The following is a 115,343-nucleotide window of genomic DNA, read 5'->3' on the forward strand; positions in this document are numbered from 1 at the left end:
CTGCCCTTCTGGACATCCTTCCTGCTGCGCGTCTACGCCTGGATCGGCCTCCTGAAAAACAACGGCCTGCTCAACAACTTCCTGATCTGGCTGGGCGTCATTGATCAACCGATTGTCATGCTGCACACCGATTTTGCGACCTACCTGGGCATTGTCTACTGCTACCTGCCGTTCATGGTCATGCCGCTATACGCCAACCTGGAAAAAATGGACCTGACCCTGCTCGAAGCCGCAGAAGACCTCGGTTGCCGCCCGCTACGTGCCTTTGCCAGCATCACCCTGCCCTTGTCCCTACCGGGCATCGTTGCCGGCTGCATGCTGGTCTTCATCCCCGCCGTCGGCGAGTACGTCATTCCCGCCTTGCTCGGACCATCGGACTCGCTGATGATCGGCAAGGTGCTATGGACGGAGTTCTTCAACAATCGCGACTGGCCGGTAGCCAGCGCGGTCGCCATCGTCCTGCTCCTCCTCCTGGTCGCACCGATCATGTATTTCCAGCGCCTGCAGGGACGCGCAAGCGCCGCACGCTCATGAGACCGAAAGCCTCCCTGGTCAGGCTTTCCTTCCTGGTGCTTGGTTTTGCCTTCCTGTATATCCCGATCCTGTCGCTGGTTTTCTATTCCTTCAACAAGTCGCGCCTGGTCACCGTCTGGGGGGGATTTTCCACCGAATGGTACGGCCGCCTGTTCGAGAACACGCAACTTCTCGATGCCGCATGGCTGTCGCTGCGCGTCGCGGCGGTGACTGCCACCGGCGCCACCATCCTCGGCACCCTGGCCGGCCTGGCGCTGGCCCGCTTTGGCCGCTTCCGCGGACGCACGCTGTTCACCGGCATGATCACCGCCCCACTGGTCATGCCCGAAGTGATCACCGGCTTGTCGCTACTACTGCTCTTCGTCGCCAGCGAACACGCTTTTGGCTGGCCCGAAGGCCGCGGTGTCAGCACCATCACCATCGCCCACATGACGCTGACCCTGTCCTATGTGGCAGTGATCGTGCAATCGCGCCTGTCGTCGCTCGATGTTTCGCTGGAAGAAGCCGCCATGGATCTGGGTGCGCGACCGGCCAAGGTGTTTCTGTTGATCACCCTGCCGATCATCTCGCCAGCCCTGATCTCGGGCTGGCTGCTGGCATTCACCATTTCGCTCGACGACCTGGTGATCGCCAGTTTCGTCTCCGGTCCCGGCTCGAGCACCCTGCCAATGGTGATCTTCTCGAAAGTGCGCCTGGGCGTCAGTCCGGACATCAACGCCCTGGCGACGATCATGGTTTCGCTGGTCACACTGGGCGTGCTCATCGCCGGATTCGTGACCCTGCGCAGGGACCGCGCCCGTCAGCGGAACATGCAGATGGCGCTTGGCTCGGCTTTTCACCAGGGCCGTTCGTCGTGAGCGGGTGTCGTCCGGTTGGGAAAACGTATGTGGGAGTGCTCGGATGTTCCACCTTGCGTGGATTCCTCGCTCTTTGAATTAATGTGAAAGAAGCCAGTTGGAAGACGCACGAAACCCTGACCGCCTGGGGTCATGCAAATGGGTTGCTGTGAATCAAGCGGCTGCGGGGATGAAGCCGAAGCGAGTCAGAGCCTTGATCCAGCGAGAAGCGTTGCGCTGTACGGAAAGCTGCTCATAGTTGGTGGCGGAATCCCGGTAGTGTTCGCCACGCTTGAGCATGAAGAAGATGGTGCGCAACATTTTGTGAGCCAGCGCGACGATGGCCCGTTTGTGACCACGGCGAACGATCAGCGACTGGAACTTTGACTGGAACGCTGATTTGGTCCGGCTGGCGGCGTGAGCGAACTCACAGAGAAGTCGGCGAACGTAGAGATTACCCTTGCGCACGCGCCCCGACTTTCGTTTTCCGGCCGACTCGTTGTTGCCCGGACAAACGCCAACCCAGGAAGCGAGCCGGTCCGGGGAACCAAAGGCACTCATGTCGCTGCCGATCTCGACCAGCAGCATGGCCGCGCCGATGAGGTCGACGCCCGGCAGCGTTTGCAGCAGCGCCAGCGCATTCATCTCACTGGCCAACTCGCCGAGCAGGCGGGCGTCGAAGCGGGCGATGCGCGCTTCGAGCTCTTCGATATGCCGCAACAGTTCGTCTAGAACGAACACATGGCTCGCGGTCAATTCGCCCTGCAGGGCATCGTGCAACTCCTCACGACTGGCTTTGAGGCGTCGGCTGGCGAGGTTGAGTACCTCTTGGGGCGGCTGGCCGGCAAGGAGGCCTTTGATCATCGCCCGTGCCGACTGCCCGTGGATGTCACTGACGACGACACCCAGGCGAATGCCGGCGTCGGTCAGCACTTTGTGCATGCGGTTCTTCTCGGACGAGAGCAGGCCAACGAGCTTTTGCCGCTGCCGAGCGATCAGACGCAGTTCGCGCAGTTTGGCCGGTGGCACGAAAGACCCGCGCAGCAAACCGGCTCTCGCCAGGGTGGCCAGCCACTGGGCATCACCAACATCGGTCTTGCGCCCGGGCACCTGCTTGACGTGGCGGGCATTGACCACCGTCGCCCGGATACCCACCGCCTCCAGCGCTGCGTACGGACTCTTCCAGTAGATGCCTGTGCTTTCCATAACGACTTCCTCAGGCTCAAGCGCCGCCGCCCAGGCCGCCAGCGCCCGTCGATCGCGTTTGAAGGCACCAAATTGCCGTTGTTCGATGCGTGTCTCGCCGCTCGATTCCTCGATGATCGCGCACGCCGTGATCTGGGCTTGATGAATGTCGAGTCCAATGACCCGCTTGTGGATCGGAACCAGTTCCATACCGTCTCCTTTCGCAATAAACTTGAAGACGGGAAGCGGTGGGTGCCAGAACCGAAGTTGCCTGAAGGCGACAGGTCGCCAACGGCCCTTTTAATGTGTGCGCTCGATGGCAGCAATCCGGGGTACGAGTCGGTTCAGCGGGTCACGTTAAAGTTCGGGGTCGAGCCGCCAAAGCTTTGCGCGACCTCTACCCATCGCTTCCCAACTCGAATTTTCTTTCATGATCCGGGGCGGCCGCAACTGCAATGACCGTTAATGTGAAAGTCGCGTATGCGACTCACGAATTTCCCTTCTCCCCCTGCGGGAGAAGGGCCGGGGGAAGAGGGGGACGGTCATGACTTTCATCATCCCGGGTATCTCGACTGTCATGACCGTTAATGTGAAAGAAGCCAGTTGGAAGACGCACGAAACCCTGACCGCCTGGGGTCATGCAAATGGGTTGCTGTGAATCAAGCGGCTGCGGGGATGAAGCCGAAGCGAGTCAGAGCCTTGATCCAGCGAGAAGCGTTGCGCTGTACGGAAAGCTGCTCATAGTTGGTGGCGGAATCCCGGTAGTGTTCGCCACGCTTGAGCATGAAGAAGATGGTGCGCAACATTTTGTGAGCCAGCGCGACGATGGCCCGTTTGTGACCACGGCGAACGATCAGCGACTGGAACTTTGACTGGAACGCTGATTTGGTCCGGCTGGCGGCGTGAGCGAACTCACAGAGAAGTCGGCGAACGTAGAGATTACCCTTGCGCACGCGCCCCGACTTTCGTTTTCCGGCCGACTCGTTGTTGCCCGGACAAACGCCAACCCAGGAAGCGAGCCGGTCCGGGGAACCAAAGGCACTCATGTCGCTGCCGATCTCGACCAGCAGCATGGCCGCGCCGATGAGGTCGACGCCCGGCAGCGTTTGCAGCAGCGCCAGCGCATTCATCTCACTGGCCAACTCGCCGAGCAGGCGGGCGTCGAAGCGGGCGATGCGCGCTTCGAGCTCTTCGATATGCCGCAACAGTTCGTCTAGAACGAACACATGGCTCGCGGTCAATTCGCCCTGCAGGGCATCGTGCAACTCCTCACGACTGGCTTTGAGGCGTCGGCTGGCGAGGTTGAGTACCTCTTGGGGCGGCTGGCCGGCAAGGAGGCCTTTGATCATCGCCCGTGCCGACTGCCCGTGGATGTCACTGACGACGACACCCAGGCGAATGCCGGCGTCGGTCAGCACTTTGTGCATGCGGTTCTTCTCGGACGAGAGCAGGCCAACGAGCTTTTGCCGCTGCCGAGCGATCAGACGCAGTTCGCGCAGTTTGGCCGGTGGCACGAAAGACCCGCGCAGCAAACCGGCTCTCGCCAGGGTGGCCAGCCACTGGGCATCACCAACATCGGTCTTGCGCCCGGGCACCTGCTTGACGTGGCGGGCATTGACCACCGTCGCCCGGATACCCACCGCCTCCAGCGCTGCGTACGGACTCTTCCAGTAGATGCCTGTGCTTTCCATAACGACTTCCTCAGGCTCAAGCGCCGCCGCCCAGGCCGCCAGCGCCCGTCGATCGCGTTTGAAGGCACCAAATTGCCGTTGTTCGATGCGTGTCTCGCCGCTCGATTCCTCGATGATCGCGCACGCCGTGATCTGGGCTTGATGAATGTCGAGTCCAATGACCCGCTTGTGGATCGGAACCAGTTCCATACCGTCTCCTTTCGCAATAAACTTGAAGACGGGAAGCGGTGGGTGCCAGAACCGAAGTTGCCTGAAGGCGACAGGTCGCCAACGGCCCTTTTAATGTGTGCGCTCGATGGCAGCAATCCGGGGTACGAGTCGGTTCAGCGGGTCACGTTAAAGTTCGGGGTCGAGCCGCCAAAGCTTTGCGCGACCTCTACCCATCGCTTCCCAACTCGAATTTTCTTTCATGATCCGGGGCGGCCGCAACTGCAATGACCGTTAATGTGAAAGTCGCGTATGCGACTCACGAATTTCCCTTCTCCCCCTGCGGGAGAAGGGCCGGGGGAAGAGGGGGACGGTCATGACTTTCATCATCCCGGGTATCTCGACTGTCATGACCGTTAGCCCCGTTTCCTGCTCGCTTACGACGATTTTGGACTGGCGACGAATCTCCGTACGCGGCCCGGACCTCACCTCCTCACTGCACGAAGGTGAAACATCCCGGGCTCCTGTCGCTCCAGAAGAGCCATTGACTCGAAAGCGTGAAAATGCTCCACTCGGTCCATTCTGCATTCGAGGTTTTTGGCATGAGAGCATTAGCACGGACAAAGAACAGCGATACTTCGGCCGACGTGTTGCCGATCTTCCGGCCCGACTTGACACCGTCGACCCGTGTTGCGAAGGAAGCGTATGCCGCGGTTAGAGCAGTCCTGGAGAATCTTCCGCAATCGGACAATATTCCTGGCGCAGTCGAACAGATGCTCCGCGCAAACGGGCTGATGAGAAATCTGCCATGGCCTGCACCTTACGATGAAACCCGGCATGAGTTGCACTTGGGTGACGCCCGCTCGCTTTCATGGATCCCAGACGGGAGCGTCCATCTCGTAGTCACTTCTCCTCCCTATTGGACACTCAAGGAGTATGAGCATAGCGATCAGCAACTTGGCGATGTGGACGATTACGAGGCCTTCCTGAGCGAGCTCGACAAAGTTTGGTCGGAGTGCGTCCGGATTCTCGCGCCGGGCGGACGGATTTGCTGTGTCGTCGGTGACGTTTGCGTGCCTCGCAAACGAATGGGAAGGCATTTCGTGATGCCACTTCATGCAGACATTCAGGTTCGTTCGCGGCGAGTGGGGCTGGACTGCCTGACACCGATTCTCTGGCAAAAAATCGCCAACGGGGCCACGGAAGCGCTGGGCAATGGTGCTGGCTTCTACGGCAAGCCCTACCAACCCGGTGCGATTATCAAGAATGACGTGGAGTACGTGCTCTTCATGCGCAAGGGAGGCAACTATCGATCCCCTGACAGCCTCCAGCGCGTTCTCTCAATGTTGACCAAGGAGGAAATGCAGGCCTGGATGCGGTCCATCTGGAGCGACATCAAGGGTGAGTCGACCCGTCGCGGTCACCCCGCGCCGTTTCCGGTTACGCTTGCCGAACGCCTGATACGGATGTTTTCCTTTGCGGGTGACATCGTTCTCGACCCATTTTCCGGCACGGGCACCACCGCCGTAGCAGCGCTCCGATCGGGCCGCAATAGCATCAGCAACGAGTCCGAGCCTGCTTATCATGCCATGGCTGAAGCACGGGTCCGGGAAGCCGCCTGGCTACCCATGGCATCCGGAGCCACCATGGCGACTGTCACAATCCGATGAGCAAGCAACAAAGCTCCTTCTCGCTGCTCAACAGCTTTCGTGCCACATTCGATGGTCAGAAGTATCGGCACCGCAACTCGGTCCTCGGCGACATCATCGCCAGCCATTTGTACGAGGATCTCGTCACGCTCGGGAAATCCACACTTCTGGTGGATCGCGTCACTCGCAAGGAGCGAGTCGTCAACGCTGCAAACAAGACGATCGGCAAGAAATCACGACGAGGCGATGGCACCTTCGGAGAACTTGTACCCACCACAATTGCGATCACTGAAGATGGTTTTCGCGTCGCCAGGGGTGAAATAGCGAATATCGAAATCGGAGTCGAAACCAAGATCCTCGCGAAAGCCATGATCAAGCAGATTGACCGCGTCATCGGTGACCTCATTCGTCAGGTGGAGGAGTTCAAACGTACTGGCGGCCACCCCATCTGTGTCGGTATCGTGGGCTTCAATCAGGCGCCCTGCTATACCTCCTTCGAAGGTGACCGCGAGCATCCCACCGACGGGACGAAGCACAAGCATCCCAGCCAGGAAGCGGCTCCCGCCGAAGCCAGAGTTCTCGCTCAAGCCGCACCGCATTTCTTCGAATTACAGGTCTTGCGATTTCGCGCAACCAACACCCCTCCATTTCCCTTCGAGTGGGTTGATCTGGCACAAACGGAGAGGGAATATTCGTCCCTCCTCGTGCGCCTGTCACGAGAATACGATAAGCGGTTCAGCAACTAAGGTGATTTCTACGGATCTTCATACCGTGCAAGCCGGTCGGATCAGGATGTCCCACTTGGGTAGAAGTGGGTTTCGTGCCAGCCTGGACTCGACAGCTTGCATGGCATCCTTGGCCACGGTGATTCCTTTTTCATAGACCGTGCGGCTCAGTTCGACGACGGGATGAATGCCTTTCCACGTCATGCTCTTTGCCCACTCCAACATCGTTTGGGTGTCGGTGAGCTTGGCGCCGTTCCAGTGCTTTTCCAGGATTCCCCAGCAACGCTCCACCGGATTGTATTTGCTGTGGTACGGCGGATAGTACAAGAGGCGGATGGACTTCCCGGTGTGATCGGCAAACTCGACGATTCGCTTGAGAAATTGCGTACGCCGGCCATTGCTCTCCGGCCCGTTATCCGCCTTGATTTGGATGTGTGTGACGCGAGCACACTCCTCGGACGCTTGACTCTCCCACCACGCGTAGAGGCTGTCGATGATGAAATCGCTGGTCTTCGCCGAGCTTCCGAAGGACAAATGGAGCCGCCCACTGTCTTCGTCGACGACACCAAACGGTGTGTGTTTCTCTTCGCATCCCATGTCGTGATCCGCCGCTTGGTTGTCGCCCCGCGTCTTGCCACCTCGCGAGTAGTCGCCAATATTCACCGTCGCCTTGCAGTCCATGCTTACGCGCATGACGGCCTCGCCTTGGCAATCTCGGTCATGCTCCCGGATATTGGCGAAGATGGCGTCGGTTTCGGGGACTTTTTTTGGGGTTTGGCCTTGAGCACCGGACGCAGCCGGTACCCGTTTCGGTTCAGTACTTTCGACATGCCGCTTCGTGACGGCAGCACGTCGTCGGCAAAACCCCGCGCTCGCAACTGCTTGATGGCTTCCTCGGCCGTCAAGCGGGTAAATGACAAAGTCGTGCGAAAAGTCGGATCTTGTTGGGCATGGCTTTCCGCCAGTTCCCAGAGAGCTTGCGCCACCTCCGGGTGTTTCTCCTCCCACGATTTCGCGCCGCAGCGGAACGCGTGCAGCCCCAGACAAACAATCCCCGTACGTTTCTCATGAAGGCCAAGCTGCACCGTCTGCCGACTCCATCCGAAAACGTCCTCTGCACGCCGAGGATTGCCCCCGCAGTATTTCAGCGTCATCTCCGCCTGAAACACCCTACGGTCCGCTCCCGTCATCTTGCTCGAAGCAAGCCGGATATCTTCAATGTGGACGGCTTCAAGAGAAACCTTGCTTTCAGCTACCGTGGCGGCCTTCATCAGCAATACCTCCAACCTCATAATCTACTGAAAGTATCGCATACAACGGTATGAAGATCCGTAGAAATCACCTAAGGCGATTTCTGTCAAATAACATACCATCTTGCTTGTCTTTCCGCCCGTCTTCTGTGTTATGACAACAGTTACATAGCGCGGCCGTTGGCCGCAACCAAAAAGGGGTGTCGCCCCCGCTACCGCCGGATTTAATTTGCGAGGACAATATCCTCAACCCCACGTAGGAGGTAGACCACCGCACGGCAAGGGAGGCGACATGGACATTTTCCTCAAGAAGCACGAAGAGTCAATCCTGGGTGTGATCGAAGGATTCGACCGGATAATCTTCAAGGGCTACCTGACCTCGATGTTTCCGGATGGTGCGTTTGGCCGCTACCTGTCCAAGCGAGGCGTGCTGCTCAAGGATGCCGGGAAGTTCTTCGAAAGCGAAACCAAAACGCTCGTCGAACACGCCAAGACGACTGCCGAAGAGGCGGGGCGTCCCTACCTCTTTCTCGCCTCCGCGCACACGCACGCAAGCGGTCGATCGAAGGAAGCGATGGCCCGGGCCATCGCCGAGCAGGACGGCATCAGCGAAGGCCTGGTCTGCATCTTCTCGGTCCTCGAACCGTGCCTCTCGTTCGCCGTGGCCGGCAATCGCAAGACACAACGTCTGGAAGTCGTCCGGCGCAATCGCCGCTGCCTGCACCTGTACTGGTATCTGATCGACCCGGTTTTTGGCTGGATGCACGTGCGTATCCAGACCTGGGCACCGTACGCCACTCAGATTTACGTCAATGGCCGGGAGTGGCTGTGTCGGCAACTGCCGCAAGTGGGTGTCGCCTTCGAGCGGAGTGACAACAAGATTCTCTGGGTGTCGGATTTCGAAGCCACCGCGGCACTTGCCGAGCAGTTCAACCACACCGACTGGCCTGCGTTCCTGATTCGCCAGGTGGCCAGCGTCAATCCGCTCTTGCCGGCCATCGCCGCGGCGAAGTTCGACGGCTACTGGTTTGGCATGGACCAGGCAGAAGTGGCCACCGATCTCCTGTTCAAGTCCAGAGCTGATCTCGAACGTATCCACCAGGACCTCGTCCATGCCGCCATCACCGGCTTCGGCGCCACTGACGTCATGCGCTTTCTTGGCCAAAAACCTCATCACCTCTTCACGGGCGAGGTCGTGATCGACAGCAAGAAGCGGCCCGAAGGTTGCCGGATCAAGTTCCGTATCCGACGCAACTCCGTCAAACTCTACGATCATCTCAACGTCTTGAGAATCGAGACCACCCTCAACAATCCGGCAGAGTTCAAAATCCTCACCTCGTCCGAAAATGCCGAGGGTCAGGTCGTCTGCCGGTGGTCGCCGATGCGCAAAGGGGTCTCGAATTTCTGGCGCTATGCCGAAGTCGCTCACGGTGCCAACTCGCGCCTGATCGACGCCTTGGCCAATGCTCCTCTTAAAGGTCAGGCGATCGAGGCCATCGATCGCCTGTGCCGGTCACAGAGCAAGGCCGGTCGGCATGTCGCCGCTTTCAACCCGGTCACCGCGGAGAACGTCGCTCTGTTCACCTCGCTCCTGGCCGGCGAGTTCGCCATCAATGGCTTCCGCAACCGCGATCTCCAGGGCAAGCTTTACTCGGCCCCTGCCAATAACCCCGCCGAAATCAAGCGGCGTACGCATCGAACCAGCCGCCTGATCGCCAAACTACGCGGCCATGGCTTGATCGCCAAAGTCACCAACTCTCGTCTCTACCGGGTCACGCAAAACGGCGTGAAAGCGATGTGGGCCGCCGTCCGCTGCCGCCGTATCGACTTTCCAGCCGCTTTCAACATGTCAGAATCATTCGCGCAATAGAGACAAGTCCTGCGGGGGAATTTCATAGTTCGACTATGCGCCTGTTGTCGCGCCTTGAAGCCGACCGAAAATCCGGCGCAATCTGGTACGTTCTTTTCCGGCAATCGCCTAAGTCCACGTAGCGCCGAAATCAATTTGATCAGCTGTATTCCCGCACTCGTCACCGCCGGCGTGATGGCTGCCGGCTTGGTGACGCTTACGCAGAGATTTCGGCGCCAAAACGCTCAGAGCGCCTGATACCTGGACGGATCGGACATTTTTTCGAGTACCGCGTCCAATTCCTTGATAGTCATTGTTTCATCATAGGTACCGGCGCTTACCTGAATGCCACTGGTGAACGAAATATCCGCGGCCAGAGCATAGGAAATTTTTCGGGAGAGCGCGCCTGCCCCGGGCTTCGACCACGCATACTCGACCCAGCCGCCATGGGGTTCGTTGCCGGCCTTGCAGAGATCCTTGAAGATGTACTTGCCGGCGTTATCAGTAATCTGCATGATCGGCTTGCCCACCAGATCGGGCCGCATCGGGTGCGCAATCATCCTGTCCTGCCGACAGTCGTAGACGAAGACATAACTATCCTTCCATACCCAGCTGCCGTCCCTGTTGTTGAACTCCGCGTAGCCGGAAGTTCCTTTGCTGTGCAGAAAGCTCGCCGCTGCCCGCACTTTGCTGATTGCTTCTTCGGCCGTGGCGGTGCCGCTTTCCGCAGCCATCACTACGCGACCAATGCCACAGGCAACCAGGACCGCCATCCATCCAATTGTCTTTCCAGCTTTCATAGCCTCTTGCTCCCTCATCTGTGTTGCTCATGATTGCGGCTGTGGGCTGAGCGAATCCTTGTGCCAGACCGACGCCGCACAGGTTTCAGTTGATCCAGGGCTTGCCCACCGGAAGGATATCCCGGCCAAAGACGTCCGCATAGATGATGTGCGCCATGATGTACCATGCCATCGCTGCCGTCGCCATCAGCTCATAGCCGGCAATAACGGTCAGGGCCGGATAGCCGAAGTGCGCGAGATCAAGCAGAATGAAGCCGATCAAGAGGAGCGTGAAGGTCAGTGCCAGGGCGCCGTGTATGCGCATCGATGCGACCCACAGGATCGCGGTGAACGCCGTCCAGGCGACGAGGAACCAGCCAATGTCGGTCTTGCTCGAAGTGTAGATGTCGTAGTGGTTGCCGATCAGAAGCAAGGTCAGGGAAAGCCAGAAACAACCGTAGGCCGTGAACGCGCAATAGCCGAAATTATTCCCGGTTTTCATCTCCTGCAGGCCGGCGATCATTTGCGCCAGGCCGCCGAAAATGAGTCCTAACCAGATCACCGGACCCAGGCCCATCCAGCCAACGTTGTGAAACTGCAAGATCATTGTTGTCAAACCAAAACCCGCCAGACCGACAACCGCGGGATTTCCCAGCTTCTGCTCCGCCATACCTTACTCCCCGGAAAAGACATAAAACAGCGGTCGGGGTAGCCACCCCACCGCTCGCTATAACAAGTTTTATCGTGCCATGCGTGTTGGAAATTGCCTGTCAAGCCACGGCACTTAGCGGGATTATAACCGCTCGCATGACCCCACAAAAGCCATGGAATGCACTTCTCATTACGCCTTATGCATTGCAAATGCAGACCACTCCAGGAATCAGAGATTCGCCGTCGCGATACGCTGTTGCGAACAGCATCTCCCGAATGGCGTATTGCCAAACGGATAGTTTTCGGAAGAAAATCAAAGGAAAGGAGAAGGATGAGCAGCAGCCCGAACGCTTGTAAAAGTGAACGAATCGCTCACCCGACAAAGGACGCGGCCACCCACCCGCGCCAGCGCTACAATTTCAACCGTATCGGCGCCAGATCGTCAGCGGCCGGCAGAACCCGCCCAATGCCCACCGCTTTCTGGTAGCCCAGCGAGCGCAATGCCGCAATACAGGCACTGGCCCGCTCTGCCGGCACACTGGCCAACAGCCCACCCGCAGTTTGTGGATCGAAGAGCAGGGCATAGTTCGGATGACTGCGCGCCGGCTCCTGATCACGCAGAGCGCGGCGCAGGCGCAGGTTCGCCGGTTGCAGCGAACTGAGGATGCCCGCGGCGCTGGTTTCTGCGGCACCATCGAGAACCGGCAAGGCGGCCAGATCGATCTCGGCATCGACGCCGGAGGCGCGCGTCATCTCGACCAGGTGACCAAGCAGACCAAAACCGGTGAGGTCGGTGCACGCCGTCGCAGCATGCTCACGCAGGCAGGTGGCAGCAAGCTGGTTGGATTGATCCATGGAGAGCAGGGCTGCGTCGATCCAGCGACCTTTCGCCTGCAGACGCGCATGCGCGGCGAACAGGGTACCGGTACCGATCGGCTTGCTCAGAACCAGCAGGTCACCAGGGCGCATGCCGCCTTTGCACATCACGCCCGCCAGACCTTCGTCGATCAGCCCGTTGATGGCGAAGCCGAGCGCCAGTTCGCGGCCCTCGCCGCTGTGGCCGCCGACCAGGGCGCAACCGGCTTCATTGAGCACCTCGATCGCGCCGGACATCATCTGGAACAGCGTCTCCTCGAGCTTGCTCTCGAGGCCTGGCGGCACGGTGGCGATTGCCGTCGCCGACTGCGCTTCGGCGCCCATGGCGAAGATGTCACCGAGCGCGTGGTTGGCGGCAATACGGCCGAATTGCCAGGGATCGTCGATGAAAGCGCGGAAAAAATCGACCGTATGGACCATCGCCTTGCCCGGCGGCACACGCACGACAGCCGCGTCGTCGGGAGCATGCAAGCCGATCAGCACGTCGTCGCGCTCGAGCGGGTGCACCGCCGCCAAGGCTCGCGACAGCACCGTGGCGCCGACTTTGGCCCCGCAACCGCCGCAGCGCATGGCAATCGCCGAGATGGCTTGCGTCGATTCGGCCGCGTCGAGCGGGACGGCGCCATGGCCTCCTTGCGGCTTCGCCATCGCCACGGCTGGCGCTGGCAGATCGTTGAACCGGGTCATGAAGCGCCGATCGATCCAGTCCTTCCAGCGCCATACCCAGGCGCCCGCCGTATGCAGCGCGCCGCGCGAAGCGACGGCGTAGCGGTCGCCGGTACTGATCAAGGCCAGCCAGCGCGCTTGCGGGTGGTAGGCGCGCAGCGGCTGCTCGAGCATCGAGCGGCGCAGGTTGTCGGCCAGTGGCCGACCCTGGCGAACGGCAAAAACACCGGCCTTCTCCAGTGGCTGGTCGACCATCGCCGCACAATCGCCGGCCGCGAATATGAGCGGGTCGCTCACGCTCTGCAGACTGTCGCGCACCTGGATGAAACCGCTGCCGTCGAGCGCCAGGCCGGTATCGCGTAACCACGGCGCACCACCGGCCTGCGTCACCCAGACGATCTCGTCAGTCGCCAGCGTCTCGCCGTGGGCGGTGCGCAACAGCCCGCTGCCTACGGCGCGAACTTCGGCGTCGCAGTGAACCACGACCGCGCGCTCGACGAGCACCTGCTCGAAAGCACGCCGCACCCGCGCATTGTGCGTTGGCAGAATCTCGCGCGCGGCGGAAAAGAGGTGGAAGCGCAGTTCGTCGGGGTCGCGCCCGAGCAGGCGGAGTTCCTTGCGCAGGCGATACTGCATGGCCAGCGTCAGTTCGACGCCACCGGCGCCGGCGCCAACAACAGCGATGGTCGTCGCCCCGGCATGCTGGCGAACGCGCTCCAGCAAAGCCAGCCAGCGCTCGTTGAAACGGCGAATGGGCTTGACCGGAATGGCGTGCTCGGCGGCGCCCTCGACCTGGTTAACCGCCGGCATCGAGCCGATATTGATCGACAGCCGGTCGTAGGCCAGCGGCGGGCGATGCGCGCAGAGCAGCTTGCGCTGCTCGCGATCGAGGCCGACCACCTGCGCACGGAAGTAGCGCGCGCCGGAAAACTCGGCCAGGCGGCGCAAATCGATGTGCACTTCGTCGTAACTGTAGTGCCCGGCGATGTAGCCCGGCAGCATTCCCGAATAGGGGGTATGCGTATCGCTGCAGATCACCGTCAGACGCACGCCGGGCAGCGGTCGCATGGCAAAACGCCTGAGCACCACGACGTGGCTGTGTCCACCGCCGACAAGGACGATATCTCTGAGGACCGTTTGTTCGCCAGCATGCATCCCGTGGACTCCGTTCTAGCTTGCGGCAAGCGGATCGCTGCGCGCGGTGGCGAGCAGGTCGGCGACCAGTTGCCGCAGGGCGGCGCGTTCGGCAGCCGGCGCGAAGAGCGCGGCGCGCGGCCGGCACTGCGCAGCGAGACGCGCCAGCAGACCGTCCCTCTGCCCCTGGCTGGCTCGGCACTGGACGAGCAGCGCGGCCAGGCCTTGGGCGTCGCCGCAGTGGTAATAGCCCGCGTAATCGCGGCCCAGCATGCCGATGTTGCCAGCGATCGCCGAGGCGATCACCGGCGTGCCACTGCACACCGCTTCCATCACCACGTGCGCCCCGCCTTCCATGCGGCTGGCGTGAATCAGCAGGTCGGCGCGCTGGATGCGTCGTCGAGTGGCAGCGTGTGGCAGACCGCCCAGCCAGCGATAGCTGGCCGTCGCCGCCATTGTCGCCGTCGCCGCTTCGCCGAGCAGCGGATCGAGCGCGCTACCGATGTGATCGATGCGAATGTCGCCGCGGTCGGCAAGCAGCCGGGCGGCGGCAAAGAGCGTTGCGGGATCTTTCTCTTCGCGCAGGTGGCCGACCATCAGCGCATGCAGGCACCTTTGGCTCTTCGGCAAAGTCTTCCGACTGCTCGTTGATTGAAAGATCACCCGCGTCTTGCCGCGCAATGCTGCCGGCAGAGCCAGCAGAGCGCGTTCCTGCAATACCACCAGCGCATCGGCGAGTTGCAGCGAACGCTGCGCGCTGGCGTCAGTTTCGATGTCGCGGTAAAGGTCGGTGCCGGTGAGAACCACGGCCAGTCCGCGCACGCGACGTGCTTCGCGCCAAGCGGCAATCGACGACGACGAGCGGCGGGCGTGCAAGGCCAGCATGAGCCGATCCTGGTCGACGAACTCGTCCGGCCATTCCTTGATGATCCGCGTCGGCAAGGACAGAAATCGCTGCCAGCGGCGCGCGGTCTGCCAGTTGCCGTTGTTGGCATCGGCAAGCGCCGGGCTCACAATCACCACCTGGGGAAGTGGCAACAACTTGTCTTCTTTCATAGGGGCGAAGCAGGATGACGAAACCAGCCAGGCAGTGGGCGGCGGCGGACGCTGCCAGGGAAGGCGGCAGGCAGGTGCTGATCGATGCTTTGCAGGCAGCCCGTCAGCGCACCCTGGCCCTGCTCACCGCCTATGAACAGGCACTGGGCCCGGCGTTGCACATACCATTTTCGCCGCAACTGAATCCGCCGCTGTGGGAAGTCGGCCATATCGGCTGGTTTCAGGACTACTGGATCGCGCGCAATACGCAGCGCGCGCTCGGCGATGGTGCCGATCCGGATGCGTTCCGCCCAGCCGGACGCCTGCCGGGAGCCGACGCGCTCTACAACTCCAGCACTATTGAGCATTCGACACGCTGGCAGCTGCCGCTGCCCGATCTGACAGCGACCCGTGCCTATCTCGAAGCGAGTCTCGCAGAGACCCTGGCGCGGCTGGCGCAGACTGGCGCGACGCCGGCCGATCTCTATTTCTTCCGCCTGGTCCTGTTTCACGAACAAATGCACGCCGAGGCGGCGACCTACATGGCGCAGGCACTCGACATCGCCCTGCCAAGCGCACTGCGCAGCCTGCGCCTGCCTGAATTGCCGGCGAACAAGCTCGGCGCAACAGGGCGCCAAACAAAAGTGGCCCGTCTGAATCTGCCCGGTGGCGAGTGGCTGTTGGGCTACGAGGAACCAGGATTCGCCTTCGACAACGAGCTGAGCGCGCACCCCATCGCACTGCCTGCGTTCGAGATCGACTCCACGCCAGTGAGCTGGGAACGCTATCTGCCCTTCGTCACCGCCAACGGCTACCAGCAGGCACGCTACTGGTCGTCCGCCGGCTGGCGCTGGCGCGAGGCCGCGGGCATTGATGCGCCGCGTTATCTGCGCCAGAGCGGCGGACGATGGCAACAGCGCCGTTTCGGTCAGTGGCAGCCACTGCCGATCGCTGCCGCAGCCGTCCATCTGAGCTGGTTCGAGGCCGACGCCTGGTGTCGCTGGGCCGGGCGGCGGCTGCCGACGGAAGGCGAGTGGGAGTGGGCAGCACTCGCAGCACTCACACCTCTCGCCGCGCCCCCTACCCTCGCTACGCCGAACGACGGCGGCTACGAATGCTACAAATGGGGCCAGCTCTGGGAATGGACAGCGAGCCGTTTCCTGCCCTACCCCGCCTTTCGCGCCCACCCCTACCGCGACTACTCGGCGCCGTGGTTCGACAGCCGCTTCGTGCTGCGCGGTGCCAGCCAGGCGACGGCGCTGGAAATGCGTCACCCGCGCTACCGCAACTACTTCACACCGGAACGCAATGATATTTTCAGTGGCTTCCGTAGCTGCACCATCGCCGGCTGAGAAAGGCGGGGAAAGATGGAGACGATCGTGACTTTGCTGATCCGGGTTATTTCGACACCTCATAACCCTTAGGCCTGCGCCAGAAAGACGGCAAACCAGCCACGCTCGTCGGTCCAGCAGCGAATTCCCGAAAAGCCCGCATCGCCCAGAAAAGCCGTGAAATCCTCGGCACGCCACTTGTACGAATTCTCGGTATGAATGCGTTCGCCGGCAACAAACGCCCGTTCGCCCCCGGGCCAGCGCACCTTGACGGATCGCCGCGCTTCGAGGTGCATCTCGATACGTGACTGCGGAGCGTCGAAAAAAGCCACATGCCGCCAATCGGCGAGCGCAAAATCACTGCCGATCACGTGGTTGAGGTTTCGTAGCAGGTTGCGGTTGAAGGCGGCGGTGACTCCCAGCGGATCGTCGTAAGCGGCTTCGAGAACTGCCACCGGCTTGAGCAGATCGACGCCGATCAACAGTCCGCCACCCTGCGCCGCCTGGCGTAACTGGCGCAGAAAATCGAGCGCCTGCGCCGGCGCAAAATTGCCGATACTCGAACCGGGATAGAACAGCAGACGCTTTCCGTCGCCGGCCTCCGCAGGCAAGAGCAGCCGCCGCGAGAAATCGGTGCCGACGCCGAGCATTGGCAACTCCGGGTGTTGCAGCTGCAAGCGGGCCAGCGAATCGCCCAGAAAGTCCACAGAGATGTCGACGGCGACATAACTGCGTACCTTGAATGGCACCAGAAGGCGCGCCGCTTTTTCGCAGTTGCCCGCCCCGATGTCGACCAGCGTCAAGCCACTCGGGAGCTGTGCGGCGATTTCATCCACATGGCGCGTAAAGATCGCTGCCTCGGTACGCGTCGGGTAGTACTCGGGCAAGCGGGTGATCGCAGCAAAGAGACTTGAACCCAGCGCATCGTAGAAATACTTCGGCGCGACAACGGCGGGGCACGCCGCCAGTTCACGCAACAGCTCGACACGAACCGCTGCCGGATCTTGCCGATCGATCTCGAGCAGCTGCGGCGAACGCACTCTCAGCGAGCTCGCAACGAGGAGAACGAATAGAACGAATAGCGACAGCGATCGCCCGTCGCAAGACCATACTGAAATGAATGCAAAAGCCGGATCACGGTTCCTGGCTGGCGCTATCGCCACTCCCTATGATGACAAGCAGTCGGAATATCTCCAGGAACTGTCACCCTGAAGAGCCACATGATACGGCCTGCTGGCGAGAATGCCCACGCTGCGGAGGGCGCCAGCACCGATTCGTGCGCCGCGTAGATGACTTTCATAGTCAAAGTGCGACACCGTGACGCATGTCACACGGAATTTCAAAAAGCTGTGTAAATCTTCGCGCACGGCTGACGGCTGCAATCGACAATGAACAGCGTCAATCGCCTTCTTGATGACCATCTTCCGAGGCTTGATATGAGCACAGTTCGCTTTCCAGCACCGCGCAAGCTGAAGGCCTTGCGCACCCTCGACAACCTGATGTGTGGTACGCCGAGAAAACCCGGTCGCCAGCGCCCGTTCGCCGACGTCCCGCGACTCCGGCTTCTGTTTGCCGGCCTCCACCAGGGCACTCCAGGCAAGCCCCTCTGCCAGCGGCAGCCAGCGCCTACGGACGATCCACTCGTCGACGCCAAGAAACAAGGCTCCGATGGCTCATGGTGGCATACCGGGTTTCCCCATTGGTCAATGTTCTGACCTCTGCGACGTTCTCTCTGAAGGCCTTCCCGCCAGCGGCTTGTCCTGCGTCGCCGTCGCCATGACCGACCGCCGACAGTCCGACTTGCTCCGGCCTCAGGATTGAAGGAGACGCCTCATGCACCACAAGCCCCGGCCAGAGCCTCGCCATCAGGCGGCGCTACCGTCGCTGCGAGTGGCGAGTGGCTGATCACCGCTCGGTGCTGGATCGGCGTATCGGCAGCGAGCGACGCCACAATGCTGATCGCCGCAAGCCACCCGACAACGACGCCTTGCTCAGCGAACTCGAAAGGCGCATCGCAGCCGCTCTTCACGAGCGGGGCAGCGACCTCGAAGGGAATGGCTCGGGCTGGGACAAACTGATCGTACCTTTCACCTGAGCATCTGCCGACCGGCGGGCCAGCAGCCAGTGTAGTGCCACCTTCTTGCCGTCATTGCGAGCACGTAATTTGTCAGGCGAAGCGCGCTGACAGGCCGCCATCGACGAGAAGTTCGGTGGCGGTAATGTACTTGGCCTCGTCGGAGGCCAGAAACAGCGTCGCATAGGCCGTATCCCAGGCGTCACCCATGTGCCCCAGCGGGCATTGCGCATCACGTGTACGGATCAGGTTCGGGATATCGCCTTCCTCGCCATAAACGCGGGTCAGCGCAGCATGCACCAGCGGCGTGTTCATCAAGCCGGGCAAAACACAGTTGGCGCGAATGCCGTCGGGCGCGTGCCGAATGGCCATGGTCCGCGTCATGGCTACCATCGCCCCCTTGCTGGCCGCGTAGAAGCCGTAGTTGACGCCCGCCCAACCACGTACGGCAACCGAAGCGTTATTGACGATCGCCCCCTTCTTCTGGCGCATCATTACCGGCAGCACGTGGTGGCAGGTGAGGTAAGCGCTCTTGATATTCACCGCCATCAGCCGGTCCCAGGTCGCTTCGTCGAGTTCGGCCGGACCGCCAACGATGGCCATGCCGACGTTATTGACCAGGATATCGATACGCCCGTAAGCGTCCATTGCCGCCGCCACCATCCGCTCGACGTCGGCGGCAAGAACCATGTCGGCGACCACGGCCATACTTGCACCGCCTTCGTCGCTGATGATGGCTTGCGTCGCCGCGGCAGCCTCGGCGTCGATGTCGGCACCAACGACCTTGGCGCCTTCGCGCGCAAAAAGCACCGCAATCGCTTTTCCGTTACCCCAACCCGGCCCCACCGAGCCGCTACCGGTAATGATCGCCACCTTGTCCTGCAGACGTCCACCCATCTTCAATTCTCCCTTACCTGGTCCAGTGGCGCCGTAGTTCGGTCTTCAGCACCTTGCCGTAGTTGTTCTTCGGTAAAGCGGCGACGAAGATATAGTTCTTCGGCCGCTTGAAGCGCGCGATCGATTGCAGGCATAGCTGATCGAGTTCCGCGGGTGGCGCAGCCAACCCCGCTCGGCAGACGACGAAGGCGACGACCTCCTCGCCCCACTCGGCGCTCGGCCGCCCGACCACCGACACTTCGGCGACCGCCGCGTGCTGCAGCAAGACTTCCTCGACCTCGCGCGGATAGATGTTGCTGCCGCCGCTGATGATCACGTCTTTGGAGCGATCCTTGAGCGTCAGGAAACCGTCGTCATCGAGAACGCCGACGTCGCCGGTGTACAACCAGCCGTCGCGCAGCGTCGCAGCGCTCGCCTCCGGGTTGCGCCAGTAGCCCTGCATGACGGTTTCGCCGCGCACCAGCACCTCACCGGCCACACCGGCGGGCAGCGACTGGCCGTCAACATCGGCGACGACGACTTCGACGACGCTATGCGCAACGCCGACCGAGACAATGCGCTCCCGATAGCGGGGATGCTCACGATCGGCGAGATGCTGCCGGGCCAGCGCGGTAATCGTCATCGGGCTCTCGCCCTGGCCGTAGATCTGCACCAGCCGGTCACCGAGGACGTCAAGCGCGCGCCGGATGTCCTCGAGATACATCGGCCCGCCACCATAGACGATGGTCTTGATGCCGCGGCAATCACTGCCGTGCGTAGCCACATGGTCGACCAGCCGGAGCACCATCGTCGGCGCGGCGAACAGCGAAACCTGGCCGAAATGCTGCGCCAGGGCCAGGATTTCAGCGACGTCGAAACCGCCCGACTCGGGAACGACATGTCGCGCACCGACCAGTATGTGCGCGAAGTTGTACATGCCGGCGCCGTGCGACATCGGTGCGGCATAAAGGATGCTGTCCGCCGATGTCGCCTGGTCCACGTCGGTAAAGTAACAGAGGCTCATCGCCAGCAAGTTGCGCTGCGAGAGCATCACCCCCTTGGGTTGGCCGGTGGTTCCCGAGGTGTAGAACAACCAGGCCAGGTCGTCTGGCGCACGCGGTACGACGTCGATCGTTTCGCCGTCGGCGATTCGCCGGTATTCCGGCGTGTCGATCGAAAGCATGCGCAGACCGGACGCACGACCAGCCACAGTTCCCCGATCACCGTCCAGCCCACCCGGCCCAGCCACCCCACCCAACGCTCCGGCGACAAACAGCAGCGACGCCGCCGAATTCTCGCAAATGAAAGCGACTTCACGCGGGTGCAGCTTGTTGTTGATCGGCACCGCCACCAGGCCGGCGTGCCAGACGCCGTAGAGCAATTCGAGGTACTGCGGGCAGTTGGCCATGAACAGGGCAACACGGTCACCCGCCTGCAGGCCGTAAACGCCACGCAGCTTGCCGGCGATCACCGCCGCGCGACGGAACAACTCGGCGTACGACCACAGTTCCTGCTCACCGCGCGTGACCGCGTTGCGCTGCGGGAAGACGCGGGCCGTGCGGGCGAGCAGGTGGGCCAGATTCATCGCCGCAAATCACGGCATGACGAGCACCTCGCGCCGCCGTGGCGCAACGCATTCACCGGCACGACCGCCCTCTCCCGTAGCTCAGCCGCGCTCGGCGAGCAGGAAGTCCTGCACGGCGCGCACCTGCGGCTCGTCGAGGAACATCGGCGCATGACCGACATCCGGCACTTCAACGAGCTTGGCCTTCGGTCCACGCAGCGTCATCTCGACGGCCGTTTCATGGAGCAGGACGTCCGATTCGGCGCCGCGCAGGACCATCGTCGGGCAGCGAATGGCGTCGTACATCGGCCACAGGGTGATTTCCGTGGCTTCGAGGAAAACTTTCTGGTACGGCTGCGCAAGCGCGCGATCGTAGTTCATCTCGAACCCACCCTCCGCTTTCGGGCGCGTGCCGACGACGGTCATGAACCGCCATTGCGCATCGGAAAGCTTGCCGAAGGGCGCACAGACGGTACGTACATAGGCTTCTGCCTCGTCGAGACTGGCGAAGTCAGGTGCCTTGCCGAGATACTCGCCAATGCGTTGCAGCGCATCCATGGCGATCAGTGGACCGACATCGTTGAGCACCATGCGCGCGATCGGCGAAGCTGGCAGGCTCGACAGGAACATGCCGATCAGCCCGCCCATCGACGTCCCCAGCCAGTGCACGGAATCGACGCCCAGCCGGGCAATCAGCGTCATGATGTCGTTGGCGTAGGTGGGCAGCCCGTAGTCGTCAGGGAAGAAAAGCCGATCGCTGCGCCCGCGGCCGACGATGTCCGGGCAAACCACGCGGTAATCGCTGGCCAGCGCGTTGGCCAGCACATCGAAATCCCGCCCGTTGCGAGTCAGGCCGTGCACGCAGATCAGGACGCGCGGATTGGCCGCATCGCCCCACTCGCTATAGACCATCGTGTGCAGGCCATGCGGGCCGAGGCAACGCACCGAATTTTCACGCATTTCGTTCACCCGCGCGCTGGCGAACTGCCCGGGTCGCGATGTCACCACCAGTTCCTCGAATTCCTTGAGTATCACCTTGACTGACTCCCGATCTCGTTGATTATTTGGCGCCAAAGAATGCCCTCACGCACACCCGCGACGAGCATGCTTTCGCTGCCGACGTCGACACGGGAAAGCCGGCCAGGGTCGCTGGTCGAGCGTAAGGCAGCGCTTCAATGCTACCCCTGCGAGTATCCCCGCAAGGGACAGGGGAAGTCAAATTGTGGCCGCCGGCGGGCAGCAGCGAGCAGCAGCAGGCATCGCCAGGCCGAGCGGGCGGGCTCATTTCAGGCGTCACGTTAGGCGCCGCTTTAGGCGCGCATCCTTTATTCAGTCTTGCCAGCACCGACTACGAATACGCGCCCGCCACCAAGTCCGTGCCAGCGCGCAACAGACGACGAGCACGCCAGCCCACCCGAGCAGGCTGACCAGGCCGGCTATACGCGTATCGAGATGAAGCAGCTGCCGGCGCGCGAAAATCTCGGTCCAGTCGTGATCGCCACCCACCAGCGGCAGCATCTGCACACGCGCATCAGCCATGTAACGAGCGATGTTGAAGAAGTTCTGGAACAGCCAAAGCATTGTCAGGGAAGTGGCGAAGGGATCGCGACGGCGCCAGAAGCTCAGCGCGACGATCAGCGGTAGCGCCAGCTGGCCGAGGGTCCCGCCGTACACACCCAGGCGACTGTCAAGCAGCCAGAAGAGCGGGTGCCCGGCCTCGTGGAAAGCGAGGTTCGCCGAGTCAAGCAGCGGAAACCAGCGCTCGCCGGTATTGCCCAGGTAAAGAACCATCATCGCGAAAACGACAACCACGACCAGCTGCCAGCCGGCGACCGCTTGCCAGCCGCCGCTGGCCCCGAGCTCGTCAGAAGATCGCAAAGGCTTTCTCCCGTTCATGTCCTCTTTGCCTGGATAATCGCCAGGGTGGTGCTGCCTTCACCCACACGGCGAGCAAGATTTCGCTAGCCGCCGGCTCACCCCGGATCGACGCTGCCAACGCGGGCGCGCAGCTCATCGAGTTCCTCGAGGAGGTCGGCGACCAGAGCAGCCAGCTCGGGAACCGCATCGAAATCACGTTCCAGTTGGCTCATGCGCCGCGCACGCACGATGCTGATGCTGGAAAAACACCACACGCCGGCGACGCTCTCGGCCTGCGGTATCAGTCCATCGTCGATATGACGCTGTAGCCACGCGGGTTCGACGCTACAGGCGGCGGCAAGCTGTTCGAGGGTTACCCAACTGTCTTCCATCGGGCTGCCGGTCAGAATCTCATCGTCGCGCATCGCTTACGCCCTCCCCAGCGAACGCGGATCGAAAGCGAGCTCCCGCGCCATGGTTTCATACAGTTCTTTCGCCTTGGCCGTATCGGCCGGCGGCAATACGACCTGGATATCGAGCAGCAGGTCGCCCGGCGTAGCACCGGGAATTCCCTTGCCGCGTACCCGCATTTGCCGTCCGCTCTGCGTCCCTTCCGGGATGCGTACGTTGACCGCGCCTTGCGGCAGATCGACCTGCACCACCGCACCGAGCGCGGCCTCCCAGGGAGCGATGGGCAAGGTCAGATGCAGGTCGCGCGCCTGGGCGCGAAAGCGCGGATGCGGTCTGAACTGAACTTCGAGCATCAGGTCACCCGCTTGCGCACCGCCGGACCCCGGCGCACCCTGCCCCGCCAGGCGAATGATCTGGCCGGCGTACACTCCCTGCGGGACTCTGACGTTCAAGGTGCGCGTTTCGAGCGTCACCTGACCCCGTGCGTCGTTCTTCGGCGCACGCAAGGAAATCTGCCGGGTAGCGCCACTGAAAGCGTCTTCAATGTCCAGCAGCACCTTGGCGTGATGATCTTCGCCACGCGCCTGGAACTGTGTGCGCTGGCCGCCACTGAAGCCACGCGCGCCGCCCATGCGACCAAACATTTCGGCGAAGAAATCGGAGAAGTCGGCTGTTTCGCCCGGCGCCCGGCCACGCCCGGAAAACTCGAAACCGGCATCCCAGTTTGGTGGCGGGCGAAAATCCTGACCAGGCCGGTAGCCACGCCCCAACTGATCGTAGGCGACGCGTTTCTCGGGGTCGGAGAGCACTTCATTGGCCTCGTTGACCTCCTTCATCTGCGCTTCTGCGTTCGCTTCCCGGGAAACGTCCGGGTGATATTTCCGCGCCAGTTTTCGGTAAGCCTTCTTGATCTCGTCGCCCGTCGCCTCGCGCGACACCCCCAGAGTCTGGTAGTAATCCTTGAATTCCATTCGCTATCCCCGCTTCAGCAGTCGTGCAATAACGCTAGCACATGGGGACGAACAAGGCTGAAATCAAGATCTTGAAGTGCTCGGAAAATGCCCCATTTCGGTAGCGAGGCGCCGAGTCCGGCGCCCCTGAGCCAAGCGTATGGAGGAATTTGTGATGATGATGTACCGCTCTCTGTTTCCCCGCGATGTGTTGTCGGAACTGGATCGGCTGCAGCGTGAAATGCAGCAGGGTCTGCACCTTTCCCCGAGCATTCGCGGCATAGCCCGTGGCGGCTTCCCGGCGATGAACGTCGGTGGCACCGCCAAGTCCGTCGAAATCTATGCTTTCGCACCGGGCATCGACCCGGCGACGCTGGACGTGCAAATCGAGAAAGGCGTACTCACCGTTGCCGGCGAACGCCAGATCGAACAGCCCGGCGAGAAAGCAACCGTGCACATCGACGAGCGTTTTGCCGGCCGCTTCCGCCGCGTCGTCACCCTGCCCGACGACGTCGACGCGAATGCCGTCGAAGCCAAGTACCGCGACGGCGTGCTGCACATCAGTATCGGTCGCAAGCAAGACGCCCAAGCACGCCGCATCACCATTCAGTAAGGAGGATCGAAAATGTCTGAAAACACTGCTGTCAGCAAAGCCGACACCCGTGACGATGCCGCCCTGCAGCCACCGGTCGACGTCATCGAAGATGCCGCGGGAATTACCCTTTACGCCGATCTGGCCGGCGTACCTAAGGACAAACTTCATCTGCATGTCGAAGGCGACGCCCTGACCATCGAAGGCGAAATCGATCTCGAAATGCCCGAGGGCATGGAGAACAGCCACGCCGAAGTCGGCCTGGCACGCTACCGGCGGGTGTTCACCCTGTCCAAGGAACTCGACGCGAGCAAGGTCGGCGCCGAGTTCAAGCACGGCGTGCTCACGCTCACCATCCCCAAGGCCGAGCACGCGCAACCGCGCAAGGTGCAGGTCAAGGTCTTGTAAACATCGTGGGCGGGGGTACGCCTCCGCCCCGGCGATGAGCGACCTCGGCCGAAACACACACCTCGGCAAGGGAAGCCAGAGCAGCGCCAAGGTGAATCGCGTCCATGCCACACAAAGGATGCAATTCGAGGATGTTGACCGTGTGCTGGACGAGTTGCCGCGAAGTATCGCAACTCAGGGCGTCGGCGATGTCCGCCATCAGGTCGCTCGTGATTTGCCGATAGTGTGTGTCGGCGATACAGCCTTCGCGACGCAGACGACAGAAGGCCAAGGAGTCGAAGAAGACGCGGCATTTCGGCCCGGCTGGCTGTCGACATTCTTTACATCGCTTCCTGAGGATTTCCGCGAAATATCAATAAGCGATTGTTTTCCATAAACTTCATTCCTTCGGCTCGGATCTTGCTAACGACACCTACGTGCAGTTCTCGCAAAGGTAGCCGCCACATGGAAGCCGAAGGCGCATTTTCCACCCGCATGGTGGAGCAGGTGCAGCACATCGAGCACTATCGCCAGGAAGTGCTGCGCGTCGAAGGACGAATCCTCGATGACGAAAGCGCCGCGCTGGAGTGGATCACACGCTACGCCGCGACATTCCCGCCGATCGAGGCCTACACCAGCCACTGAGCGTAAACCCGTGCCAACGCTGCTTGTCGGTTCACCGCCACGACGAAGGGCTGCTCGCTGAGATCGAGGCAGGTCCGTTGAATGCGCTCGAAGATGGCTCATTATGGGTTTCGGGTTGCTAGCCAAGAAGCAAGCCCAAGACGGATTCGAGAAGTCGCTTTCCGCGATTTTTGGCGTGGTGAACGAACTCCAAGAAGCCGAGGTAAAGAGGAAGACTTTCCTGGGGCGCTGTGGCAGCCGGCCTTGTGATTGTAGCCCCACTCAGGCAGGCGGCCGTAGATGTCATACTCGTCGGTCAGCGCTACTCGGGTGCCCGGCGCGATGGTGGCCTGGAGATCTGGGGCGGGCTTGCGACTGACTCTAGCCTCGCTTTCGTTGCGCACCAACCTGGGATTGATAGTGAGCCCAAAACTATTGTTTGATGTCGATCAACGCTAGCGGTGCTGCTGGCGCCGACAATGGTAAGCTCAACTCTAGGAGGCGCCTCATGCACGAGATCAGCGAATTGATGACCAAGGATCATCGCTCTTGCGACGACTTTCTGGCGGTTGTCGAGAAGGCCGTGAACGACCAAAACTGGCAACTGGCGCAAGCCGAATTTCCGCGCTTGCGAGACGCTCTGCTGAATCATTTCGAGGCGGAAGAAAGCATTCTCTTCCCGCTCTTCGAAAAGCGCACCGGCATGTACCAGGGGCCAACGCAGGTCATGCGCGGCGAGCATGTGCAGATGCGGCAGCTGTTGGCCGCAGCCGAAGCCGCCCTGGCCAAGCGCGAGGCCGACGACTACAGCGGCAACGCCGAGACACTGTTGATCATGATCCAACAACACAATGTCAAGGAAGAGAATATCCTGTATCCGATGTGTGACCAGCAATTGGCTGACCAGCTCGATGCTCTGCTGCCGGAACTGCAGAAGCAACTTGCTGGCTAAGTGCAAGCGCCAGCCTGATACCGATGAAAGCCGATCGCCCATGAACCCCTCTATCGTTCTTGACGCCCGCGACCTGGAACCACCGGAACCGATGGTGCGCACCATGGAAGCGCTCGACAAGCTCGCGAGGTCGGAGAAACTGCTGGTACTCCTGCCGCGTGAACCTTACCCGTTGTACAGGGCGCTCGAACTCAACGGTTTCACCTGGAAGACCAAGCGCCAAGCCGACGGCACGGTGGAAGTCCTGATCCAACATCAAGCGCCCTGATGCAGGCGCTGCTGTCGTTCGACCAGGCCCCCCCGCTTGCCGCACCGCTTCGTTTTTTTCTGACTGCACCGCTGTTTGCCATCCTCGCCGCCCTGCTCCTGCTGTGGAGTGGCCCGGATCTGTTCGCCTCACGCTGGACCGGCGCAGCCCTGGCGCTGACGCACCTGATCACCGTGGGCTTCATGCTGCAGGTGATGCTCGGCGCGATGCTCCAGATTCTTCCGGTGGTCGCCGGAGCGAACATCTCGCGACCACAGCTGCTAGCGACCCTGGTTAACGCGGCAGTCGCCACTGGCGCGCTGCTCTTGGCGAGCGGCTTCCTGAGCTACCAGCCGCTGCTCTTCGAACTGGCCGCCGTGTTAATCGGCAGCGGTGTCGCGCTGTTCATTGTTGGCGCCGGGCACGCCTTGTACGGCGTGCCTTCGACGAACGCGACCATTCGCGGCCTGAAGCTGTCCTTGCTCGGCTTGACGGTGACGATCTGCCTCGGCGTGCTGCTGGCCGTGGCCCTCGACGGATCGCTGGCACTGCCGCTGATGCAGCTGACGTCGATCCATCTCGGTTGGGGCTTCGTCGGCTGGAGCGTTGTCCTGCTGGCTGCCGTCGCTTTCGTGGTCGTACCGATGTTCCAGATGACGCCAGCCTACCCGGAGTGGTTCGCAGGCCATTTTTCGTGGACGCTGCTCACGCTGCTGGTCTTGTGGAGTGTCGCCGATAGTGCTGGCTGGCAATGGTTGTCGCCCTGGCTCGCAGCAGCGGCGGTGCTCGCGATCGCCGCTTTTGCAGCGCTGACGCTGCAGCTGCAAAGCCGCAGCAAGCGAGCCCGTTTCGATGCCACGCAACACTATTGGCGCCTGGCGATGCTGAGCACTCTGGCCGCTTGCGCGCTCTGGCTTGCGGCAAGCAGTTGGCCAAGCCTGGGCGAGCGCAGCGAGTGGCCTCTGCTGTGCGGCGTCCTGGCGCTGTTCGGCGGCTTCATGTCGGTAATGATCGGCATGCTCTACAAGATCGTGCCTTTTCTGGTCTGGTCACACTTGCAGAATCTCGGCCGCGGGCGAGTGTTTCCTCCGAACATGAACAAGGTCATCGCCGGGCACCAGCTCAACCGGCAGATGCAGGCACACTTCGTCGCCCTGGCGCTGCTGCTGGCAGCCGTGCTCTGGCCTGAGGGGTTCACTTATCCGGCGGGACTGGCGCTGTTGGCCGCCAATGCCTGGCTGCTGCGCAACCTGCTGGCCGCCGTCACCTTCTACCGCCAACAGCGACTGACTATCGAAGAAACCCTGACGCACGTTTCGGCTGCGCCTGCGGAGGCTCGGTAATGACCTATCTGACGTTGAAATACCTGCATGTCGGCTGCGTCGTGCTGAGCGGTGGCGGCTTCTTCGTGCGTGGACTCTGGATGCTCGGCAAGTCGCCGCGACTGCAGCAACCGCTGGTACGAGTCCTGCCCCACATCGTCGATACCGTCCTGCTGGGCAGCGCCGTGGCCATGGCCGTGATCAGCGCTCAATACCCCTTCGCCGTCGGCTGGCTGACCGCGAAACTGATCGGCCTGCTGATCTACATCGGCTGCGGGACGATGGCCTTGAAGCGCGGGCGCAGCCAAGAGCAGCGGGCGTTTTTCTTCGTCGCCGCGCTACTGGCGTTTGCCTACATCGTCACCGTTGCTGTCAGCCGCAGCGCGCTCGGCCCGCTGGCGTGGATCGCTTGAAACAGCAAGCAATACAAGCCTCTTCTTGCGCAGCATCAAAGACGCTGGTGAGACATCAGTTGCTTCAAGCGTGAAGTGTTGAGAATGCGGATTTTTCTCTGGTGAACGGACAGCAGGCCTTCGTCCTGAAAGCGCGAAAACGCGCGGCTGACGGTTTCCAGTTTGAGGCCGAGATAGCTGCCGATTTCGTCACGCGACATGCGCAGGTTGAATTCGGCCGGCGAGTAGCCACGCGCCTTGAAGCGCTGCGAAAGGTTGAGCAGGAAGGCCGCCAGGCGTTCCTCGGCGCGCATGGTGCCGAGCAACATCATCACCCCGTGATCACGAACGATCTCGCGGCTCATCACCTGGTGAAAGTGGTGCTGCAGGGGTTGGATTTGCCGCGACAAACCTTCGAGATGCGAGAAGGGGATGGCGCAGACTTCGCTGTCTTCGAGAGCGATGGCGTTACAGGTATGTATTTCGCTGCTGATCCCGTCCAGGCCGAGCAACTCGCCGGTCATCTGGAAACCGGTGACCTGATCGCGACCGTCCTCGATCAGCACGTCGGTCTTGAAGAAACCGCTGCGCACCGCGTAGATCGACTCGAAGCCTTGACCCGCACGGTACAGGTAATCGCCACGCTTGAGGCGCCTGCGCGTCGAAACCAACTCGTCGAGTTTCTTCAGTTCGTCCGCCTCGAGGCCGATCGGCAGACAGAGCTCGCGCAGGTTACAGTTCGAACAGGCGGTCTTCACCACCTCAAACGCGAGTCTCGCGGTCGCATCTCTTGTCGACATCGGCATCGGCATCCTTTTCACTAAGGCGATTTCGGTCAAATAACATACCATCCTGCTTGTCTTTTCGCCCGTCTTCTGTGTTACGACAACCGTTACATAGTTCGACTATGCGCCTGTTGTCGCGCCTTGAAGCCGACCGAAAATCCGGCGCAATCTGGTACGTTCTGTTCCGGCAATCGCCTAAACTCTGCGTTTGATCCACGTCAACCCGCTTACTTCAGGGCAATCCGATAATGCATGCAATCAACAATGTAGTGGAAACATGAACTCTGGCACTGAAAACCTCGTGTTTGATCCGCAGATCATCCGCCGCTTCGACATCAATGGCCCCCGCTACACGTCCTACCCGACAGCGGATCGCTTCGTCGAGGCCTTTGGCCCGGATGCATACCAGCTATGGCTGGGCAAGCGCAACATTGGTGCCGTCAGCCGGCAGTTGTCATTGTACTTCCACATTCCCTTCTGCAACACCATCTGTTACTACTGCGCCTGCAACAAGATCATTACCAAAGACCATGGTCGTTCAGCCAAGTACCTGAAGTATCTGGCCCGCGAACTGGCGCTGCAGAGCAGCTATCTCGAAGGTGGCGATCAGGAAGTGGCGCAACTGCACTGGGGTGGCGGTACGCCGACCTTCCTCGCGCACGATGAAATGCGCCAACTGATGGCGACTACACGCCAGTACTTCAAGTTGATTGAAGACGGCGAGTACTCGATCGAAGTCGACCCCCGCAAGGTCGATCGCGCTACTGTCGAACTACTGGCTGAACTGGGCTTCAACCGCATGAGTGTCGGCGTCCAGGATTTCGACCCGGCAGTCCAGCAGGCCGTAAATCGTGTTCAGAGCGAGGAAGAGACGCTGGCGGTAATGGACGCGGCGCGCGCCAGCGGCTTCAAGTCGATCAGCGTCGACCTGATCTACGGCCTCCCCAAACAGACGGTGATCGGCTTCAGCCGCACGCTCGACCGGATCATTGCCGCCGGCCCGGACCGCGTATCGATCTACAACTACGCGCACTTGCCGAGCCTGTTCAAGCCGCAACGGCGCATCCTCGACGCGGACATGCCGAGCGCCGATGCACGCCTGCAGATTCTTTCCCTGGCCATCCGCAAGATGACCGAAGCCGGCTATGTCTATATCGGCATGGACCATTTCGCCAAGCCCGACGATGAACTGGCAACGGCTCAGCGGCAGGGGCGCCTGCATCGTAACTTCCAGGGCTATTCGACGCATTCGGACTGTGATCTGCTGGCCTTCGGCATCTCGTCGATCGGCAAGGTCGGACCGACCTACAGTCAGAACGTGAAGACCCTCGACGAGTACTATGACCTGCTTGACAGCGGCACCCTGCCCGTCTATCGCGGGATCGAACTGAACGCTGACGACCTGCTGCGGCGGTCGATCATTCAGTCACTGATGTGTCACTTCGAGTTGTCGATCGAGTCGATTGAAATTGCTCACCTGATCGACTTCAAGAAGCATTTCGCCACCGAGCTCGAAGATCTGCGCGAGATGGTCGATGCCGGACTGGTGCGCATCGACGACCGCTGGATCACCATTCTCCCAAAAGGACGGATGCTGGTACGCGCAATTTCGATGGTTTTCGACCGCTACCTGCGCGCCGACCGACAGCGTACCCGCTACTCGAAGGTCATCTGAAGCCAAGGCGCGGCCGGTCGCCGAGGAAGAGGAAGGAGTAGAATCCCGGCTCATTCAGCTCGGCGTTCGCACTCATCCCCAAGGGTCATGCCATATAGGGTCTCCCCGACATGAAGAGCATGACCCATGCCCTCTTCCCCGACCCTTCTCCCGCGCAGGCGAGAAGGAAGATTCGTCAGGCGCAGACACGACGCTCATGGTCATGCCAGAATCGACTTATCTCGCCTTGCTGTTGATCGGTCTGCTCGGGGGGACGCACTGCGTCGTCATGTGCGGCGGAATCGTCGGCGCGCTGTCGATGGGCGGCCCGGCGCGCGCCTCGCTGCTTCTCGCTTACAACGCCGGACGAATCCTCAGCTACGCGGCAGCCGGCGCCATCGCCGGTGCGCTCGGCGAAGCAAGCCTGGCCTTGTCCGGACAGCTGCCCCTGCGCAGCGCCCTCTTCCTGCTCGCCAACCTGATGCTTATCGCCCTCGGCCTGTATCTCATGGGCCTGACTCGGGCGCTGGCGTTTACCGAGCGCTGCGGCCAGAAGCTTTGGCGGCATCTGCAACCGCTGACCCGGCATTTCCTCCCCGCACGCAGCATGGCGCAGGCTTTTCCACTCGGCCTGCTCTGGGGCTGGTTGCCCTGTGGACTGGTCTACAGTGCGCTGGCCACGGCCTTGACCAGTGGTTCCGCCGTGCACGGCGCCGGACTGATGCTCGCCTTCGGCGCCGGCACCCTGCCGAACCTGCTGCTCGCCGGCCTGCTCGCGTCACGCTTGCAGGCCTATGCACGCAATTCAAGGCTACGCCTGGCATCCGGCTTGCTGATTCTCGGCTTTGGCGTCTGGGGCCTGATCGGGCTGGCGCGCATGCTTATCGGGACGTCAGCCTACACCTCTTGATTAAGGCGATTTCTCAAACGATGAGCGAACAGAAAAAAAACTCGCCACGCCTCGACCTGCCGATCGCCGGCATGACTTGCGCGGCCTGCGCGACGCGCATCGAGAAAGTCCTCAACCGCTTGCCCGGCGTCATGGCTAGCGTCAACCTGGCCAGCGAACGCGCCCAGGTCGATCTTTCGCCGGGCGCCAGCTCGCCGCAAGAAGTCGTCGCGGCGATCGCGAAAGCCGGTTTCAGCGTCCCGCAACAGACCACAGAACTGGCCATCGAAGGAATGACTTGCGCCGCCTGCTCGACACGCCTTGAAAAGCTTCTCAACCGGCTGCCGGGAGTCGAGGCGGTGGTCAACCTGGCGACCGAGCGGGCGACGCTCCGCCATACGCCGGGCGTCGTCGACCCGGCGCAGTTGCTCGCCGCCGTCGAGCGTGCCGGCTTTGTCGGGCGCCTCGCCGACAATCGCTCGAGCAGCGAGGAGAAGACCAGAAAAATGGCCGCCGAAAAAGCTGAGCTGCGCGCCTTCTGGATTGCTGCCGCGCTAAGCCTGCCTTTGGCCGCGCAGATGCTGGCCATGTTCGATGGCGGCGGGCAAACTCACCCGGACCTGCTGCCGCGCTGGCTGCAACTCGCACTGGCGACGCCGGTGCAGTTCTGGCTCGGCTGGCGTTTCTATGCAGGTGCGTGGAAGGCCTTGCGTGGTGGCGGGGCGAACATGGACCTGCTGGTCGCCCTGGGAACCAGCATGGCTTATGGCTTCAGCCTTTTCGTCACCGTCTCCGGCGCTGTCCATCTGCATGTCTATTTCGAGGCCTCGGCGGCCGTGATCACCCTGGTCCTGCTGGGCAAATTGCTCGAAGCACGGGCCAAGGCCAGAACCACCGACGCGATCGAAGCCCTCGTGCGCCTGCAGCCAAAAACAGCGCGCGTCGAGCGCGACGGCAAGCTGATCGAACTCGACGCCGCGCTGCTCATCCCCGGCGATATTTTTGTCGTCCGCGCGGGCGAAAACCTGCCGGTCGATGGCCAGGTGATCGACGGTGCGTCGACGGTCAATGAAGCGATGCTCACCGGCGAGAGCATGCCGGTGGCCAAGCAGCCGGGAGCTCGAGTCTTCGCGGCCACGGCCAACGGCGAGGGCATGCTGCGCTGTCGAGCCAGCGGCGTCGGTGAGCACACCCTGCTCGCCGGAATCATCCGCCTGGTCGCCGAAGCACAGGGCTCAAAAGCGCCCGTGCAGCGCCTCGCCGACCGCATCTCGGCAATTTTCGTACCCATCGTCTGTGCCATTGCCCTGTGCACCCTGCTTGGCTGGTGGGAGTTTGGCGGCGACTTCAGCGTCGCCCTGGTCAATGCCGTGGCGGTGCTGGTGATTGCCTGTCCTTGCGCCCTCGGGCTGGCAACGCCGACGGCGATCATGGTCGCCACCGGACAGCAGACCTCCCGGAACTTCGACTCAGACGCCCCGCTAACCGCATGATTCAAAGGCGTTATCGTCGTTTTTTGGACGTTCGCCAGGCCGGGAACGGAAAGCGTTTATTGGACAACACGGCCTATAGCCTATTGTAAATACGCAATAAGAAGTGCAATAAGCATAAATCTCATGCTAGAATCGCGTCAGGCAGCGGGGACCTGGGGGTGAGGGGTGACGCAGAGCGAGTTATTGGAACCAGCGGTTAAGCAGGAAGGCCGTTTCGACTTGGGCAGAGGCTATTGTCTGCACCTTCCGCGTGGCCCTCGCAGCCAGGGTGACCTTTATCATCATGGCAGTCTGAGCAAACGGGTGAATCTTGCCGACAAGGCCGAGCGGCGCCTCCTGGTGGTTGAGTTATTACAGAGGAAGCTGAACCAGACGCGCTTGGCCGAGGTGCTCAATCTCAGTCGCCAGACGCTCCACAACTATCGCGAGTGCTATCGGCTATTTGGGGTGACCGGCCTGCTGCATGGCTATAGTCCGAGCCGCAGCGTGAGCGAAGAACGGCAAGGTCGGCTGCATGTTGACAAACGCCGCCCCGGCTCCAAGGCCCGCGAACTCGAAGCTTTGCGGCGTGCCGAGAAGCGGCTGACCGCGGAAGTGACCCAAGAGGAACTCGCGTGGGATGGCGAAGCCGCGGCGCGGTGTGCGCTGGAGGAAGCGCCCCTCGAAGAGGTCGTGCGTGTCGATCAGCCGAGCCGCCAGACAGTCGCGGAGCAGGCCTCACCGGAACAGGTTCCCGCCGCAGTGATCGAGCTTCCCTATGCGGAACACCATGACTGGGAAGCCAGCCGCTATGCCGGCATTTTCCCTGTCTTGCTGGTCCTGATGAGCCAATGGCAGTGGATGCAACGGCTCTCCCAGCTGTTCGGGAACGGTTGGCGCATCTTCCAGGTGTTCGTGCTGATGGCGGTGCGTAACATCCGCTCCATCGAGCAGCTCAAACATGAGCGGCGCGAGGAGGCGGGACGGCTCCTGGGCTTGGGGCGGCTACCCGCTCTCGACACGCTGTGGTCCTGGTTCCATGACGTCGCCGGCAAGTCTCGGGCCGGTGCGCTGCTGAAGGCGTTTTTTGCCGATCAGATCCGCTGCGGCCTGGTCGCCACCCGGCTGTGGTTTACGGACGGTCATCTCTTGCCTTATACCGGACAGGACAAGGTGCATGCGGCCTGGAATACACAGCGGCGGATGCCGATGCCCGGACAGACCAATCTGGTCACTTGTGACGAACAGGGGCGCATCGTCTATTTCGACATTCAGGAGGGCAAGGGAGACCTGCGCGCCCAGATTCTGAGGCTTGGCGAGTATGCGCGACAACAGTCCCTGGGAACCCCGCCGGTACAGGTCTTCGACCGTGAGGGCGATGGGCTGGGCTTTTTCAGCGAACTCGTGCGCCGCCGCACCCCCTTCATCACTTGGGAGAAGAACGCCAATCCTGCGCGGCTCAGGGCCTTGCCGGCCGCAGACTTCACGCACAGCGTGTCGATGAACGGCACGGATTATCGCCTGCTCGAAGAGACCAAGGCGTGCCTCTACCCACCTAAAACCGATCCCGATCCCGATCCCGATCCCGACACCGGCATGGCCGAGCTGGCGCATACGTTCGACCTGCGTCGGGTGGTGTTGTGGAATTTGCGTACCAATCACCGCATCAGCGTGCTCTGCTGGGACGCTGACCTTCAGTGGTCGCCGCAAGAGGTGCTGACCGCGATGCTCAGTCGCTGGGGCGCCTCGGAGAACACTTTCAAACACATCAAGGGGCGTCATCCCTATCATTACCATCCGGGTTTCGGCTTGGCCGAGAGCGACAAACAGGACATCGCCAATCCCCAGATCAAAGGGCTTGCGCAGCAGATTGCGAGCACCCAGGGCCATCTCGCCAAGCTTTACAAGCAACAGGCCAAGACTCAACCCAGCTTCAATCGGGACGGAAGTGAGCGCCACAACAGTCGGCATCGGCGGCTTGCTGCGGCCATCGCCGTGAGCGAAACGCAACTCAAACAACTCCAGGCTGACAAGGCTCGCTTGCCCGAGCGCGTCAATGTCACGGGGCTGTCCGATTACCGCTCCTTCAACGCCATCGATAACGAGGGCAAGAATCTCTTCGACTTCGTCACGAGTTCCGTATGGAACGTGCGCCGCCAGCTTCTCGATTGGCTTGACGACAGCTATGCCAAGGATAGCGATCGGGTGGACCTGCTCTATGCGATTTTCAACTGCCATGGCTGGGTACGCAGTGACGAACACTGGGTGGTCGTTCGCCTGGAGCCGCTACAGCAACCCGCACGCCGTTATGCCCAAGAACAGCTGTGCCGTAAGCTCACTGGTCTCGGCGCCAGGATCCCCGGCGGAAAATGGCTGCGCATCGAGGTCGGCCAGTCTCCGCTATGAGACGGCCTTCGCCGACCTACTGTCCAAAATTAGACCACGTTCGCCGGGGATTCCGGGAGGTCTGGACAGGGTGCCACGGCGGGGATCCTGATCAAAAATGCCGAAGCGCTGGAACGTGCAGAGAAAATCGGCGTGCTGGCCGTCGACAAGACGGGCACGTTGACGCGCGGCGAGCCGGTGCTCACCGATCTGCTGCCGCTCGCCGTGTCGGCGGACGAAGCCCTGGCCCTGGCAGTCGCTCTCGAACAAGGTTCCGAACATCCCCTGGCCAAGGCCATCCTGCAGCATGCGCAAGCCAGCCAGCTGACGCTACCGGCACTGACCCAGTTCCGCGCCCTTCCCGGCCGCGGGGTGGAGGGTCGCGTTGGCGAGCGCCTGCTACGCCTCGCTGCACCGAGCGCGTTTGTCGGCATGAGTTTGCCGCGCGAACAGATCGCCAGCCTGCAGCGCACGGGCAAGACCGTGGTGGTGCTGGCCGAACGATGCCCGGGCGGCAGTAACGCCGAAAGCAGTCGCACAGACAGCGAGTGGGCCCTGGCGCTGCTGGCAATCGCCGACCCCTTGCGCACCACCTCTCGCGCCGCCGTGACCCGGCTCAAAGGCATGGGTATCCGGGTGGTGATGCTGACCGGCGACCACGCGGCGACAGCAGCAGCGATCGCCGACGAAGCGGGAATCGAAGAATTCCAGGCCGGCATACTCCCCGGCGACAAAGCGGCGGCAGTCAACACGCTGAAGTCTGGTGGCACTGTCGTCGCCATGGTCGGCGACGGAATCAACGACGCCCCGGCGCTGGCGGCGGCTGATGTCAGCTTCGCGATTGGCGCCGGATCGGACGCCGCCATCGAGGCCGCCGACGTGACGCTGGTGCGTGGGGACCTGAATGGAATTGCCGACGCCATCCTTCTTTCGCGTGCGACGCTGCGGAAAATCAGGCAGAATCTCTTCTCTGCTTTCATCTACAATGTTCTCGGCATACCTCTGGCCGCACTGGGCATGCTCAATCCGGTCATTGCCGGGGCGGCGATGGCGATGAGCTCGGTCTCGGTGGTCACCAACTCGCTGCTCCTCAAGCGCTGGCATGCGGGCCGCAGCTGATGTCCGGCGGCACCAGCCATGGAAACGGGACTGACTGCGGCGCGCGTCGGCAAGCAAGGGCGCTGACAATACGAAAAGGAAGCGAAATGGAGACCATCGACATTGGCGTTGTCGGAATGCACTGCCAGTCCTGTGTAAAAAGCGTCAGCACGCTCCTCGAGAGCTTGCCCGGAGTTGCTCGGGTCGAGGTGTCGCTGGACGCCGGCCAGGCCAGAATCAGCTACGACCCGAAGTTGGCGAGCATCGCCGACTTCACGGCGGCAATCGATGAGGCGGGCTTTGAAAGCAGCTGAAAAGCCTCGCCGGTAGAGACCCCGGCCACACCACCACTTTGACGCCCCCAACCCCCAGCGGACTATCATGGCCAAAAAAAAATCCCGGACCAACGAGCCCGCAGCTCCGGAAAGCGTCCACACCGAGCCGCTCAAACTGACCCAGTTTGCACACGGCGGCGGCTGCGGATGCAAGATCGCTCCGAATGTACTCGAACAGATCCTCACCAAGACCGTTCCCGCCATCGTGCCCAAGCAATTGCTGGTCGGCATCGAGACCAGCGATGACGCAGCCGTCTACCAGCTCAACGCCGATCAGGCGCTGGTGGCGACCACCGATTTCTTCATGCCAATCGTCGATGACCCCTTCGATTTCGGCTGCATCGCAGCGACCAACGCCCTCTCCGACGTCTATGCCATGGGTGGCGTGCCGCTGCTGGCGCTGGCCATCGTCGGCATGCCGGTCAACAAACTGCCGCTCGAGACGATCAAACGCATTCTCGAAGGGGGCGAGTCGATCTGTGCCAAGGCGGGTATTCCAATTGCCGGTGGCCACACCATCGACTCCATCGAACCGATTTACGGTCTCGTCGCCATTGGTCTGGTGCATCCCGACAACCTCAAGCGCAACTCCGGCGCCCGCCCCGGCGACAAGCTGATTCTCGGCAAGGGACTGGGCGTTGGCTTTTACAGCGCGGCGCTCAAGAAGGGACTGCTTTCGACCAGCCACTACACAGCAATGATCGCTTCGACGACGCAGCTCAACACGCCCGGACGGGCGCTCGCCTGCCTGGCCGGCGTACATGCGATGACTGACGTCACAGGCTTCGGCCTGCTCGGTCATCTGGTGGAAATCTGCAAGGCATCGCGAGTCTCGGCGGTAATCGATTACGCGGCCTTGCCGCTATTGGCCCACGCTCTCGATTATGCCGAAAAAGGCTGCATTACTGGCGCCTCGGATCGCAACTGGGCGAGCTACGGAGACTACGTGGCCGAAGCGACGGCGAAGCACCTGACTGGGCTTGAACAGGCCCTGCTGACCGATCCGCAGACCAGCGGCGGCTTGTTGATCGCCTGTGCGCCGGAAGTGGTCACCGAAGTCCTGTCGGTTTTCCTGCAGGAAGGCTTCGATCACGCGACGGTGATCGGTGAGTTGAGCGCCGGGAAAGCGCGGGTTTCCGTCGCCAAGAGCGGGAGCGGGAGCGGGAGCGGGAGCGGGACGGGCTGAAGCCCGCGCACGGGCGCCAGCTACCGACGCCCTGCTTCGGCTCACCTGGTCGCGACGCTCAATCCAGGACGTGCGACACCAGACCGTCGGCGAGTTTCGGTTCGAACCACGTCGACTTGGGCGGCATCACCTCGCCGGCATCGGCAACGGCCATCAGGTCGGCCATCTGCGTCGGATAGAGCGCAAAGGCGACCGCCATCTCGCCACTATTCACCCGTCGTTCGAGTTCGCCCAGGCCGCGCATGCCGCCAACAAAATCGATGCGTGTATCGCGGCGCAGGTCGGTGATTCCCAGCACCGGAGCAAGAATCTGCTCGGCGAGCACGGAAACGTCGACGCGCCGTACCGGATCGGCCGCCGGAAGCAGACCAGGCAGCAGTTCCAGGCGATACCAGCGACCGCCAAGATACATGCCGCAGACGCCGCTACGCTCCGGCTTCACCGGGCCGGTCGACGGCAGAACGTGATAGCGCTCGCCAACCGCCGCCAGGAACGCTTCCTCGCTCAGGCCATTGAGGTCCCGCGCGACACGGTTATAGTCGAGGATGCGCATCTGTGAAGCGGGGAAGATCACCGCCAGGAAAAACTCGGCACTAGCCGCTGCACCCGCCTGGCCACGCCGCGCCGCGGCCACTCGCGAAGCCGCTGCCGAGCGATGATGACCGTCGGCGATATACAGCGCAGGCATGGCTTCGACGAGCGCACTGATACGCGCAACACTCTCCTCGTCGTCGATCATCCACAGGGTATGCTGGATGCCGTTGTCGCCCGTCACATCAGCGACTGGCACACTTTCGGCGGCCTCGCGGAGCAGGCGCTCAAGAGTCTCGTCGTCGCCATTGACCAGCAGCACGGGACCGGTTTGTGCATTCAGTGCTTCAATCTGCCGAACGCGGTCGTCTTCCTTGTCCGGGCGGGTGAACTCATGCTTGCGGATACGGTTGCTGTCGTAGGCGGCGATCGAAGCAGCGGCCACCAGGCCGGTCTGGACATGTTCGCCCATCACCAGGCGATAGGCGTAATAGCACGCATGCGGGTCGCGGCAGAGCACGCCGTCGTCGATCAGACGCTGAAAATTTTCCGCCGACTGAGCATACACTTCAGGCGCGAAGTGATCGATCTCCGGCGGCAGGTCGATCTCGGCCTTGGACACGTGCAGGAAGGACAAGGGCTTGCCGCTTGCCGCCGCGCGGGCCTCATCGCTGGAGAGGACATCATAAGGCGGCGCGGCAACTGCCGCGGCATCCTGGCGACGCGGACGGAGACCGGCAAACGGCCGAATAAGGCAATGATCAAAAGACAATGAGCTCTCCTGTGGGCGTTTGATTCTGGAGATTACGGTCGCAAATTCTCACCCTTGCGACGGGGATGTTGCCGCGGCAGCCGCGATTATAGTGCTCACTCGGCTTCGCCGACAGGGGCTGCACTTGAGCTGCCTGGCACAGCCAGCGCTGCGTACGGAGAGACGAGATTAGCCCCGCCAGAGAAGAAGCGCGTAGGAGGACTCTTCGACCCTTCGACCCTTCGACTCTCTTCGACCCTTTGACTCTCTTCGACCCTTTGACTCGTCAGATGCTTCGGTACAGCGCCTCGTAGCGCCTTGCCGAGTCATCCCAGGAAAAATCCTGCGCCATGCCGTGCTGCTGCAGGCGGTGCCAGATCGCGGCATCGCGGTAGAGCACGCAGGCCTTGCTTATCCTTGCGGCCAGCTGACGGCTGCTGGCATCGTCAAACGAGAAACCGTTGGCCGTGCCTGCTTTGAGGTTTTCCACCGTCGCATCGATCACCGTATCGGCCAGGCCGCCGACTCGCCGCACCAGTGGCACGGTGCCATAGCGCAGGGCGTAGAGCTGCGTCAGGCCGCAGGGCTCGAAACGCGAAGGAACGAGCAGGATGTCGGCGGCGGCCATGATGCGGTGCGACAAGGCCTCGTCGTAGCCGAGATGGACCGACACAGCGGCGGAATGAGCCGTGGCGGCGGCTCTGAAAGCGGCTTCGATATCAGCCTCGCCACTGCCAATGACCACCAGCTGCGCCCCCTCGGCCAACAGCGTCGGCAAGGCACCGAGGACCAGATCCATGCCCTTTTGCGAGGTCAATCGACTGACGATCGCGAACAGTGGCGCCTTGGCACGGGGCGCGAAATTGAGATCCTTTTGCAGTCGGAGCTTGCAGACCAACTTGCCGCGCAGGCGTTCGGGACGGTAGTTCATGCTCAGGGCGGGGTTGCTGCTGGCGTCCCAGACGGAATAGTCAACGCCATTGAGGATTCCGGAAAGATCGTTGCCCCGACCACGCAGCACGCCGTCCAGCCCCCAGCCGAATTCCTGCGTGCAGATTTCCCGCGCATAGGTCGGGCTGACGGCGTTGACGCGTTTCGCATGCACCAGCGCAGCCTTCATGAACGACAACTGTCCGTGAAACTCGATGCCGCTCTGATTGGCACCAGAAATCTGCAAACCCAGGTCGTGGTGGTAGTCGAGAGGGAACAGGCCGCGGAAGGAGAGATTGTGAATGGTGAACACGGTGGCTGTGGACAGCGCCGGATTCTGCGCGATGTAGGCAGGCGCCAGTCCAGCGTGCCAATCGTGCGCGTGCACGACTTCGGGCTGCCAGTATTGATCAAGCTCGCCGGCAGCGAGGTGCGCCGCAACCCAGCCGAGAAGCGCAAAGCGACGATGGTTGTCGGGCCAGTCGCAAGCGTCCGGGCCAAGGTAAGGATTCCCGTCGCGCCGGTAAAGAAAAGGCGCGTCGATAACGTACGCCAGCAAGCCGCTGTCTGGCAGGCGGCCAAGCCGCAGGGTAATGACCGCCGCGCCAAAGGCCGGACCGATGCGGATCACTGGTTCGAGATCCGTCACGCCCTTGAGCATGGCCGGCATCCCCGGCAAGAGGATGCGAACGTCGAGCCCGCGCGCGGCCAATGCGGCCGGCAAGGCGGCCACGACGTCAGCGAGGCCGCCGGTCTTGACCAGCGGGTAGATCTCCGCGGCAACGTGCAGAATGCGCACGGACTATTGCGCCTGCCGCGTCAGGTGAGTCGCTCGATCATTTTCTGCGTAATCAGCGTAACACCGTTCTCGGTATGCCGGAAACGACGCGCATCGTCTTCCGGGTCTTCGCCAACGACCATGCCCGGCGGGATCTGACAGCCACTGTCCACGACGCAGCGACTCAGACGGGCTCGCGACCCGATGACCGTACCGGGAAGCAGGACCGACAGGTTCACCCTGGCGTAGGAGTGGACGCGAGAACTGGAAAACAACAGCGAACGGTTGATTTCGCCAGAAACGATACAGCCGCCGGAAACCGTGGACTCGATGGCCGTGCCGCGCCGGTCGAGATGATTGTGCACGAATTTGGCCGGTGGCAACTGCTCTTGATAGGTCCACACCGGCCAGTTGCTGTCATAGAGATTCAGCGCCGGTACCGTGCCGGTGAGATCGATGTTGGCGTCCCAGTAGGCGTCAATCGTCCCGGCGTCACGCCAGTAGTGCTCCCTGAAGGGTTCATCGGGAGCCATGACACAGCTGCGCGAAAACGAGTGCGCGACCGCGCAGCGGTTGGCCACTGCGCGTGGAATGATGTCCTTGCCGAAGTCGTGATTGGAGGTCTCGTCGGCAATATCACGGGCCAGTTCGGCATACAGGTACTTGGCATTGAAGACGTAGACGCCCATGCTGCACAAGGACATCTCCGGATTGCCCGGCATCGCCGGTGGATCGGCCGGCTTCTCGATGAAGTCGGTGATCATGCCGTTCTCATCGACGTCGACGATACCGAAACCACTGGCCTCCCTGCGCGGCACTTCGATGCAGGCGACGGTGCATTCGGCACCGCTCTCGACGTGATCGACAAGCATTACGCCGTAGTTCATCTTGTAGACGTGGTCGCCGGCCAGGATGACGACGTACTCGGGCGCAGGATTATAGGTTTCGAGGATGTCGATGTTCTGGTAAACGGCGTCGGCCGTGCCACGATACCAGGACTCCTCGTCAATCCGTTGCTGTGCCGGCAGCAGGTCGACGAACTCGTTGACTTGGCCGTGCAGGAAACTCCAGCCGCGCTGCAGGTGGCGCAAAAGGCTGTGTGATTTGTACTGGGTCACCACGCCAACGCGCCGAAACTGCGAATTGACGCAGTTCGACAAGGCGAAATCGATGATCCGGAACTTGCCGCCGAAGTGAACCGCCGGTTTGGCGCGGCGATCGGTGAGTTCGTGCAAGCGGCTGCCACGCCCGCCAGCGAGGACCAAGGCAATCGCCTTGCGGGACAACTGGAATGTTCTCCTTTCAAGCATTTTCTTTACCCCTTTTCATACTGCATTCACTGCATTTGGTGGCCAACAGCCATCACCCTTTCTAGCTGATCACGTCCGGGCCTTTTCGCCCGGTGATCACGGCAATCTGTGCAACCGTCTCGGCAAGTTGCACGAGCGGTGCGAGCGCCTCCTGAGTGGGCACCTCGTGGAGACTTGGGTCGGCCACGAAACGTTCGAGATAGACGCGCAGCGTCGCCCCTTCCGTACCCGTGCCGGAGAGCCGGAAAACCACCCGCGAGCCGTCGTCGAGCATGATGCGGATGCCCTGACGTTCCGAGCGCGAGCCATCTACCGGGTCGGTATAGGCAAAATCATCGGCGGCCTCGATACGCAGCTCATTGCACAGCGAGCCCGCCAGTTGCGGCAGGCGCGCACGCAAGCCATCCATCAGGCGATCGGCGGCGGCGGTCTCGATGCCCTCGTAGTCGTGGCGCGAGTAGACGTTACGCCCAAAACGCTGCCAGTGCTCACGCACGATGACATCGGCCGGCATATCGCGCACCGCCAGAATGTTGAGCCAATAGAGCACCGCCCACAGGCCATCCTTCTCGCGCACGTGACTGGAACCGGTGCCCGCGCTCTCTTCCCCGCAGATGGTGGCCTTGCCGGCATCGAGTAGCGAACCGAAGTATTTCCAGCCGGTCGGTGTTTCGTAACAGGGAATACCCAGGGCTTTGGCAACGCGGTCCACCGCACAACTGGTCGGCATCGAGCGCGCAACGCCCGCCAGGCCAGCCGCGTAACCGGGTACCAGCGCATGGTTCGCGGCGATCACTGCCAGGCTGTCACTCGGACTGACGACGAAACCGCGACCGACGATCATGTTGCGATCACCATCACCATCCGAGGCCGCGCCGAACGACAGACCCGAGCGGCTGTCGGCCAGCGCAGCGACCAGTTCGGCCGCATAGACGGGGTTCGGATCGGGATGGCCGCCGCCAAAATCCGGCAGCGGCGTGCCATTGACCACCGTACCCGCTGGAGCGCCCAGACGGTCTTCCAGAATGGCCTTCGCGTAGGGGCCGTTGACCGCGTGCATGGCGTCGAAACGCATGCGGAAATCCGGACGTGCGAGCAGAGCGGCAATGCGATCGAAGTCAAACAGGGACTCCAGCAGTTCGGCATGATCGGCGACCGGATCGATGATGCTGACGGCCATGTCGCCCACTTGAAACTCGCCCAGCCGCCCGAGGTCGATATCTGCCGCCTCGATGATGCGATAAGAACTGATCTCCTGCGTGCGCTGATAAACAGCGTCGGTAAAAGTTTCGTTCGCCGGTCCACCATTGCCGAGATTGTATTTGATCCCGAAGTCACCATCGGGGCCACCCGGATTATGACTTGCGGACAGGATAAGGCCACCAAAGGCCTGCCATTTGCGGATCACGGCGCTGGCTGCCGGAGTGGACAGAATACCGTCACGACCGACCATGACGCGGCCAAAGCCGGCCGCTGCCGCCATGCGCAGAATGGTCTGAATGGCGACGTCGTTGAAATAGCGGCCGTCGCCACCGACGACCAGCGTTTTTCCTTGCTGGCCGCTCAGCGTATCGAAAATGGCCTGCACGAAATTCTCGAGATACCGCTCTTGCTGAAATACCGTCACTTTCTTGCGCAGCCCGGATGTCCCCGGCTTCTGGCCCGAGAAAGGCGTGCTGGGAACGCTGATCACCTTCGTAGTCATGTCATGCCTCTTGGCAAATGGAGCGCCCCGGCCGGATACCGGAGCAAAATCGGTTCAGGCAATATGCTGCCGGGTGAATGCCAGCAGCCCTTGCGTCGATGCATCGAGTGTTTTCGCCAGCTGTTCATCGCTCAGCGCAGGCAGAATGCTGTTGGCCACCGCCTTGCCAAGCTCGACGCCCCACTGGTCGAAGGAATTGAGCCCCCAGATAGCGCCCTGCACGAACACCTTGTGTTCGTAAAGTGCCACCAGGGCACCGAGCGTTTGCGGGTCAAGCCGCGACATCAGCAGCGTGGACGACGGCTGATTGCCGGCAAAGACCTTGTGCGGCAGGAGTTCCGCGAGCTTCGCAGACGACAGGGTGCCGCTCAGCTCGCTGCGTGCCTCATCCTCGGTCTTGCCGAATGCCAGCGCCGCGCTCTGTGCGAAACAGTTGGCGAGCAGCGCCTCCTGATGCCCGGGCAAGGGGTAATCCGAACGCACGGCGGCGATGAAATCGCAGGGCACCAATCGCCCACCCTGATGGAGAAGCTGGAAGAAAGCGTGCTGGCCGTTGTTGCCGAGTTCACCCCAGACGATGGGATTCGAAGCATGCGCCAGCGGCTGGCCATCAATCCCGACGGACTTGCCGTTGCTCTCCATTTCGAGTTGCTGCAGGAAAGATGGGAAGTAGCGCAGGGACTCGTTGTAGGGCAACACGGCGTTGGTCGTCGCGCCCAGGAAGTTGGTGTTCCAGATCCCGATCAGTGCCATCACCACTGGCAGGTTGCGCTCGCAGGGCGTGCTGCGGAAATGCTCGTCCATGCGCTCGGCGCCGGCCAGCAGTTCGGCATAGGCCTGCGGACCGATGGCGATCATCAAGGCCAGGCCAACTGCCGACCACAGCGAAAAGCGACCACCGACCCAGTCCCAGAGAGGAAAGACCGAGTCCTCGTCGATCCCGAAGTCGACCGCCCGCTCGGGTTTGGCCGTCAGGGCCGCAAAATGCAGGGCAACGGCGGCCGCATCACCGAGGTTGGCGACCAGCCAGTTGCGCGCGGTTTGCGCATTGAGCATCGTCTCCTGCGTGGTGAAGGTCTTGCTGGCAAGCAGGAAAAGCGTCGTGCGCGGGTCAAGCGTTTGCAGGAGCGGCGCCAGCTGGGCGCTATCGAGGTTGGAGACATAATGCACCGCAAGCGCCGGATGCGAAATTGAACGCAGCGCATAAGCGAGCATTTTCGGTCCGAGGTCAGAGCCCCCGATGCCGATATTGACGACCGTACGAATCGGCATGCCGGTATAACCAAGCGCCTGGCCAGCGCGAATACGCTCGGCGAAGGCGGCCATGCGCTGGCGGGTCGGCAAGACCTCGGCCATGACGTCGAAGTCGGCACTGGGAAACGGTGCGTCCGATCGCCGCAAGGCGACGTGCAGCACCGAGCGATCTTCGCTGACATTGATCTTCTCGCCGCTGAACATTCGTGCCGTCGCCTCGGCAAGGCCGACTTCTTTGGTCAGCTCGACCAGCAGGGGTAGCGTCGCCGAATCCATGCGCTGCTTCGAGAAATCATAAAGGATGTCATCAAAGCTTAGCGAGAGTGCAGCGACGCGATCCGGGTTGCTGGCGAAGAGTTGTCGGAGAGGCACGGGCGAGAGCGATTGCCGGTGCGCTTCAAGGGCCTTCCAGGCAGCTGAAGAGGTAATGTTCATGGTCGGTACGGGCTCATCAAGAAGTGGTCAGGCCATCTACAAATGGCCGATTAAAAAGGGCCTGCAATGAAATATGACAACATATGCTGTTCCGCTTATCAGCTTGCCAGAATGCTCGAAAGAACGCAAAAAAGAATGCGCGGCGAGCGCCTCGAAAGCGACTTCCAAGGGCACTCCACAGAAGCGTTTCCGGGAAGTCTCGCAAGGCATATTCAATGGTAGGGGAGCGTCATTCCGCAGACGGGCGACGACAGACCGCGAGCAGCTCAAGGCCTCAGGCACTACGCTCCCGTAGTCTGGCGGCGAAAGGCTTGTCTTCGTCGGTGATGTGACGCTCGAACCAGTATTCGGCATAGCGCAGGAAGGAGTGAACATCCTGCAAACCGTCATGCACGGCGGCGAGTGCCTTGCGTAGCATACGCAGGCTCTCGTCATGGGCGCTGGCATGATCGGCAAAGTCGACGCCGAGTTGGCGCGCAATGCGCTCTTCGCTGGCGAAATGCCACTCCAGATAGTCGAGCAGGCTGTGAAACTCGTCGAGGGATACGGGTCCGCTGCCAAAGGATGAGTTCTTGAGCGTCTCGATACGGCGAAAAATCTCCTCGTGCTGGACATCGATTTCGGGCAGATCGATCAGAAGTGCCGTCGGTAACAAGCCAGTAAGGGGGTACTCCATGCTCAGGCTCCGCGAGTGGACGGTCGATTACAAAAATAATCACAGTATAAAAAGGGTGATCGAAAAGCACCAGTTAAATCGCGCCCTTTCAGGCAAACACGCCGTGCAGAAACCACCCTGCCCGGCAACGAAAAATCCATAGCCATTCGTTTCGCATCGAAATGGCAACGAAGTAGTCGCGACGCACATCGCCAAGCGCCGCCGGCTCGCCTGCATCCCACCAGCCACTTTCGATGCGCTCCGGCCCGGCAAGCAGGCGCAAGGAGCCTCCACTCTGCGGCCGACCGGCCATTTCGCGCAAGGCCAGCGGCCTGGCCAGAAGCCATAAGGGACGGGGGCCAGGCGCTTTCTCCGATAGATCTGGAGCAGCCAACAACTTCGCTGCTGTTTTCTCTCCGCCCGGCAGAACAGGCTTGACTGGTCGCGACGCGTTTTCCGGGCGGTGCTCGGCCAGCGCCGCAAGCGCATGCACGCTACCGTTGCCAAGACGTGCCTGCAGGCGCTCGACCAAAGCGGCCAGCGAATCACCGCCAGCGCCCTCGCCGCGCTCGCCGAACAGGCTGTTCGTACGTCCTGGCAGCGCCTCCGGCGCCTCGGCTCGCAAGCTGATCGACTCGACAGCGGCGGGCAGTTGGAGTCGTTGCAGGCGCTCGAGAAGTAGCCGGGAGATGCGTTCGCGGTCGCGCGTGGCCGTGCTGAAGCGAAGGCTCAGAACAGTGCTCGATCGCTGCCTCGCAGAACGTTCGTGCGCAAACTCGAAATGGCATTCACTGACCCCCTCAGCACGTGCCGCAAGCCAGCCACATAAGCAGGCGATCAGGCGACCCCCGGCAAAACCGAGAGCAAGCGCATTATCTGCCCGCGTCGGCAGTTCCAGTCGCTCGACAAAACGCTCCGGAAAAACAAAGCGCGTCCGCGGATCCGGCAAATCGCCGAGCGCACGCGCCAGATCAGCGACAAAACCAGCACCGAGTCGGCGTGCCAGGCCTGCGCGCGGCAGAGCCAGCACCTCAGCGAGCAGACGCGCACCAAAACTGCCGAGGCGAGCCTGGTTTTGCGGCGAGAAGTCGAGAGCCGCCAGCGGCAGTCTGCCAAGGCGCAGCGGCAATTCGCCGATGTCGAGACAGGGCTCATGGTCACCGGCAAGCGCCAGCCACTGCGCAGCGAGCGGTGTCGGCGCCAGCGCCGCTTGCGGAGCAAAGCCCTGCTCGAGGCAGCCGCTGACAAGGCCTTCGAAGAGCGCCGTGGCGCCGCCGAAAAGACGCAAGGATCCGGCCACTTCCAGCAGCAGTGTCTGGGGGGGCAGGCAACAGATTTCCGAGGTGAAGCCACCTGCCCAGCAGGCGAGCCGGCTCAAGGCTTGCTGCTCACGCGCGAAGTCACGTTGCTGCACGGCCAGAGCGGGCAAAAAAGCCCACGCCTCGGCCAAGCGCAGCCCCGGCAACACGCCAGCCAAAGCCGCCGCCTGGTCGGCGACGACAATACGTTCACGGCCGACGATGGCTTTAGGCGACGGCAGGCTGGGAAAGACTTCGAGCGGCAGGCGTGAGAGGTACAGGGCAAGCCAGAGCATGATGCCGGCGCAGCGGGCGTTGAATGCTAATCGGCAGGGGCGCTGGCTGCGCGCCGCCACGGCGCTTGAGGACACGAACGATCAGTTTCTCCCCCTCGCCTTCGAGCGCCAGCCGCAGCGGCGCCGGCGAGGATTGGCTGGCACAGGCTGCCGGACGAAACACGAACAGTAGAGTGCGACTGCTCTCGGCAGCAAGCTGCAGCCGACGCAGGGTGCTGCTCTGGACTTCCGGTAGCCAGGCGACCACTGCGCCAACACCATCGGTCGCGAGTGAGCGCTCGCAGACCCAGGCGCTATCCCGACCGGGGGCGCTGGCCACCAGCAGACGCGACAAATCAATACCGGATTCATGCAGTGCTGGCGCATGCAGCGGATGCGGCGAGGCCACACAAACGAGCCAGGCAAGTTCGTCGCTCGACAGTCGCGCCAGCGCTGGCAGTAGCAGACTCAGTTCGCCAATGCCCAGACGCAAGGGCAGGATTTCGGTCAAACCGCCACGCGGCCAGCCGCCGCCGGGCAGCTCACGGTCAAGTTCGGCAAAGCCCGTCGGCACACCGGGCAAGGGTGTTCTGGCCAGCGTATCGCCGCGCCAGACATCGGGGCGATCAAGAACTTGCGCAAGCGTCAGCGATGAAGACATGGCATGGCAGGCTGGAAGTATGGAAAGGCTGAAAAGTTGGAGAGGCCAAGCGGCCCTCACATCGTCTCGCTGCCGCGGATCACGCCGACAGCGATGCCTTCGATAGCCAGTGTTTGCGCTTCCGAATCGACGACGATCGGTTCGAAATCGGGGTTTTCGGCGATCAGCTCGATTGTCCCTCCTTGCTGGCGAAGGCGCTTCACCGTCACCTCATCATCGAGCCGAGCAACGACAATCTGGCCGTTGCGCGCTTCGCTGCTGCGGTGCACGGCGAGCAGATCCCCGTCCAGAATGCCGGCATTGATCATCGACAGGCCGCGCACGCGCAAGAGAAAGTCGGCACGCGGCTTGAACAGGCTGGGATCGACCGTATAACGGCGCTGTACGTTTTCCACCGCCAGAATCGGGCTACCGGCAGCAACGCTGCCGATCAGCGGCAAACCGAGTTGTTCGACCAGGCGGATGCCGCGTGCCGAACCTGGTTCGAGAACGATGATGCCTTTCTTGGCAAGCGCCTTGAGGTGCTCCTCAGCGGCATTGTGCGAGGCGAATCCGAAGGCGCTGGCGATTTCGGCCCGGGTCGGGGGCGCGCCAAGAATCTCCAGCGTGTTACGGATGAAGTCGAGAATTTCCTGTTGTCGCGGGGTAAGCGATGCACCTCTGGTCATGATCGTGAGCTCCTGTCGTCAGGACTGTATTTTTATACAGCTTCCGACCAAAAGGCAAGCCCAAAATTCGCCAGGGAAATTCCCGCCAAGCGCTTGCCCGGGCTCTGGCGCACCTGAAGCCAAGCGGAAGCAAGGCTCCACCAAGCATTCCCAGGCGGCTACTCCAGAATCAACAGACTCCCGAGCCCAAGCATCGTCATGCTGATCATTGAGTCGAGGATGCGCCAGGAGAGGGGTTTGGCGAACAGCGGGGCCAGAAAACGCGCCCCGTAACCGAGCGCAAAGAACCAAACAAAGCTCGCACCAACAGCTCCCGCGCCAAAACTCCAGCGTCCTTCTTCTCTCTGGCTGGCCAGCGAGCCGAGAAGGATCACCGTATCCAGATAGACATGCGGATTCAGAAAGGTAAAGCCGAGACAGGTGACCATGGCAACGCCAAGCGGTAAGCGGCTCCCGGCGTCGAGGATCAGTTGTTCCGGTTTGCAGGCACGCCGCGCCGACAGCAGTCCGTAAACGAGCAGGAATGCCGCACCGCCGTAGCGAGCGAGGCTGAGAAACGCTGGCTGGCTTTCGATCACCGCCCCCAATCCCGCAATGCCGGCCACGATCAGCAGGGCGTCGGCGCTGGCGCAGACAAGCACCAGTGGCAGGACGTGTTCGCGTCGGATAGCTTGGCGAAGCAGGTAGGAGTTCTGGGCACCAATGGCGACGATGAGGACGGCACCGGACAGGAATCCGGCAATCAGGTCAGCGGGCATGATTTGTCAGTGAAGTTGGCCAAGGCATCAGCTTATGGCGCGCCACGAAGCAAATACAGTTAAACTTATTAACCATTCATTAGATTTGCTAACTTATGAAAATCGACAACGCGCAATTGGCGGCCTTCGCCGAAACTCTCCGCGAAGGCAGTTTCGACTTGGCTGCACGGAAGTTGAACGTAACCCCATCGGCAATCAGTCAGCGGATCAAGTTGCTGGAGGAGCGCATGGGGCAGGTACTGATCCAGCGCTCCACGCCCTGCCAGGCGACGGCCGCCGGCCGCCCCCTGCTACGCTACGCGGAAGAACTCGCCCTGCTGGAATCGGAGGCGCTCTCGGCACTGGGCGTGCTTGATGTCGACGCTGCTGGAGCCCCATCCAGCGTGCGCATCCCGATGGTGATCAACGCCGATTCTCTCGATAGCTGGTTCCTGGAGGTGTTCGATGATCTGGCCGCCAGCACGGCCATTACGCTGGATCTCCGGGTCGAAGATCAGGATCACTCGCTGCTCTTGCTGCGCGAAGGCGCGGTGATGGCTGGCGTCAGTGCCAATGCCAAAGCGATTCAGGGCTGCCGGGTCGAAGCGCTCGGCGTGATGCGCTATCTGGCCCTGGCCTCGCCGTCATATGTCGAGCGGCACTTCTCCGCGGGAGTCAATGCCGAATCGCTGAACGCTGCACCGATGTTGATGTTCAACAAGAAGGATGCCCTGCAACAGGCTTTTCTGGCGCAACTGACCGATGCCGTCATCAAGCCGCCGACGCACTACCTACCGACCACCCGATCTTTTGGCGAAGCGGTATTGCGCGGCATGACCTGGGGAATGATCCCGGAACAACTGGCCGAGGCGCAGCTGCAAGCGGGGCAACTGATCGAGCTCGCTGCGCCGCGTTGCCTGGACGTTCCACTGTTCTGGCATCGCTGGCGGATTACTTCGTCGGCGCTAGAGTCTCTAAGCCGACTGGTGCATAAAGCGGCAGGAAAGGCGCTACGCCAGACACCAGCCAGCTAGTGTGCGGCCCAAAGGCGGCCGCTTGGTTCGCCGGCAGCCTGCGCTGTGGGCCGGGCCTTACCAACCCCACAAAAGGCGTTTCGCCACCCAGCCCTTGACGCCATCGGAGCGTTCGACCTGCACCCAATCGCTCTTGGCGCCACGGGTGCGCAGCAGATCGTAACGTTCGGACTTGCCGACGATGCGATAACCGGTGCCCGGGCCGCTGCGCATATTGGCCACCGACGCCTTGACGATATAGTGTGGCTTGCGGTTGGTGAGGGACTTTGCCACCCATCCCTTGTCGTTTTCGAAGTCCTGTACCTGCAGCCAGCTGCCCTTGCGCTTGAGCACCTGCAACGGGTATCCACGCTTGAGTTCCCACATGACATCGGATCGAGTGCTGGGCCCCGAGCGCATGTTCACGATCGAACCCTTGATGCTGACCATGTCGCGAGCCAGCGCAGGTGACTGAATAAGTGCCATGCAAAAGCAGGCTATCGAGAAGAAACGTATCGCAGCGCGCTTCAAAACCATGCAGTAAGACCTCCTGTGTTGTGGCGACTGTCGTGGCAGTCGGACGCGGACCCGGCGCGCAGCAGGAAGAAGCACCTACTGACGGAAAGGGTCGCAAGGTTTGTCGAATGATCTCACGATCAAGACAAGCCGAATTAGGCGTGAATAGGCGCGAATAGGCGATTGTCGTCGCCCTGCTGCGTGGCGCCAAAGCCGCATGACGCGCCTGCACCTGTCAGATCCGGCGGCAGGTCCGGGGACGTTGCGGAGCATTTATCGCGCATGAAGGACAGGAAACTCAGCGCTAGCGAGGACAGTATATGAGCACCCAGCAAGCGACGTCAATCGCGAAGCCCTGGCACAGCTCACTCAGGTGCGCGCTGGCAGCACCCAGTTCGCACGCGGGTAGTGGCAGGTGTAGCCGTTGGGAAAGTGCTCAAGATAATCCTGATGATCGGGCTCTGCCTGCCAGAAATCACCGACCGCTTCGAGTTCCGTGACCACCTTGCCCGGCCACAGGCCCGAGGCGTTTACGTCGGCGATGGTGTCAAGGGCGACTTGCTTCTGCGCCTCGTCAACATAGTAAATTGCCGAGCGATAGGATGAACCTCGGTCATTACCTTGGCGGTTTCTGGTTGTGGGATCGTGTATCTGGAAAAAAACTTCCAGAATGCGGCGATACGAAATCCGCTCCGGATCGAACAGAATCTCGATGCCTTCTGCATGCGTGCCGTGCTTACGGTAAGTGGCGTTGGGGACATCGCCGCCGGTATAACCCACCCGGGTGGCCGCAACCCCCGGCAACTTACGAATCAGGTCTTGCATACCCCAAAAACAGCCACCCGCCAGAACAGCGCGTTCCTTGGCCATTACTTGTCCTCCACTTGATCAAGGTACTCGCCATAGCCCGCAGCTTCCATGTCATGGCGATGGATGAAGCGCAGCGAAGCAGAGTTTATGCAGTAGCGCAGACCACCACGATCCCTGGGGCCGTCCGGAAACACGTGCCCCAGGTGGCTGTCGCCATGAACGGAGCGGACTTCGGTGCGCAGCATGCCATGGCTGGCATCCCTCAGCTCATTGATATGCGCGGGCTCGATGGGTCGGGCAAAGCTGGGCCAGCCGCAACCTGACTCAAACATCTCTGACGACGCGAACAGTGGTTCGCCCGATACGATATCCACGTAGATGCCTGGCTCGGGATTGTGAAGATACTCGCCCGTTCCTGCTTTCTCCGTGCCGCTCTGCTGAGTGACGCGAAACTGTTCCGGAGTCAGGGCGGCAATCGCGGCGTCGGACTTTTCGTAAGATTTCATTCGCTTCTCCTCGAAAGACTGCTATGAGGGTTTCATGCCCACACTTGGTTCCCCAAGTTTCAAGCTCAGAGGGCTTGCGCAGACTCATCGTGCAGCGTTCACTTCTGCGCAGGGTTGGCGAGGTAGTCGGCCCGCCGGCCCAAGGAACAGGCCGTAAGCATTTCTAGCGACAACTCATCCGCCGCCGGGAATACCCGGGTAGAGGCCTTCGCGGCGAGGTCTGGCTAATGTGAAAGTCGCGCACGCGACTCACGAAACTCCCGTCTCCCCTCGCGGGAGAAGGGTCAGGGGAAGAGGGAAACGGTCATGACTTCCATGACTTGGGGTGTCTCCACGTGTCATGGCCGTTAGCTCGCTGTGCTACTTCGACTGATCGCCTCGTTCGCTCAAATCCCGGGCGGCAAGCTCGCGGGCGAGCGCCTCCTCGACCGAGCGTTGTACCGTGGTGAAACCCTTGGCTTCGATAATCAGGCCGTTCGGCGTCAGCACGGAAAGCGTGACGGCAGCACCGGCAAGCGCGGTAAGCTCCTTCGCCACCCTGCCCACATCGGCCGGCTGGAGGACCCTGGCGCTGACCACTTCCGCTCGCACCTCCCATTTGTTGCCATGCTTCGCCGCATCAATACTGTCGACAAAAGTATTCTGGACCTGCTCCAGCGCAGTCTTCCCACGGGCTTCAACTTTTTCCTGGAGCGCCCGGTCGGCTGCAGTCATCGGCGAGAACTGTGCGTCACCGAGCAGCACACGCCCCTTGGCGGTGACATCGCTGGTGGTTGTAGCGCGCACCAGCAAGGTGGCGGTCTCATCGCCAGCCCGCTTGCGAATTCGTTCCTGGGCAAGCTTGACCTGCGAGGGAACCGGCGGACGCGCACCGGAAACGGTCGCAACGATCACCGGACCGATCGGCAAATGGACAAGTTGCACATCCAGCAACTCGAAGTTTTGCCGGCGGCTCACCAATTCCCGGAGAGTCTGCTCGGCAGCTTCCGTCAGCCGGACAGCAGGCGTCACGCTGGCGGCAATGAAGTCGCCATTGAGATTGACGGTCGGCAGGAGATTCGCCGAACCCGCTGCCGCCACGTCTTGGGTGATGGCACACCTGACGAACAGGCTGATCGGGCGATTGACGCTATCGGCAATGGCATGCTGTATGGCCTCGACCTTCTGCGGGGTGAATGACCGCGGGGTAGTGACCGTCGCCAGCACATTGACCGAGCCGTTCGCGTCCTGATCATAGATGACTCTCGCCAGCCGGGCGCCGGGATTATCCGCAATGGCGTGCTCGATGGTGGTGACGATGGCCTGGTTGAGGCGCCAGTCGTCGATGGTGACGATGAGTTGACGGGTGAGGATGGTGGCGACGGCGAGCAGGCCAATGCCGGTAGCGGAAAAGCGCTTCAGTAAGTCGGTTCGCGTGCCTATCTCGGCGCGGGTGACGAATCCAGCCAGAATGAAAATGGCCGCCGAGACAGCCAGTATCGTCAGGAAGTTGGCAAAGAACAGCAGGAAGGCTCCCCAGGCGCCATCGAAAGCTCCGAAGGCCAAGGACAGACCGGAGGTGGCGAGTGGCGGCGTCAGCGAGGTAGCAATTGCCACTCCTGGCAGCGCCGGACTGGTGCGCTCATCAACCATGGCCAAGCCACCGGCGAGACCAGCCAGGGCCGCCACGAAGACATCGAGCAGCGATGGCTTGGTGCGCGCCAGCATTTCCGGCGTCACTTCCAGGGCAAACGGCAACAGACCCAGGAGCAAGGCAAAGGCGATGATCAGCAGTACGCCGCCGAACTCGGCGACCAGCGCATTTCGCAACAAATGCAAATCGCCGCGGGACAGCGCCAGGGCAATGCCGAAAATCGGCGCCATCAGTGGCGAGACGAGCATGGCGCCGATGACCACGGCCGCACTGTTGGCCAACAGGCCGAAGGCAGCGATGCCCCCCGACGCCAGCAGCAGCACATAGTAAAGCGGGCTCGGTATGGAGCCGCTCGTCGTATCGTCGATCACCCGCGCCTTGCGTTCCGGCGATACGGACCACAAGGCAAGCAGCGGCACATCGAGATTGCTCCGCTCCGCGCTCAAATCAGGGCTGACGTGGGCTGCTGCAGCGCCATTGCTATTCATGACGATGGGCGTCGGTAACTTAGTAGGGATTGAAAATCGACGGCGCGAGAGTACCCGTCGAAGGTGTGCTCGATGGCGCCACGGCCGCTGGTGACGGCGGCGCTTCGACTGCTTGCGGTGATGGCGACGCTGGCGGATCGACCGCTTCCGGCGACGGCGACGCGGCTGCTTCGAGCGCTTGCGGCGAGCTTGGCTCCACCACCGGCTTGCTCGCGGCTTCGTGGGCCGCTGGCGACGAGTTTTGCGTCGGCAGACGCCAGAGAAGCTTCGCGTTTTCTACCCAACCAGTTTCGCCTGTCGACTCGACACGCACGTGCGCAAAGCCTCTATCGAGTTGGTCGCGGTAGAGCTTCGTGTACTGTGGCAGCTGCGTAATGATGGCACCGCCGATGCTCTTGTGCAGTGGCAGACTGGACGAACCGGTGTAATAGACGCCGCCCTCTTCCCTGGCCCCCGAGCCGCTTCTCTCGGGAGCACCCGCGCCCCTATCCGGGAGGTACTTCGTGACCGTCGAACACGCGCCCAATGCCGCGACGAGCAGAGTAGAGAAGAGTAGGGAAAGGAGGCGTTTTGAGTTGTCGATCATTCCAGGAACCCCAAGAAACCACGCTATCGGCGATACTTCGAGGCGTCAACGGATAGCAGAAGCGTCGCGCCGGCAGCATAATGCCGCGCTTCGCGAGAAGCCGCAAGAGGGCAATTGCTGGCCGCTCGGACGGTTCTGTACAAGCCCTGAAATTGCGCCTGAGGCACCAGGATAGGCGACTGCTGCACTAAGTTCTCGGCGTTCTCGACGAGGCTTTCACGAGGCTTTAAAGCCGCAGGGGGCGTCAAGGTGACCTTAGGAAATCGCCTTACTTGAGGTTGCCCGACAGGAATTGCTGCAGACGTTCGCTGTTTGGCTTGCTCAACACTTCCTGGGGGTTGCCTTCTTCCTCAACCCGCCCCTGATGAACAAAGATCACGTGGTTCGCGACTTCGCGCGCGAAGCCCATTTCGTGGGTGACGACGAGCATCGTGCGTCCCTCTTCGGCAATCGAGCGCATCACTTTGAGGACGTCACCAACCAGTTCCGGATCAAGGGCGGAGGTGGGTTCATCAAACAATAGCGCCTCGGGTTCCATCGCCAGGGCACGCGCAATCGCCACCCGCTGTTGCTGGCCGCCGGACATGTGCGCCGGGTAAGTGTCGCGAAATTCCCAGACGCCGACGCGTTCGAGATAACGCTCGGCACGTTCCATGGCCTCTTTTTTTGGCAGGCCAAGCACATGGATCGGGGCTTCGATGATGTTTTCCAAGACCGTCATGTGAGCCCATAGATTGAAATGCTGGAAGACCATCGACAGACGGGTGCGGATTCTCTGCAGTTGCTTCGGGTCGGCAAGCTTGAGTTCATTTTGTGGCCAGGAAGCAGCTTTACCTCCTCACCAGCGACAATGATCCGTCCGGAAGTTGGCTGCTCAAGGAAATTGATGCAGCGTAGCCAGGTGCTCTTGCCGGAACCCGACGAACCGATGATGCTGATCACGTCACCGGCATTGGCGGTGAGCGACACGCCTTTGAGTACTTCTTTGTCGCCGTACTGCTTGTGCAGGTTCTCGACACGGAGGAGTTCTTTGCTCGCCTTGTGGGTCATGACAGTCTTTCCGATCAGTCTTTTTGAAGGCTGGCGCTGCGGCGCGGCTGCAGATGGGCCAGCCACCGGTTTTCAGCGACTCGGAACAACCCAACCAGGACGAAGGTCACGGCAAGGTAGAGCAGTCCGGCAAAAATGAAGGCTTCAAAAGGTGCGTAATGGCGTGAATAGACGTTGCGTGCCGCACCGGTCAAGTCGACCAGCGTCACCGCGCTGGCTATTGCGGAGCCTTGCAGCATCAGAATCACTTCATTGCTAAGCGGCGGCAGCGCCCGACGCAAGGCCGACGGCAGAATGATTCGGCGCAGTGCCGTGCTGCGCGTCATGCCCATTGCCGTGGCTGCCTCGACTTCGCCGTGCGGCGTGTTGCGGATCGCGCCGGCAAACATTTCGAGCTGGTAAGCGCAGGTATTCAGGGTGAAAGCCAACAGGGCGCAGAAATAGGCGTCGCGAAACAGCAGCCAGAACGGGTTACCGGCCTCCCACATTCCTTGCATCCATTCGCTCTGCCCAACGCCGTAGTAGATCAGCAGCAACTGGACGAGCATCGGCGTGCCGCGGAAGAAGTAGGTGTAGGCGCGCACCGGAGCACTCACCCAGGGGTTCTTCGACAGGCGAGCGATCGACAGCGGCACGGCAAAGCCGAAACCGACGACGAGGGCGATGGCCGTCAGATGCAGAGTCATCCACAGCCCGCGCCAGAATTCGGGCAAGCTGCCGGTAACCACGGTCAGATCAAACCATTCCATGCGTCGCTCCTCCTAAACGTTCGCTTCCCGGACGCCGACGTTGTAGCGACGCTCCAGCCGTTGCAGCAGCGCGTTCGATACGCTGGTCATCGTCAGGTACAGCACGCAGACGGCGAGATAGAAGGCGAAAGGCTGGTGCGTCGTGCGGCCGGCCTGATCGGCCAGCCAGGTCATATCGGACAGGCCGATCATGGAGACGATGGCGGTGCTCTTGAGCAGGACCAGCCAGTTATTGCCCATGCCCGGCAGCGCGTAACGCAGCATTTGCGGAAAAAGGATGCGCCGGAAAACCTGCCAGCCGCTCATCCCGTAAGCCCGGCCGGCTTCCATCTGGCCCACCGGGACGGCTTGAAAGGCGCCGCGAAAAGTCTCGGTGAAATAGGCGCCAAAAATCAATCCGATGGTCAACACGCCGGCAGCAAAGGCATTCAGCTCGATCATGTGCCATTCAAAATAGTCACTGATTTGATTGAGCAATACCTGACCGCCGTAAAACACCAGGAGCATCATCACCAGATCGGGGACGCCGCGGAGGATCGTGGTATACAACGCCGTCCACCAGCGCAGTGGCGCGATCTTCGACAGCTTGCAGGCGGCGCCGAACAGGCCGGTGCTGACCGCAAGCAGCAGCGACAGGACAGCCACCTGGAGAGTGACCCAGGCGCCGGCCAGCAAGCTCGGAGAGTATTCGATCAGGGCATCCATGGGCGGGTGCTTCCTCAGGTTGCGCGTCTGCCAGTGCCGCGGCAGCAACAGGTAGCGCCCGCCGCGTTGGCGGCCGGCGCTTCACAGCGAAACATCACTGGCCGTAGATATCCATCGGGAAGTACTTCTTGCGGATCTCGTCATAGCTGCCATTGGCACGTACCGCATCCAGCGCCTTGTTGAGCTGCTCCTTGAGTTCCTTGTCCTTCTTGCGGATCGCGATGCCGATCCCTTCACCGATGACCGCGCGCTCTTCGGCGTTCTTGCCGAAATACTGATCACCAGCAACCGCGTAGCCAGAACCCTCAGGCTGGGACAGGAAACCACCGTAGGCTTCCCAGTAGTCGACAAAGCTGGCATCGACGCGGCCCGATTTCAGGTCCAGGTAGGCTTCATCCTGCTTGCCGTAGCGAACCACTTCCACACCCTTGCCATCCCAATACTTGGTGGCGAAGTTGTCGGAAACAGTGCCGCGCTGAACAGCAATCTTCTTGCCCTGCAGGGAGGCCAGATCCGGTCGCAGCGGTGAGCCATCCTTGGCAATCAGGACAACCGGCGAGGCGTAGTACTTGTGGGTGAAGTCGACCTTGGCTTTTCTTTCCGCGGTGATCGACATCGAGGCGACGATGGCGTCGAACTTGCGCGCCATCAGGGCGGGGATCATGCCGTCCCATTCCTGCTTCACCCAGGTGCATTTGGCCTTCATCTCGGCGCACAAGGCGTTGCCGATATCAATGTCGAAACCCTTCAAGGCGCCATCGGCAGACACTTCATTGAACGGCGGGTAGGCGCCTTCGGAAGCCATGCGAATTTCCTTCCACTCCTTGGCCGAAACACCGACCGACGAGAGCGCCAGGAGCGCTGACAGCAGCAGGGCTTTTTTCATTCTTTTACTCCTCCAAAGTTGCTGACGGGCGCAATCATCCGCGTCAACGCGGCGTTCTGCGAGATCACCGGCTACGTGGCGCCGGAGGTGATCGGCCGGAACCCGCTTCTGCTGCAAGCGGGGCGACATGATCGCGCCTTCTACCAGGCACTGTGGACCAAGCTGCCCTTCCTGAACACCACCAGCGTTGGAATCGAGCGCATGCCGAAGCGAGCAGCAAGCGCCTGCTCTTCCTCGGTGTTGACCTTGGCCAGGCGAGCGGCTGAAAAAAGGCAACCAATCACCGGCCTTACGTGAATCGCGCGCAGTGTTCCGCCCTGACCCGGCGCAGGCGCTCGACGCTCACTCCACACAGACGCCGGGCACCGCGCGCTTGCGGAACAGGTGTGGGGAGCCTCGACACGGAGTGCGGGCTCGTGCGTGATGGGGCTTGTGCGGCTGTCGTGATCCTTGCCTATGGGCGGATGGTATCAGGCCAGGGCCGGTCGGAAACCTCGACGAGAAGTGCCACGGTGAATCGTCGCTTCGCGCGGCTGATGCTCAAAGCTGATATTCCTCCCCCGGCCGCGCACCGGCAATGGCCCTATCGACCGCTTTGCGCGTCAGCTGCGGCGCAAACAATTCGATGAAGTCGTATTCGTAGCGACGGATGTGGTTGCCGCGCCGCAAGCCGATGCGTGTGGTGTTCGAACCAAAGAGATGTTCGGCAGGCAGTGCCTGCAGACCGGCGTCGCGGGTGGCGTCGAAAGCCATGCTGGCGATGATGCCGAGGCCGAGGCCAAGGCTCACGTAGGTCTTGATGACATCGGCGTCAATGGCGGAAAGCACGACGTTGGGCGTCAGCTGCGCCAACTCGAAAGCCTTGTTGATGCGCGAACGACCGGCAAAGGCGGAGTCGTAGGTGATCAGTGGCCAGCGCGCCAGGGCGGTCAATGACAGGGGTTTCTCGCCGAGGATAGCGTGCCCGTCGGGAGCGATCACGCAGTGCACCCATTGGTAGCAAGGGAGCATCAACAACTGCGGGTACTGGTCGAGGGCTTCGGTGGCGATGGCGATGTCGGCCTCGCCTTTCAGCGCCCATTCGGCGATCTGCGTCGGATGCCCCTGGCGCAACGACAGCCGCACCCGGGGGTGGCGGTCGACGAAGTTCTTGACGACGCCGGGCAGTGCGTAGCGCGCCTGCGTGTGCGTCGTGGCGATGACCAGGCTGCCGGAGTCCCCGCCGGCGTACTCCTCGCCGACGCGACGAATGTTCTCGGCATCGCGCAGGATGCGTTCGGCGATTTCAAGCACCGCCCTACCCGGCTCGGTGACCGCTGTCAGGCGCTTGCCGCTGCGTTCGAAAACGATCACCCCAAGCTCGTCTTCGAGCAGCTTGATCTGTTTCGAGATTCCCGGCTGCGAGGTATACAAAGCCACCGCGGCTTCCGAAACGTTGAGGCCTCGCTGCGCCACTTCGACCAGATAACGCAGTTGCTGGAGCTTCATCGCCACCCTTAATTCCCGTTGGTTATAACAATCTAACTGAATAGTCTTTTTCGATCAAACTCTGTGCTGCTACCATGCGCGCTCATTTTCGCTAGAGCGGATCCTTGATGGACTGGATGTTCACCTTGTCGGGCTTTGTCGTTGGCGCCATCGTCGGACTCACCGGCGTCGGCGGCGGCTCGCTGATGACGCCGCTGCTGGTCCTGGTCTTCGGCATCCACCCGGCGACGGCCGTCGGTACCGACCTGCTGTACGCAGCCATCACCAAGGCCGGCGGCACTTACGTGCACGCCAGGAAAGGCCATGTCGACTGGCGCATCACCCGCCTGCTGGCGACGGGTAGTATTCCCGCCGCGCTGCTGACGGTCTGGGCGCTATCCTTCCTGCCCAAGCAGAGCACCGAGGTCTCGCACGTGATTTCGGTTTCGCTGGGGATCGCCTTGCTGCTCACCGCCGCGGCAATCATCTTCCGCCACAAGCTGCAGGACCACGCCCTGGCACACGCCGAGGACAGCGCACATACCAAGCTGCGGGCGCCAATCACCATTGCTGTCGGCGCCCTGCTCGGCATCCTGGTCACGGTTTCTTCGGTCGGCGCAGGGGCGCTTGGCGTCGCCGTGCTGTTCTACCTTTACCCCAGGCTGCCGACGATCCGCATCATCGGCAGCGACGTCGCGCACGCCGTGCCGCTGACCCTGGTCGCCGGCCTTGGTCACTGGCTGCTCGGCAGTATCGACTGGTCACTGCTCGGCAGCCTGCTGCTCGGCTCGCTACCCGGGATCTGGCTCGGCAGCCACGCCTCGGCGAAAATCCCGGACCGTATTCTTCGCCCCATCCTGGCCTGCATGCTGCTCATCATCGGCGGCAAGCTGATCGCCCAGTAGATGCCCGTGCCCGGCCTGATCCACGGAATGGCAGGCATGGCTTCATTCTTATAAGGAGCGACGCATGTATCGCTACGACAGTACTGACCAACAACTGATTGACGAGCGCGTAAGCCAGTATCGCGGCCAGATGGAGCGCCACCTGGCGGGCGAACTCTCGGCTGACGAGCTGCGTCCGCTACGCCTGCAGAACGGGCTCTACATCCAGCGGCACGGTCCGATGCTGCGCATCGCCATTCCCTACGGCATGCTCTCGTCGGCGCAGCTGCGCAAGCTGGCCGAAATATCGCGCCGCTACGACCGTGCCGTCGGGCACTTCACGACGCGCCAGAACATGCAGCTCAACTGGCCGCAGTTCGAGGAGACCCCGGAGATCCTGGCCGAGCTGGCGAGCGTCGAAATGCACGCCGTGCAGACCTCGGGCAACTGCATCCGCAACATCACCAGCGATCAGTTTGCCGGCGTCGCGCCGGACGAACTGGTCGACCCGCGCCCGTACTGCGAACTGCTGCGGCAATGGTCGACTTTTCATCCGGAATTCGCCTTCCTGCCGCGCAAGTTCAAGATCGCGGTCAATGCCGCAGCGCAGGACCGCGCGGTGATCCGGGCGCACGACATCGGACTCGAAGTGGTCAGCGACGAGCGCGGCGAGATCGGCTTCAAGGTCCTCGTCGGTGGCGGTCTTGGGCGCACGCCGATCCTCGGCAAGGTGATTCGCGAGTTTCTGCCGCGCCGGCACATCCTCTCCTACCTCGAGGCCATCCTGCGCCTGTATAACCGCTACGGTCGCCGTGACAACATGTACAAGGCACGTATCAAGATTCTCGTGCAGGCGCTCGGCAGCGAGGAGTTTGCGCGCCAGGTCGAGGCCGAGTGGGCGCATCTGCGCGACGGCGAGACGACGGTCACCGACGCCGAGTTCGACCGTATCGCCGGCCATTTCGAGCCGCCAGCCTGGGAGACGCTGCCTGCCGAAGACCCCGTGCATAACGCCCGCCTGACGACCGACAAGGCTTTCGCCAACTGGGTCAAGCGCTGCGTGCACGCACACAAGACGCCGGGTTATGCGGCGGTGACGCTGTCGCTGAAAGCGCCGGGCGTCGCTCCCGGCAATATCAGCGACGCGCAGATGATTGCCGTCGCCGACTTCGCCGACCGTTTCAGCTTCGGCGAGCTGCGCGTCAGCCATGAACAGAACCTGATCCTTTCCGACGTCAAGCTGGGCGATCTGCACGAGCTCTGGCAACTCGCCCGCGGCCAGCGCCTGGCGACCGCCAACATCGGTCTGCTGACGGACATGATCTGCTGCCCTGGCGGCGACCTCTGTGCGCTGGCCAATGCGCGCTCGCTACCGATCGCCGAGGCGGTGAACGACAAGTTCGATGACCTCGACTATCTGTACGACATCGGCGACATCTCGCTCAACATCTCCGGCTGCATGAACTCCTGCGGCCACCATCACGTCGCCAACATCGGCATTCTCGGCGTCGACAAGAATGACGAGGAGTGGTACCAGATCACCGTCGGCGGCGAGCAGGGCAACGACGCGATCATCGGCAAGGTCATCGGCCCTTCCTTCTACGCCCAGGAAGTGCCCGAGGTCATCGAAGCACTGATCGCCGTCTATCTCGAACGGCGCACCGCCAGCGAGCGCTTCATCGACACCTGGCAGCGTGTCGGCGCCGAGCCCTTCAAGGCACGCGCCTACGCCGGTCGCGACCGTCGCCGCACGGCCAAGGTCGCCGGCAAGGAAAGCCAAGCAAAGGAAATCGTCAATGCCTAGGATCATCAAGAATACGCAGATCGTCGAAGACCACTGGCAGGTGCTGACCCTCGCCGAGAACGAAACCCCGGAAGCCGTCGCCCTGCCCGCCGCGCCGACACTGCTGCCGCTGGCCGTCTGGCTGGCGCGCCGCGACGAGATCGTCACCGCAGGCCTGGCGCACGGCGTCTGGCTGGATGCCGGCGAGGGTCCGGAAGCAGTGGCTGACGACCTCGAACGTTTGCCGGTCATCGGCGTCAATTTCCCGAAGTTCACTGACGGCCGCAGCTACTCCAGCGCCCGTCTGCTGCGCGAGCGCTACGCCTACCGCGGCGAGATTCGCGCCCTCGGCGACGTGCAGCAGGACCAGCTGTTCTTCATGCGCCGCTGCGGCATCGACGCCTACGCCCTGCGTGCCGACAAGGACATCGAAAAGGCGCTCGCCGGTCTGGCGGTCTTCAGCGACACCTACCAGGCGGCGGTCGACCAGCCGCAACCGCTGTTTCGTCGGCGCACGGCACGCGGCCAGGAGGCGGCATGAAGCACCTCGGCACACTCGACGACCCGGCGCTGCTCGACGCGCTGGCCAGCAAAGTCGCTGCCGCACGCCACCTGTTGCGCGCAATCGCCGACGATTTCTCGCCGGCCGCTTTTGCCAGCAGTCTCGGTGCCGAAGACATGGTGCTCACCGATCTGATCGTCACCGAGCGGCTCGACATCGAGATCTTCTCGCTCGACACCGGCCGCCTGCCGGTCGAGACTTACGAGCTGATCGCCAGGGTGAAAAGTCACTACGGGCTTGCGCTGCGCCTGTATTATCCGCGCCACGATCTGGCCGAGGCATGGACGCGTGAGAACGGCATCAACGCTTTCTACGAGTCGGTGGAGCTGCGCAAGGGCTGCTGTCATTTCCGCAAGGTCGAACCCCTGCAACGCGCGCTGGCCGGCCGCAAGGCCTGGATCACCGGCATGCGTGCGCAGCAATCGGCGACTCGTGAGGACTTGCCGCTGCGCAGTTTCGACGTCGGCAGCGGGGGCCTCGAGAAATTCAACCCGCTCACGGCATGGAGCGAACGCGAAGTCTGGGCCTACCTCAAGCAGCAGCAGGTACCGTACAACGCCCTGCACGACCAGTTCTACCCGAGCATCGGCTGCGCGCCGTGCACGCGCGCAATCACGCCGGGAGAAGATGTACGCGCCGGCCGCTGGTGGTGGGAGAATCCAGACTCGAAGGAATGCGGCTTGCACCTCAAGCGCGCCTGAAACCCGCACCGACAGACAACCGATGAATCACACAGGTCAATCATGAGCAGCACAGCACTTTCCAGTGTCACCCTTTCCCATCTCGACTGGCTCGAATCCGAGGCCATCCACATCATGCGCGAGGTTGCCGGCCAATGCAGCAACCCGGTGCTGCTGTTCTCCGGCGGCAAGGACTCGATCTGCATGCTGCGTATCGCCGAGAAAGCCTTTCGCCCAGGCCGTTTCCCGTTCCCGCTGATGCATATCGATACCGGCCACAACTACCAGGAAGTCACCGACTTCCGCGACCAGCGCGCCGCCGAGCTCGGCGAGCGGCTGATCGTGCGTTCGCTCGAGGACTCGATGGCGCGCGGCACGGTGGTTCTCAAGTCCGCCGACGAACCGCGCAACAAGCACCAGTCGATAACCCTGCTCGAAGCAATCGAGGAATTCGCTTTCGACGCCTGCATTGGTGGGGCACGCCGCGACGAGGAAAAGGCACGTGCCAAGGAGCGAATTTTTTCCTTCCGCGACGAATTCGGCCAATGGGACCCCAAGAACCAGCGCCCCGAGCTCTGGGACCTCTATAACGCACGCAGCTTCAAAGGCGAAAACATTCGCGTTTTCCCGATCTCGAACTGGACCGAAATCGACGTCTGGCAGTACATCGAGCGCGAGCGACTGGCCCTGCCATCGATCTACTTCGCGCACCGCCGCCCAATCGTCCGGCGCAGCGGCGGCATGCTGCCGGTCACCGCGGTGACACCGGTCAAGCCCGGCGAAGTGGTGGAAGAAAGGATGGTTCGCTTTCGTACCGTCGGCGATATCACCTGCACAGCGCCGGTCGAGTCAGACGCCGACAGCGTCGCCAAGATCATCGCCGAAACGGCAATCACGACGATCACCGAGCGTGGCGCCACCCGCCTCGACGACCAGACCTCGGACGCGTCGATGGAGCAACGCAAGAAGGAAGGCTATTTCTGATGTCCGCAATCGACCCCATTGAACCCATGCAAGCACTCCCCCTGGAAGATGCACCCGACAACGGCCTGCTGCGCTTTCTGACCTGCGGCAGCGTCGACGACGGCAAGAGCACGCTGATCGGTCGCCTGTTGTACGACAGCAAGACGATTCTCGCCGACACCCTGCACGCCATGCAGCGCACGTCCGAAAAACGCGGGCTGGATGTTGTCGACCTGTCGCTGCTCACCGACGGCCTGCAGGCCGAGCGCGAACAGGGAATCACCATCGACGTCGCCTATCGTTACTTCACCACCGGCACGCGCAAATACATCATCGCCGATGCCCCAGGCCACGAGCAGTACACGCGCAACATGGTCACCGCCGCGTCGACGGCCGACCTGGCGATCATCCTCATTGATGCCCGCAAGGGCGTGCTCGCGCAGACCCGCCGCCACTCCTATATTGCGCACCTGCTGGGCATCCCGCAGGTCGTCGTGGCAGTGAACAAGATGGATCTGGTCGACTACTCGCCAGAAATCTTCGCACGCATCAAGGCCGACTATCTGGCCTTCGCCGGCAGACTGGGGATCGAAAACATTCGCTTCATGCCGATGTCGGCGCTGCACGGCGACATGATCGTCGAGCGTGGCGAGCGGCTTGGCTGGTACGAGGGGCCGAGCCTGATCGAAGTCCTCGAAACGGTGCCGGCGGTCCATAGCGCACACACCGAAAAATTCCGCTTCCCGGTGCAATACGTCTGCCGCCCGCAGGATTCGGCCAATCCGGAGCTACACGATTATCGTGGCTTCATGGGCCGTGTCGAGTCCGGCGAATTGGCGGTCGGCGACGCGGTGACGGTGCTGCCCTCGGGCCTGGAGACACGCGTCAAGGACATCCAGGTGCTCGCCGAGTCACTGCCCTGCGCCACCGCCGAGCAATCGGTGACCATCCTCCTCGACGACGAGATCGACATCTCGCGCGGCGACATGATCGTCAAGAGCGGCGAACTGCCGACGCTCAGCAAACAGATCGACGCCATGCTCTGCTGGCTGGCCGAAGCAGCGCTCGACCCACGCCGCAAATACCTTATTCGTCACACTACCCGCGACAGCAAGGCGATGCTCGCCGGCATCGATTACCGCATCGATATCAACACCATGGAACAACAGGCGTGCGAGCGGCTGGTGATGAATGACATCGCCCGCGTGCGCTTCAAACTGGCGCAGCCGATTTTTGCCGACCCCTACGCGGAAAGCCGCGGCACCGGCGCCTTCATCGTCATCGACGAATCGTCGAACAACACCATCGGCGCCGGCATGATTCTCTGACCGGCACGGCCTGCTGTGGTCATGGATATTCACGGAAAGCCGATCGCCGAACGCATAGCCTGGCTGTTCGGCCTGGCTGAGCGCCATGCGGCGATGTACCGCAGCCCGGAAGCCTGGCTGGCACGCCAGCGCTATCAGGCCGAGCACCCGACGGCGATCGCGGTCCTCAAGTGCATGGACGGACGCATCAACATCCCGGTGGCGACCAACACCCCGGTCGGCCTGCTGATGCCTTTTCGCAACCTCGGTGGGATCTTCGACCTCGGCTGGCCGCACCTCGGCGAAGTGCTCGCGCACCATGTGCAGCGCGTCGTCAACGCCGGACGGCATGTGCTTTTCCTGGTCACCTACCACTACTCGGAGGGCGAGCCACGGCGCGGTTGTGCCGGCTTCGACTACGACACGGCGGCAGCCATCGCCCATACCTACGAGATACGCCGCCAGGTCGAACACATTTTCGGCAGCGACCACGGTACCGTCTATCCGCTGGTATGCGGTTTCGAAACCGACGAAGACGCACTGGTGATCCACGGCACAACTGGCGAACAACTGCACCTCGCCAGCTTGACCGCCGCCGACCGGGCAACACTCGAACAACGCCTCGCCGCCCTGCTGCCCGACATGCCGGCACAGATGCGCGCCGATCTGCTGCCGCTGCTGCACGGTAATCTCGAACATATCGCGAGCGTACGCTCGCAGATCCGCAGTCGCGAGCGCCTGCTGGACATTGAGCACCGCGAGTGGACGATTTGTCTCGGGCGTGGCTTCGATTTCCTGCACACGCCCAATGTCGCCTTGATCATCGGCCCCTACAGCCCCAATCTCGACGTCCCGATCCGCAAGGCGGCCGGGATCATCGAGGCCAACATGCGCGCTGGACGCATTCCTGACGACGGTTTTCTGCTCCTGGCGTCGGTGCCGTACGAGGAAATCGGCGTAGACCGCGCGCGTGCCGAACTCAAGTCGAACTTCCTGTCGAGCTTCGCCGCCGACGTCATTCGCCGTGAATTCCCCCGCCTCGGCGAGCAGATGACAACGCGCACGGCGGTCCTCGACTGGCGCTCGCGAACCCTGGAAGCGATCGCCAGCCAGCAGTAGCCGCGTCGCGAGACACCTGGCGGCGGCCGGCCAAGCGACAGAGCGTGGCGGCAAGCTGTTAGAATCGCGCCCTCTGTCTACCGGCCTTGCCTATCATGTCCCAGAATTCACGCCTGATTTTCGGCTTCCATTCGACGCTCGCCAAACTCCGTCACGACCCCGGCGCAATTCGTGAAATCTACGTCGACGCGGCTCGCCACGACGCTCGCCTGCGTGATCTGGTTCGCCAGGCGGAGTTCGCCACGGTGCGCATCCTGCCGGTGGACGGCGCGCGACTGCAGGCGATGGCGCCAGGCGCCCGGCACCAGGGAGTGATCGCCACGGTCGATGCGACGCCGCGGCACGTGACTCTGGATGACGTTCTCGACACTCTCGACGAACCGGCCTTCCTGCTGATCCTCGACGGCATTCAGGATCCGCATAACCTCGGCGCCTGCCTGCGAGTTGCCGATGCCGTCGGCGCGCACGCGGTCGTCGCGCCCAAGGATCGTGCCGTTGGCTTGACGCAGGCGGCCGTGAAAGTGGCCAGTGGTGCCGCCGAGACGGTCCCGTACGTCACGGTCACCAATCTCGCACGCACACTGCGCGAACTAAAGGAAAGGGAAATCTGGATCGTCGGAACCGATGCCGACGCCAATGACGATCTCTACAGCGCCCAGTGGCCAACGGCCTGCGCCTGGGTACTCGGCGCCGAAGGCGACGGTCTGCGCCGCCTGACGCGCGAGACCTGCGACCAACTGGTGAACATCCCGATGCTCGGCTCGGTCGCCAGCCTCAATGTCTCGGTCGCCACCGGCGTCTGCCTCTACGAGGCGCGCCGTCGGCGCGGGCCAGCCAGCAACTTCGGCAATTCCAGCCGTTCCAATAGTTCCTAATCCTTGTACGAGTAGCGGTAGACGTAGCCTTTGTAACCGTAGCGGTAACGCTGGCGGCTGACATTGAGGTCGTTGAAGACGAAGCCCTTGACTTCGACGCCAGCCTGATTGAGGCGCTTGACCGCTTGCTCGAGTTCGCGAATCGGGTGCTTGCCCGAACGGGCGACCATCAGGGTGGCACCGACATGGCGTCCAATGATCGCCGCATCGGAAACGGCCAGCACCGGCGGCGCATCGACGATCACGGTGTCGAAGCGTTCGCCGAGTTGCGTCAGCAAGGTGACAAAGCGCTCGTGCATGAGCAACTCGGAAGGATTGGGCGGGATCTGGCCGGTAGAGATCACCCACAGATTGGCGACTGAAGTCGTTTTCAGAATCGCGTCCAGCGAAGCCTGTCCGGCAACGTACTCCGAGATTCCGCACGCACGCTCCCTGCCGAACTCCTTGTGGATATGCCCACGGCGCAGGTCCGCATCGACGATCACCACGCGCTTGCCGACCTGTGCCAGCACGACACCAAGGTTCTTGGAAATGAAGCTCTTGCCGAGGCCGGGACTCGAACCGGTGATCAACAGGGAGTTGCGTTTTGCGTCAAGCAACGCAAAGTGAAGCGTCGTGCGCAGGCCGCGCAGGCTCTCGACCGCGTCGTCTTCCGGAAAAGACACGGCCAGCAACTCGCCGACGCCTGCTTTCGACTTGCGGTGCAAATCAATTTCGGTCTTGCTGTGCGGGACCGTGGCATAGACCGGCAGGCCTAGCTGCGACTCGATGATCTCGGGGTCCTCGACAACCACACGCAGCGCCCGCAGCAGCCAGATGATGACCATGCTCAGCAGCACGCCGAGCAGCAGGGAAATGGCCAGAATCGCGATCGGCTTGGCGCCAACCGGTTCACGAGCGACCGCCGCCGGATCAATGATGCGCACATCGCCCACCGTACCTGCCTTTGATACCCGCAATTGCTGGGCGGTATTGAGCAGTTCGGTATAGAGCCTGTTCGAGACTTCGACATCACGCGCCAGACGGAGAACCGTCTGCTGCGTATCCGGCAAGGCCGCGACATCGGCGTCAAAGGCCTTGCGACGCTCGGTGAGACGCTGCAACTTGTTGTCCATCGCCTGAATCCTGGGATGCTCTGGAGTGAAGCGCTCGCGCAGTTCGTCCCGCTCCTGCTTGAGCAACACGGCGGCGTTTTCGACCTCGAGCAGAGACTTCAGCACCCCCTGCGTCTCCAGGCTCAAGTCGAGAGAACCACGGCTTTGACGATAGTTGTTGTACGCCGCCTCGGCGCTATCGACCTGTGTCTTGAGAGCGGGAAGCTGGGTTTCGAGAAAGGCCAGGGTCTTCTCGGCTTCGGCCGAACGCCGTTCCACATTCTGGCGAACATAGGTATTCATGATGTCGTCGAGAACAATGCCAATCTGCTCAGGATCCGGCCCCACCAGACTCAACTCGAGGATACTCGACTTCTTGCCGCGCTCCTTGACCGAGTAACTTTTGCGCAGATTGTCCACGGCTGTTTCGGCGGAAAGTTTCATCAACCGAAACTGTGTTCCTGGCCGCGCCTGGAGCTGCGCGACGAAAATCGAGTAATCCTGGTTACTGGCACGCGTCCCCGCTTTACCCTTGAGGAGTGGCTGATCCTCCCAATCCAGCACTTCGAAAGTGCTGTCGTCACCAGCGACCAGGGTGAGTCTCTGATCCAGAGCGCGTCCCGGAACGTCGAGCGAATCGACCTGAATGCGGTCACCACCCCATGCAAAACTCGACAGACCCAGCCACGGCGAATTCGGTTCATCACCTTCGTAGCGCCGGCTGACTGCGCCGCCAATCAAGGGCAGTGTTCTGGGAACGGCCACGATGTCCAGCTTCAGCTTGCTGACCACCCGCCCGAGGACCATCCGCGAGCTGAGGATTTCGAGTTCCGCTGAGACCGTTGTCTCATCACCCAAAAGCGGCTGCAGGGCCGCGAGGGAGCCCATTCCGGAGCTTTTCTCCTCGACTTGCAAGAGACCATCCGCCTGGTAGATCGGCTTCGCAACAAACACCCAAGCCAGGCCAAGAACAAGGGCCAACAGGCTCACCGCGGCAATCAACCACCGATAGTCCATGAGTACGGCAACGATCTCGCCAAGGGCCAGCCCTTCGTCCTCGTCTTCCGAGGACATCTGCTGCATCGGCTGCGCTTGCGCCTGAGCGTCTGATCGGCCGGCGACTCCTGGTGCGGTGGAAGAGTTTTGCGACTGGTGGTTGTCCATGGATCGTCCGTGAGTGCCGCCGCCAGAGTCTTGGCTGGGCGGCTCAGCATGTTAGGCAGTCGTTTGCGGGGGAGCTTAGCCAGCGGCTTGGTCAGCCCCCGACAGGCCTGCCGTGGAAGAAAAGCTCGTCGAGATCAGTACTGCGGTTGTTGGCCGCCGAAAAGTGGATATTGCGTCTGGCTGGTTGTATTAAGCAACACCGCCGTCGGCAGGATTTGGGAGATCACGCGCTGCCAGCGAACGACTGCCGCCGCATCGACATAGACAACATCGCGCGGCCGCAGCGGAAAGCGATCGGCGAGCAACATGGCATCCGGCAGACGGGAATCCAGATGGAAGAGCTCCGGAGTCTCGGTGTCGCCGCGCATGACATAGATCCAGCGTGGGTTGGAAGTCGTCTGACTGATATAGCCAGCGTCGCTGAGCGCTTCGGCGAGCGTCGAGCGCTTCTTGTTCATCACTTGTGAGCCAGGCCGAACGACTTCGCCAAGCACGAAGATCTTGTTGTAGCTGCGGTCCGCGACATTGATGATGTCGCCGTGCTCCAGCAAGGCATTCTGTGCCGTCGCACCATAGTCGTACATTGCCTGGATATCGACCAGATAGGTGCTGCCACGACGAGTCAGCAGCACCCGGCTGTAGTCGGCCTCCGGCGTGAAGCCACCGGCGCGGTTGACCGCCTCGATAACCGTCATCGGAATATCGGTCACGGGCTGGATACCCGGTTTGCTCACCTCGCCGACGACATAGACCTGCTGGCTGCGGAAAGCCACCATGCGCACATCGAGCTGCACCTGCTCGATGTATTTGGCCAACTTGGCCGACAAGATCTTGCGCACTTCAGCGGTGCTCTTGCCCTGGACGTTGATCACTCCCGCGTACGGAAAATAGATCGTTCCATCGTCGGCGACAACGGTGCCCGCCTGCTCGGCGGTGCGGAAGCTGCCGGCCGGAATGGTCAGCTCGGGGTGATCCCAGACGATGATCGAAATGATGTCGCCCGGCCCAAGTTTGTACTCGGGCGTCGGTCCGAAATCCTTGCTGCCGGGACGCGGCGCGTTCTCCGTCGCCTTCCTGGCAACGCTGGTGCCGTCGCCGATGGGCGGCCGGGCGGCCTTGAACATGTCGACGATCAGTTCGGCAGTAATCGGCTTGATCTTGATGTGGGCCGGCACCAGAGCGTCCCCCTGCTGGACCGGCAACATCACCGCAGACTCGTCGCGGTCGCTGTAGCTCTGGTTACCGGGAACAAGGCTGCAGCCTGCCAGAGCGCTGACGGCAAGAGCGATCAAGAGGTGCCGGATTCGACCAGGCACCACGGACGACATTTTCATACTCAGATCCTCGTTTCTATTCGTTCGTGCTCTCGTCGGCACCCTGGGTAACAAAGCGCCGCGAAGTTTACATCGCGAGCGCAGGCACCGCAAATGCAGCCGCCCACTGGGCACCGTGCGTCACGGCCGGACACGCCACGGCCCTTCGCACAACACGGTGCCAGCAGTGTTCATGGTGCAGGGGAGTCTCGAATCACGCCCGCAGATAACGCCGCTCGGGGCGATTGCACGTGCGCTATTTCACGTTCCCGCGCAATAGCGCCCGCGACTTCTCAGCTCGTTCAGCCGAGCTTTTCGACCCAGGGCCCGACTGCGGCTTCGATCAGGCGCAATGCTTCCGCGTGCGCTTCATCGCCGCGCCGATAGGGGTCGGGGATTTCGGTATTCGTCCAGTGCCCGAGCAGGAAGGTCTTGCCGCGGGCAGCGGGGTCCAGTACCAGCACCGCGTCGCGATGGTGCTGTTCCATCACCAGAACCAGCTCGGCCCAGCGCAGGCGCTCACGGACCAACTGGCTGCCGCGGTGCGCGCTGAGGTCGACGCCGCGCGATTGCATCATCGCGCAGGTCGTCGCATCGGCGGGGTGGTTGACCAGCGCACCGATACCCGCTGACTGGGCCTCAACCGGTCGACCGAGCGCTTTAATACGCTGCCGAAGAAAAAACTCGGCCGCCGGACTGCGACAAATGTTTCCTGTGCACACGGTGAGAATTCTGTTGAACATCTCAGCTCTCCCTCACGGGAGGCACGCTGACTTCGAAGGCCACTCCGCCGCCGTTCATCATCCCGCCGCCGCGCTCCATGGAGTAGATCAGCGTGCTGCGTACACTGCGCCGCTCGTGCCAACGTTGACTGCTGTCCATCGTCCTGTCTTCAAGCGCACTGGCTCGCGAGTCGTTCTCGTCCTGACGGCGCATGAAAAGGCGAACATCGACATCGTGCCGCCGACGGAGGTGTTTCTTGATTGCCGACACATCACGCTGGACTTTGCCGATCAGACGCTCATCGCCGTTCGCCGGAACATGCACCACACAATAGACGTTACGACCATCGGTCGCCGAGCTGTTTACCTGGTACACGCTCAGCTGGTAGTCATAGCTGCTGGCCTCCAGCCGCTCGCCTATCAAGCCAAGCAGATCAGGAAACTTCTCCCGACGCACATAGCCAACAAAAATTCCGCGTACCTGAACCGAGGGAAGGCCAAGCGCACGATTGATCCGGCGCAGCCCGGGCACCAACCGCCATGGGCGCAGAATCACCAGCAAGTAAGCCCCAAAAACGATCAGGAAGAGCCAGAACATCAGATATTCGGGAACCCCCAGCAGCAGGCCACCGACACCGATCAGACCCAGGAAAAGCTGCGCGAGCGCGGCAAACGCGACGACATCACAAACCCGATATCCGGCACGAACGAAAAGGTGGTGCAAGTGATGACGGTCGGCTCGAAAAGGCGACTTGCGCAGCCAGATGCGCCGCAGCATGACACCAACCGTATCCATCAGCGGCACCGCAAACAGCCACAAAGCGGTCACCGGAGTCATCGCCGGCGAGTCCCCCTGCGACAGGGCGATGAACAACCAGGCGAACAGGAAGCCCAGCACCATGCTGCCGTTATCACCGAGAAACACCCGCGCCCGACTGTTTCCCGGATAGCGCAGGTTGTAGTACAGGAAGCCTGCCAGGCCGGCGATCAGCGCAACGACGAGGACAAGATAGGCGCCTTGCCCCGCGAAAAAGGCGACCAAGCCGACAAGTGTCAGGCTGACCAAACTCAGCGCGCCCGACAGCCCGTCGATCCCGTCGATCATATTGACCGCATTGATCAGTCCGACAGTGGCGAAAAGCGTCATCGGGATGGACAGCCAACCAAGATCGAAGCCCCAGCCAGGAAGAAGCTCTCCGAAAGACAACAACTCGACGCCGCCGACAAAAACCATTGACAGGGCGACCATCGCCTGAACAACCAAACGCAGCTTGAAGCTGAGGTGCACAATGTCGTCGGCAAGACCGGTAAGAAAAAGGACCAGCACACCAATCAAAATGCCCTGCAGCGGGGAAACAACAAAACCGCCAAACAATGGGTCGAGCACAAGGAACAAGCTGAGCAGGACGGCAAGGATACCCACCCCACCGACGAATGGCGTGCTCACCTCGTGTTGTTTGTGCCCACAGGGGCGGTCCAACATCCCCAGCCAGTCTGCCAGGCTCATGGCAAGTCGAATGGCGGCGCCGCAAATCAGAAAACAAACGCCAAACAATCCGGCAAGCTCCATCACTAGTCTCCCCTTACCCATCAGACACAATTGAGACTGACGTAATGCCATAATTTTACACGTTTTCTACCTTGGCGTTGCGACGATTGCCTCATTGCGTCCCTGTCCCTGGAGACGCGACACGCCCGGTGTCAAACGCGGAAATCGGCGGAACGAGAGTGGCGGCGGCCCGCAGGCGACAACGACGAATCCTCCGAGCAGCCTTTCGCACTATCGCCCATCGTCGCGCCTGGCCGACGGACACGCCAACGGGACGACGTGCTGTCACGCACCCACGCCAGCGTCGAGAAGGCTAACACGGCGCCTGGCTCTTGCCGGCGAACCCCGCCGAAGCGGGGTTCGATAAACACCGACCGGAGACGTTTTTCCTCAGGCGACAACCTTACGTCTGCACATCGCGCCCAGCCCCAGGAGGCCAAGACCGACCAACGCCATGGAGGCCGGCTCGGGAATGGCTGTAAGGTTGACATGAATATTGAAATAGGCATCAGCTGGCAGATCTTGTCCAAACAATGCCTGCGACACGTCGTTGAAGTTATTGAAAGACCAAGCCGCGAAGCTACCCATATTGTCAGCCTGACTGCCGGTGACGCCGGTCAGGGCGTAGAACACGGTATGACTCGGGTCCAGCGGCAGCACGCCGTTATTACCCTGAAGGGTGATCGCCTGGAGAAGCCCAAAACCAAACTGCATGATAGGATCAGACGATAGAGCAGTGTAGTTCGGCCACGCCATTGCCGCATCGAAGAAGTTGGTGACATTCAGCTCTGTCGATCCTGCGTTCATGTCGACCACGCCAGTGTAACTGAACGGCTGAGTCGACAGCCCGGCCGTGCCGCCGTACACGCTGAGGAGCGTGTCCGTGAAATGGAACTGGCCTGTCGCATAGGCCATCGACTGCAGCCCCCCCGGAGTCTGCTCAGGCCGCGCCCCGCACTGATCAGTGCTGGTCGCGAAGCACCCATTGGTGAGATCCAGGTTCATGGCCCCCTTGAACCCGGCAATAGCGGGCGTAGCGGCCATAACCCCTGCCGCCAGCCCCGCTACGGCAAGTGCTTTGGAAAAATTTGACTTGAGATTCATCTCGAGTAGCTCCTTTTGATAGTTGCAATTCTAGCCGACTGTAGTCTGCCAAAGCGGCGGACTGGTCAATCCAGCGTGCTAGGTTTGATGCGACAATAGCAAAGCAAGAATTGCGCCACAATCTCTTCGAAAATTCATTTACCGTTACAAAACAACCTTGTAAAAACACATCCTACGCTTCCGAGCAGCTAGCCAGCTTCCCGCGATGCCGACCAGTGTAAAATAAGTCGACACCTCTCCACAGTCGCTGCTCGGCGGGAACGCCACGGCCCAAGGGCATCATTGCCCAATCAGGGTCGGTCGGCAAGCTTGCGATCGCAGGTCGCCACGCGCTATAGTTGCCTCGCGAATGGGAGAGGGCGGCAAAACCGCCGCCGAAGGCGCAATCCACCCGGAAACGCTCAGGCAAAAGGACCGTTCGTGCAATGAACTCTGGAGAGCGGCGCGCGCTTGTTTTTTAGCGCAGCGCCCACCGATGGGGCCTGCGGCTGCGATTCACTTTTCGGCTGCAAAATCTCTCAGGTACATGGACAGGGGGGTGAACTCGATGCGAGTTCGCCCCTTTTTCGTTTCTGGAATCCACATCAACAATCTCGTACAAGGGTCTGATACGATGCAGAAAACTGTGCTCAACGAGGACCATCGCCGAAGCGGCGCCCGGATGGTCGATTTCGGCGGCTGGGAGATGCCTCTTCACTACGGCTCGCAGATCGAGGAACACCACGCGGTACGCCGCGACGCCGGCATGTTCGACGTTTCTCACATGTGCGTTGTGGATATCACGGGACTTGATAGCGCTGCCTTCCTGCGCCGCCTGATCGCCAACAACATCGACAGGCTGCAGGTCGCGGGCAAGGCGCTGTACAGCGCGATGCTCAACGAAGCCGGCGGCGTGATCGACGACCTGATTGTCTATTACCTCGACGAAAGCAACTACCGGTTGGTTATCAACGCCGGTACTGCGGCCAAGGATCTGCGCTGGATGGCTGGCCGCCTCGCTGACTGGCAGCTTGCGGCGACGATCACGCAACGCCGCGAGGGGGCTGGCGCCCTGGCGATGATCGCCGTGCAAGGCCCGAACGCCCGCCAGAAAGTCTGGCAGGCACTGCCCGACTGCCGTTCGGCATGCGAATCCTTGCAGCCATTTTTTGCCGCGCGCTGCGGGGATCTTTTTATTGCTCGTACCGGCTACACCGGTGAAGACGGTTACGAAATCACTTTACCCGCCGAACAGGCGAGCGAGCTATGGACAGCGCTCGCCGACACCGGCGTCCAGCCCTGCGGTCTCGGCGCCCGCGACACGCTGCGCCTGGAAGCGGGCATGAATCTCTATGGCCAGGACATGGACGAGAATATCTCGCCGCTCGACGCCGGCCTGGCGTGGACCGTCGACCTCGTCGCCCCGCGTGACTTCGTCGGCAAGGCGGCGCTCGTCACCAGACCACAGCAGCAGCAGTTTCTCGGTCTGCTGCTCAAGGACCGCGGCGTCCTGCGTGCGCACCAGAAAGTCGTCACCAGCCAGGGGGCCGGGGAGATTACCAGCGGCAGTTTTTCGCCGACGATGCAGCAATCAATCGCCCTGGCCCGACTGCCGCTCGCCGCCGCGATCGGTGACACAGTCGAAGTGGCGATTCGCGACAAGCTCCTCGCTGCCCGGGTGGTCAAGCCTTGCTTTGTGCGCAAGGGAAGCATTCTGGTTTAATTCCGTATTGTCAATTTGTCAATTTGTCAATTGGCAGCTTTCATCCAATTTGTCAGGAGTAAAAATGAACATCCCCAGCGACCTCAAGTACACCCGGAATCACGAATGGGTCCGCGCCGAAGCCGACGGCACAATTACCGTCGGGATCACCGATCACGCTCAGGAGCTGCTTGGCGACCTCGTTTTCGTCGAACTTCCGGATGTCGGCGTCGAGTTTTCTGCCGATCAGGAGGTGGCAGTCGTCGAATCGGTGAAAGCAGCCTCCGATGTTTACGCACCGCTCACCGGCAGCATCGTCGAAGTCAATCCGATCGCCGTGGATAGCCCGGAAGTGGTCAATCAGGACGCCTACGCTGCCTGGTTGTTCAAGATGCAACCGGCCGCTGCCGCTGACCTGGACGCGCTGCTCGATGCCACCGCCTACCAGCAACTAGTAGACGCCGTTTAGGCAGATCGCATCGCCACCATTACCACCGGAAAACCCAATGGACGCCACGCCCGCACCGCAACCCGCCCCGCAGCCTCACTCCCCGACCCTCACCGAACTGGAACAACGCGACGATTTCATCGACCGTCACATTGGCCCCTGTGGCGGTGAAATCGCGGCCATGCTGGCCAGCATCGGCGTCTCCACGCTCGAGCAACTCATCGATCAGACCGTTCCCGCAGCGATTCGCCTGCGCTCGCCGCTGGCCCTCGGCGAGCCGCGTCCGGAGCACGAGGCCCTTGCAGCACTGCGCGTGACTGCCATGCGCAACCGTGTTCAGCACGCAATGATCGGGCTTGGCTACGCGGACACGCTGACCCCGGCCGTCGTCCTGCGCAATGTCTTCGAGAACCCCGGCTGGTACACCGCGTACACCCCTTACCAGGCGGAAATCGCCCAGGGCCGACTCGAGGCGCTGCTCAACTACCAGCAGATGATCGTCGACCTCAGCGGTCTTGAACTCGCCAACGCCTCGCTACTCGACGAAGCGACCGCCGCAGCGGAGGCGATGTCCATGGCCCGCCGCATCAGCAAGTCGAAATCCAATCGCTTCTTTGTCGACTCCGGCTGCTTCCCGCAGACCATCGACGTCATCAGGACGCGCGCCGCCTTCTTTGGCTTCGACCTCGTCCTCGGGACCCCGGACGTGGCTGCGCAGCAGGAAGCCTTTGGCGCCCTGTTTCAGTATCCGAACGAACTCGGGGAAGTCAGCGACCTCAGCGGACCGATTGCCGCCGCCAAGTCGCGCGGCGCCGTCGTCGCCGTCGCCGCGGATCTGATGGCCTTGGTCCTGCTGCGTTCACCGGGGGACATGGGAGCCGACATCGCTCTCGGCTCCGCGCAGCGCTTCGGTGTCCCGCTCGGCTTCGGCGGTCCGCACGCGGCCTTTTTCGCCACTCGGGACGAGTACAAGCGTTCGATCCCCGGCCGCATCATCGGCGTCTCGATCGACAGCCGCGGCAACAAGGCACTGCGCATGGCGCTGCAGACGCGCGAGCAGCACATCCGCCGCGAGAAAGCCAACTCCAACATCTGCACTTCGCAAGTCTTGCTGGCCAACATCGCCGGCATGTATGCCGTTTACCATGGCCCGCAAGGGCTGCGCACGATCGCCGGCCGCATCCACCGACTCACCGCCATTCTCGCCGAGAGTCTGCAGCGTGCCGGCATCAAGGTGCTGACCCGGCACTTCTTCGATACCTTGTGCGTCGACCTCGGCGGGCACGCCCTGAGCGCCTACAGGGCCGCCATCGATGCCGGCTACAACCTGCGTCAGGTCTCGCCCGGCATCCTCGGAATCGCGGTGAACGAAAAAACATCGCAGGCCGACATCGCCCTGCTGATCAAGCTGCTCGCCGGCGTCAACGTCGACCTCGGCCCAATCGACGAGCGGTTGCGAAACGATGACCCCAGCCTGCCGCCGTCCTTTCTGCGCAGTGACGCCATCCTCACGCATCCGGTGTTCAACACCCACCACACCGAACACGAAATGCTGCGCTATCTGAAGAAACTGCAGAGCAAGGATCTGGCGCTCGACCATTCGATGATCTCGCTGGGTTCATGCACCATGAAGCTCAACGCCAGCAGCGAGATGATGCCGATCACCTGGCCGCAATTCGCCGACATTCACCCCTTCGCCCCGCTCGACCAGGCCGAAGGCTACCTGCAAATGATTGGCGAACTCGAGGAATGGCTCAAGGCGATCACTGGTTTCGACGCCATCTGCATGCAGCCCAATTCAGGCGCGCAGGGTGAATACGCCGGTCTCGTGGCCATCGCGCGCTATCACGCCAGCCGCGGCGACGTCCAGCGCAAGGTCTGCCTGATCCCGCGCTCGGCACACGGCACCAACCCCGCCACCGCGCAGATGTGCGGCATGCGGGTGGTAGTGGTCAATTGCGACGACTCGGGCAACATCGACCTCGCCGACCTTGCCGCCAAAGCGGCACAACACGTGGCCACCCTCGCCTGCCTGATGATCACCTATCCGTCAACGCACGGCGTCTTCGAGGAATCGGTGCAGGAGATTTGCGCCACCGTGCACGCCCACGGCGGCCAGGTGTATATGGACGGAGCCAACCTCAACGCGCAGGTGGGCCTGACTTCACCGGCGCTGATCGGTGCCGACGTCAGCCATATGAACCTGCACAAGACTTTCTGCATCCCGCACGGCGGTGGCGGCCCGGGAATGGGTCCGATCGGCCTCAAAGCGCACCTGGCCCCGTTCATGGCCAACCACAGCGTGCAAAGCATCAGTGGCCCGCACCAGGGCCAGGGGGCGGTGGCGGCTGCGCCATGGGGATCGGCGTCGATCCTGCCCATCTCCTGGATGTATATCGCCATGATGGGCGGCAGCGGACTGACGCGCGCAACGCAAGTCGCCATTCTCAACGCCAACTACGTCGCCAGTCGCCTGCGCCCGCACTACCCGGTGCTATACACCGGCAGCCAGGGCCGCGTGGCGCACGAATGCATCCTCGACATCCGGCCGCTCAAAGTGGCCACCGGCGTTTCCGAGACCGACATCGCCAAGCGCCTGATGGACTACGGTTTTCACGCGCCAACGATCAGCTTCCCGGTCGCCGGAACGATAATGGTCGAGCCGACCGAGTCGGAATCGAAAGCCGAACTCGACCGCTTCATCGCCGCGATGACCGCCATCCGCGAAGAAATTCGCCAGATCGAAGTCGGCCACTGGCCGACCGACGACAACCCGCTCAAGAATGCGCCGCACACCCAGGCCGACATCGTCGACAGTCACTGGAAGCGACCGTACAGCCGCCAGCAAGCCGTCCTGCCCCTGCCCTATGTCGCCGAGAACAAGTTCTGGCCGAGCGTCAATCGCGTAGACGACGTGCATGGCGACCGTCACCTGTTCTGTTCCTGCGTTCCCATCGCAGAGGAGGAAGAGGACGAAGAGGACGAAGAGGCGACGACCTGAAGTGATGCCAGGCGCTCTGAACCAGGCATGGCCGCGACGGGTCCGATGCCGGCAATGGCATTCTGCAGCGCTGCATGAAGGCATCACCTTGATGTGAAAGTCGCGCAAGCGACTCACGAACATCCCTTCTCCCCCTGCGGGAGAAGGGCCGGGGGAAGGTGGACGGTCATGACCTTCATCATCCGGGGTATCTCGACTGTCATGACCGTTAGCGGCATCGACCAGCGCTGCGGCTACGCACAGGCGTCGATTTCTGGCTACACTTCCCCCTCCCCTCTACCCCTCCCGAGGAGATAGACCATGAGCGCACCCATCTATGAACTGTCCGCCGAGCGCCTTGAAGGCGGCGTCCAGTCACTTGGCGACTACGCAGGCAAGGTTCTGCTGATCGTCAACACCGCCAGCAATTGCGGCTTCACGCCTCAATACAAAGGCCTTGAAGACCTCTATATGCGCTATCGCCAACGCGACTTCGAGGTGCTCGGTTTTCCGTGCAACCAGTTCGGTGCCCAGGAACCGGGCGAAGCCGACGAAATCGCCGGCTTCTGTCAGAAGAACTACGGCGTCACTTTCCCGCTGTTTGCCAAGATCGATGTCAACGGCGCGCACGCGCACCCGCTCTACCAGTACTTGAAAAAGGCCTCGCCCGGCCTGCTCGGCAGCGAAGGTATCAAGTGGAACTTCACCAAATTCCTGGTCAACCGCCAGGGCGAGGTGATTGAACGCTACGCCTCGGCGACGGCGCCGGAAAGCATCGCCAAGGACATCGAAGCCCTTCTGTGACGCCGCCTGCGCAAGCCATGTCCGAGAAGTGGCGGGACCTCGTCCGACAAAAGTTTCCGACAGCCACGCGACAGACTGCCAATGCCGACGCCTGACTTCAGCGCCATGTTGCGCTGGCCGAAAGTGCCGGCCTGCTATGGTTGGCTGTCGCTCGACCAGCGCGGTCGCTGGCGAATGCGCGGTGAAGCCGTCAGCCATCGCGGCCTCCAGGATTTCCTCAATCGCCAGTACGCGCACGACGAGGACGGCAATTACTTCGTGCAGAACGGCCCGCAACGAGTCTTCGTCGACCTCGACTACACGCCGTGGGTCTTGCACCTGGCGACGCCGGATTGCTTCGCCACGCAAGTCGGCGAAGCGGTCAGCGAACTGCGCGCTGCGGCCATCGACGAGGAAGGCAATCTGCTGCTCGAAATCCCGGCCGGGATCGCGCTGCTCTGCGACCGCGACCTGCCCACCCTGCTGCCATGCCTGCATCTGGCGAACGGCGAAGTCGCCGACGACGACGCCCTGCTCGCGGCCATCGCGCAAGCAGCTGGTGGCCTCAACGCGGACATCAGCACGCTGACGCTCGTTTGGCAAGCGCAGCACCTTCCCGTGCGCACGCTACAGCGATCGGATATCCCGAAACGCTACGGCTTTATTGCCTCACCACAAGAAGCGCCGCCGGGAGTTTTTCCTTGACGCTACGGCAACTCGCTCTCGACGCCTTGCTGCTCAAAACCGCCGACGAAAAGTGCCTTGCGGTCGAACGTATCGCGCTGACCGCAGCCGCCGCGCTGGTCAGCGATGCCCGGATCGTCAGCGCGCCCGATAGCCGCCGCCTGGCCACGGAAACGCTTCCCGGCCGTAGCGCCCGGCCAGCGCTGGTACCACCAGCACAGCTCGCCAAGCGGCCGGTCACCAGCGTCGAGGGGCGCGCCGCGCTGATCCATTCGCTGGCTCATATCGAGCTCAACGCCGTCAATCTGGCGCTCGACATCGTCTGGCGCTTCGCCGCCATGCCAGCCGATTTCTATCGTGACTGGATCGGCGTCGCCGGCGAAGAAGCGCGCCACTTCGGCTTGCTGCGCGAACATCTCGAAACGATGGGCTACGCTTACGGCGACTTTCCCGCCCACGACGGCCTCTGGGCAATGGCCGAAAGAACCAGCGACGACCTCCTGGCACGCCTGGCGCTGGTCCCGCGGACGCTCGAAGCGCGTGGCCTCGACGCGGCGCCGCCGATTCGTGACAAGCTGCAAGGCGTTGGCGACCAGCGCGGAGCAGCGATCCTGGCGACCATCCTCGCCGACGAGATCGGCCACGTCGCCATCGGCAACCGCTGGTACCGCTGGCTCTGTGCGCAGCGCGGCCGGGATCCAGTGAGCAGCTACGCAGAGCTTGCGCATCGCTATCGCGCGCCCCGCCTGCGCGGTCCTTTCAACCTCGAAGCGCGCCGCGCAGCGGGCTTCGACGAACGGGAACTGGCAGCCTTGCAGGCGCCATGAAGCGGCACCAGAAGGAGGGACGGTGACGGTGACGACCCCACCGCCCTCTTTCCGCCTGGCGGTGCTGCTGACGATGCTGGTCGCGCTGGGCCCCTTGTCCACCGACCTTTACCTGCCGGCACTGCCCACCCTGGCACGGGCGTTCGGCAGCGATGCAGCCGGCGTACAACTGACGCTGTCGGTCTTCCTGGTCGGTTTTGCCTTTGGTCAGCTTTTCTACGGGCCGCTTTCCGATCGCTTTGGCCGCCGACCGCTGCTGCTCGGCGGACTGGCCATCTACTGCCTGGCAACAATCGCCTGCATTCTGGCACAGAGCATCGAGATGCTGATTGCCGCACGCTTCGTGCAGGCCCTCGGCGCCTGTGCCGGCCCGGTCCTCGGCCGTGCCGTCGTCCGTGACGTCTGGGGAGCGACCGAGTCGGCGCGCATCATTGCCTACATGGGCGGCGCGATGGCCATTGCACCACTGCTAGGACCAACGCTGGGCGGCTTTCTCACCGTACTTTTCGGCTGGCAATCCAATTTCGTGGTCTTGCTGCTCATTTGCATTGCCCAGACCATCGCCGTCGCCCGCCTGCTTGGCGAAAGCAACGTCTATCGACACCCGGGAGCGACGCATCCACGCCAGCTCCTCGCCAACTTCCGCCTGCTCCTCGCCAGCCGTAGCTTCCTCGGCTACGTGCTGACTTTTTCCTTTTCCTACAGCGCGCTGTTCGCCTTCATCTCGGCTTCATCCTTCGTGCTCAGCGAACGGCACGGGCTGACGCCGGAGGTATTCGGCATGAGCTTCGGCCTGGTCGTCGCTGGCTATGTCCTCGGCTCGCTTGCTTCCGGAAAACTTGTCCGGCGTTTCGGTGGCGACACCCTGCTCGCTTTCGGCGCCTGGCTCGGCGCTGTCGCCGGCTTGTGCATGGCGGCGCTGGAGTTCTCGGGAGCAAACAGCATTGCCGCCATTCTCGGGCCGATGTTCTTCTGTACCGTGGCCACCGGCCTGGTCATGCCGAACGCCATTGCCAAGGCACTGGCGCCGTATCCGGCAATGGTCGGGTCGGCTTCGGCACTGATGGGTTTCGTGCAGATGAGCCTTGCCGCAGTGGTCGGCGTCGCCGTCGGACACGCATTGTCGGGTGGCGGCGGCGCGCTCGCAGCGGGGGTGGCAATCTGCACGGCACTCGCGCCGCTGTCCTACATGACGCTGATTCGGCCCGGCCGCGGCGCTTGAACAAGGCTGTAGCGCGGCCCGAACGCCAAGGCCGATTTCGGAATAAGATAGCTGCCTTCCGCAACCCTTCGTCGACTTTGGGGCCACCCGCTTGCTAGCCAGAGAAACCACGCCCAGCGCGATCGTCAAGTACCTCGATCAATACGTCATCGGCCAGGAAGACGCCAAGAAGGTCCTCGCCGTGGCCGTTTACTCGCACTATCGGAAAATTGCCACTTTCGCGCAGGACAAGGGCGCGATCGCCAAAAGCAATGTGCTGCTCATCGGACCGTCGGGAACCGGCAAGACCTTGCTCTGCGATACCCTGTCGAGGATGCTGAAGGTTCCCTTCGTCACCGCCGACGCGACTTCCCTCGCCCAGACCAAATACGTCAATGAAGAAATCGAGGCGATCCTGCAGCGCCTGCTCGACAAGGCCGACGGCAGTATCGAGAACGCTCAGCACGGCATCATCTTCATCGACGAAATCGACAAGCTGAAAGCGACCAACACGCAGTCGGGGGCGATCTCCGGCGAGAGCGTGCAACACGCGCTGCTGAAAATCATGGAAGGTTCTCCGGTCAAGCTCAAGGACAATCAGTACGTCGACACCAGCAACGTCCTGTTCATCTGCGGTGGCGCCTTTGTCGGCATCGAGAGCATCATGGCCAAGACGCATGGTTTCGGATTCATCGCCACTTCGACTGATGACAACCAGAATATCCTCGATCGGCTGAACAAGCGGGTGAAGCCTACCGACCTCTTCGAATTCGGTCTGATCCCCGAGTTCACCGGCCGCCTGCCGGTGATCGCCAACCTGCATGAGCTGAGCAAGGCGATGCTGGTACGCATCATGAGCGTACCGAAGAACTCGATCTACCGGCAGTACATCGAGATTTTTCGCGGCGAAAGCGTCGACCTGCGCATCGGCCCGAAAGTCTTCGAACAGATCGCCGAAATCGCCATCGAGTACAAGACCGGCGCGCGCAGCCTGCGCGGCATTTTCGAGGAGCTGATCACGCCGATTCTCTACCTCGTCCCCGACCACCCGGAAATCGCCAGGGTTGAAATCACCTCCCTGTTCGAAGACCCTCGCCTTGTCGGCAGGCAGTGAGCGCGCTGTGGCGGTTTCGTCGCTGCCGCCTGCCGAACAAGAACGCGGTACCAACCGGGCACAAGGCCGCGGCGGCGCCCGCGCCGCTTTGCGGATGGCTTTCCTTGCGCTTGCCGCCTTTCTGATTTTCCTGTCAGGAATCAGTATGTTCCAGGACCAGCTCCTGTACTTCCCCGAACGGGCCAGCGTTGCCGAAATGCAGCTGGCGTCGGGCGGCCTGTCGCCCTGGCCAACGGCGTCCGACTTCCGCGGCCTGCTCGCCGAGCCCGATGGCGCGGTGCGCGCCACGGCGATCATTTTCCACGGCAACGCCGGCCATGCCGGCCACCGTCAGTTCTACGTCGGCGTGCTGACGCGGCTCGGCCTGCGGGTCATTCTCGCCGAGTATCCGGCCTACGGCCCGCGCCCCGGCGAACTCGGCGAGAAGAGCCTGGTCGCCGACGCCGAAAAGACGATTGCGCTTGCGCGGCACAATTACGACGGACCGCTGCTGATCATCGGAGAATCGCTGGGCGCCGGCGTGGCAGCGGCGGCCAGCGATGCGCAGCGCGAACTGATTGCCGGCCTGCTGCTGATCACACCGTGGGACCGGCTCGAACAGGTCGCCGCCCACCACTACCCGCTACTGCCAGTGCAGTGGCTGCTGCGCGACCGCTACGACAGCCTTGCCCACCTGGCGTCTTTCGGGCGCCCGGTGCTGGTCGCCATCGCCGCCAACGATGAAATCGTCCCGCCGCAGTTCGGCCGGGCGCTCTACGCGGCGCTCGCCGAACCGAAACGCCTGGCGGTCATCGACGGCGCCCGCCACAACGACTGGTTTGCGCGCCTCGATAGCGCCTGGTGGCGAGAGGCAGTCGACTTCCTGTTGTCTGCTGCTCCGCGTGGAGCCGCCAATCAGTGAGACCCTTGTCCGCAGATTTCGCAGATTTCGCAGATTTCGCAGATTTCGCAGATTGGGTTGATTTTACTGACCGGCGCGGCTTCTGCTCGCAGGCACGTTAATACCACTGTCGTGATGCACGCAGTGCGGAACATGCGACTTGTGCAGCCCGACAAGGGCTGCGTGCTGCTTTCAGGTCTGCCTGAAGCCTCGTCAGGGATGCAACTCGAAATCAGTGCTCATTGGCCGCTTGCGCCGCTGGCGGGATTTTCGTTGTCAAGGCATTGATCAGATCGAGCGGCAGGGGCAGAACGACCGTCGTCGCCCGGTCGCCGGCGACCTGGGTCATTGTCTGCAGATAGCGCAATTGCATCGCCTCCGGGCGCTGCGCGAGAGTCGTCGCCGCCTCGAGCAGGGCGGCCGCCGCCTGTTTTTCCCCTTCGGCGTGAATCACCTTGGCGCGCCTTTCGCGCTCGGCTTCGGCCTGACGGGCGATGGCCCGGATCATCGATTCGTTGAGGTCGATATGCTTGATCTCGACGTTGGTGACCTTGACGCCCCAGGCGTCGGTCTGCGCGTCGAGGATTTTCTGTACGTCGATATTCAGCCGCTCGCGCTCCGCCAGCATCTCGTCGAGTTCGTGTTTGCCGAGAACGACGCGCAAAGTCGTCTGCGCGAGTTGCGAAGTCGCCATCAGGAACTGCTCGACCTGGATGATCGCCTTTTGCGGGTCGACGACGCGGAAGAAAACGACGGCGTTGACCTTGACCGAAACGTTGTCCCGCGAGATCACGTCCTGCGGCTCGACGTCCATGGTCACTACCCGCAGATCGACGCGCACCATCTGCTGAATGCCGGGAATGAGGATCACCAGTCCAGGCCCCTTGACTTTCCAGAAACGGCCGAGCTGGAAAACCACGCCGCGCTCGTACTCGCGCAGGATGCGTAGCGAGGCGAGCAGCAAAATCAGCAATATCGGTACCAGGACGCTACCCAGGCCCAGATTGAGATCGAAGATCATGGCGTTGCTCCTTTCGATGAGGAAGAATCGTCGCTGGCCTGCACCTCGAGGATCAGACCGTCCATGCCACTGACCCGCACGCGCTGGCCTGCTGCCAGCGGGCCGCTGGCGCGCACGCGCCAACGTTCGCCGTGGACCTGTACCCAGACCTCGTCGCCGTCCACCAACTCGATTTCACCGTTGCTACCGATCATCGCCTCGCGGCCACTGACCACCGGCGCGCGGCGCGCGCGCAGCGCCATGCCGCCACCAAGCAAGACCAGTGCCGCCGAGCTGGCGGCCAGGCCGAAGAGCAGAGGCAGCGGCACCCCCATGCCCGGCACATCGCGATCGAAGAGCAGCAGGCCACCGGCGATGAAGGCCGCGATGCCACCAACTCCGAGCACACCAAAGGTCGGCGTCAGCAGCTCGGCGGCCATCAAGCCGATGCCCAGCACGATCAGTGCCAGACCGGCGTAGTTGACCGGCAGCATCTGCAGCGCAAACATCGCCAGCAGCAGGCAGATCGCACCGACCGTACCGGGGACGCCGAAACCGGGCGACGAGAACTCGAAAATCAGGCCGTAAATGCCGATCATCATCAGGATCAGCGCGAAACTCGGGTTGGCGATCACCGACAGCAGGCGGTGGCGCGCGTCCGGCAGAAGCTCCTGCGTCGCCTTGTCGCGCGTGGTCAGCGTCAGCTTGCCGCTCTGCATCTGCACGCTACGCCCGTCGATCTGGTTCAGCAGATCGGGCACGTCGACGGCCACGACGTCGATAACCTTCTCACGCAAGGCTTCGGAAGCCGTCAGCGTCACCGCCTCGCGCACCGCACGCTCGGCCCACTCGGCGTTGCGGCCATGTTGCTGAGCGAGCCCGCGGATGAAAGCCGCGGCGTCGTTGATCTGCTTGGTTTTCATCGTATCACCGGATAACGGCGCCGACGCTGGAGCCGGTTCTGAAGCTGCGGCGGGTTTGGCGGCGGGCTTGGCAGCCGGGTCGGACGCCGAGCCCGCCGGCGAGGACGAGGGTGAGGGTGACTCCGGACGGCTCGGCGCCGCACCCGGCAGCCCAATCGACACCGGCGTCGCCGCGCCCAGCGTGGTCGCCGGCGACATCGCTGCCAGGTGGCTGGCATAGAGGATGTAGGTGCCGGCACTCGCTGCGCGTGCGCCTTGCGGGCTGACATAGGAAACCACCGGCACCGGCGAGGCGAGAATGGCCTGCACGATCTGGCGCATGGCGCTATCCAGTCCGCCCGGCGTATCGATCCGCAAGACGACCAGCGGTGCCCCCTCGTCTTGCGCTCGCCGCAGGCTGCGCACGACGTAGTCGGCACTGGCCGGACCGATCGCGTCCTGCACCGTGAGCACGATTACAGGCGCACTCGCTGGCACACTCTCTGGCACACTCGTCGCGGCGCGAAGCGCACCCGGCACGCCCCACATTGCCAGGAGCAGCGCCAGCAAACCGAGCAGCCAGCGGGCCAAACGCGGCCGCTGGCCGTACTTGCCAGCAATGGACCGCCGCCTTTCTGGATTACTGAACAGCGCGTTCATCTGTTCCCCCTTCAATTGGAAATGCCGGCGTCGAACACACCTCAAAATAGCCCAGGCAGGCCATCTGCGCTTTCTTTTTTCCGCCGACGCGAACATCGCCAAACTTGCGCTACCATCGCCAATGCCAGGCGATCTGGCGCTGCCCGGCCTCGCGTCGCGGCAGCTGCTCTCTTAGCGACAGAGGAGGATGAGGCAATGATTCTCGAACAAATCGCCACTGGCGGCTGCCAGTCCTATCTTGTCGGCTGCGAGGACACCAGTACGGCAGCCCTGATCGATCCGGAAATCAGCCAGATCGATCACTACCTTGCGCTCGCCGCGCGTGATGGCTTGCGCATCCGTTACCTGATCGACACCCACACCCACGCCGACCATTTCTCGGCAACCCGGCAGCTGGCACGGAAGCTGGCCGTGCCGGTCGTGATGTACCGAACGAGTGCCGCGCCCTTCGTGGACATGCGCATCGGCGACGGTGAGATGCTGATGCTCGGGCGCCTGCGCTTGCAGGTGATGCACACGCCCGGCCACACCAGCGACTCGATGTGCCTGCAGATCGAGGACAGCGTGTTCACCGGCGACACCCTGCTGATCGGTGGAACCGGCCGCACCGACCTGCCGAGTGGCAATCCGGAGGCTCTCTACGACAGCCTCTTCCAGCGCCTTCTGAAACTCGACCCCAGCCTTAGAGTCTTCCCGGCGCACGACTACAAGGGCCGGCAAAGCTCGACCATCGGCGAGGAGATCGCCAGCAACCCGCGCCTGCAGAAGCGCGACCGCGCCGCTTTCGTCGACATGATGCGCGAGCTCAACCTGTCGATGCCGACGCATGTCACCGAGGCACTGCGTACCAATATGAGCGGTGGGAAGTCGGTCGCGCAGTTGCTCGCCGAGGCCGCAGCCAGAGTACCGTTCATCTCGCTCGCCGAGCTCAAGGCGCGCGTCGAAGCCGGCGACCAGGACTTGATCGTCCTCGATGTGCGTGAGCGCGACGCTTACGAAAGCGGCCATGTTCCCGGCGCGCGCCTGCTGCCACGCGGTCAGATCGAGTTGCGCGTCAACCAGGAGCTGCCAGACCCGACGCGGCGCATTCTCACCTGCTGCGAGCTGGGGCAGGTATCGACCCTGGCCGCAGCCACCCTGCGCGAGATGGGCTTCCCGCACGTGGTAGCCCTCGACGGCGGTATGAAGGCCTGGCGAGCGGCGGCGTATCCGTTGAACTCGGGGCAAAACCCCTAGGTCAACGGGAGGACGTAATTCAGCAAATACGTCCAGTGACGGCTTCTGCCGTTTTCCCCTTTCCCCACGCACCATATATAAGGAGCAAACCATGGGACTGCACATCGGCGACGAAGCGCCGGACTTCACTGCCCAGACCACCGAAGGCACGATTCATTTTCACGAATGGATCGGCGATAGCTGGGCCATCCTCTTTTCCCACCCCAAGGACTTCACGCCGGTCTGTACCACCGAGCTGGGCTACCTCGCCCGCCTCAAGCCGGATTTCGACAACCGTAACACCAAGGTCATCGGGCTCTCGATCGACAGCGTGGACGACCACCTGCGCTGGGCCGGCGACATCGAAGAAACGCAGGGCACGGCACTGAACTATCCGCTGATCGGCGATACCGATCTGGTCGTCGCCAAGCTCTACGACATGATTCACCCTAACGCCAGCGGCAAGGCGGCCGAGCGCACAGCGGTCGATAACGCAACCGTACGCTCGGTGTTCCTGATCGGCCCGGACAAGAAAATAAAACTGACGATGACCTATCCGATGAGCGCCGGACGCAATTTTTCCGAGGTCCTGCGCGCGCTCGATGCCATCCAGCTCAACGCCAGGCACACGGTGGCCACGCCGGTGAACTGGCGACCGGGTGATGACGTGATCATCCCAACCTCGGTTTCGGACGAAGCCGCCAAGGCCAAGTATCCAAACGGCTGGAAAACGCTCAAACCCTACCTGCGCGTCATCACCCAGCCCGAGTAGTCAGTCGCTTTCACGGCGGCGGCCGGGAAGGCATCAAGCACGAGCGCGCCGCCAGCCAGCACCAGAGAAAAGCCTTCAGCCGCCTGGCGAAGCCAGCCAGCGGCGCAGCCACGCGCTGCCCGCGTCGACGGCGACCGAGAGCAGGAGCATGGCGGCAATCACCGTACTCGCCTGCGCGTAGTGAAAGAGCGACAGCTCGACATAGAGTAGCTGCCCAAGGCCACCGGCGCCGACGAAGCCGAGAATCGCCGCCATGCGGATATTCATTTCCCAGCGGTAGAGCGAATAGGCGATGAGCTGCGGCGATACTTCCGGCAAGGTGCCGTAGAGAAAAGCGGCAGCGGCCGGCGCACCGGCTTCGAGCAGCGCGTCGCGAGGCCGCGGCGGCGCGTTCTGCAAAGCCTCGGCGAAGAGGCGCCCGAGCACACCACTGGTATGCAGCGCCAGTGCCAGAATGCCGGCAAACGGCCCGAGGCCGGCAGCCAGGGCCATCAAGGTCGCCCACACCAATTCCGGCACCGAGCGCAGCGCGTTGAGTAGAAAGCGCGTCAGCTGCGCGCAGGCCTGCCCGTAGCGCCCCGACGCCGGCAAGGCCAGCAGCAGGCCAGCCGCCGCGGCGAGCAGCGTCCCGAGAGCGGAAATGGCCACCGTCTCCAGTGAGCCCCAGGCCACTTTCACCAACCAGACAGGCGAAAGATCGAGCGGGAAGAAAGCGCCGAAGTAGTCGGCCATCGACGCCAGCGCCGCGCCCGTCAGCAAGGCGGCAAACTCCAGATCAAGCCAGGCGTAGCTGGCCGCCACCGCACTGCCGAGGAGCAGCAACCACAGCAGCGTCCGTGCGCCGAAGACCAGAGCGCTGGCGCGCCCAGAGGCCTCGCCGAGCTGCCGACGCAACAGACCCGAGAGCGCGTCGGCAGCCAGCACCAGCAGCAGGAAAGTGAGCAGGATGGTCGCCGCTTCGCCGCCATTGAGCATGCGCATCGACTGGTCCATCAGCTGGCCGAGCCCACCGGCGCCGACAAAGCCCATCACCACCGAAGCGCGTACCGCACATTCCCAGCGATAGACGGTGTAGGAAGTCAGCTCCTGCGCGGCACCGGGAAGCAGACCGTAGCACAGGGCCTGCAAGCGGCTGCTACCGGCTTCGAGCAATGCCCGTGCCGGCCGGCTGTCGCCTGATTCGAGAATTTCGGCATAGACTTTGGCCAGCATGCCGCCGTAGGTCAGGCCAAGCGCCAGGACGCCGGCCGCCGGGCCAAGGCCGAAGACACGCACGAAAAGCAGCGCCCAGACCAGCTCGGGAAGGCCACGCAACACCACCAGAAGCATCCGCAAGAGCGCCCGCGACCACTCGGCACGGCGGCGCCCCGATCCCGGACCGATGCGTGAAATCGACAAGGCCTGCGTCGTGGCCATGGCCAGCGGCACGGCGAGCACGAAAGCCAGCGCCATGCCGGCGGTGGCAATCGCCAGCGTCTCGAGCGTCGCGCGGCCGAGATAGACGAGAAACTCGCCACTGCTTGCGGGCGGCAGAAAAGCCGCCAGAAAGCCACCCATCACGCGCAGGTTATGGGCTTCGAAAAGCGTCCACGGACGAAATTCGCCGACCACCCCGAGCGGCCAGAGAATGACGATCGCCAGCAGCAGAGCGGCGGCCCGCCCAGGCGCTGCCGGGTCGCGCGAGAGTTTCACCGCCAGCAGGTGCCGCGCAGTGGCGCGCCGGCTGCCAAGGGCGGCTCGCTGGCGAGCAGCGGCCAGCCGCCACCTTCAGTCGCATAGAGCTCGCGCAACAGCGCTTCATCGACCTCGCCGACCGGCAGATCAAAAGCAATCCGCCCCTCGCGCATGCCGACGATGCGCGGAAAACACGACCGCGCCAGGTCGACGGCGTGCAGACTGGCGACCAGCGTCGCTCCGCGCGCCGTGGCATCGCGGCTCAGCACCTGGATGGTCTGCAAGGCCAAGGCCGGGTCGAGCGCGGAAACCGGCTCGTCGGCGAGGACCAGCTGCGCTTGCTGATAGAGCACACGGGCAATGCCGACCCGCTGCAGCTGACCGCCGGAGAGCCGGTCGCAGCGATCGAAAATCCGCTCGCCGAGCTCGAGCCGCGCCAGCGCCGCGCGCGCACCGGCGACGTCGACCGGATAGGCCAGCGAAGCGATTCCCTTCCACCACGGCCACTGCCCCAGGCGACCGGCGAGAACCGCGGTCACCACCCGCTGGCGCGGCGGCAGCGGCGGCGCCTGATGCGCCACACCGATGCGCGCGCGCAAGCGGCGCAGCGCGACCGGCGACAGTGCCCAGGGATCGCCCCCGCGCACATCGATGCGCCCCTTGCTCGGGCGCAAGGCGGCGCTGATCAGACGCAGAAGCGTCGTCTTGCCGGCTCCCGAAGGACCGACGATGGCCAGCTGTTCGCCGGCCTGCACGGCCAGGGCAATGTCGCGCAGCGCGACAAAGCCGTTGCCGTGCGTCAGCTCGACGTCATGCAGACGAAACAAGCGGCCTACTTCAGCAGGCCAGCCGCCTTCGCCGCCTGCTCGATCCCGACGTAGTTCTCTTTCTTCGTCGGGATGAATTTCGTGGCCCTTTGCAGAGCCAGGATCTCGGCGTGCTCCGGATTGCCGGCGTCGAGCTTCAGGAAAGCGGCCTCGATCTTCTTGATCAGCAGCGGATCGAGATCGCCGCGCACGGTCCAGTTGTAGTCGAAATAAGGCGGCGTCGTGGCAATCACGCGGACTTTCTCATCGACTTTCTTCTCCTCGACCAGCTTGGCCCAGACCGAGGCATTGAGCACCCCGGCGTCGGCCTTGCCCGAAGCGACGAAAGCCACCGTGGCATCGTGAGCGCCCGAAAAGGCGACATTCTTGAAGTCGCTGTCGGCGTTGATACCCTCCTCCATCAGGAAGTAGCGCGGCATCAGGTGACCCGAGGTCGACGACGGCGAGCCAAAGGCGAAGACCTTGCCCCTGGTGTCGGCCAGGGTCTTGATGTTCGGGTCGGCAGTAATGAACTTGGAGGTAAAGCGGGCATCTTCCTCGCGCTGAACCAGCGGGATGGCGGTGCCCTGGCTGCGAATGTTGGCCTGCACGTAGGTAAAGCCACCCAGCCACGCCAGATCGAGCTTGTCGCTGGCCAGCGCTTCGACCACCGCTGCATAGTCGGAGACCGGAACGAAGGACACTTTCATCCCCACTTCTTTCTCGAGATACTTGCCGAGCGGCGCGAACTTGCGCTGCAGCTCGGTCGGCGCCTCGTCAGGAATCGCCGAAACGCGCAGCACAGTGTCAGCGTCAGCAGCCACCGCGGTGTGGAAGAAAGTGCTGGCGAGCGCACAGACAAGCGCGCCCTTGAGCGCCAGACGGCGCGAGAAGTGGACCATGAGAACTCCCTGTAAAGACCGGCCACGGCACGGAGTGGGCCGCAGCCTAAACGCGGCCAGGCGTCGAAACGCGGCGGCCGCTAGCAAGAATCGAAGCGGTACCCAGACCGCGGGCGGACTATAGCCGGGCCCACCCGATCAATCAAGCGAGGGAGGTCTTGCCCTGGTCGCGACGAGGTTTCGCGGCGGCCTCGGAAGCAAGTGCCACGCAGCGAGCGGCCAGGATTTCGGTGGGGTCGAGCAGAGCAATTGATTGACCTACGGCGATGTCGATGGCGATCAGCGGCAGTTCGGTACAGCCAAGAATGATCACTTCGGCACCCTGCTCGGCGAGGTGGCCGATCGCCGTCGCCAGATGCTCGCTGCACAAGCCGGACGTGAATCCCGCCTTGACTCCCCGCTCGCCGTAGATCGCCTGCATGACCAGCTCCTGGACGGCTGCGTCGGGAACCAGCAGTTGCAAGCCTGCCGCCTCGGTGACTTCGCGATAAACGCCGCTGGCCACCGTCCCCGAGGTGGCCAGCAGCCCGACTCGGCTGACCAGGGGCATCTGCGAGCGGATATGCTGCACGACCTCGGACAGCATATTCACGATGGGAATGCTGAGATAGGGCTGGATGCGGTCGACGAAGGCGTGCGCCGTGTTGCAGGGGATGGCCACCGCGTGCGCGCCCCCCGCTTCGAGCTGCTTGCAAGTAGCAAGCAGGGCGATGGTCGGATCGGCGCCGCTACCGATCAAGTTGGCGGTTCGATCGGGAATCTGCGGATTCTGCTCGACCATCATCTTGATGTGATCCTGATCGCGCGCAGCGTCGGTCAGGCGCACGACTTTGTGCATGAAATCGACCGTCGCTGCCGGCCCGACGCCACCAACGACGCCGAGCTTGAACTCGCGCAGCGGCGGCGCCGCTTCGCAGCCCAGCGCATACTCGGCATAGACGAGATTGGAATCGACGACCGGAACGGCTACCAGCGAGCGCAGGGAGTCGATCAGCACCGGCACTTCGGACAGACCGGGAACGATAAGCTGCGCGCCGCTGGCGACCAGGCAGTGGCAGGCCTCAGCCAGCAGTTCGACGCACTCGCCGCCGTGGTGCCCGGCCTGATGCCGCTGGGACCATAGATGGCGCGCATCAGCTTGTCGGACTGAACGGCCGCATCCGGATAAACGATCTCGTACCGGGAAGCCCAACTCGCGCTCGAAGATCCCTGATTTCTGCACATAGGTCGAGGTCAATACGCCGATCGTGCGCAGCGCCGGATGCTCGCGCGCCAGCCAGTCGCGCAAGGCATCGAAGAGGCTGATCACGCGCATGTCGAGTTCGGGCGTGATCTCGCGCAGGAAGGTATGCGACACGAAGCAAGGCACCAGGGCGGTATCGATGCCGCGCGCCTCCATCTCCTTGAGCGTGTCATAGACGTAGAACTTGCGTCGGCTCGGATTGTAGGTCTCGTCGGCAATGCTCGGCCCACTGTCGAAGTGACGCTGTTCGAAAGCAATGCCAACGTCACGCATTTCCGGCCGCCGCTGCGTCGCGCCGATCATTTTCAGCAGCAGGTCGGCGCCGGCAATGACGCCGAGGCCGCCGACTACGCCGTATCTGTGCTTGCCCGGTGCCTTGCTGGCATGGGTCGACGCGAATGTCTTCTTGCTCATCATGGCCTGACTTCTGGAACGAGCTTCAATTCATGCTGCGCCACTTGTGGCAGAAATGGCGTTGCTTCGCCTTTCACCCAGGCTTCATGGCCGGCCAGGTAATAGGGCGAAAGCGGGTGCCCGCTTTGCCCCCCCGGCATATGAAGGATCGCGCGCTCTTCATGGCCGGGAGAAACAACCATACGTTCCGACGCCCCAAACGAAGGCCCGGCGACTCGCGGCATGTTGACATCGCCATCGATGGCTTCAATCGGCGCGTCGAGGAACTTCCCGAGCAGTGGAATGAACGGACTCAGCGGGTGCTGAATCGCCGCCCTGTTGCGCGCTCCCCAGGTGACCTGCGCCAGCCGTTCCCGGCTGTCGATGCCCAGGGAATGCAAGCTTGTTTTCAAGACCTCGCGCTCGAACTCGCGCCACGAAGCAAACGGCGCCGGCAAGAGGTGAGCGGGCTTTTTCTGGATCACCTCCCACAGCACGCCCTCCCACTGGTTCGACAGCGAGCCGATCTGGAGATCGGGTTGCGCGTCATAGGCCGCCGCCAGCCAGGCCATGAACAGCGCGTCACGCAACAGGTAGCGATAGGTCCTGACGACGCGGTAGGCCACTGAATCACGGCGCGCCCGCAAGTCTTTTTCGGATCGCAATTGAACGAGCAAAGCCTTCGCCAGGTCGTCCTGCGCAGCGCTTTCGTCGGCCAGCAACTGTTCGAGATGAGCTTTCCAGCGCTCCAGCAACAAACCGCGATCATCGAGCGCGATGGCCAGAAAATCGCCTTCAGCGAAGGAATCACGGGCGAACAAGGCATCGCGGATTTGTTTGGCGCGCGCGCCCAGGTCGTAGCCACCGTTGCCGATGCGCCTGAGCATCTCGCCCGAGGCAACACGGTTGTTTGCGGTCCATAAGCGGCCGTCGGCCGGGTTCATCAGCAGCGGGTATTCTTCCGCCGACAGGTAGCCTTGCCACGAACACGATCCGTCCGCGAAGCTGACCGGTTCGTCACCATCACACCCGACGCGCTTGGGAATGGCGCCAATGATCGTCCATGCCAGATTGCCGCCGCTGTCGACCAGCAGGATGTTCTGCGACGGCAGGCGTGCATGGTGGGCAACGCCGATCGCGTCGGCGACCGTCTCCGTTCTCTCCAGACCAAGAATGCCCAGGTTAATGGCTTGCGTGACGTCATGGGCCAACCATTTGAGCACGAACTTTCGACCATCCGCGCCGCTCCGGGCAACCGGTCCCCAGATCGTCTTTTCAATAGCCACCCGCTGCGCTGGCGCGCCTTTGACGTCGATGGTTTCGTAAACCGTTTCCAGGGGCACTTCTCCGTGCGCAGTCAGATAGCTTCCAGGACGCTCCTGCTCAAGGACAATCACGTCGCTGAAGTCGCCGTAGCTATTGGTGTAGCCCCAGGCGACTTTTCCGTTGCTGCCGGCGACGACAAGCGGCACCCCTGGCAAGGAAACACCGGTCACCTGATGCGCGTAGCGACTCCGCGACTGCTCATCTTCCCCGTAGCGAATCTGCATACGAAACCAGATGTTTGGCACCCGCAACTTCAAGTGCATGTCATTCTGCAGAATCGCCGCACCGTTATCGCTCAAGGCACCCGACACAGCCCAGCTATTGCTCCCCGGCAGCGGTGGCTCCGGACGCTCGCGGATTTGCAGCGGCAGCTCCAGCTTTGCGGACCAGTTCCCAGGCTGGACGCCTCCGGAATGGCAGGCGGCAGCAGCGGCTCACCCCATAGTGGCGCGTCCCACTCGCTTCCTTTGCCGCGCAAGAAAGCATAAAGCGACTCGGGAACGCGTTCCTTCACGTTCAGCCGGGTCAACTTCTTCTCGGCTGTGGACGGCTGCAGGACCAGGTACATCGAGTACGCCGTCAGTATGGTGTCCTCGGCCGTCCAGTCGACGGGCTCTGCGCGCAGCACCCAGTATTCGAATGGCCTGGAACCGAGGCGGTGCAAGCCCTCGTTCACGCCCGCCACATAGGCCAGCAGAATCTCCGACTCGTCACTGGGCAACCCGGCAACGATGGCGCGTGCCCGCGCACGCAGTTGATGGATACGAACGCGCTTGTCGGCCTCCAGCGCCTTGCCGCCGAACAACGCCGACAACTCGCCGGCGGCCTGACGGCGCATCAAATCCATCTGGAAAAACCGCTCCTGCGCATGCACGAAGCCCATCGCCCTGGCCACGGCGGTACGACTGTTCGCCGAAATGGTCACCATGCCCACTTCGTCGCGCGTGACGCTGACCTCCTCATCCAGCTCGGCTAGCGCCACTACGCCATCGAGAGTCGGCAAGCTGGCACGCAGTTGCCAATAGGCCCACGACGCGCCTAACGCGACCAGCAGCACTCCCGCCAGGAGGAGCACGCACAAAACCCGGCGAGCGGAGAACTTCGATTGTTTCTGCATGGAACGGAGTTTTTGAGTTCGACCGACAAACCAGTCTAGCAAAACACCGGGAGAACAGAGCTGCATTGACGAGCGTGCTGGCGTAATCGGCGAGCGCGAAGCGCATCCTTGCCGCCGAACGCTGACGACTTCAGGCGACTGCCGCCGTTTGGCATGCTCCTGCGCTACAAAGACCGCGTGGACGAAAAACCAAGCTTCGGATACGCTGTTCCGAGGCAAGTGCTTTCATGGCCTTGCAGACCTGCTGACGGTATGGAATTGTCGTGTCGGCAAGCGGCCATCAAGCAAGCGCCGAATAGCCGCCTTGGAGCAAGTACCGAGTGTGCCCATAGTGGAACATCCGGCTCCTGAAGTTTTCATCAAATTGCGAGAAAAATTCTCATGAAAGCCATCCTCCTCGGCCTCACCATGGCCGTCTTGCTTCTTGTCCAGGGCTGTTCGACGCCGCAGCGCCTGGCGGCAGTGCCCTCCGAACTGACGACAAGAGCCGAAATTCCAGGCATGCCAAATGTTCGTTTTGCTTTGGGCGGCGACATCACGGAGCTCTCCCGGAAGGCGCAGGCATCCCTGCAACTGGAAAAGGATCACCTCGCAAAACAGGGGCATAAAGGGCCCCTTCCCCCGGCGTTCTTTTTGGCAATTTCAGGTGGCGGCGATAACGGCGCGTTCACTGCCGGGCTGATAAATGCGTGGACGGCAACCGGGACGCGTCCGGAATTCAAAGTGGTTACCGGCATCAGTACCGGCGCCCTGATTGCGCCTTTCGCATTTCTCGGCTCAAAGTATGACGCCACGCTGAAGGAGGTCTACACCACCATCTCGCCGCAAGACGTCCTTACGCCGCGTGGCTTCCTGGCTGGCGTGATGAGCGATGGAATGGCCGATAACGCTCCATTGATGAGTCTGACGCGAAAATCCGTGACCGATGATTTTCTCAGGGAAGTTGCCGCAGAGTATGCAAAAGGTCGTTTCCTCCTGATCGCTACCGCCGACCTCGATGCGCGTCGTCCGATCATCTGGGACATGGGGAAAATCGCCACCTTCGGAGGCCCCAGGGCATTGGACCTTTTCGTGCGCGTCATGATCGCATCCGCCTCGATTCCGGGTGGCTTTCCTCCGATGATGCTTGATGTGGAAGTCGACGGCAAAACCTATCAGGAAATGCACGTCGATGGTGGCATCATGGCTCAGGTTTTCGCTTACCCGGCCGCGCTGCGCATCAACGAGTCGGCCGCCGCCGTCGGCGTTACCCGTGAGCGCAAACTTTACGTTATCCGTAATGCGCGACTCGATCCGGACTGGGCACAGGTTGAGCGCAGTACGATGACCATTGCCGGTCGCTCAGTCGCCTCACTGATCCACAGCCAGGGCATCGGTGACCTTTACCGCATCTATGCCACCGCCCAGCGCGACGGAGTGGACTTCAACCTTGGCTTCATTCCATCGAGTTTCAAGGCCGAGCACAAGGAAGAGTTCGACACCGAATATATGCGAGCACTGTACAAAACTGGTTACGAGATGATGCTAAATGGCTTCCCGTGGCTCAAGGTTCCCCCCGGATTCAGTCCCCCGAGCGCGCCAGTAGCCGAAAATAGCAAGTAGCAATCCAGACACAAGCGGTCAAGAAAGCGAAGAAAATCCGGCTTCACGTCCGCCGGTGGCGACCAGTTTCAGCTTGGCCTCGACAGCCAGATGACAGGCAGCTAGTGTTCATTCCTTTCGAAGATGACGGCGAGGCGCCCTGAAGGGATCGGGACGGCTATCGCGTTACTTGTTGTTCTGGATAGTAGCGAAGCTGTTCATCAAATTGCGATAGTCCGGAATATGATTGGCGAACAAGGTGCCCAGACCCTCGACATCGTTGCGCCAGTCGCGATGCAGTTCGCAGGCGGCGCCAAACTAGGTCATCAGCTGTGCGCCGGCTACCGACATTCGATCCCACGCTGAATGACGGGTGACCTCGTTGAACGTGCCCGAAGCGTCGGTAATGACGAAGACCTCGTAGCCTTCCTGCAGGGCGGACAGTGCCGGGAAGGCGACGCAGACCTCGGTGACGATGCCGGCGATGATCAGTTGTTTTTTGCCCGTCGCCTTGACGGCCTTGACGAAGTCCTCGTTATCCCAGGCATTGATTTGGCCTGGGCGGGCGATGTAGGGCGCCTCCGGGAAAGCTTCCTTGAGTTCGCTCATCAGCGGCCCGTTAGGCCCGTTCTCGAAGCTGGTCGTGAGGATGGTCGGCAGCTTGAAATACTTGGCCAGGTCAGCCAGCGCCAGCACGTTGTTGCGGAACTTGTCCGGCTCGATATCGCGGACCAGCGATGAAAGCCCGGCCTGATGGTCGACCAGCAGGACGGCGGCGTTATTCTTGTCGAGGCGGATGTAGGGATTGCTCATGGTGACTCTCCTTTCCTGCGTTGTGGTGTTATCGCTGGGAATCCAGCACTTCATTGTTCGTCACGACCTCCAGCATCACCGCGTCTGACGGATCAATGCTGGCCTGGGCGCTGGCGAAATTGGCGCGGGTACTCATAGTGGATGTCCTTTGCTTGAACGGGCTGTCGGGGCTAACGGTCATGACATGTCGAGATACCCCGAATCATGAAAGTCATGACCGTTTCCGTCTCACTTGCAGTGCGCATTCCGGCTTGCACGCCGGAATCGTTCGCCGGGCAGGGAGCATGCTCCCTGAATTCCCCGCCTCACCCCTGCCCCTTCTCCCGCGAGGGGAGAAGGGCGCTTCGTGAGTCGCTTGCGCGACTTTCACATTAATGGCCGATCTGTCCGAAATGGCCACTGTTGAAGTCATTCATTGCCTGGGCGATTTCCTCCTCAGAATTCATCACGAAGGGGCCGTAGCCGACGACCGGCTCAGCGAGCGGTTCGCCGTTGAGCAAGAGCAGGGTCGTGTCGTCGGCAACCTCGAATTCCAGATGGCAGCCTTCACGCTCCATGACGGCCAGTTCTGCGGCCCGCACCATGTGGCTCTCGCCGAGGCGAATGGCACCGCGCAGCACGAAGAGCGCCGTGGTATGTCCGGCCGGCAGCTCGAACGCGACACGATGGCCGGCCTGCAGGCGCAGATCCCAGACGTTCATCGGAGTGAAGCTGCGGGCCGGACCGGTCGCGTCGCCATACTGGCCGGCGATGATGCGTGCAGTACCAGACTGGTCGGGAAGCGCCACTTCCGGAATCTGCCCGGCGGTAATGCCCTGATATCCCGGCGCCGACATTTTGTCCCGAGCTGGCAGGTTGACCCAGAGCTGGACCATCTCGAAGGCGCCGCCTTTTTCGGCGAATTCCGGGCTATGAAATTCCTCGTGAAGAATGCCGGAAGCTGCCGTCATCCACTGCACATCGCCCGGGCCGATGGTGCCGCCGCCACCCGACGAGTCGCGGTGTGACACGCCGCCCGCGTAGACGATGGTCACCGTCTCGAAGCCGCGATGCGGGTGCTGGCCGACGCCAAGCTTGCGCGTGGTCGGCGGAAAATCGGCCGGCCCGGCGTAGTCCAGCAACAGGAAGGGCGACATTTCCTCGGCGATGTCGCTGTAGGAAAAAATGCTTTTGACCGGGAAGCCATCGCCGACCCAGTGTTTGCCGTTACTGCGCTTGATGAATGCCAATTTTTTCATGACTGCACTCCGTTGGTGAGGAGCTTCAGTTTAGAAGGCAGACGATTGGCGCACTAGATGGTTAAATACGGAAACTTTTTTCAATGAGTTGAACAATGGATCTCAACGAAGCCGCCGTCTTCGTCAAGGTGGTGGACGCCGGAAGCTTTAGCGCTGCTGCCCGCCTGCTGGGCTTGCCGACCTCGACCGTCAGCACCCGGGTGGCGCGCCTTGAGAAGCGGCTCGGCGTAACGCTGCTGCAGCGAACGACGCGCCGCCTGCACCTGACCGATGCGGGCGAGTTGTATTACCGACATGCGTCGACCGGAGTGGGCCATATCCTCGATGCCGAAGCGGCGGTCACGGAAGCTGATGGCGAGCCAAAAGGACTGTTACGGGTGACGGCGCCGGCGGATATCGGCGATCGCATCCTGGCGGAGATCATCAATCAGTTGCGCCGGAATTGCCCCAAGGTCAGGGTGGAATTGATGCTGACCGATCGCTATGTCGACCTGGTGGCCGAAGGTGTTGATGTCGCCATCCGCACTGGCCATCTCAAGGATTCGACGTTGATTGCGAAACACGCCGGCATCGCCTGCTGGGTGCCCTTTGCCAGCCCCGACTACCTAACCTCCCTTTAACACCTCGCTGTCATATTTCGGGTTTTTCTAGCCCGCGCTGATTTTAAGTCGTTGATTTGAAAGAGGCGGTTTTCCGGAGGTGAAATGTTGTGCCATAATAGTTTTGACGTTCTGGTTTTTTCCCTTGCATTTCTTGTACGATCGTGGGCATGTATATCCGACAGACACGAACGAACAACAAGGTCACCGGCGAGGGCTACTTCACCTACCGGCTGGTGCGTGGCGAACGCATCGCAGGCAAGGTCCGTCAGATCACCCTGCTGAATCTCGGGCGTAATTTCGCGATCAAGCAGGAAGACTGGCCGATACTGTGTCGTCGTATCGAACAGTTGCTACACCCCCAGGAAGCGCTGCTGCCGTTGCCATGCACAGGTCATATCGAAAGTGCGGCCCAGCGCTACGCCGGGCAGCTGATCGTGCGGGCGCCGATGAGCGACGCGTCGGCGACAGAGGCCAGCGACCCTGCCGAAAACCCGCGTCCGCCGGCGACATTCGTCGAAGTCGATGTTGACTCGCTGCAAACGATGCAGCCGCGTTCGGTCGGCGTCGAGCACGTCGGCCTGCATGCGCTGGCCGAACTGGGCATCATCGACCAGTTGCGGGAGTTGGGCGTTAATGGCGTTCTGCGGGCGTCGATTATCGGCAATTTGATCGGCAGAATGGCCCATCCGGGCTCCGAGCGGGCAACCTGGAACTGGCTGCAGACGCACAGCGCCTTGGGCGAACTGATCGACGTCGACTTCCTGTCGATGTCACACATGGGTCTTTACCGGGGTTCGGACGTCCTGATGAAGCATCGGGAGGTGATTGAAGCACGTTTGTTTGGCCGCGTTCGCACGCTCTTTGGTTTGGAAGAGACGATCACGCTCTACGACCTGACCAACACCTACTTCGAAGGCGAAGTCCCGAGCAATCGCAAGGCCAAGCGTGGCCGTTCCAAGGAGAAGCGTAGCGATTGCCCCTTGGTGACCCTTGGCCTGGTGCTCGACGGCAGTGGTTTTGTGCGCCGCTCTCAGACCTTCGAAGGGAATGTCAGCGAAGCCGGCACGCTTGCCGGCATGCTGACCGGCTTGGCCGCCCCGGCAGGGGCGCTGGTGATCATGGACGCGGGCATCGCCAGCGAAGCCAATGTCGCCTGGCTGGTCGAACACGGTTATCGCTACCTGGTCGTTCGTCGCGGGGGAACCCGGCAGTTCGATGAAACACAGGCGATCACGATCGAGACCGCCGACGAGCAACCGTTGCGCTTGCAGAAGACGCTCAGTGAAGACGGTCAAGAGCTTCAGTTGAATTGCCATTCACCGGGTCGCCAACTCAAGGAGGAGGCAATGCTCGAATCCTTCAGCCAGCGCTTCGAAGCCGGATTGCAGCAAATGCTCGATGGCCTGGCCAAACCGCGTGCCGAGAAACGCCCAGACAAATTGCTCGAACGACTCGGTCGACTGAAGCAGAAGAGTCGCGGCACCAGCCAGCATTACACGGTAAACCTGGTGACGGACGAGTCGGGCAAGCGCGTCACCGGGATCACCTGGCAGAAGGTGCCCCGCGAGGGGAGCCAGGCGACACACCCAGGCGTTTATTGCTTGCGTACCAATCAACTCGACTGGGATGAAGAGCGGCTCTGGCGCACCTATACTCTGCTGACTGACCTGGAAAGTGTGTTTCGCAGCCTGAAGAGCGAGCTGGGCTTGCGCCCGATCTACCATCACAAGGAAGATCGCGCCGACGGCCATCTGTTCATTACCGTGTTGGCTTACCAGTGCGTGCAGTTCCTTCGCGTCAAGCTGAAGGCGGCTGGCATTCACGACAGTTGGACGACTTTGCGCGAGACCCTCTCGATGCAGTGCCGGACGACGACGACTTTCCGCCAGCGCGATGGCCGCACGCTCCATGTCCGCAAGGCCACCAACGCCGAGCCAGAGCAAATGGCCATCTATCGCGCCTTGGGCATCCACTCACAACCCGGAGGACTCCGAAAACTGATCGCCTGACAGCACATTACGCGCTTGTTGTGCCATTAGAAATTCATTTGCCCTGCAAGCAATTGATTATGCAAGAGGTTTTTTGGGGTAGGTTAAACAGGGGCTAAAATCGGCACCGCCGCTGGATTCTCCGCAAGCGCTGCTCGATCATTGTTGTCTGCAATTCACGCCCGTCGGCAAGGATGCCTGGACGCTGAACGACAGCAATGGCAGCGTGACCATTCCGATGTCCGGCCAGGTGATGGTCAACGATGTGCGGGTGATCCGTTCAATGGCGCTGGCTGGCGATGGCGTTGCCCTGCTGCCAGTCTATCTGTGTCGTCCGGAATGCGAACATGGCCGACTGATGCGAGTCCTGCCGCAATGGCAGGCGCAAGCCGATCCGCTCCACATTGTCTATCCTCGCCAGCGCTTCATGCCACCCAAGCTGAGGGCGTTTGTCGATCTGGCGTCCCGGGAGTTGCGAAAATGGCTGGAGGAGTGGTGATGATCCAGCGCTGCACACGCGGATCAAGCGCGCAGCGCGAAGGCCTCGAAATCGTCTACCGGCAGCGCTCGACTGAAGAAATAGCCCTGATAAGCGTCGCAGCCGGCACTCGCCAGAAAGTCGCGCTGCGCTTCGCTGTCCACGCCCTCGGCGATCACCTCCAGCTCCAGGCTGTGAGCCAGCGCCACGATGCCCCTGGCGATTGCCGCGTCGTTGCTGTCGTCAAGCACATCACGCACGAAGGACTGGTCGATCTTCACCTGATCGAGCGGCAAGCGCTTCAGATAGGACAGCGACGAATAGCCGGTACCGAAATCGTCGAGCGCAAAGCCCACACCGCGGGCTTTCAGCCGCGATACCTTTTCGACCAGATCATCGACATCATGCACCAACAGGCTCTCCGTCAGCTCCAGCGTCAAGTATTTCGGATTGGCGCCCGTCGCACCGAGGATCGCCAGAAGCTTGTCCGCGAAGTCCGTTTCGCGGAACTGCCGTGCACTGACGTTCACCGCCACCGCGAGCCGGTTCAGCGGCAGTTGATCGGCCCATTTGGCCAGCTGATTACAAACGTTTTCGAGAACCCAGTCCCCCAGCGCCAGAATGAGCCCGGTCTGTTCGGCAAGCGGAATGAACTCCGCGGGAGCGACGGTTCCGTGCACGGGGTGTCGCCAGCGCAACAGGGCTTCGCTTCCGATCAGCTTGCCGTCGCCGGCGAACTGCGGCTGATAGTGCAGCTCGAGCTGGCTCTCGCGAAGAGCGCCCCGCAGGCTCGCCTCGAGTTCGGCGCGCCTGAGCACCAGGATCTGCATCGTCGGGTCGAAGAAATGCAGTCTGTTGCGACCCGCTTCCTTGGCCTTGTACATTGCCATGTCGGCCTGTTTCAAGATGTTGTCGATCGATGTCTCGTGCCCGCGGAACAAGGTCGCGCCAACACTCGCCGTGCCGCGATGATCGACGGCGCCAAGCAGGTAGGGGCGAGCCAGGGCGGCGAGAACCTTCTCGCCGACGATCTCGGTCTGCGTCGCCGCCTCGTCGATGTTGGCGTTGAGGTTCTCCAGGAGGATCACGAACTCGTCGCCACCCAGTCGCGCCACGGTATCGCCCTCGCGTATGCCAGCGACGAGACGCTGGGCGACGGTCTTGAGCAGCCGGTCGCCCTGGTCATGTCCCAGCGTATCGTTGAGCGTCTTGAAGTGGTCGAGGTCGATGAACAGCAGCGCACCGAAGGTCCTGTTGCGCTCGCTGACGGTCATCGCCTGTTTCATGTGATCGAGCAGAAGCGCGCGGTTCGGCACCCCGGTGACGATATCGAAGAAAGCCATCTCGGCGATCTTCCGGTCCGCTTTCTTTCGTTCGGTAATGTCGAAATGCGTGGCCACGTAATGGGTCACGGTGCCGGCGCCGTCGCGCACCGGAGAAATCGTCAGCCAGGTCGGATAGACCTCGCCGTTCTTGCGCCGGTCAAAAATTTCTCCCTGCCAGATGCCGGTACTGTGAATGGTCTTCCACATCGTGCGGAAGAAGTGCGCATCGTGCAGGCCCGATGACAGCATGCCGGGAGTCTTGCCGACGACTTCCTCGGCAGCGTAGCCGGTGACCTCGGTGAACGCCCGGTTGACCCGCAGGATCAGGTGGTGGGCATTGGTGACCATCATGCTGTGTTGTGATTCGAAGGCGACTGCGGCAATGCGCAGATCGGCGTCTGCCCGCTTGCGCTCGGTGATGTCGCTGATGACGATGCGCAACACCGTCGCGCCATCGGCGTCCTGCGCCGTCGCGGTTTCCAGATGCGCCCAGAATGGCTGCCCGTCAAACTTCAGCATGCGCAGGTCGCAGCCTGGCGCCTGGCCTGTTGACAAGGCCTGTTTGTGGTGCAGGTAGAAGACATCCTGGTCGGCCTTGCGAATGAAGCGGCTGAAGCGCAGCTTGACCAGGGCGCCGCGGGCGACGCCGAGCAGGGTCGCCGCGGTGAGGTTGGCTTCCAGGATCAGCCCGGCCTGACTCACGCTGCAGTAAGCGACCGGGGCCAGGTCATAAATGTCGAAATAGCGCGTCCGCGCGGCTTCCAGCTCAAGCTGCGCCCGACGCAGTTCTTCGTTCTGCATCTCCAGTTCGATCTGATGCACGCGCAGTTCAAGCAGCGCTTCGCGGATCGCTTCGCGTGACAGGCTTGCGTCTTCTTCCAGCGCGCGATCGGTTTGCTGGCCGAGCGCCTCCTCGGCACGCTGGCGAATGGCTTGCTCGGCGCTCAGCGCGTCGTTGGCCAGGGACGGCATCGAGGGGTGATGGCGCTGACCTTTGCGGGACATGGCGTCATCCCTCGGAGCAGCCGACTGCCGTTTTGTTGGCCCGCTCGCTGGTCGCCACGGCGTACATCTGCCCGCCCTCGTCGACCAGCGCGGTGACCGTGATCCACACGTCCAGCAGCGCGCCGTCTCTGGTCAAGCGTTGCGTCCTGTGCGGTTCGAGCACTTCGGCACGGCTCAAGCGACGGATCCGCGTCAAGGCCTCTTCGCGCAGTTCCGCAGGGATGCGCTCGCGCACGTTCATCTGCAGCGCCTCGGCCTCACTCCAGCCATACATCTTCACCGCCGCCGGGTTCCAGGACAGGATGCGGCCTTCCAGGTCCTGGACGGTAATCGCGTCGGACGCGTCGTGGACCACGACGGCCAGGCGGCGAAGCTGCGCATTGGCCTGGATGAGCGAGTCTTCCAGCCGTTTCATTTCGGTGATGTCGACAAAGGTGATCACTGCGCCGCCAATCACGTTGTCCAGCGTGCGATACGGTCGGATGCGCATCAGGTACCACAGGCCATCGACGGTCTGTACCTTGGCGTCCTGGAGTGCCAGGGTGTCGATGACCGTCTGCACGTCGCTCACCAGACGGTCGTAGCCGACCAGGTTGGCGACGATGTGCGCCACCGGGCGGCCAATATCGCTCGGGATGAGGTTGATGATCGACGAGGCGGCCGGAGTGAAACGCAGGATACACAGGTGCACGTCCACAAAGATCGTCGCGATGCCGGTGCCGGCAAGCAGGTTGTTCATGTCGTTGTTGGCCTGCGACAAATCGCCGACCTTCACCTGCAGCTCGCTGTTGACCGTCGCCAGTTCCTCGTTGAGCGACTGCAGCTCTTCCTTGGAGGTCTCCAGTTCTTCGTTGGTCGATTGCAGCTCTTCGTTGACCGACTGCATTTCCTCGTTCGACGAGCGGAGCTCCTCGTTGGCGGTCTCGAGTTCCTCCTGCATGCTCTGGAGGTATTCGTCCTTGGCCCGGAGTTCGTCTTCGATGGCCGCGATGCGGGCGTCGCTGTCCGCTTCGCTGTGCTCGCCTGCCGCGTCGGCGCGCCCGGCGCCGGCGCCGATCGGCAGGGCCGCCTGCGGCGGCACTTCGGGATCGGCCGCGGCGGCGTCCACGAAGAAGACCAGGTACAGGGGTGCCTGCGGGGTCGCGGCCGGGCCGGTGGTCAGCGGGTGAATGCTCAGGTTGACACGCGTAAAATCGCCGTTGGTCCTGACCTGCAGCCCCGGGGCCCGGACGGCGGCCTTGCTGCAACTCGCCTGATGCAGGCCCTTGCTCAGTTCGTGTTGCAGCCCCTGGCGCGCATCTTGATGACGTTGTTGACGCCAGACTCTCCGGGCTGCGGCTCGAGGTAAGCGCCGCAGCGGCCGTGCAGGTAGAGGATGTCGCCCTGCGCGTTGACCAATACGCAGGTCGGCGCGACGTGCTGCAGGATGGCTTGTTCGGTGACCTCGCGCAGCGGCACTTTCATCGGGAAGGCGGTCCGTGCAGCGCTTCGGTAGCGTGCCGGCCGGGACGGCAGAAACCAGCCCAGGCCCGGGCGTGCCGCGCCAGTAAACCCCTCCTTGCGCTGGTAAAGCTTCGCCTTGCTGTCCACCACGGCAAACAGATCGGTGAAATTGCCGATGCTTTCCGACGTGCCGAGGAACAGTACGCCGTCGGGATTCAGCGCGTAATGGAACAGGGGAATGACTTTCTGCTGCAACTCCTGGCCGAAATAGATCAGCAGATTGCGACAGCTGATCAGGTCCAGCCGCGAGAACGGCGGATCCTGGCAGACGTCCTGCTCGGAAAAGATCAACAGGTCACGCACGCTCTTGTTGATCACGTAAGCAGCCATCCGGTTCCCGGGTAAAGAAACGCGCCAGGCGCTCCGGCGACACGTCGCTGGCGATGCTCGCCGGATAACGGCCAGCGCGCGCGGTCGCCATCGCCCGGGCGTCGATGTCGGTCGCAAAAAGCTGTATCGCGTACCTGTGCTCGATCGCCTCCATCTGTTCGAGCAGCAGGATGGCGATCGAATAGGCTTCCTCGCCGGTGGAGCATCCCGGTGCCCAGACGCGGACCACCTCGCCTTCGGGCTTGTTGGCGAATAACTGCGGGATGATCCGTCCGGCAAGGACCTTGAAGGCCTCCGGATCGCGGAAGAAGCTGGTCACGCCGATCAGTAGGTCGGCAAACAGCGCCTCGATTTCTTGCGGTGTCTTCTGCAGGTACTGGACGTAGCCGTCCAGCGCCTCGATCTGGTGCAGGCTCATGCGGCGCAGAATGCGACGGTGGATACTGCTCATCTTGTACTGGGAAAAATCGTGGCCGGTCTGCGCGCGCACCAGGACGAAGATTTTTTTAAGCGCGTCCCGGGTCTTGGGTGCCGGTTCGGAAAGCAGCGGAGCCAGCCGGCCGAAAGCGTGCGTCGCGTAACTGATGATCTGGGCAGGCATCTCGGCCGGCGGCAGCTGCCAATCCACCAGGCCGGTGGCGATGGCGCTGCGCGGCATGCCGTCAAAAGTGGTGGAGCCGGGCTCCTGGGCCATAACCATGCCGCCTTCGGCCTTGATCGCCCGGACGCCCAGCGTGCCGTCGCTGCCGGTGCCGGCGAGCACGACGCCAATGGCGCACGAGCACGAAAGCCATACCCGGGTCGTGATCGGCCGGCATCCCGGAGAAGAAGGCTTCGAACGCTGCCAGCCCGCCGGCCGAGGCGCCAATGCCGACGATCGGGAAGGGAGTGTCCGGGGTGCTCGCGGGTAAATCGGAGTCGCTCGGTGGCGTTACCGAAGCTTGCGGCGTGGTCTTCCCCGTCGTTTTTCCACCTTGCATCCGCCGTCCCTCTTGTGTGCTTATCGTCGCGCTGGAAGATACGCCACCTAACGGCAAAGTCAAATACGCGTCTCCTTCAGGCTCATGCCACGGTGGACAAGGCTGTCGCTATTCGGTTGCGTGGCGCCTCGTAAGGTGGCGGGATGTCAAAACAGAGCCTCGCATAAAAATTCTTTATTAACCCGGGGTTGACGTGCTCCCAGATGCTGATCATCCTGCACCTCACGCTCAGGATTTAGTTGATTTGTCGGGAAGATGCGGCGGATAGACTCATTGGCCCCTGAAGGCGGTAATCAGGAGTAGACAGAAACAGACTTGCTCGAAGCAGTTTGTCGAGCCATTACGGGCGTTACCCATTGATGCGACTTCAACGAGCCTGTTCAGACTTGGCCCTCGTGGCCATGGTCTTCGCGATGTTCTCGTGCACGGATGTGCAGCCTGTGAAATCACAAGCCAGCAGCGTCGAGCGAGCCAACAGCGAGGTACTGGAAGCGTCGGGAGCCGTGCTCAGGGCTTTCGTGGCGCGCGATGGAAAAAGCCTTGCCGCACGGGTTCACCCAAAGAAAGGGGTGCGCTTTTCGTCCAGTGCCTACGTGGACATGGAGAAAGATATCGTTTTCTCCGCCGCTCAGGCGGCTCAGTTCTGGAAAGACCGCAAGATATACGCTTGGGGCTTTGTCGATGGCAGCGGAGATGCGATCGAACTCAACCCAAGCACCTATGCCGAACGCCATATACTCGACCACGACTTCCTTGCTTCGTCCACCGTGAGCGTCGACAGTGATCGCGCCAGAGGCAACACAAGCAACAACGCGGCTGCAGTCTATCCACAGGGTACCCGGGTCGAGTATTACTTCTCACCTGTTAGCGGCAAAGGCGTAGCGGAGTTCGACTGGGCCGCACTGCGTCTGGTGTTCGAAAAGGCTGACGGCGTCTGGTTGCTGGTCGCTGTGATTCATGACCAGTGGAGCCCTTGACCAGGGGTGCTTCTTCCGTGCTATCCGCGCAAGCCTGGACTGACAACCTGCCTCGTAGGCCAACGGGCAGGAAAAACTGATTTTCAATATTTCAAAACTATTGATTGGAGGTAAAACGACATTCCAACTCCCCGCATGGTCCCTTGCCGGCAGATCCCGGCAGCATTGGTTTATCCACGAATCCATGAATTCAGTGAGGTGCGACATGCTTGAAAAAGACGACGTGACCGCAGGCGATGAGACCGAGGACAATCTGGAGGGATGCGATTGTTCCAGCATCGACGATGCAGACCAAACGCCGGACGAAGATCTACCCGCCGCTGTCGGAGGAGGAGCCTGAGATGCCATTCCAACTAACCTGGTTACCTACTGTACTCAAGAACGCCGGTCTCAAGGTCGCCGAGCAACCCGGCTGGCCAAATCACGGCACTCGGGAAATGCGCACGATCAAAGGGGTCATGTGCCACCACACCGTCGGACCGAAGACCGGAAACATGCCCAGTCTCAAGGTGCTCACCAACGGCCGTCCAGGTCTCGCGGGGCCTCTCGCACAGCTTGGCTTGGGTAGGGACGGAACTTTTTACGTCATTGCAGCGGGCCGCAGCAACCACGCAGGGAATGGAGAGTGGCGGAGCGTGACCAACGGTAACGACCATTTCATCGGTATCGAGGCGGAAAACACGGGCATCGGCAAACCCGGGGATCCAATGCACGACCCTTGGCCAGCCGTGCAATTGGACGCCTACCGTCGCGGCATAGCGGCCATTTTGAAGCATATCGGGCAAAAGGCAGAGATGTGCTGTGCGCATAAGGAATATTGCCGTCCCGAGGGTCGGAAGATCGATCCGCACAGTATCGACATGGACGAGTTCCGCAAAGAAATTGCGGCGATCATGGACGGTACGACACCAGTTCCAGCGCCAATCCCGAACAAGGACCCGGCGGGCAGACCAACGCTCCGCCGTTCTGCCGCGGCCAATCCGATATTCCTGGTACAGGAGCTCCAGAAAAAGCTTGGCTTTGTCGGATTGCAGGTCGATGGCGACTTTGGCCCCCTGACCGAGGCGGCTGTGCGCCGCTTCCAGCGCCAGCATGAACTGGTTCCCGACGGCATTGTCGGTCCCAAAACCTGGGAGGTGCTGAGTCGAGCATAGGGCAAACGCAGGCGCGCAAAGGAATTACCAAAGGTCCGAACAGGCAAGGAGCAAACTGAAGGAGCACCACCCACTTTCGCCAATCCAATGGAGCGTTTAATGAAAAACAAGAAAATCTCCCGCGCTTGCGTGTCTCGGTGGGCTGATGTTTTCAAGCCTATTGTATTCTTCCGCATGCGCGGCCGACCGCTTTGACGAGGTCCCGATCCATACCTGGAAGATCGAGTCGGAGTCCGGCTTTTTTCCCGAGAGGGACGATCCACGAGTGAGCGTGGAGTGGCTCAAGGATCGTCCCTCTTGCGGTATCGCCTTCTCTGGTGGTGGAACACGTTCGGCTACGGCGACACGGGGTGAGCTGCGCGCGCTGAACAAGCTCGGCTGGCTCGATCGGGCGTGCTACATCTAATCCTTTGCCAGGAGTTTTCGAAACGCAAGGCAGCCCAGTTGGCAATCGTCCACGGTCCCCGAGGTCTCCGAGTGCCCTGCCCTGACCATAATGAAGACTCGTATTCGGTTCATGGTCTCCTTGGATTTGACATCTTTCCGGGGCTGCTGCCGTAGGCCGGTCGTTCGGCTCGTTTTGACAGAATTTTCGTTCGCCATCAGCGTGGAGGAAAGACGATGAATTTCAAGGACAAGACCGCTGTCCAGTTCGCGAAGGAAGTGCTCGGTGGCCGCGAGATCTCGGCCGCCGATTCGTGCATTCTGGTGAAGCAACTCAAGCACGACCACGCCTTTGGGTACGCGCGCAAGGTCCTGGCGCGCGCGCGCAAGAGCCGGGTCGACGACGCCAAGCTGGCGAACTGGCTGCGCCAGCAACACGCCCTCTGCACGTACAAGGACCCCGACCTGCCGGCGTCGACGCGCTTCGACCTCGCACTCGAGATCCTCGCAACGGGCGAAGACCTCGGCGCGACGAAGGACCAGGAGACGCTGGGGCTTGCCGGTGCGATCCACAAGCGGATGTGGGAGGTCGACGCCCAGCGCGACCACCTCGAATGGTCGCTCAGCTTCTACCGCCGCGGCTACGAGGAAGGCCTCGAGCCGGATGCAGGCTACACCGCGATCAATGCCGCCTACGTCGCCGACCTGCTCGGCGTGGAGTCCGCGGCGGACGCTAAAGGCGGGCTGACCGCGCAGACCGCTGCGGCGTATCGCAAGTTGGCGCGCACCATTCGCGAGGACATCATCCAGACGCTCGTGCCAGGCGCGGAGGCGCCCGGGAACAGCGTCTGTGGGCAGTGGTGGTTCGTCTGCACCATAGCCGAGGCCTGCTTCGGCCTCGGTCGCTACGAGCAGGCGAGCGAATGGCTGCGACGGGCGGCAGCGATCGAGGGTGTCTCGGAGTGGGAGTTCCAGTCGACGGCCCAGCAGCTCATGCAACTGGCGCGACTCCAGTCCGCGGGCGACGTCGGCAGCGGCGAAACGTTCCGCGATTCCCCGGCCGGCAGGGCCTTGCTCGCCTTCCTCGGGGACGACGCGCTCGGCCTGCAATCGGCATACCTCGGCAAGTTCGGTCTCGCCCTCTCGGGCGGAGGCTTCCGCGCATCCCTCTACCACATAGGTGTCCTCGCGCGGCTCGCGGAGCTCGATGTCTTGCGCAACGTCGAGGTCATCTCCTGCGTCTCGGGGGGCTCGATTCTCGGGGCCCACTACTACCTCGAGGTGCAGAAGCTGCTCGAGTCCAAGACCGACGTCGACATCACGCGCCAGGACTACATCGATGTCGTCCAACGCGTGGCGCGGGATTTTCTGGCGGGTGTCCAAGAGAACATCCGTTCGCGTCTCGGCGCATCCTTGCTCACCAACCTGAAAATGATCTTCCGCCCGAGCTACTCGCGCTCCGACCGGCTGGGGGAGCTCTACGAGGAGTGCCTCTACGCGCGCGTTCAGGACGGCAAGGGGGGGAGCGAACGCTTCATGACGGACCTGTTCGTGAAGCCGAAGGGCTGCGCGACGGACTTCACGCCAAGACGCGACAACTGGCGTCGCAAGAACAAGGTGCCGACGCTGATCCTGAACGCGACGACGCTGAACACGGGTCACAACTGGCAATTCACGGCGTCGTGGATGGGCGAGTCGCCGTGGTCCGTCGACCCCGCGGTCGACGGGAACTACCGGCTGCGTCGGGTGTACTACGCGGACGCGCAGGGAATCGAGATGAAGGATGGCGAGCGACGCGGCGTTCGACTCGGGACTGCGGTGGGGGCTTCGGCCTGCGTTCCCGGCCTGTTCGAGCCGATCGTGCTGCGCGGCGTCTACGCGAACAAGACGGTGCGACTCGTCGATGGCGGCGTGCACGACAACCAGGGTGTCGTCGGCCTGTTGGAGCAGGACTGCAATGTGCTGCTGGTGAGTGACGCGAGCGGGCAGATGGAGTCGCAGGACGAGCCGAGCAACAGCGTCATCGGCGTCCCCCTGCGCTCGAACAGCATCCTGATGTCGCGCGTGCGCGAAGCGGAGTACGACGATCTGGTCGCGCGCCGAAGCACGTCGCTGCTGCGCGGCTTCATGTTCGTCCACCTCAAGAAGGACCTCGACGTGGAGGCGGTCAACTGGGCCGGGTGCGACGAGCCGGTCGAGGCGTCGGACGACGCCCGCCCGGCAGAGCTCCGCGGCCCACGCACGCGCTACGGTATTCGCAAGAGCGTGCAGCGACGCCTGGCGGCCATCCGAACCGACCTCGACTCGTTTTCGGATAGCGAAGCCTACGCGCTCATGGTCAGCGGCTACCGGATGACCGAATTCGAGTTCCCGCGCACCGTGTCCGGCTGCGAAGCTCCTGCGGAGGAAGCCGTGCAGTGGCCGTTTCTCGCGGTGGAGCCGGCGATGGACCGCGCCGACGACTCCGGCAA

101 protein-coding genes, 7 pseudogenes and 2 riboswitches (2 of these 110 running past the window's edge) are annotated in these 115,343 nt (G+C 62.1%); of the genes and pseudogenes, 51 read left to right on the forward strand and 57 right to left on the reverse strand.

Going from position 1 to position 115,343, the window contains the following annotated elements; translation table 11 throughout:
- Together V5B40_RS13555 and V5B40_RS13560 are read left to right on the forward strand one after the other, a co-directional pair.
- A protein-coding gene (locus V5B40_RS13555) for an ABC transporter permease subunit (RefSeq protein WP_332354999.1) crosses the window boundary here: on the forward strand, positions 1 to 534 show its 3' portion. 480 nt of this gene lie to the left of the window's left edge; only the last 534 of its 1,014 coding nucleotides appear in the window; its start codon lies off the left edge, out of view; it ends in the stop codon at positions 532 to 534.
- Entirely contained in the window at positions 531 to 1,391 is an 861-nt protein-coding gene (locus tag V5B40_RS13560; protein ID WP_332355000.1) for an ABC transporter permease subunit, read from the forward strand. Before V5B40_RS13555 ends, V5B40_RS13560 begins: the two co-directional genes overlap by 4 nt.
- A 153-nt stretch (positions 1,392 to 1,544) precedes the next feature.
- On the opposite strand, the gene V5B40_RS13565 is transcribed toward V5B40_RS13560, so the two are convergent.
- Together V5B40_RS13565 and V5B40_RS13570 are read right to left on the reverse strand one after the other, a co-directional pair.
- Complete coding sequence (locus V5B40_RS13565) at positions 1,545 to 2,765, reverse strand: IS110 family transposase (protein WP_332355001.1); 1,221 nt, start codon at positions 2,763 to 2,765, stop codon at positions 1,545 to 1,547.
- Between the two features lie 449 nt (positions 2,766 to 3,214).
- Complete coding sequence (locus tag V5B40_RS13570) at positions 3,215 to 4,435, reverse strand: IS110 family transposase (protein WP_332355001.1); 1,221 nt, start codon at positions 4,433 to 4,435, stop codon at positions 3,215 to 3,217.
- Between the two features lie 521 nt (positions 4,436 to 4,956).
- Here V5B40_RS13570 and V5B40_RS13575 point away from each other — a divergent pair.
- Positions 4,957 to 6,063: a DNA-methyltransferase gene (locus V5B40_RS13575; RefSeq protein WP_332355002.1), complete on the forward strand. Its 1,107-nt coding sequence runs from the start codon at positions 4,957 to 4,959 to the stop codon at positions 6,061 to 6,063.
- Positions 6,060 to 6,788, forward strand: coding sequence for a hypothetical protein (locus V5B40_RS13580; protein WP_332355003.1), 729 nt, complete (start codon positions 6,060 to 6,062; stop codon positions 6,786 to 6,788). The genes V5B40_RS13575 and V5B40_RS13580 overlap by 4 nt, the downstream gene beginning before the upstream one ends.
- Positions 6,789 to 6,806: 18 nt before the next feature.
- Here V5B40_RS13580 and V5B40_RS25295 read toward each other — a convergent pair.
- Positions 6,807 to 8,059: pseudogene (locus tag V5B40_RS25295) on the reverse strand (ISAzo13 family transposase).
- A gap of 250 nt (positions 8,060 to 8,309) precedes the next feature.
- Between V5B40_RS25295 and V5B40_RS13595 the strand changes: the two are divergent.
- The gene (locus tag V5B40_RS13595) at positions 8,310 to 9,887 is read left to right on the forward strand and encodes a hypothetical protein (protein WP_332355005.1); all 1,578 of its coding nucleotides are present in this window, start codon (positions 8,310 to 8,312) and stop codon (positions 9,885 to 9,887) included.
- Between the two features lie 224 nt (positions 9,888 to 10,111).
- Here the strand turns inward: V5B40_RS13595 and V5B40_RS13600 are convergent, their stop codons facing one another.
- From V5B40_RS13600 to senB, 4 genes are all read right to left on the reverse strand, one after another.
- The gene (locus tag V5B40_RS13600; RefSeq protein ID WP_332355006.1) at positions 10,112 to 10,666 is read right to left on the reverse strand and encodes a cache domain-containing protein; all 555 of its coding nucleotides are present in this window, start codon (positions 10,664 to 10,666) and stop codon (positions 10,112 to 10,114) included.
- Between the two features lie 85 nt (positions 10,667 to 10,751).
- The gene (locus V5B40_RS13605) at positions 10,752 to 11,315 is read right to left on the reverse strand and encodes an acetate uptake transporter (protein WP_332355007.1); all 564 of its coding nucleotides are present in this window, start codon (positions 11,313 to 11,315) and stop codon (positions 10,752 to 10,754) included.
- Positions 11,316 to 11,707: 392 nt separating this feature from the next.
- Positions 11,708 to 13,993 carry a selenide, water dikinase SelD gene (selD, locus tag V5B40_RS13610; RefSeq protein ID WP_332355008.1) on the reverse strand — a complete coding sequence of 762 codons (2,286 nt, stop codon included), beginning with the start codon at positions 13,991 to 13,993 and terminating at the stop codon, positions 11,708 to 11,710.
- A gap of 15 nt (positions 13,994 to 14,008) precedes the next feature.
- Positions 14,009 to 15,010: a selenoneine biosynthesis selenosugar synthase SenB gene (senB, locus tag V5B40_RS13615; protein WP_332355009.1), complete on the reverse strand. Its 1,002-nt coding sequence runs from the start codon at positions 15,008 to 15,010 to the stop codon at positions 14,009 to 14,011.
- Between the two features lie 32 nt (positions 15,011 to 15,042).
- Between senB and senA the strand changes: the two genes are divergently transcribed.
- The gene (gene senA / locus V5B40_RS13620; protein WP_332355010.1) at positions 15,043 to 16,359 is read left to right on the forward strand and encodes a selenoneine synthase SenA; all 1,317 of its coding nucleotides are present in this window, start codon (positions 15,043 to 15,045) and stop codon (positions 16,357 to 16,359) included.
- A 68-nt stretch (positions 16,360 to 16,427) separates the two neighbouring features.
- On the opposite strand, the gene egtD is transcribed toward senA, so the two are convergent.
- Positions 16,428 to 17,378, reverse strand: a complete 951-nt coding sequence (gene egtD / locus V5B40_RS13625) for an L-histidine N(alpha)-methyltransferase (RefSeq protein ID WP_332355011.1) — start codon at positions 17,376 to 17,378, stop codon at positions 16,428 to 16,430.
- A 126-nt stretch (positions 17,379 to 17,504) separates the two neighbouring features.
- Positions 17,505 to 17,999 (reverse strand): hypothetical protein, encoded by a 495-nt coding sequence (locus V5B40_RS13630; protein WP_332355012.1) that lies wholly within the window; start codon positions 17,997 to 17,999, stop codon positions 17,505 to 17,507.
- 236 nt (positions 18,000 to 18,235) lie between these two features.
- Between V5B40_RS13630 and V5B40_RS13635 the strand changes: the two genes are divergently transcribed.
- Entirely contained in the window at positions 18,236 to 18,433 is a 198-nt protein-coding gene (locus tag V5B40_RS13635) for a hypothetical protein (RefSeq protein WP_332355013.1), read from the forward strand.
- Between the two features lie 72 nt (positions 18,434 to 18,505).
- Here the strand turns inward: V5B40_RS13635 and V5B40_RS13640 are convergent, their stop codons facing one another.
- The 6 genes from V5B40_RS13640 to V5B40_RS13665 all read right to left on the reverse strand — a co-directional run bounded on the left by V5B40_RS13640 (position 18,506) and on the right by V5B40_RS13665 (position 24,091).
- Positions 18,506 to 19,309, reverse strand: a complete 804-nt coding sequence (locus V5B40_RS13640; protein ID WP_332355014.1) for an SDR family NAD(P)-dependent oxidoreductase — start codon at positions 19,307 to 19,309, stop codon at positions 18,506 to 18,508.
- 13 nt (positions 19,310 to 19,322) lie between these two features.
- Positions 19,323 to 20,873: a class I adenylate-forming enzyme family protein gene (locus V5B40_RS13645; protein ID WP_332355015.1), complete on the reverse strand. Its 1,551-nt coding sequence runs from the start codon at positions 20,871 to 20,873 to the stop codon at positions 19,323 to 19,325.
- Between the two features lie 81 nt (positions 20,874 to 20,954).
- Positions 20,955 to 21,812, reverse strand: coding sequence for an alpha/beta fold hydrolase (locus V5B40_RS13650; protein ID WP_332355220.1), 858 nt, complete (start codon positions 21,810 to 21,812; stop codon positions 20,955 to 20,957).
- 369 nt (positions 21,813 to 22,181) lie between these two features.
- Entirely contained in the window at positions 22,182 to 22,730 is a 549-nt protein-coding gene (locus tag V5B40_RS13655) for a hypothetical protein (protein ID WP_332355016.1), read from the reverse strand.
- A 95-nt stretch (positions 22,731 to 22,825) separates the two neighbouring features.
- Positions 22,826 to 23,134, reverse strand: coding sequence for a chaperone modulator CbpM (locus V5B40_RS13660; protein WP_332355017.1), 309 nt, complete (start codon positions 23,132 to 23,134; stop codon positions 22,826 to 22,828).
- A 3-nt stretch (positions 23,135 to 23,137) separates the two neighbouring features.
- Positions 23,138 to 24,091, reverse strand: a complete 954-nt coding sequence (locus tag V5B40_RS13665; protein ID WP_332355018.1) for a DnaJ C-terminal domain-containing protein — start codon at positions 24,089 to 24,091, stop codon at positions 23,138 to 23,140.
- Between the two features lie 157 nt (positions 24,092 to 24,248).
- Here V5B40_RS13665 and V5B40_RS13670 point away from each other — a divergent pair, with 157 nt between their 5' ends.
- From V5B40_RS13670 to V5B40_RS13705, 8 genes are all read left to right on the forward strand, one after another.
- A complete protein-coding gene (locus tag V5B40_RS13670) occupies positions 24,249 to 24,683 on the forward strand; it encodes an Hsp20/alpha crystallin family protein (RefSeq protein ID WP_332355221.1) in 435 nt (144 codons plus the stop codon).
- Positions 24,684 to 24,695: 12 nt separating this feature from the next.
- Complete coding sequence (locus V5B40_RS13675; RefSeq protein ID WP_332355019.1) at positions 24,696 to 25,070, forward strand: Hsp20/alpha crystallin family protein; 375 nt, start codon at positions 24,696 to 24,698, stop codon at positions 25,068 to 25,070.
- 34 nt (positions 25,071 to 25,104) lie between these two features.
- Positions 25,105 to 25,446 carry a hypothetical protein gene (locus V5B40_RS13680; protein WP_332355020.1) on the forward strand — a complete coding sequence of 114 codons (342 nt, stop codon included), beginning with the start codon at positions 25,105 to 25,107 and terminating at the stop codon, positions 25,444 to 25,446.
- A 68-nt stretch (positions 25,447 to 25,514) separates the two neighbouring features.
- Positions 25,515 to 25,694 carry a hypothetical protein gene (locus V5B40_RS13685; RefSeq protein ID WP_434735875.1) on the forward strand — a complete coding sequence of 60 codons (180 nt, stop codon included), beginning with the start codon at positions 25,515 to 25,517 and terminating at the stop codon, positions 25,692 to 25,694.
- Between the two features lie 487 nt (positions 25,695 to 26,181).
- Positions 26,182 to 26,625, forward strand: coding sequence for a hemerythrin domain-containing protein (locus V5B40_RS13690; RefSeq protein ID WP_332355021.1), 444 nt, complete (start codon positions 26,182 to 26,184; stop codon positions 26,623 to 26,625).
- Positions 26,626 to 26,665: 40 nt separating this feature from the next.
- Entirely contained in the window at positions 26,666 to 26,893 is a 228-nt protein-coding gene (locus tag V5B40_RS13695; RefSeq protein WP_332355022.1) for a DUF2249 domain-containing protein, read from the forward strand.
- Entirely contained in the window at positions 26,893 to 28,215 is a 1,323-nt protein-coding gene (locus V5B40_RS13700) for a hypothetical protein (RefSeq protein ID WP_332355023.1), read from the forward strand. The genes V5B40_RS13695 and V5B40_RS13700 overlap by 1 nt, the downstream gene beginning before the upstream one ends.
- The gene (locus V5B40_RS13705) at positions 28,215 to 28,607 is read left to right on the forward strand and encodes a SirB2 family protein (RefSeq protein WP_332355024.1); all 393 of its coding nucleotides are present in this window, start codon (positions 28,215 to 28,217) and stop codon (positions 28,605 to 28,607) included. The genes V5B40_RS13700 and V5B40_RS13705 overlap by 1 nt, the downstream gene beginning before the upstream one ends.
- Before the next feature lie 35 nt (positions 28,608 to 28,642).
- Here the strand turns inward: V5B40_RS13705 and fnr are convergent, their stop codons facing one another.
- A complete protein-coding gene (fnr, locus tag V5B40_RS13710) occupies positions 28,643 to 29,386 on the reverse strand; it encodes a fumarate/nitrate reduction transcriptional regulator Fnr (protein WP_332355025.1) in 744 nt (247 codons plus the stop codon).
- 262 nt (positions 29,387 to 29,648) lie between these two features.
- Between fnr and hemN the strand changes: the two genes are divergently transcribed.
- The 7 genes and pseudogenes from hemN to selD (V5B40_RS13745) all read left to right on the forward strand — a co-directional run bounded on the left by hemN (position 29,649) and on the right by selD (V5B40_RS13745) (position 38,390).
- Positions 29,649 to 31,046 (forward strand): oxygen-independent coproporphyrinogen III oxidase, encoded by a 1,398-nt coding sequence (hemN, locus tag V5B40_RS13715; protein WP_332355026.1) that lies wholly within the window; start codon positions 29,649 to 29,651, stop codon positions 31,044 to 31,046.
- Between the two features lie 202 nt (positions 31,047 to 31,248).
- The gene (locus tag V5B40_RS13720; RefSeq protein ID WP_332355027.1) at positions 31,249 to 31,935 is read left to right on the forward strand and encodes a sulfite exporter TauE/SafE family protein; all 687 of its coding nucleotides are present in this window, start codon (positions 31,249 to 31,251) and stop codon (positions 31,933 to 31,935) included.
- Between the two features lie 71 nt (positions 31,936 to 32,006).
- Positions 32,007 to 33,362: pseudogene (locus V5B40_RS13725) on the forward strand (heavy metal translocating P-type ATPase); the annotation flags it as partial.
- 348 nt (positions 33,363 to 33,710) lie between these two features.
- On the forward strand, positions 33,711 to 35,792 hold the full coding sequence (locus V5B40_RS13730; RefSeq protein ID WP_332352703.1) for a helix-turn-helix domain-containing protein: 2,082 nt from the start codon (positions 33,711 to 33,713) through the stop codon (positions 35,790 to 35,792).
- Between the two features lie 60 nt (positions 35,793 to 35,852).
- Positions 35,853 to 36,890, forward strand: a pseudogene (locus V5B40_RS13735) (HAD-IC family P-type ATPase); the annotation flags it as partial.
- Positions 36,891 to 36,976: 86 nt separating this feature from the next.
- The gene (locus V5B40_RS13740) at positions 36,977 to 37,183 is read left to right on the forward strand and encodes a heavy-metal-associated domain-containing protein (protein ID WP_332355028.1); all 207 of its coding nucleotides are present in this window, start codon (positions 36,977 to 36,979) and stop codon (positions 37,181 to 37,183) included.
- A gap of 67 nt (positions 37,184 to 37,250) precedes the next feature.
- Positions 37,251 to 38,390 carry a selenide, water dikinase SelD gene (gene selD / locus V5B40_RS13745; protein WP_332355029.1) on the forward strand — a complete coding sequence of 380 codons (1,140 nt, stop codon included), beginning with the start codon at positions 37,251 to 37,253 and terminating at the stop codon, positions 38,388 to 38,390.
- A gap of 58 nt (positions 38,391 to 38,448) precedes the next feature.
- Here selD (V5B40_RS13745) and V5B40_RS13750 read toward each other — a convergent pair whose 3' ends face one another.
- From V5B40_RS13750 to V5B40_RS13795, 10 genes are all read right to left on the reverse strand, one after another.
- Positions 38,449 to 39,693 carry a DUF1015 domain-containing protein gene (locus V5B40_RS13750; protein ID WP_332355030.1) on the reverse strand — a complete coding sequence of 415 codons (1,245 nt, stop codon included), beginning with the start codon at positions 39,691 to 39,693 and terminating at the stop codon, positions 38,449 to 38,451.
- Positions 39,694 to 39,958: 265 nt separating this feature from the next.
- On the reverse strand, positions 39,959 to 41,401 hold the full coding sequence (gene glgA / locus V5B40_RS13755; protein ID WP_332355031.1) for a glycogen synthase GlgA: 1,443 nt from the start codon (positions 41,399 to 41,401) through the stop codon (positions 39,959 to 39,961).
- A 20-nt stretch (positions 41,402 to 41,421) separates the two neighbouring features.
- On the reverse strand, positions 41,422 to 42,690 hold the full coding sequence (gene glgC / locus V5B40_RS13760; RefSeq protein ID WP_332355032.1) for a glucose-1-phosphate adenylyltransferase: 1,269 nt from the start codon (positions 42,688 to 42,690) through the stop codon (positions 41,422 to 41,424).
- Between the two features lie 61 nt (positions 42,691 to 42,751).
- Positions 42,752 to 44,395 carry an alpha-D-glucose phosphate-specific phosphoglucomutase gene (locus V5B40_RS13765; protein WP_332355033.1) on the reverse strand — a complete coding sequence of 548 codons (1,644 nt, stop codon included), beginning with the start codon at positions 44,393 to 44,395 and terminating at the stop codon, positions 42,752 to 42,754.
- Between the two features lie 54 nt (positions 44,396 to 44,449).
- Complete coding sequence (pgi, locus tag V5B40_RS13770; RefSeq protein WP_332355034.1) at positions 44,450 to 46,084, reverse strand: glucose-6-phosphate isomerase; 1,635 nt, start codon at positions 46,082 to 46,084, stop codon at positions 44,450 to 44,452.
- Positions 46,085 to 46,358: 274 nt separating this feature from the next.
- Positions 46,359 to 46,760 carry a bacteriohemerythrin gene (locus V5B40_RS13775; protein WP_332355035.1) on the reverse strand — a complete coding sequence of 134 codons (402 nt, stop codon included), beginning with the start codon at positions 46,758 to 46,760 and terminating at the stop codon, positions 46,359 to 46,361.
- Between the two features lie 88 nt (positions 46,761 to 46,848).
- Positions 46,849 to 48,333, reverse strand: a complete 1,485-nt coding sequence (locus V5B40_RS13780) for a Y-family DNA polymerase (RefSeq protein ID WP_332355036.1) — start codon at positions 48,331 to 48,333, stop codon at positions 46,849 to 46,851.
- Positions 48,266 to 48,973, reverse strand: coding sequence for a translesion DNA synthesis-associated protein ImuA (gene imuA, locus V5B40_RS13785; protein ID WP_332355037.1), 708 nt, complete (start codon positions 48,971 to 48,973; stop codon positions 48,266 to 48,268). The genes V5B40_RS13780 and imuA overlap by 68 nt, the downstream gene beginning before the upstream one ends.
- A gap of 56 nt (positions 48,974 to 49,029) precedes the next feature.
- Positions 49,030 to 49,641, reverse strand: coding sequence for a transcriptional repressor LexA (lexA, locus tag V5B40_RS13790; protein WP_332355038.1), 612 nt, complete (start codon positions 49,639 to 49,641; stop codon positions 49,030 to 49,032).
- Between the two features lie 158 nt (positions 49,642 to 49,799).
- The gene (locus V5B40_RS13795) at positions 49,800 to 50,399 is read right to left on the reverse strand and encodes a LysE/ArgO family amino acid transporter (protein ID WP_332355039.1); all 600 of its coding nucleotides are present in this window, start codon (positions 50,397 to 50,399) and stop codon (positions 49,800 to 49,802) included.
- A 95-nt stretch (positions 50,400 to 50,494) separates the two neighbouring features.
- Between V5B40_RS13795 and V5B40_RS13800 the strand changes: the two genes are divergently transcribed.
- Entirely contained in the window at positions 50,495 to 51,412 is a 918-nt protein-coding gene (locus tag V5B40_RS13800; protein WP_332355040.1) for a LysR family transcriptional regulator ArgP, read from the forward strand.
- Between the two features lie 57 nt (positions 51,413 to 51,469).
- Here V5B40_RS13800 and V5B40_RS13805 read toward each other — a convergent pair whose 3' ends face one another.
- The 11 genes and pseudogenes from V5B40_RS13805 to V5B40_RS13855 form a co-directional block, all read right to left on the reverse strand.
- The gene (locus V5B40_RS13805; protein WP_332355041.1) at positions 51,470 to 51,877 is read right to left on the reverse strand and encodes an SH3 domain-containing protein; all 408 of its coding nucleotides are present in this window, start codon (positions 51,875 to 51,877) and stop codon (positions 51,470 to 51,472) included.
- A 399-nt stretch (positions 51,878 to 52,276) separates the two neighbouring features.
- A complete protein-coding gene (gene msrA / locus V5B40_RS13810; protein ID WP_332355042.1) occupies positions 52,277 to 52,777 on the reverse strand; it encodes a peptide-methionine (S)-S-oxide reductase MsrA in 501 nt (166 codons plus the stop codon).
- Positions 52,777 to 53,223, reverse strand: coding sequence for a peptide-methionine (R)-S-oxide reductase MsrB (gene msrB / locus V5B40_RS13815; protein WP_332355043.1), 447 nt, complete (start codon positions 53,221 to 53,223; stop codon positions 52,777 to 52,779). The genes msrA and msrB overlap by 1 nt, the downstream gene beginning before the upstream one ends.
- 360 nt (positions 53,224 to 53,583) lie before the next feature.
- Positions 53,584 to 55,344, reverse strand: a complete 1,761-nt coding sequence (locus tag V5B40_RS13820) for a DUF389 domain-containing protein (RefSeq protein WP_332355044.1) — start codon at positions 55,342 to 55,344, stop codon at positions 53,584 to 53,586.
- 19 nt (positions 55,345 to 55,363) lie between these two features.
- Positions 55,364 to 55,930, reverse strand: coding sequence for a hypothetical protein (locus tag V5B40_RS13825; RefSeq protein ID WP_332355045.1), 567 nt, complete (start codon positions 55,928 to 55,930; stop codon positions 55,364 to 55,366).
- Between the two features lie 268 nt (positions 55,931 to 56,198).
- Positions 56,199 to 56,980, reverse strand: a pseudogene (locus V5B40_RS13830) (ABC transporter ATP-binding protein).
- Positions 56,981 to 56,994: 14 nt separating this feature from the next.
- Positions 56,995 to 57,729, reverse strand: a complete 735-nt coding sequence (locus V5B40_RS13835; protein ID WP_332355046.1) for an ABC transporter permease — start codon at positions 57,727 to 57,729, stop codon at positions 56,995 to 56,997.
- A gap of 12 nt (positions 57,730 to 57,741) precedes the next feature.
- Positions 57,742 to 58,434, reverse strand: coding sequence for an ABC transporter permease (locus V5B40_RS13840; RefSeq protein WP_332355047.1), 693 nt, complete (start codon positions 58,432 to 58,434; stop codon positions 57,742 to 57,744).
- A 94-nt stretch (positions 58,435 to 58,528) separates the two neighbouring features.
- Complete coding sequence (locus tag V5B40_RS13845) at positions 58,529 to 59,320, reverse strand: ABC transporter substrate-binding protein (RefSeq protein WP_332355048.1); 792 nt, start codon at positions 59,318 to 59,320, stop codon at positions 58,529 to 58,531.
- A gap of 140 nt (positions 59,321 to 59,460) precedes the next feature.
- A pseudogene (locus tag V5B40_RS13850) lies at positions 59,461 to 59,577 on the reverse strand (thioredoxin domain-containing protein); the annotation flags it as partial.
- A 283-nt stretch (positions 59,578 to 59,860) separates the two neighbouring features.
- Positions 59,861 to 60,808: a CysB family HTH-type transcriptional regulator gene (locus V5B40_RS13855; protein ID WP_332355049.1), complete on the reverse strand. Its 948-nt coding sequence runs from the start codon at positions 60,806 to 60,808 to the stop codon at positions 59,861 to 59,863.
- Between the two features lie 107 nt (positions 60,809 to 60,915).
- On the opposite strand from V5B40_RS13855, the gene V5B40_RS13860 reads away from it, so the two are divergent.
- The 8 genes from V5B40_RS13860 to rlmB all read left to right on the forward strand — a co-directional run bounded on the left by V5B40_RS13860 (position 60,916) and on the right by rlmB (position 68,960).
- Positions 60,916 to 61,692, forward strand: coding sequence for a sulfite exporter TauE/SafE family protein (locus V5B40_RS13860; RefSeq protein ID WP_332355050.1), 777 nt, complete (start codon positions 60,916 to 60,918; stop codon positions 61,690 to 61,692).
- 64 nt (positions 61,693 to 61,756) lie between these two features.
- Positions 61,757 to 63,475 (forward strand): nitrite/sulfite reductase, encoded by a 1,719-nt coding sequence (locus V5B40_RS13865; RefSeq protein WP_332355051.1) that lies wholly within the window; start codon positions 61,757 to 61,759, stop codon positions 63,473 to 63,475.
- Positions 63,468 to 63,995, forward strand: coding sequence for a DUF934 domain-containing protein (locus tag V5B40_RS13870; RefSeq protein WP_332355052.1), 528 nt, complete (start codon positions 63,468 to 63,470; stop codon positions 63,993 to 63,995). Before V5B40_RS13865 ends, V5B40_RS13870 begins: the two co-directional genes overlap by 8 nt.
- Entirely contained in the window at positions 63,992 to 64,717 is a 726-nt protein-coding gene (locus V5B40_RS13875) for a phosphoadenylyl-sulfate reductase (RefSeq protein ID WP_332355053.1), read from the forward strand. Before V5B40_RS13870 ends, V5B40_RS13875 begins: the two co-directional genes overlap by 4 nt.
- A gap of 42 nt (positions 64,718 to 64,759) precedes the next feature.
- Positions 64,760 to 65,680 carry a sulfate adenylyltransferase subunit CysD gene (cysD, locus tag V5B40_RS13880; RefSeq protein ID WP_332355054.1) on the forward strand — a complete coding sequence of 307 codons (921 nt, stop codon included), beginning with the start codon at positions 64,760 to 64,762 and terminating at the stop codon, positions 65,678 to 65,680.
- Positions 65,680 to 66,987, forward strand: a complete 1,308-nt coding sequence (locus tag V5B40_RS13885; protein WP_434735876.1) for a sulfate adenylyltransferase subunit 1 — start codon at positions 65,680 to 65,682, stop codon at positions 66,985 to 66,987. Before cysD ends, V5B40_RS13885 begins: the two co-directional genes overlap by 1 nt.
- A 21-nt stretch (positions 66,988 to 67,008) precedes the next feature.
- Positions 67,009 to 68,085, forward strand: a complete 1,077-nt coding sequence (locus V5B40_RS13890) for a hypothetical protein (protein ID WP_332355055.1) — start codon at positions 67,009 to 67,011, stop codon at positions 68,083 to 68,085.
- Between the two features lie 95 nt (positions 68,086 to 68,180).
- Positions 68,181 to 68,960, forward strand: coding sequence for a 23S rRNA (guanosine(2251)-2'-O)-methyltransferase RlmB (gene rlmB, locus V5B40_RS13895; RefSeq protein WP_332355056.1), 780 nt, complete (start codon positions 68,181 to 68,183; stop codon positions 68,958 to 68,960).
- Here the strand turns inward: rlmB and V5B40_RS13900 are convergent.
- From V5B40_RS13900 to V5B40_RS13920, 5 genes are all read right to left on the reverse strand, one after another.
- A complete protein-coding gene (locus tag V5B40_RS13900) occupies positions 68,957 to 71,137 on the reverse strand; it encodes a polysaccharide biosynthesis tyrosine autokinase (protein WP_332355057.1) in 2,181 nt (726 codons plus the stop codon). The genes rlmB and V5B40_RS13900 overlap by 4 nt on opposite strands.
- A 215-nt stretch (positions 71,138 to 71,352) precedes the next feature.
- Positions 71,353 to 72,552: a polysaccharide biosynthesis/export family protein gene (locus V5B40_RS13905; protein ID WP_332355058.1), complete on the reverse strand. Its 1,200-nt coding sequence runs from the start codon at positions 72,550 to 72,552 to the stop codon at positions 71,353 to 71,355.
- Positions 72,553 to 72,833: 281 nt separating this feature from the next.
- Positions 72,834 to 73,274 carry a low molecular weight protein-tyrosine-phosphatase gene (locus V5B40_RS13910; RefSeq protein WP_332355059.1) on the reverse strand — a complete coding sequence of 147 codons (441 nt, stop codon included), beginning with the start codon at positions 73,272 to 73,274 and terminating at the stop codon, positions 72,834 to 72,836.
- Position 73,275: 1 nt separating this feature from the next.
- Complete coding sequence (locus V5B40_RS13915) at positions 73,276 to 74,823, reverse strand: MraY family glycosyltransferase (RefSeq protein ID WP_332355060.1); 1,548 nt, start codon at positions 74,821 to 74,823, stop codon at positions 73,276 to 73,278.
- Between the two features lie 369 nt (positions 74,824 to 75,192).
- The gene (locus V5B40_RS13920; RefSeq protein ID WP_332355061.1) at positions 75,193 to 75,906 is read right to left on the reverse strand and encodes a PEP-CTERM sorting domain-containing protein; all 714 of its coding nucleotides are present in this window, start codon (positions 75,904 to 75,906) and stop codon (positions 75,193 to 75,195) included.
- Between the two features lie 340 nt (positions 75,907 to 76,246).
- A riboswitch (glycine riboswitch) is annotated at positions 76,247 to 76,333 on the forward strand.
- Positions 76,334 to 76,336: 3 nt separating this feature from the next.
- Positions 76,337 to 76,442: riboswitch (glycine riboswitch) on the forward strand.
- A 77-nt stretch (positions 76,443 to 76,519) separates the two neighbouring features.
- Between V5B40_RS13920 and gcvT the strand changes: the two genes are divergently transcribed.
- The 9 genes from gcvT to V5B40_RS13965 all read left to right on the forward strand — a co-directional run bounded on the left by gcvT (position 76,520) and on the right by V5B40_RS13965 (position 86,525).
- Positions 76,520 to 77,608 (forward strand): glycine cleavage system aminomethyltransferase GcvT, encoded by a 1,089-nt coding sequence (gcvT, locus tag V5B40_RS13925; protein ID WP_332355062.1) that lies wholly within the window; start codon positions 76,520 to 76,522, stop codon positions 77,606 to 77,608.
- A gap of 64 nt (positions 77,609 to 77,672) precedes the next feature.
- Positions 77,673 to 78,056, forward strand: a complete 384-nt coding sequence (gcvH, locus tag V5B40_RS13930; protein WP_332355063.1) for a glycine cleavage system protein GcvH — start codon at positions 77,673 to 77,675, stop codon at positions 78,054 to 78,056.
- Between the two features lie 37 nt (positions 78,057 to 78,093).
- On the forward strand, positions 78,094 to 81,036 hold the full coding sequence (gcvP, locus tag V5B40_RS13935) for an aminomethyl-transferring glycine dehydrogenase (protein ID WP_332355064.1): 2,943 nt from the start codon (positions 78,094 to 78,096) through the stop codon (positions 81,034 to 81,036).
- A gap of 300 nt (positions 81,037 to 81,336) precedes the next feature.
- On the forward strand, positions 81,337 to 81,819 hold the full coding sequence (locus tag V5B40_RS13940) for a glutathione peroxidase (protein WP_332355065.1): 483 nt from the start codon (positions 81,337 to 81,339) through the stop codon (positions 81,817 to 81,819).
- A gap of 81 nt (positions 81,820 to 81,900) precedes the next feature.
- The gene (locus tag V5B40_RS13945; protein WP_332355066.1) at positions 81,901 to 82,503 is read left to right on the forward strand and encodes a DUF2946 family protein; all 603 of its coding nucleotides are present in this window, start codon (positions 81,901 to 81,903) and stop codon (positions 82,501 to 82,503) included.
- Entirely contained in the window at positions 82,500 to 83,309 is an 810-nt protein-coding gene (locus V5B40_RS13950) for a ferritin-like domain-containing protein (RefSeq protein WP_332355067.1), read from the forward strand. The genes V5B40_RS13945 and V5B40_RS13950 overlap by 4 nt, the downstream gene beginning before the upstream one ends.
- 22 nt (positions 83,310 to 83,331) lie before the next feature.
- A complete protein-coding gene (locus V5B40_RS13955; protein WP_332355068.1) occupies positions 83,332 to 84,531 on the forward strand; it encodes a multidrug effflux MFS transporter in 1,200 nt (399 codons plus the stop codon).
- A gap of 91 nt (positions 84,532 to 84,622) precedes the next feature.
- On the forward strand, positions 84,623 to 85,624 hold the full coding sequence (gene clpX, locus V5B40_RS13960) for an ATP-dependent Clp protease ATP-binding subunit ClpX (RefSeq protein ID WP_332355069.1): 1,002 nt from the start codon (positions 84,623 to 84,625) through the stop codon (positions 85,622 to 85,624).
- A 94-nt stretch (positions 85,625 to 85,718) separates the two neighbouring features.
- Positions 85,719 to 86,525: an alpha/beta hydrolase gene (locus V5B40_RS13965; protein ID WP_332355223.1), complete on the forward strand. Its 807-nt coding sequence runs from the start codon at positions 85,719 to 85,721 to the stop codon at positions 86,523 to 86,525.
- 211 nt (positions 86,526 to 86,736) lie between these two features.
- Here the strand turns inward: V5B40_RS13965 and V5B40_RS13970 are convergent, their stop codons facing one another.
- Together V5B40_RS13970 and V5B40_RS13975 are read right to left on the reverse strand one after the other, a co-directional pair.
- Positions 86,737 to 87,525 carry a slipin family protein gene (locus V5B40_RS13970; protein WP_332355070.1) on the reverse strand — a complete coding sequence of 263 codons (789 nt, stop codon included), beginning with the start codon at positions 87,523 to 87,525 and terminating at the stop codon, positions 86,737 to 86,739.
- Positions 87,522 to 89,066, reverse strand: a complete 1,545-nt coding sequence (locus V5B40_RS13975; RefSeq protein ID WP_332355071.1) for an NfeD family protein — start codon at positions 89,064 to 89,066, stop codon at positions 87,522 to 87,524. The genes V5B40_RS13970 and V5B40_RS13975 overlap by 4 nt, the downstream gene beginning before the upstream one ends.
- A gap of 195 nt (positions 89,067 to 89,261) precedes the next feature.
- Between V5B40_RS13975 and V5B40_RS13980 the strand changes: the two genes are divergently transcribed.
- Complete coding sequence (locus V5B40_RS13980) at positions 89,262 to 90,302, forward strand: MBL fold metallo-hydrolase (protein ID WP_332355072.1); 1,041 nt, start codon at positions 89,262 to 89,264, stop codon at positions 90,300 to 90,302.
- 91 nt (positions 90,303 to 90,393) lie between these two features.
- Positions 90,394 to 91,053 (forward strand): peroxiredoxin, encoded by a 660-nt coding sequence (locus tag V5B40_RS13985; protein WP_332355073.1) that lies wholly within the window; start codon positions 90,394 to 90,396, stop codon positions 91,051 to 91,053.
- Between the two features lie 75 nt (positions 91,054 to 91,128).
- On the opposite strand, the gene phnE is transcribed toward V5B40_RS13985, so the two are convergent.
- The 6 genes from phnE to V5B40_RS14015 all read right to left on the reverse strand — a co-directional run bounded on the left by phnE (position 91,129) and on the right by V5B40_RS14015 (position 98,514).
- On the reverse strand, positions 91,129 to 92,745 hold the full coding sequence (gene phnE / locus V5B40_RS13990) for a phosphonate ABC transporter, permease protein PhnE (RefSeq protein WP_332355074.1): 1,617 nt from the start codon (positions 92,743 to 92,745) through the stop codon (positions 91,129 to 91,131).
- Entirely contained in the window at positions 92,742 to 93,554 is an 813-nt protein-coding gene (locus V5B40_RS13995) for a phosphonate ABC transporter ATP-binding protein (protein WP_332355075.1), read from the reverse strand. Before V5B40_RS13995 ends, phnE begins: the two co-directional genes overlap by 4 nt.
- A gap of 5 nt (positions 93,555 to 93,559) precedes the next feature.
- Complete coding sequence (locus tag V5B40_RS14000; RefSeq protein WP_332355076.1) at positions 93,560 to 94,435, reverse strand: putative selenate ABC transporter substrate-binding protein; 876 nt, start codon at positions 94,433 to 94,435, stop codon at positions 93,560 to 93,562.
- A 142-nt stretch (positions 94,436 to 94,577) separates the two neighbouring features.
- Complete coding sequence (locus V5B40_RS14005) at positions 94,578 to 96,092, reverse strand: amino acid racemase (protein WP_332355077.1); 1,515 nt, start codon at positions 96,090 to 96,092, stop codon at positions 94,578 to 94,580.
- Positions 96,092 to 97,708, reverse strand: coding sequence for a penicillin acylase family protein (locus V5B40_RS14010; protein ID WP_332355078.1), 1,617 nt, complete (start codon positions 97,706 to 97,708; stop codon positions 96,092 to 96,094). The genes V5B40_RS14005 and V5B40_RS14010 overlap by 1 nt, the downstream gene beginning before the upstream one ends.
- A complete protein-coding gene (locus tag V5B40_RS14015; RefSeq protein WP_332355079.1) occupies positions 97,693 to 98,514 on the reverse strand; it encodes a penicillin acylase family protein in 822 nt (273 codons plus the stop codon). Before V5B40_RS14015 ends, V5B40_RS14010 begins: the two co-directional genes overlap by 16 nt.
- Before the next feature lie 381 nt (positions 98,515 to 98,895).
- Between V5B40_RS14015 and V5B40_RS14020 the strand changes: the two genes are divergently transcribed.
- Positions 98,896 to 100,116 carry a patatin-like phospholipase family protein gene (locus tag V5B40_RS14020; protein ID WP_332355080.1) on the forward strand — a complete coding sequence of 407 codons (1,221 nt, stop codon included), beginning with the start codon at positions 98,896 to 98,898 and terminating at the stop codon, positions 100,114 to 100,116.
- Between the two features lie 165 nt (positions 100,117 to 100,281).
- Here V5B40_RS14020 and ycaC read toward each other — a convergent pair.
- Together ycaC and V5B40_RS14030 are read right to left on the reverse strand one after the other, a co-directional pair.
- Positions 100,282 to 100,908: pseudogene (gene ycaC, locus V5B40_RS14025) on the reverse strand (isochorismate family cysteine hydrolase YcaC).
- Between the two features lie 371 nt (positions 100,909 to 101,279).
- On the reverse strand, positions 101,280 to 102,146 hold the full coding sequence (locus V5B40_RS14030) for a pirin family protein (protein WP_332355081.1): 867 nt from the start codon (positions 102,144 to 102,146) through the stop codon (positions 101,280 to 101,282).
- A 95-nt stretch (positions 102,147 to 102,241) separates the two neighbouring features.
- On the opposite strand from V5B40_RS14030, the pseudogene V5B40_RS14035 reads away from it, so the two are divergent.
- From V5B40_RS14035 to V5B40_RS14045, 3 genes and pseudogenes are all read left to right on the forward strand, one after another.
- Positions 102,242 to 102,754: pseudogene (locus tag V5B40_RS14035) on the forward strand (LysR family transcriptional regulator); the annotation flags it as partial.
- Positions 102,755 to 102,915: 161 nt separating this feature from the next.
- Positions 102,916 to 104,757 carry an IS1634 family transposase gene (locus V5B40_RS14040; RefSeq protein ID WP_332353577.1) on the forward strand — a complete coding sequence of 614 codons (1,842 nt, stop codon included), beginning with the start codon at positions 102,916 to 102,918 and terminating at the stop codon, positions 104,755 to 104,757.
- Positions 104,758 to 104,869: 112 nt separating this feature from the next.
- A complete protein-coding gene (locus V5B40_RS14045) occupies positions 104,870 to 105,235 on the forward strand; it encodes a LysR substrate-binding domain-containing protein (RefSeq protein WP_332355224.1) in 366 nt (121 codons plus the stop codon).
- A 23-nt stretch (positions 105,236 to 105,258) separates the two neighbouring features.
- Here V5B40_RS14045 and V5B40_RS14050 read toward each other — a convergent pair whose 3' ends face one another.
- The 5 genes from V5B40_RS14050 to V5B40_RS14070 all read right to left on the reverse strand — a co-directional run bounded on the left by V5B40_RS14050 (position 105,259) and on the right by V5B40_RS14070 (position 110,357).
- Positions 105,259 to 107,544, reverse strand: a complete 2,286-nt coding sequence (locus V5B40_RS14050) for a putative bifunctional diguanylate cyclase/phosphodiesterase (RefSeq protein WP_332355082.1) — start codon at positions 107,542 to 107,544, stop codon at positions 105,259 to 105,261.
- A gap of 4 nt (positions 107,545 to 107,548) precedes the next feature.
- Positions 107,549 to 108,652 (reverse strand): PAS domain-containing protein, encoded by a 1,104-nt coding sequence (locus V5B40_RS14055; RefSeq protein ID WP_332355083.1) that lies wholly within the window; start codon positions 108,650 to 108,652, stop codon positions 107,549 to 107,551.
- Positions 108,653 to 108,813: 161 nt separating this feature from the next.
- Complete coding sequence (locus V5B40_RS14060) at positions 108,814 to 109,377, reverse strand: CheR family methyltransferase (RefSeq protein ID WP_332355084.1); 564 nt, start codon at positions 109,375 to 109,377, stop codon at positions 108,814 to 108,816.
- Entirely contained in the window at positions 109,343 to 110,140 is a 798-nt protein-coding gene (locus tag V5B40_RS14065; protein ID WP_332355085.1) for a CheR family methyltransferase, read from the reverse strand. The genes V5B40_RS14060 and V5B40_RS14065 overlap by 35 nt, the downstream gene beginning before the upstream one ends.
- Entirely contained in the window at positions 110,040 to 110,357 is a 318-nt protein-coding gene (locus V5B40_RS14070) for a chemotaxis protein CheB (RefSeq protein WP_332355225.1), read from the reverse strand. The genes V5B40_RS14065 and V5B40_RS14070 overlap by 101 nt, the downstream gene beginning before the upstream one ends.
- 395 nt (positions 110,358 to 110,752) lie before the next feature.
- On the opposite strand from V5B40_RS14070, the gene V5B40_RS14075 reads away from it, so the two are divergent.
- From V5B40_RS14075 to V5B40_RS14095, 5 genes are all read left to right on the forward strand, one after another.
- Positions 110,753 to 111,334, forward strand: coding sequence for a hypothetical protein (locus tag V5B40_RS14075; RefSeq protein WP_332355086.1), 582 nt, complete (start codon positions 110,753 to 110,755; stop codon positions 111,332 to 111,334).
- A gap of 205 nt (positions 111,335 to 111,539) precedes the next feature.
- The gene (locus V5B40_RS14080) at positions 111,540 to 111,674 is read left to right on the forward strand and encodes a hypothetical protein (RefSeq protein ID WP_332355087.1); all 135 of its coding nucleotides are present in this window, start codon (positions 111,540 to 111,542) and stop codon (positions 111,672 to 111,674) included.
- A gap of 1 nt (position 111,675) precedes the next feature.
- Positions 111,676 to 112,488 (forward strand): peptidoglycan recognition protein family protein, encoded by an 813-nt coding sequence (locus tag V5B40_RS14085; RefSeq protein WP_332355088.1) that lies wholly within the window; start codon positions 111,676 to 111,678, stop codon positions 112,486 to 112,488.
- A 145-nt stretch (positions 112,489 to 112,633) separates the two neighbouring features.
- Positions 112,634 to 112,894 (forward strand): hypothetical protein, encoded by a 261-nt coding sequence (locus tag V5B40_RS14090; RefSeq protein ID WP_332355089.1) that lies wholly within the window; start codon positions 112,634 to 112,636, stop codon positions 112,892 to 112,894.
- Between the two features lie 215 nt (positions 112,895 to 113,109).
- A protein-coding gene (locus tag V5B40_RS14095; RefSeq protein WP_332355090.1) for a patatin-like phospholipase family protein crosses the window boundary here: on the forward strand, positions 113,110 to 115,343 show its 5' portion. It continues 367 nt past the right edge of the window; 2,234 of the gene's 2,601 nt are visible here — the first part of the coding sequence; it begins with the start codon at positions 113,110 to 113,112; its stop codon lies off the right edge, out of view.

Source organism: Candidatus Accumulibacter meliphilus (assembly GCF_036625345.1).
Lineage (GTDB): Bacteria > Pseudomonadota > Gammaproteobacteria > Burkholderiales > Rhodocyclaceae > Accumulibacter > Accumulibacter meliphilus.

Coding starts and splice junctions, on each gene's coding strand:
- fnr (WP_332355025.1), bottom strand. CDS start 29,386: ATGTCGACAAGAGATGCGACCGCGAGACTCGCGTTTGAGGTGGTGAAG.
- V5B40_RS13940 (WP_332355065.1), top strand. CDS start 81,337: ATGAGCGCACCCATCTATGAACTGTCCGCCGAGCGCCTTGAAGGCGGC.
- V5B40_RS13595 (WP_332355005.1), top strand. CDS start 8,310: ATGGACATTTTCCTCAAGAAGCACGAAGAGTCAATCCTGGGTGTGATC.
- V5B40_RS14005 (WP_332355077.1), bottom strand. CDS start 96,092: ATGAGCAAGAAGACATTCGCGTCGACCCATGCCAGCAAGGCACCGGGC.
- V5B40_RS13795 (WP_332355039.1), bottom strand. CDS start 50,399: ATGCCCGCTGACCTGATTGCCGGATTCCTGTCCGGTGCCGTCCTCATC.
- V5B40_RS14060 (WP_332355084.1), bottom strand. CDS start 109,377: ATGGCTGCTTACGTGATCAACAAGAGCGTGCGTGACCTGTTGATCTTT.
- V5B40_RS13980 (WP_332355072.1), top strand. CDS start 89,262: ATGATTCTCGAACAAATCGCCACTGGCGGCTGCCAGTCCTATCTTGTC.
- V5B40_RS14070 (WP_332355225.1), bottom strand. CDS start 110,357: ATGCAAGGTGGAAAAACGACGGGGAAGACCACGCCGCAAGCTTCGGTA.
- V5B40_RS13975 (WP_332355071.1), bottom strand. CDS start 89,066: ATGAACGCGCTGTTCAGTAATCCAGAAAGGCGGCGGTCCATTGCTGGC.
- V5B40_RS13875 (WP_332355053.1), top strand. CDS start 63,992: ATGAAGCACCTCGGCACACTCGACGACCCGGCGCTGCTCGACGCGCTG.
- V5B40_RS13670 (WP_332355221.1), top strand. CDS start 24,249: ATGATGTACCGCTCTCTGTTTCCCCGCGATGTGTTGTCGGAACTGGAT.
- V5B40_RS13825 (WP_332355045.1), bottom strand. CDS start 55,930: ATGATCGACAACTCAAAACGCCTCCTTTCCCTACTCTTCTCTACTCTG.
- rlmB (WP_332355056.1), top strand. CDS start 68,181: ATGTCCCAGAATTCACGCCTGATTTTCGGCTTCCATTCGACGCTCGCC.
- cysD (WP_332355054.1), top strand. CDS start 64,760: ATGAGCAGCACAGCACTTTCCAGTGTCACCCTTTCCCATCTCGACTGG.
- senA (WP_332355010.1), top strand. CDS start 15,043: ATGACGAAACCAGCCAGGCAGTGGGCGGCGGCGGACGCTGCCAGGGAA.
- V5B40_RS14085 (WP_332355088.1), top strand. CDS start 111,676: ATGCCATTCCAACTAACCTGGTTACCTACTGTACTCAAGAACGCCGGT.
- V5B40_RS13645 (WP_332355015.1), bottom strand. CDS start 20,873: ATGAATCTGGCCCACCTGCTCGCCCGCACGGCCCGCGTCTTCCCGCAG.
- V5B40_RS13970 (WP_332355070.1), bottom strand. CDS start 87,525: ATGATCTTCGATCTCAATCTGGGCCTGGGTAGCGTCCTGGTACCGATA.
- V5B40_RS13780 (WP_332355036.1), bottom strand. CDS start 48,333: ATGCTCTGGCTTGCCCTGTACCTCTCACGCCTGCCGCTCGAAGTCTTT.
- V5B40_RS13580 (WP_332355003.1), top strand. CDS start 6,060: ATGAGCAAGCAACAAAGCTCCTTCTCGCTGCTCAACAGCTTTCGTGCC.
- pgi (WP_332355034.1), bottom strand. CDS start 46,084: ATGAACATTACCTCTTCAGCTGCCTGGAAGGCCCTTGAAGCGCACCGG.
- msrB (WP_332355043.1), bottom strand. CDS start 53,223: ATGAAATCTTACGAAAAGTCCGACGCCGCGATTGCCGCCCTGACTCCG.
- V5B40_RS13570 (WP_332355001.1), bottom strand. CDS start 4,435: ATGGAACTGGTTCCGATCCACAAGCGGGTCATTGGACTCGACATTCAT.
- V5B40_RS14015 (WP_332355079.1), bottom strand. CDS start 98,514: ATGCAGAAACAATCGAAGTTCTCCGCTCGCCGGGTTTTGTGCGTGCTC.
- V5B40_RS13765 (WP_332355033.1), bottom strand. CDS start 44,395: ATGACTACGAAGGTGATCAGCGTTCCCAGCACGCCTTTCTCGGGCCAG.
- V5B40_RS13915 (WP_332355060.1), bottom strand. CDS start 74,823: ATGGAGCTTGCCGGATTGTTTGGCGTTTGTTTTCTGATTTGCGGCGCC.
- V5B40_RS13865 (WP_332355051.1), top strand. CDS start 61,757: ATGTATCGCTACGACAGTACTGACCAACAACTGATTGACGAGCGCGTA.
- V5B40_RS13740 (WP_332355028.1), top strand. CDS start 36,977: ATGGAGACCATCGACATTGGCGTTGTCGGAATGCACTGCCAGTCCTGT.
- gcvH (WP_332355063.1), top strand. CDS start 77,673: ATGAACATCCCCAGCGACCTCAAGTACACCCGGAATCACGAATGGGTC.
- V5B40_RS13870 (WP_332355052.1), top strand. CDS start 63,468: ATGCCTAGGATCATCAAGAATACGCAGATCGTCGAAGACCACTGGCAG.
- V5B40_RS13965 (WP_332355223.1), top strand. CDS start 85,719: ATGGCTTTCCTTGCGCTTGCCGCCTTTCTGATTTTCCTGTCAGGAATC.
- V5B40_RS14040 (WP_332353577.1), top strand. CDS start 102,916: ATGTATATCCGACAGACACGAACGAACAACAAGGTCACCGGCGAGGGC.
- V5B40_RS13565 (WP_332355001.1), bottom strand. CDS start 2,765: ATGGAACTGGTTCCGATCCACAAGCGGGTCATTGGACTCGACATTCAT.
- hemN (WP_332355026.1), top strand. CDS start 29,649: ATGAACTCTGGCACTGAAAACCTCGTGTTTGATCCGCAGATCATCCGC.
- V5B40_RS14080 (WP_332355087.1), top strand. CDS start 111,540: ATGCTTGAAAAAGACGACGTGACCGCAGGCGATGAGACCGAGGACAAT.
- glgC (WP_332355032.1), bottom strand. CDS start 42,690: ATGCTTGAAAGGAGAACATTCCAGTTGTCCCGCAAGGCGATTGCCTTG.
- V5B40_RS13560 (WP_332355000.1), top strand. CDS start 531: ATGAGACCGAAAGCCTCCCTGGTCAGGCTTTCCTTCCTGGTGCTTGGT.
- V5B40_RS13890 (WP_332355055.1), top strand. CDS start 67,009: ATGGATATTCACGGAAAGCCGATCGCCGAACGCATAGCCTGGCTGTTC.
- V5B40_RS13680 (WP_332355020.1), top strand. CDS start 25,105: ATGAGCGACCTCGGCCGAAACACACACCTCGGCAAGGGAAGCCAGAGC.
- V5B40_RS13665 (WP_332355018.1), bottom strand. CDS start 24,091: ATGGAATTCAAGGATTACTACCAGACTCTGGGGGTGTCGCGCGAGGCG.
- V5B40_RS13900 (WP_332355057.1), bottom strand. CDS start 71,137: ATGCAGCAGATGTCCTCGGAAGACGAGGACGAAGGGCTGGCCCTTGGC.
- selD (WP_332355029.1), top strand. CDS start 37,251: ATGGCCAAAAAAAAATCCCGGACCAACGAGCCCGCAGCTCCGGAAAGC.
- V5B40_RS13575 (WP_332355002.1), top strand. CDS start 4,957: ATGCTCCACTCGGTCCATTCTGCATTCGAGGTTTTTGGCATGAGAGCA.
- gcvT (WP_332355062.1), top strand. CDS start 76,520: ATGCAGAAAACTGTGCTCAACGAGGACCATCGCCGAAGCGGCGCCCGG.
- V5B40_RS13840 (WP_332355047.1), bottom strand. CDS start 58,434: ATGGATGCCCTGATCGAATACTCTCCGAGCTTGCTGGCCGGCGCCTGG.
- V5B40_RS14090 (WP_332355089.1), top strand. CDS start 112,634: ATGTTTTCAAGCCTATTGTATTCTTCCGCATGCGCGGCCGACCGCTTT.
- msrA (WP_332355042.1), bottom strand. CDS start 52,777: ATGGCCAAGGAACGCGCTGTTCTGGCGGGTGGCTGTTTTTGGGGTATG.
- V5B40_RS14020 (WP_332355080.1), top strand. CDS start 98,896: ATGAAAGCCATCCTCCTCGGCCTCACCATGGCCGTCTTGCTTCTTGTC.
- V5B40_RS13720 (WP_332355027.1), top strand. CDS start 31,249: ATGCCAGAATCGACTTATCTCGCCTTGCTGTTGATCGGTCTGCTCGGG.
- V5B40_RS13845 (WP_332355048.1), bottom strand. CDS start 59,320: ATGAAAAAAGCCCTGCTGCTGTCAGCGCTCCTGGCGCTCTCGTCGGTC.
- V5B40_RS13945 (WP_332355066.1), top strand. CDS start 81,901: ATGCCGACGCCTGACTTCAGCGCCATGTTGCGCTGGCCGAAAGTGCCG.
- selD (WP_332355008.1), bottom strand. CDS start 13,993: ATGCATGCTGGCGAACAAACGGTCCTCAGAGATATCGTCCTTGTCGGC.
- V5B40_RS14030 (WP_332355081.1), bottom strand. CDS start 102,146: ATGAAAAAATTGGCATTCATCAAGCGCAGTAACGGCAAACACTGGGTC.
- imuA (WP_332355037.1), bottom strand. CDS start 48,973: ATGTCTTCATCGCTGACGCTTGCGCAAGTTCTTGATCGCCCCGATGTC.
- V5B40_RS13820 (WP_332355044.1), bottom strand. CDS start 55,344: ATGAATAGCAATGGCGCTGCAGCAGCCCACGTCAGCCCTGATTTGAGC.
- V5B40_RS13695 (WP_332355022.1), top strand. CDS start 26,666: ATGAACCCCTCTATCGTTCTTGACGCCCGCGACCTGGAACCACCGGAA.
- V5B40_RS13835 (WP_332355046.1), bottom strand. CDS start 57,729: ATGGAATGGTTTGATCTGACCGTGGTTACCGGCAGCTTGCCCGAATTC.
- V5B40_RS14050 (WP_332355082.1), bottom strand. CDS start 107,544: ATGTCCCGCAAAGGTCAGCGCCATCACCCCTCGATGCCGTCCCTGGCC.
- V5B40_RS13650 (WP_332355220.1), bottom strand. CDS start 21,812: ATGCGTGAAAATTCGGTGCGTTGCCTCGGCCCGCATGGCCTGCACACG.
- V5B40_RS13855 (WP_332355049.1), bottom strand. CDS start 60,808: ATGAAGCTCCAGCAACTGCGTTATCTGGTCGAAGTGGCGCAGCGAGGC.
- V5B40_RS13885 (WP_434735876.1), top strand. CDS start 65,680: ATGTCCGCAATCGACCCCATTGAACCCATGCAAGCACTCCCCCTGGAA.
- V5B40_RS13775 (WP_332355035.1), bottom strand. CDS start 46,760: ATGGAGTACCCCCTTACTGGCTTGTTACCGACGGCACTTCTGATCGAT.
- V5B40_RS13805 (WP_332355041.1), bottom strand. CDS start 51,877: ATGGCACTTATTCAGTCACCTGCGCTGGCTCGCGACATGGTCAGCATC.
- V5B40_RS13985 (WP_332355073.1), top strand. CDS start 90,394: ATGGGACTGCACATCGGCGACGAAGCGCCGGACTTCACTGCCCAGACC.
- V5B40_RS13860 (WP_332355050.1), top strand. CDS start 60,916: ATGGACTGGATGTTCACCTTGTCGGGCTTTGTCGTTGGCGCCATCGTC.
- lexA (WP_332355038.1), bottom strand. CDS start 49,641: ATGACCAGAGGTGCATCGCTTACCCCGCGACAACAGGAAATTCTCGAC.
- V5B40_RS13920 (WP_332355061.1), bottom strand. CDS start 75,906: ATGAATCTCAAGTCAAATTTTTCCAAAGCACTTGCCGTAGCGGGGCTG.
- V5B40_RS13605 (WP_332355007.1), bottom strand. CDS start 11,315: ATGGCGGAGCAGAAGCTGGGAAATCCCGCGGTTGTCGGTCTGGCGGGT.
- V5B40_RS13905 (WP_332355058.1), bottom strand. CDS start 72,552: ATGAAAATGTCGTCCGTGGTGCCTGGTCGAATCCGGCACCTCTTGATC.
- V5B40_RS13685 (WP_434735875.1), top strand. CDS start 25,515: ATGGAAGCCGAAGGCGCATTTTCCACCCGCATGGTGGAGCAGGTGCAG.
- V5B40_RS13675 (WP_332355019.1), top strand. CDS start 24,696: ATGTCTGAAAACACTGCTGTCAGCAAAGCCGACACCCGTGACGATGCC.
- V5B40_RS14000 (WP_332355076.1), bottom strand. CDS start 94,435: ATGGTCCACTTCTCGCGCCGTCTGGCGCTCAAGGGCGCGCTTGTCTGT.
- V5B40_RS13640 (WP_332355014.1), bottom strand. CDS start 19,309: ATGGGTGGACGTCTGCAGGACAAGGTGGCGATCATTACCGGTAGCGGC.
- gcvP (WP_332355064.1), top strand. CDS start 78,094: ATGGACGCCACGCCCGCACCGCAACCCGCCCCGCAGCCTCACTCCCCG.
- V5B40_RS13910 (WP_332355059.1), bottom strand. CDS start 73,274: ATGTTCAACAGAATTCTCACCGTGTGCACAGGAAACATTTGTCGCAGT.
- V5B40_RS13690 (WP_332355021.1), top strand. CDS start 26,182: ATGCACGAGATCAGCGAATTGATGACCAAGGATCATCGCTCTTGCGAC.
- V5B40_RS13800 (WP_332355040.1), top strand. CDS start 50,495: ATGAAAATCGACAACGCGCAATTGGCGGCCTTCGCCGAAACTCTCCGC.
- V5B40_RS13600 (WP_332355006.1), bottom strand. CDS start 10,666: ATGAAAGCTGGAAAGACAATTGGATGGATGGCGGTCCTGGTTGCCTGT.
- V5B40_RS13660 (WP_332355017.1), bottom strand. CDS start 23,134: ATGCGCGACGATGAGATTCTGACCGGCAGCCCGATGGAAGACAGTTGG.
- V5B40_RS13700 (WP_332355023.1), top strand. CDS start 26,893: ATGCAGGCGCTGCTGTCGTTCGACCAGGCCCCCCCGCTTGCCGCACCG.
- V5B40_RS13705 (WP_332355024.1), top strand. CDS start 28,215: ATGACCTATCTGACGTTGAAATACCTGCATGTCGGCTGCGTCGTGCTG.